Annotated in this window: 95 protein-coding genes and 1 pseudogene (2 of these 96 only partly in view); 35 read left to right on the top strand and 61 right to left on the bottom strand. The window is 71.7% G+C overall.

What is annotated here, in order from left to right; translation table 11 throughout:
* A protein-coding gene (locus tag ACGFJ7_RS20525; RefSeq protein ID WP_360251542.1) for a TerC/Alx family metal homeostasis membrane protein crosses the window boundary here: on the bottom strand, positions 1-70 show its 5' end (the start). Its footprint begins 911 nt before the window's first position; the window shows 70 of its 981 coding nt (coding positions 1-70); the start codon lies at positions 68-70; its stop codon lies beyond the left edge, outside the window.
* 209 nt (positions 71-279) lie between these two features.
* Positions 280-3,225 carry a family 16 glycoside hydrolase gene (locus ACGFJ7_RS20520; RefSeq protein ID WP_392643124.1) on the bottom strand — a complete coding sequence of 982 codons (2,946 nt, stop codon included), beginning with the start codon at positions 3,223-3,225 and terminating at the stop codon, positions 280-282.
* Positions 3,226-3,617: 392 nt separating this feature from the next.
* Here ACGFJ7_RS20520 and ACGFJ7_RS20515 point away from each other — a divergent pair, with 392 nt between their 5' ends.
* Positions 3,618-5,558, top strand: coding sequence for a galactose oxidase-like domain-containing protein (locus ACGFJ7_RS20515; RefSeq protein WP_360251536.1), 1,941 nt, complete (start codon positions 3,618-3,620; stop codon positions 5,556-5,558).
* A gap of 78 nt (positions 5,559-5,636) precedes the next feature.
* Here the strand turns inward: ACGFJ7_RS20515 and ACGFJ7_RS20510 are convergent, their stop codons facing one another.
* Positions 5,637-5,786, bottom strand: coding sequence for a hypothetical protein (locus ACGFJ7_RS20510; protein WP_360251533.1), 150 nt, complete (start codon positions 5,784-5,786; stop codon positions 5,637-5,639).
* Positions 5,787-5,934: 148 nt separating this feature from the next.
* Between ACGFJ7_RS20510 and ACGFJ7_RS20505 the strand changes: the two genes are divergently transcribed.
* Positions 5,935-6,477 (top strand): maleylpyruvate isomerase family mycothiol-dependent enzyme, encoded by a 543-nt coding sequence (locus ACGFJ7_RS20505; RefSeq protein ID WP_392643121.1) that lies wholly within the window; start codon positions 5,935-5,937, stop codon positions 6,475-6,477.
* On the opposite strand, the gene ACGFJ7_RS20500 is transcribed toward ACGFJ7_RS20505, so the two are convergent.
* Entirely contained in the window at positions 6,461-7,039 is a 579-nt protein-coding gene (locus tag ACGFJ7_RS20500) for a dihydrofolate reductase family protein (protein WP_392643120.1), read from the bottom strand. The genes ACGFJ7_RS20505 and ACGFJ7_RS20500 overlap by 17 nt on opposite strands.
* 490 nt (positions 7,040-7,529) lie before the next feature.
* Between ACGFJ7_RS20500 and ACGFJ7_RS20495 the strand changes: the two genes are divergently transcribed.
* Both ACGFJ7_RS20495 and ACGFJ7_RS20490 read left to right on the top strand, forming a co-directional pair.
* Complete coding sequence (locus ACGFJ7_RS20495; protein ID WP_360251521.1) at positions 7,530-7,946, top strand: SRPBCC family protein; 417 nt, start codon at positions 7,530-7,532, stop codon at positions 7,944-7,946.
* Positions 7,947-7,949: 3 nt separating this feature from the next.
* Positions 7,950-8,372, top strand: a complete 423-nt coding sequence (locus tag ACGFJ7_RS20490; RefSeq protein WP_360251518.1) for a MarR family transcriptional regulator — start codon at positions 7,950-7,952, stop codon at positions 8,370-8,372.
* A 13-nt stretch (positions 8,373-8,385) separates the two neighbouring features.
* Here ACGFJ7_RS20490 and ACGFJ7_RS20485 read toward each other — a convergent pair whose 3' ends face one another.
* Together ACGFJ7_RS20485 and ACGFJ7_RS20480 are read right to left on the bottom strand one after the other, a co-directional pair.
* Positions 8,386-9,054 (bottom strand): HAD family hydrolase, encoded by a 669-nt coding sequence (locus tag ACGFJ7_RS20485; protein WP_360251515.1) that lies wholly within the window; start codon positions 9,052-9,054, stop codon positions 8,386-8,388.
* Between the two features lie 42 nt (positions 9,055-9,096).
* Complete coding sequence (locus tag ACGFJ7_RS20480) at positions 9,097-10,275, bottom strand: MFS transporter (RefSeq protein WP_360251512.1); 1,179 nt, start codon at positions 10,273-10,275, stop codon at positions 9,097-9,099.
* Between the two features lie 181 nt (positions 10,276-10,456).
* Between ACGFJ7_RS20480 and ACGFJ7_RS20475 the strand changes: the two genes are divergently transcribed.
* Both ACGFJ7_RS20475 and ACGFJ7_RS20470 read left to right on the top strand, forming a co-directional pair.
* Positions 10,457-11,281 carry an SDR family NAD(P)-dependent oxidoreductase gene (locus ACGFJ7_RS20475; RefSeq protein WP_392643118.1) on the top strand — a complete coding sequence of 275 codons (825 nt, stop codon included), beginning with the start codon at positions 10,457-10,459 and terminating at the stop codon, positions 11,279-11,281.
* Between the two features lie 60 nt (positions 11,282-11,341).
* Positions 11,342-12,163, top strand: a complete 822-nt coding sequence (locus ACGFJ7_RS20470; RefSeq protein ID WP_392643116.1) for an SDR family oxidoreductase — start codon at positions 11,342-11,344, stop codon at positions 12,161-12,163.
* Positions 12,164-12,167: 4 nt separating this feature from the next.
* Here ACGFJ7_RS20470 and ACGFJ7_RS20465 read toward each other — a convergent pair whose 3' ends face one another.
* Positions 12,168-14,726: an EAL domain-containing protein gene (locus ACGFJ7_RS20465; RefSeq protein ID WP_392643115.1), complete on the bottom strand. Its 2,559-nt coding sequence runs from the start codon at positions 14,724-14,726 to the stop codon at positions 12,168-12,170.
* Between the two features lie 51 nt (positions 14,727-14,777).
* On the opposite strand from ACGFJ7_RS20465, the gene manD reads away from it, so the two are divergent.
* On the top strand, positions 14,778-15,986 hold the full coding sequence (manD, locus tag ACGFJ7_RS20460) for a D-mannonate dehydratase ManD (protein WP_360251500.1): 1,209 nt from the start codon (positions 14,778-14,780) through the stop codon (positions 15,984-15,986).
* On the opposite strand, the gene ACGFJ7_RS20455 is transcribed toward manD, so the two are convergent.
* Positions 15,969-16,712 (bottom strand): universal stress protein, encoded by a 744-nt coding sequence (locus ACGFJ7_RS20455; protein WP_392643113.1) that lies wholly within the window; start codon positions 16,710-16,712, stop codon positions 15,969-15,971. The genes manD and ACGFJ7_RS20455 overlap by 18 nt on opposite strands.
* Positions 16,713-16,730: 18 nt before the next feature.
* On the bottom strand, positions 16,731-18,641 hold the full coding sequence (asnB, locus tag ACGFJ7_RS20450; RefSeq protein ID WP_360251494.1) for an asparagine synthase (glutamine-hydrolyzing): 1,911 nt from the start codon (positions 18,639-18,641) through the stop codon (positions 16,731-16,733).
* A gap of 140 nt (positions 18,642-18,781) precedes the next feature.
* Here asnB and ACGFJ7_RS20445 point away from each other — a divergent pair, with 140 nt between their 5' ends.
* Both ACGFJ7_RS20445 and ACGFJ7_RS20440 read left to right on the top strand, forming a co-directional pair.
* Complete coding sequence (locus tag ACGFJ7_RS20445; RefSeq protein WP_360251491.1) at positions 18,782-19,459, top strand: response regulator transcription factor; 678 nt, start codon at positions 18,782-18,784, stop codon at positions 19,457-19,459.
* Complete coding sequence (locus ACGFJ7_RS20440; protein ID WP_392643112.1) at positions 19,456-21,198, top strand: sensor histidine kinase; 1,743 nt, start codon at positions 19,456-19,458, stop codon at positions 21,196-21,198. Before ACGFJ7_RS20445 ends, ACGFJ7_RS20440 begins: the two co-directional genes overlap by 4 nt.
* Here the strand turns inward: ACGFJ7_RS20440 and ACGFJ7_RS20435 are convergent.
* The gene (locus tag ACGFJ7_RS20435; RefSeq protein ID WP_392643110.1) at positions 21,170-22,747 is read right to left on the bottom strand and encodes a serine/threonine-protein kinase; all 1,578 of its coding nucleotides are present in this window, start codon (positions 22,745-22,747) and stop codon (positions 21,170-21,172) included. The genes ACGFJ7_RS20440 and ACGFJ7_RS20435 overlap by 29 nt on opposite strands.
* Before the next feature lie 109 nt (positions 22,748-22,856).
* Here ACGFJ7_RS20435 and ACGFJ7_RS20430 point away from each other — a divergent pair, with 109 nt between their 5' ends.
* Positions 22,857-23,966 (top strand): hypothetical protein, encoded by a 1,110-nt coding sequence (locus tag ACGFJ7_RS20430; protein WP_392643108.1) that lies wholly within the window; start codon positions 22,857-22,859, stop codon positions 23,964-23,966.
* Between the two features lie 19 nt (positions 23,967-23,985).
* On the opposite strand, the gene ACGFJ7_RS20425 is transcribed toward ACGFJ7_RS20430, so the two are convergent.
* The 3 genes from ACGFJ7_RS20425 to ACGFJ7_RS20415 all read right to left on the bottom strand — a co-directional run bounded on the left by ACGFJ7_RS20425 (position 23,986) and on the right by ACGFJ7_RS20415 (position 26,847).
* The gene (locus tag ACGFJ7_RS20425) at positions 23,986-24,678 is read right to left on the bottom strand and encodes a Clp protease N-terminal domain-containing protein (RefSeq protein WP_392643107.1); all 693 of its coding nucleotides are present in this window, start codon (positions 24,676-24,678) and stop codon (positions 23,986-23,988) included.
* A gap of 132 nt (positions 24,679-24,810) precedes the next feature.
* Entirely contained in the window at positions 24,811-25,032 is a 222-nt protein-coding gene (locus tag ACGFJ7_RS20420) for a hypothetical protein (RefSeq protein WP_392643105.1), read from the bottom strand.
* 21 nt (positions 25,033-25,053) lie between these two features.
* Complete coding sequence (locus ACGFJ7_RS20415) at positions 25,054-26,847, bottom strand: immune inhibitor A domain-containing protein (RefSeq protein ID WP_360251473.1); 1,794 nt, start codon at positions 26,845-26,847, stop codon at positions 25,054-25,056.
* A gap of 144 nt (positions 26,848-26,991) precedes the next feature.
* On the opposite strand from ACGFJ7_RS20415, the gene ACGFJ7_RS20410 reads away from it, so the two are divergent.
* The gene (locus ACGFJ7_RS20410) at positions 26,992-28,836 is read left to right on the top strand and encodes a copper resistance protein CopC (protein ID WP_392643103.1); all 1,845 of its coding nucleotides are present in this window, start codon (positions 26,992-26,994) and stop codon (positions 28,834-28,836) included.
* 168 nt (positions 28,837-29,004) lie between these two features.
* Here ACGFJ7_RS20410 and ACGFJ7_RS20405 read toward each other — a convergent pair whose 3' ends face one another.
* The 10 genes from ACGFJ7_RS20405 to ACGFJ7_RS20360 all read right to left on the bottom strand — a co-directional run bounded on the left by ACGFJ7_RS20405 (position 29,005) and on the right by ACGFJ7_RS20360 (position 41,293).
* Complete coding sequence (locus ACGFJ7_RS20405; protein WP_392643102.1) at positions 29,005-30,063, bottom strand: polyprenyl synthetase family protein; 1,059 nt, start codon at positions 30,061-30,063, stop codon at positions 29,005-29,007.
* Positions 30,060-31,430 (bottom strand): alkaline phosphatase family protein, encoded by a 1,371-nt coding sequence (locus tag ACGFJ7_RS20400; protein ID WP_392643100.1) that lies wholly within the window; start codon positions 31,428-31,430, stop codon positions 30,060-30,062. Before ACGFJ7_RS20400 ends, ACGFJ7_RS20405 begins: the two co-directional genes overlap by 4 nt.
* Positions 31,427-32,527 (bottom strand): metabolite traffic protein EboE, encoded by a 1,101-nt coding sequence (gene eboE, locus ACGFJ7_RS20395; RefSeq protein WP_392643098.1) that lies wholly within the window; start codon positions 32,525-32,527, stop codon positions 31,427-31,429. The genes ACGFJ7_RS20400 and eboE overlap by 4 nt, the downstream gene beginning before the upstream one ends.
* Entirely contained in the window at positions 32,527-33,378 is an 852-nt protein-coding gene (locus ACGFJ7_RS20390; protein WP_392643096.1) for a TatD family hydrolase, read from the bottom strand. Before ACGFJ7_RS20390 ends, eboE begins: the two co-directional genes overlap by 1 nt.
* On the bottom strand, positions 33,378-33,950 hold the full coding sequence (locus ACGFJ7_RS20385) for an EboA domain-containing protein (RefSeq protein ID WP_392643094.1): 573 nt from the start codon (positions 33,948-33,950) through the stop codon (positions 33,378-33,380). Before ACGFJ7_RS20385 ends, ACGFJ7_RS20390 begins: the two co-directional genes overlap by 1 nt.
* A complete protein-coding gene (locus ACGFJ7_RS20380) occupies positions 33,934-34,761 on the bottom strand; it encodes a sugar phosphate isomerase/epimerase family protein (protein WP_360251452.1) in 828 nt (275 codons plus the stop codon). The genes ACGFJ7_RS20385 and ACGFJ7_RS20380 overlap by 17 nt, the downstream gene beginning before the upstream one ends.
* Complete coding sequence (locus ACGFJ7_RS20375) at positions 34,758-35,594, bottom strand: SCO3242 family prenyltransferase (protein WP_360251449.1); 837 nt, start codon at positions 35,592-35,594, stop codon at positions 34,758-34,760. The genes ACGFJ7_RS20380 and ACGFJ7_RS20375 overlap by 4 nt, the downstream gene beginning before the upstream one ends.
* A complete protein-coding gene (locus ACGFJ7_RS20370; protein ID WP_360251446.1) occupies positions 35,581-36,720 on the bottom strand; it encodes an inositol-3-phosphate synthase in 1,140 nt (379 codons plus the stop codon). Before ACGFJ7_RS20370 ends, ACGFJ7_RS20375 begins: the two co-directional genes overlap by 14 nt.
* Positions 36,721-36,735: 15 nt before the next feature.
* A complete protein-coding gene (locus tag ACGFJ7_RS20365) occupies positions 36,736-38,415 on the bottom strand; it encodes a ThuA domain-containing protein (RefSeq protein ID WP_360251658.1) in 1,680 nt (559 codons plus the stop codon).
* Between the two features lie 97 nt (positions 38,416-38,512).
* Entirely contained in the window at positions 38,513-41,293 is a 2,781-nt protein-coding gene (locus ACGFJ7_RS20360) for a PQQ-dependent sugar dehydrogenase (RefSeq protein WP_392643091.1), read from the bottom strand.
* Positions 41,294-41,643: 350 nt separating this feature from the next.
* Between ACGFJ7_RS20360 and ACGFJ7_RS20355 the strand changes: the two genes are divergently transcribed.
* Together ACGFJ7_RS20355 and ACGFJ7_RS20350 are read left to right on the top strand one after the other, a co-directional pair.
* The gene (locus ACGFJ7_RS20355; protein ID WP_360251656.1) at positions 41,644-42,846 is read left to right on the top strand and encodes a TerB family tellurite resistance protein; all 1,203 of its coding nucleotides are present in this window, start codon (positions 41,644-41,646) and stop codon (positions 42,844-42,846) included.
* A 271-nt stretch (positions 42,847-43,117) separates the two neighbouring features.
* Complete coding sequence (locus tag ACGFJ7_RS20350) at positions 43,118-44,251, top strand: hypothetical protein (RefSeq protein WP_360251440.1); 1,134 nt, start codon at positions 43,118-43,120, stop codon at positions 44,249-44,251.
* 250 nt (positions 44,252-44,501) lie between these two features.
* Here ACGFJ7_RS20350 and ACGFJ7_RS20345 read toward each other — a convergent pair whose 3' ends face one another.
* From ACGFJ7_RS20345 to ACGFJ7_RS20330, 4 genes are read right to left on the bottom strand one after another with little or no spacing between them, the layout of a single operon-like run.
* Positions 44,502-47,261 (bottom strand): FtsX-like permease family protein, encoded by a 2,760-nt coding sequence (locus ACGFJ7_RS20345; protein ID WP_392643089.1) that lies wholly within the window; start codon positions 47,259-47,261, stop codon positions 44,502-44,504.
* A complete protein-coding gene (locus tag ACGFJ7_RS20340) occupies positions 47,258-50,407 on the bottom strand; it encodes an FtsX-like permease family protein (protein ID WP_360251434.1) in 3,150 nt (1,049 codons plus the stop codon). The genes ACGFJ7_RS20345 and ACGFJ7_RS20340 overlap by 4 nt, the downstream gene beginning before the upstream one ends.
* Positions 50,401-51,066, bottom strand: a complete 666-nt coding sequence (locus ACGFJ7_RS20335) for an ABC transporter ATP-binding protein (RefSeq protein ID WP_360251431.1) — start codon at positions 51,064-51,066, stop codon at positions 50,401-50,403. Before ACGFJ7_RS20335 ends, ACGFJ7_RS20340 begins: the two co-directional genes overlap by 7 nt.
* A complete protein-coding gene (locus tag ACGFJ7_RS20330) occupies positions 51,063-51,929 on the bottom strand; it encodes an ABC transporter ATP-binding protein (protein WP_360251428.1) in 867 nt (288 codons plus the stop codon). Before ACGFJ7_RS20330 ends, ACGFJ7_RS20335 begins: the two co-directional genes overlap by 4 nt.
* A 441-nt stretch (positions 51,930-52,370) precedes the next feature.
* Here ACGFJ7_RS20330 and ACGFJ7_RS20325 point away from each other — a divergent pair, with 441 nt between their 5' ends.
* The gene (locus ACGFJ7_RS20325) at positions 52,371-54,506 is read left to right on the top strand and encodes a transglycosylase domain-containing protein (RefSeq protein WP_360251425.1); all 2,136 of its coding nucleotides are present in this window, start codon (positions 52,371-52,373) and stop codon (positions 54,504-54,506) included.
* Positions 54,507-54,640: 134 nt separating this feature from the next.
* Positions 54,641-54,964 (top strand): STAS domain-containing protein, encoded by a 324-nt coding sequence (locus ACGFJ7_RS20320; protein ID WP_360251422.1) that lies wholly within the window; start codon positions 54,641-54,643, stop codon positions 54,962-54,964.
* Here ACGFJ7_RS20320 and ACGFJ7_RS20315 read toward each other — a convergent pair.
* The gene (locus tag ACGFJ7_RS20315; protein WP_392643086.1) at positions 54,920-57,415 is read right to left on the bottom strand and encodes a family 78 glycoside hydrolase catalytic domain; all 2,496 of its coding nucleotides are present in this window, start codon (positions 57,413-57,415) and stop codon (positions 54,920-54,922) included. The two genes, ACGFJ7_RS20320 and ACGFJ7_RS20315, sit on opposite strands and share 45 nt — an antisense overlap.
* Positions 57,412-58,005: a TetR family transcriptional regulator gene (locus ACGFJ7_RS20310; protein WP_360251416.1), complete on the bottom strand. Its 594-nt coding sequence runs from the start codon at positions 58,003-58,005 to the stop codon at positions 57,412-57,414. The genes ACGFJ7_RS20315 and ACGFJ7_RS20310 overlap by 4 nt, the downstream gene beginning before the upstream one ends.
* An 84-nt stretch (positions 58,006-58,089) precedes the next feature.
* Here ACGFJ7_RS20310 and ACGFJ7_RS20305 point away from each other — a divergent pair, with 84 nt between their 5' ends.
* The 8 genes from ACGFJ7_RS20305 (at position 58,090) to ACGFJ7_RS20270 (ending at position 67,286) form a co-directional block, all read left to right on the top strand.
* Positions 58,090-59,283, top strand: coding sequence for a family 1 glycosylhydrolase (locus tag ACGFJ7_RS20305; protein ID WP_392643084.1), 1,194 nt, complete (start codon positions 58,090-58,092; stop codon positions 59,281-59,283).
* A complete protein-coding gene (gene uidA / locus ACGFJ7_RS20300; protein ID WP_360251410.1) occupies positions 59,283-60,998 on the top strand; it encodes a beta-glucuronidase in 1,716 nt (571 codons plus the stop codon). Before ACGFJ7_RS20305 ends, uidA begins: the two co-directional genes overlap by 1 nt.
* The gene (locus ACGFJ7_RS20295; RefSeq protein WP_392643082.1) at positions 60,995-62,014 is read left to right on the top strand and encodes a LacI family DNA-binding transcriptional regulator; all 1,020 of its coding nucleotides are present in this window, start codon (positions 60,995-60,997) and stop codon (positions 62,012-62,014) included. Before uidA ends, ACGFJ7_RS20295 begins: the two co-directional genes overlap by 4 nt.
* On the top strand, positions 62,011-63,258 hold the full coding sequence (locus ACGFJ7_RS20290) for an MFS transporter (protein WP_392643081.1): 1,248 nt from the start codon (positions 62,011-62,013) through the stop codon (positions 63,256-63,258). Before ACGFJ7_RS20295 ends, ACGFJ7_RS20290 begins: the two co-directional genes overlap by 4 nt.
* A gap of 12 nt (positions 63,259-63,270) precedes the next feature.
* Positions 63,271-64,038, top strand: a complete 768-nt coding sequence (locus ACGFJ7_RS20285) for an SDR family oxidoreductase (RefSeq protein WP_360251401.1) — start codon at positions 63,271-63,273, stop codon at positions 64,036-64,038.
* A gap of 46 nt (positions 64,039-64,084) precedes the next feature.
* On the top strand, positions 64,085-65,527 hold the full coding sequence (locus ACGFJ7_RS20280) for a hypothetical protein (protein WP_392643079.1): 1,443 nt from the start codon (positions 64,085-64,087) through the stop codon (positions 65,525-65,527).
* A gap of 183 nt (positions 65,528-65,710) precedes the next feature.
* Complete coding sequence (locus ACGFJ7_RS20275) at positions 65,711-66,565, top strand: alpha/beta hydrolase (RefSeq protein WP_360251395.1); 855 nt, start codon at positions 65,711-65,713, stop codon at positions 66,563-66,565.
* A 1-nt stretch (position 66,566) separates the two neighbouring features.
* Complete coding sequence (locus ACGFJ7_RS20270) at positions 66,567-67,286, top strand: hypothetical protein (RefSeq protein WP_360251392.1); 720 nt, start codon at positions 66,567-66,569, stop codon at positions 67,284-67,286.
* Between the two features lie 86 nt (positions 67,287-67,372).
* On the opposite strand, the gene ACGFJ7_RS20265 is transcribed toward ACGFJ7_RS20270, so the two are convergent.
* The gene (locus ACGFJ7_RS20265) at positions 67,373-68,008 is read right to left on the bottom strand and encodes a response regulator transcription factor (protein ID WP_360251389.1); all 636 of its coding nucleotides are present in this window, start codon (positions 68,006-68,008) and stop codon (positions 67,373-67,375) included.
* Between the two features lie 38 nt (positions 68,009-68,046).
* On the bottom strand, positions 68,047-69,618 hold the full coding sequence (locus tag ACGFJ7_RS20260; protein WP_392643076.1) for an FAD-dependent oxidoreductase: 1,572 nt from the start codon (positions 69,616-69,618) through the stop codon (positions 68,047-68,049).
* A 102-nt stretch (positions 69,619-69,720) separates the two neighbouring features.
* Here ACGFJ7_RS20260 and ACGFJ7_RS20255 point away from each other — a divergent pair, with 102 nt between their 5' ends.
* Positions 69,721-72,444 carry an AAA family ATPase gene (locus ACGFJ7_RS20255; RefSeq protein WP_392643074.1) on the top strand — a complete coding sequence of 908 codons (2,724 nt, stop codon included), beginning with the start codon at positions 69,721-69,723 and terminating at the stop codon, positions 72,442-72,444.
* On the opposite strand, the gene ACGFJ7_RS20250 is transcribed toward ACGFJ7_RS20255, so the two are convergent.
* From ACGFJ7_RS20250 to ACGFJ7_RS20215, 8 genes are all read right to left on the bottom strand, one after another.
* Positions 72,389-73,177 carry a GNAT family N-acetyltransferase gene (locus tag ACGFJ7_RS20250; protein ID WP_392643072.1) on the bottom strand — a complete coding sequence of 263 codons (789 nt, stop codon included), beginning with the start codon at positions 73,175-73,177 and terminating at the stop codon, positions 72,389-72,391. The genes ACGFJ7_RS20255 and ACGFJ7_RS20250 overlap by 56 nt on opposite strands.
* Positions 73,174-74,142: a zinc-dependent alcohol dehydrogenase family protein gene (locus tag ACGFJ7_RS20245; RefSeq protein ID WP_360251377.1), complete on the bottom strand. Its 969-nt coding sequence runs from the start codon at positions 74,140-74,142 to the stop codon at positions 73,174-73,176. The genes ACGFJ7_RS20250 and ACGFJ7_RS20245 overlap by 4 nt, the downstream gene beginning before the upstream one ends.
* A gap of 96 nt (positions 74,143-74,238) precedes the next feature.
* On the bottom strand, positions 74,239-74,445 hold the full coding sequence (locus ACGFJ7_RS20240; RefSeq protein ID WP_392643070.1) for a hypothetical protein: 207 nt from the start codon (positions 74,443-74,445) through the stop codon (positions 74,239-74,241).
* A gap of 33 nt (positions 74,446-74,478) precedes the next feature.
* Positions 74,479-75,033 (bottom strand): hypothetical protein, encoded by a 555-nt coding sequence (locus tag ACGFJ7_RS20235; protein ID WP_392643068.1) that lies wholly within the window; start codon positions 75,031-75,033, stop codon positions 74,479-74,481.
* An 858-nt stretch (positions 75,034-75,891) separates the two neighbouring features.
* Positions 75,892-76,248, bottom strand: coding sequence for a hypothetical protein (locus tag ACGFJ7_RS20230; RefSeq protein WP_392643066.1), 357 nt, complete (start codon positions 76,246-76,248; stop codon positions 75,892-75,894).
* Positions 76,249-76,261: 13 nt separating this feature from the next.
* Positions 76,262-76,657 carry a DUF6188 family protein gene (locus ACGFJ7_RS20225; RefSeq protein ID WP_360251353.1) on the bottom strand — a complete coding sequence of 132 codons (396 nt, stop codon included), beginning with the start codon at positions 76,655-76,657 and terminating at the stop codon, positions 76,262-76,264.
* 84 nt (positions 76,658-76,741) lie between these two features.
* A complete protein-coding gene (locus ACGFJ7_RS20220; RefSeq protein WP_392643064.1) occupies positions 76,742-77,473 on the bottom strand; it encodes an NAD-dependent epimerase/dehydratase family protein in 732 nt (243 codons plus the stop codon).
* Positions 77,470-77,820, bottom strand: a complete 351-nt coding sequence (locus ACGFJ7_RS20215) for a hypothetical protein (protein ID WP_360251347.1) — start codon at positions 77,818-77,820, stop codon at positions 77,470-77,472. Before ACGFJ7_RS20215 ends, ACGFJ7_RS20220 begins: the two co-directional genes overlap by 4 nt.
* A 363-nt stretch (positions 77,821-78,183) precedes the next feature.
* Here ACGFJ7_RS20215 and ACGFJ7_RS20210 point away from each other — a divergent pair, with 363 nt between their 5' ends.
* A complete protein-coding gene (locus tag ACGFJ7_RS20210; RefSeq protein ID WP_360251344.1) occupies positions 78,184-79,782 on the top strand; it encodes a CHASE3 domain-containing protein in 1,599 nt (532 codons plus the stop codon).
* Here ACGFJ7_RS20210 and ACGFJ7_RS20205 read toward each other — a convergent pair.
* A complete protein-coding gene (locus tag ACGFJ7_RS20205) occupies positions 79,776-84,851 on the bottom strand; it encodes a LuxR C-terminal-related transcriptional regulator (RefSeq protein ID WP_392643062.1) in 5,076 nt (1,691 codons plus the stop codon). The genes ACGFJ7_RS20210 and ACGFJ7_RS20205 overlap by 7 nt on opposite strands.
* 78 nt (positions 84,852-84,929) lie before the next feature.
* Between ACGFJ7_RS20205 and ACGFJ7_RS20200 the strand changes: the two genes are divergently transcribed.
* Entirely contained in the window at positions 84,930-87,650 is a 2,721-nt protein-coding gene (locus ACGFJ7_RS20200; protein WP_392643060.1) for an AAA family ATPase, read from the top strand.
* Here ACGFJ7_RS20200 and ACGFJ7_RS20195 read toward each other — a convergent pair.
* Together ACGFJ7_RS20195 and ACGFJ7_RS20190 are read right to left on the bottom strand one after the other, a co-directional pair.
* Positions 87,647-88,384, bottom strand: a complete 738-nt coding sequence (locus ACGFJ7_RS20195; RefSeq protein WP_392643059.1) for an SDR family oxidoreductase — start codon at positions 88,382-88,384, stop codon at positions 87,647-87,649. The genes ACGFJ7_RS20200 and ACGFJ7_RS20195 overlap by 4 nt on opposite strands.
* On the bottom strand, positions 88,381-89,214 hold the full coding sequence (locus ACGFJ7_RS20190) for an SDR family oxidoreductase (RefSeq protein ID WP_392643057.1): 834 nt from the start codon (positions 89,212-89,214) through the stop codon (positions 88,381-88,383). Before ACGFJ7_RS20190 ends, ACGFJ7_RS20195 begins: the two co-directional genes overlap by 4 nt.
* A gap of 129 nt (positions 89,215-89,343) precedes the next feature.
* Here ACGFJ7_RS20190 and ACGFJ7_RS20185 point away from each other — a divergent pair, with 129 nt between their 5' ends.
* Positions 89,344-90,162 (top strand): helix-turn-helix transcriptional regulator, encoded by an 819-nt coding sequence (locus ACGFJ7_RS20185; RefSeq protein WP_360251329.1) that lies wholly within the window; start codon positions 89,344-89,346, stop codon positions 90,160-90,162.
* Here ACGFJ7_RS20185 and ACGFJ7_RS20180 read toward each other — a convergent pair.
* Together ACGFJ7_RS20180 and ACGFJ7_RS20175 are read right to left on the bottom strand one after the other, a co-directional pair.
* Complete coding sequence (locus ACGFJ7_RS20180; RefSeq protein WP_360251326.1) at positions 90,140-90,853, bottom strand: enoyl-CoA hydratase/isomerase family protein; 714 nt, start codon at positions 90,851-90,853, stop codon at positions 90,140-90,142. The genes ACGFJ7_RS20185 and ACGFJ7_RS20180 overlap by 23 nt on opposite strands.
* A 39-nt stretch (positions 90,854-90,892) precedes the next feature.
* The gene (locus ACGFJ7_RS20175; protein ID WP_360251323.1) at positions 90,893-91,612 is read right to left on the bottom strand and encodes an L-type lectin-domain containing protein; all 720 of its coding nucleotides are present in this window, start codon (positions 91,610-91,612) and stop codon (positions 90,893-90,895) included.
* Between the two features lie 141 nt (positions 91,613-91,753).
* Here ACGFJ7_RS20175 and ACGFJ7_RS20170 point away from each other — a divergent pair, with 141 nt between their 5' ends.
* Positions 91,754-92,605 carry an aldo/keto reductase gene (locus ACGFJ7_RS20170; protein ID WP_360251320.1) on the top strand — a complete coding sequence of 284 codons (852 nt, stop codon included), beginning with the start codon at positions 91,754-91,756 and terminating at the stop codon, positions 92,603-92,605.
* Here the strand turns inward: ACGFJ7_RS20170 and ACGFJ7_RS20165 are convergent.
* On the bottom strand, positions 92,602-93,081 hold the full coding sequence (locus tag ACGFJ7_RS20165; RefSeq protein WP_360251317.1) for a MarR family transcriptional regulator: 480 nt from the start codon (positions 93,079-93,081) through the stop codon (positions 92,602-92,604). The genes ACGFJ7_RS20170 and ACGFJ7_RS20165 overlap by 4 nt on opposite strands.
* A 109-nt stretch (positions 93,082-93,190) precedes the next feature.
* On the opposite strand from ACGFJ7_RS20165, the gene ACGFJ7_RS20160 reads away from it, so the two are divergent.
* A complete protein-coding gene (locus ACGFJ7_RS20160) occupies positions 93,191-94,057 on the top strand; it encodes a DMT family transporter (protein ID WP_392643054.1) in 867 nt (288 codons plus the stop codon).
* Positions 94,058-94,132: 75 nt separating this feature from the next.
* Here ACGFJ7_RS20160 and ACGFJ7_RS20155 read toward each other — a convergent pair whose 3' ends face one another.
* The 3 genes from ACGFJ7_RS20155 to ACGFJ7_RS20145 all read right to left on the bottom strand — a co-directional run bounded on the left by ACGFJ7_RS20155 (position 94,133) and on the right by ACGFJ7_RS20145 (position 95,641).
* Positions 94,133-94,513, bottom strand: coding sequence for a VOC family protein (locus ACGFJ7_RS20155; protein WP_360251311.1), 381 nt, complete (start codon positions 94,511-94,513; stop codon positions 94,133-94,135).
* A gap of 364 nt (positions 94,514-94,877) precedes the next feature.
* On the bottom strand, positions 94,878-95,345 hold the full coding sequence (locus tag ACGFJ7_RS20150) for a cyclic nucleotide-binding domain-containing protein (protein WP_392643052.1): 468 nt from the start codon (positions 95,343-95,345) through the stop codon (positions 94,878-94,880).
* A gap of 137 nt (positions 95,346-95,482) precedes the next feature.
* The gene (locus tag ACGFJ7_RS20145; RefSeq protein WP_360251305.1) at positions 95,483-95,641 is read right to left on the bottom strand and encodes a hypothetical protein; all 159 of its coding nucleotides are present in this window, start codon (positions 95,639-95,641) and stop codon (positions 95,483-95,485) included.
* A 354-nt stretch (positions 95,642-95,995) separates the two neighbouring features.
* Here ACGFJ7_RS20145 and ACGFJ7_RS20140 point away from each other — a divergent pair, with 354 nt between their 5' ends.
* Entirely contained in the window at positions 95,996-96,463 is a 468-nt protein-coding gene (locus ACGFJ7_RS20140) for a YybH family protein (protein ID WP_392643050.1), read from the top strand.
* Here the strand turns inward: ACGFJ7_RS20140 and ACGFJ7_RS20135 are convergent.
* The gene (locus ACGFJ7_RS20135; RefSeq protein WP_360251296.1) at positions 96,423-97,154 is read right to left on the bottom strand and encodes a hypothetical protein; all 732 of its coding nucleotides are present in this window, start codon (positions 97,152-97,154) and stop codon (positions 96,423-96,425) included. The two genes, ACGFJ7_RS20140 and ACGFJ7_RS20135, sit on opposite strands and share 41 nt — an antisense overlap.
* A gap of 22 nt (positions 97,155-97,176) precedes the next feature.
* Positions 97,177-98,337 carry a cytochrome P450 gene (locus ACGFJ7_RS20130; protein WP_392643048.1) on the bottom strand — a complete coding sequence of 387 codons (1,161 nt, stop codon included), beginning with the start codon at positions 98,335-98,337 and terminating at the stop codon, positions 97,177-97,179.
* A gap of 116 nt (positions 98,338-98,453) precedes the next feature.
* On the opposite strand from ACGFJ7_RS20130, the gene ACGFJ7_RS20125 reads away from it, so the two are divergent.
* Entirely contained in the window at positions 98,454-99,143 is a 690-nt protein-coding gene (locus ACGFJ7_RS20125) for a LuxR C-terminal-related transcriptional regulator (protein ID WP_392643046.1), read from the top strand.
* 71 nt (positions 99,144-99,214) lie between these two features.
* On the opposite strand, the gene ACGFJ7_RS20120 is transcribed toward ACGFJ7_RS20125, so the two are convergent.
* From ACGFJ7_RS20120 to ACGFJ7_RS20080, 9 genes and pseudogenes are all read right to left on the bottom strand, one after another.
* On the bottom strand, positions 99,215-100,555 hold the full coding sequence (locus ACGFJ7_RS20120) for an MFS transporter (protein WP_392643045.1): 1,341 nt from the start codon (positions 100,553-100,555) through the stop codon (positions 99,215-99,217).
* Between the two features lie 87 nt (positions 100,556-100,642).
* Complete coding sequence (locus ACGFJ7_RS20115) at positions 100,643-102,091, bottom strand: aldehyde dehydrogenase (NADP(+)) (RefSeq protein ID WP_392643043.1); 1,449 nt, start codon at positions 102,089-102,091, stop codon at positions 100,643-100,645.
* Between the two features lie 7 nt (positions 102,092-102,098).
* Positions 102,099-103,100, bottom strand: coding sequence for a proline racemase family protein (locus tag ACGFJ7_RS20110; RefSeq protein ID WP_392643041.1), 1,002 nt, complete (start codon positions 103,098-103,100; stop codon positions 102,099-102,101).
* A 1-nt stretch (position 103,101) separates the two neighbouring features.
* Positions 103,102-104,013 (bottom strand): dihydrodipicolinate synthase family protein, encoded by a 912-nt coding sequence (locus ACGFJ7_RS20105; RefSeq protein WP_392643039.1) that lies wholly within the window; start codon positions 104,011-104,013, stop codon positions 103,102-103,104.
* Complete coding sequence (locus tag ACGFJ7_RS20100; protein WP_360251275.1) at positions 104,010-105,401, bottom strand: FAD/NAD(P)-binding oxidoreductase; 1,392 nt, start codon at positions 105,399-105,401, stop codon at positions 104,010-104,012. The genes ACGFJ7_RS20105 and ACGFJ7_RS20100 overlap by 4 nt, the downstream gene beginning before the upstream one ends.
* Entirely contained in the window at positions 105,394-105,702 is a 309-nt protein-coding gene (locus tag ACGFJ7_RS20095; RefSeq protein ID WP_392643037.1) for a (2Fe-2S)-binding protein, read from the bottom strand. Before ACGFJ7_RS20095 ends, ACGFJ7_RS20100 begins: the two co-directional genes overlap by 8 nt.
* A 12-nt stretch (positions 105,703-105,714) precedes the next feature.
* Positions 105,715-106,038: pseudogene (locus ACGFJ7_RS20090) on the bottom strand (NAD(P)/FAD-dependent oxidoreductase); the annotation flags it as partial.
* A complete protein-coding gene (locus ACGFJ7_RS20085) occupies positions 105,987-106,865 on the bottom strand; it encodes an NAD(P)/FAD-dependent oxidoreductase (RefSeq protein WP_392643035.1) in 879 nt (292 codons plus the stop codon). The pseudogene ACGFJ7_RS20090 and the gene ACGFJ7_RS20085, both read right to left, overlap by 52 nt.
* The gene (locus ACGFJ7_RS20080; RefSeq protein ID WP_360251266.1) at positions 106,862-107,527 is read right to left on the bottom strand and encodes a GntR family transcriptional regulator; all 666 of its coding nucleotides are present in this window, start codon (positions 107,525-107,527) and stop codon (positions 106,862-106,864) included. The genes ACGFJ7_RS20085 and ACGFJ7_RS20080 overlap by 4 nt, the downstream gene beginning before the upstream one ends.
* A 40-nt stretch (positions 107,528-107,567) precedes the next feature.
* Here ACGFJ7_RS20080 and ACGFJ7_RS20075 point away from each other — a divergent pair, with 40 nt between their 5' ends.
* A complete protein-coding gene (locus tag ACGFJ7_RS20075; protein ID WP_392643033.1) occupies positions 107,568-108,449 on the top strand; it encodes an ornithine cyclodeaminase family protein in 882 nt (293 codons plus the stop codon).
* 144 nt (positions 108,450-108,593) lie between these two features.
* Here ACGFJ7_RS20075 and ACGFJ7_RS20070 read toward each other — a convergent pair whose 3' ends face one another.
* On the bottom strand, positions 108,594-109,106 hold the full coding sequence (locus ACGFJ7_RS20070; RefSeq protein WP_392643032.1) for a VOC family protein: 513 nt from the start codon (positions 109,104-109,106) through the stop codon (positions 108,594-108,596).
* Between the two features lie 190 nt (positions 109,107-109,296).
* Here ACGFJ7_RS20070 and ACGFJ7_RS20065 point away from each other — a divergent pair, with 190 nt between their 5' ends.
* Together ACGFJ7_RS20065 and ACGFJ7_RS20060 are read left to right on the top strand one after the other, a co-directional pair.
* On the top strand, positions 109,297-109,923 hold the full coding sequence (locus ACGFJ7_RS20065) for a DedA family protein (RefSeq protein ID WP_392643030.1): 627 nt from the start codon (positions 109,297-109,299) through the stop codon (positions 109,921-109,923).
* A 134-nt stretch (positions 109,924-110,057) separates the two neighbouring features.
* Positions 110,058-110,882, top strand: coding sequence for an alpha/beta hydrolase (locus ACGFJ7_RS20060; protein ID WP_360251254.1), 825 nt, complete (start codon positions 110,058-110,060; stop codon positions 110,880-110,882).
* A gap of 219 nt (positions 110,883-111,101) precedes the next feature.
* Here the strand turns inward: ACGFJ7_RS20060 and ACGFJ7_RS20055 are convergent, their stop codons facing one another.
* Entirely contained in the window at positions 111,102-111,857 is a 756-nt protein-coding gene (locus tag ACGFJ7_RS20055) for a hypothetical protein (protein WP_392643028.1), read from the bottom strand.
* Between the two features lie 665 nt (positions 111,858-112,522).
* On the opposite strand from ACGFJ7_RS20055, the gene ACGFJ7_RS20050 reads away from it, so the two are divergent.
* Positions 112,523-113,375 carry the 5' portion of a fructose bisphosphate aldolase gene (locus tag ACGFJ7_RS20050; RefSeq protein ID WP_360251248.1) on the top strand. It continues 35 nt past the right edge of the window, so the window shows 853 of its 888 coding nt (coding positions 1-853); its start codon is at positions 112,523-112,525; its stop codon lies off the right edge, out of view.

Here is a 113,375-nt window from a genome sequence, read left to right as displayed (position 1 = left end):
CCGCCAGCAGGGCGACCAGCACCAGGATGCTGATCGCCCACAGCTGCGGAGAGGCAACGGATTCGAGCATCGGGGAAGAGCCTCCTCGGACATACGTCATCGTCCGAGGTCTCCCTCACCCGCTGGATCGCGGGCGAGCGTACGGGGACGTACCGGGACGTCCGTGATGACCGCAGCGCTCTGAGCGAGGTACTCCCCTCAGCCCGGAACCCTAGTCACCCAACCTGTACGCCTCCTGAACGTGCCCATCCAACCTCCCCGCCACCGCCCTTGACCGGACTAAAGACTTTCGATCCAGACGTTCCGGTACTGAACCTTGTTGCCGTGGTCCTGCAGGCGGATCGACCCGGTCGCCGGGCCCTCCGGGATGTTGCCGCCGGTGCCGTTGGGGATCTCGACGTTGTTCTGCACCGTCCGGCCGTTCCAGACGACCGTCACCCGGGCGTTCTCGGTCTTGGCGCCGGAGGCGTCGTAGCGGGCGGCGCGGAACGTGATGTCGTACTTCTGCCACGTCTCGGGCGGCGTCGCCATGTTCACGTCCGGCGCCTTGACGGTGTAGATGGCGCCGGCCTCGTTGTTGTCGAGCGTCGTGTCCCCGTACGAGTCAAGAATCTGAATCTCGTAACGCTCCTGCTGGTAGACCCCGCTGTTGCCGCGGTTCTGGCCGGTCACCTCCGGCGGGAGCAGTGGCACCTTGAACTCGACGTGCAGCTTGTAGTCGCCGAAGGCTTCCTTGGTACGCAGGTCACCGCAGCAGACCTCGGTGGCGCTCTTGTCGATGATCGGCCATTGCGGGCGGCGGCCGTCGGTGTGCTGCCAGTTGTCCAGGCTCTTGCCGTCGAACAGGACGATCCGCTTGCCGGGCTCGCGCACGCTGATCAGGTCGAGGTTGACGTGCCCGGTGTCGAGGGCGTCGACCCGGTACTGGATCTTGCTGACGCCCTTGGTGAGCCGCAGCGTCTCGGTGGCGGTCGCCCACTCGTCCCAGGTGACCGTCGACGGCAGCGACACCTGCTTCACCTTGCGGTCGTTGACGTGCACGCTGACCGTCTTGGCGCCGCTGAACGGGTTGGGGCCGTTGGAGTAGCGCAGCCCGACCGCGTAGTCGCCGGTCTTGTCCACCGTGACGTGCGTGGTGGCCGAGGCGTTCAGGTTGCCGAAGCCGGCCACGAACCCGACGCCGGAGTAGCCGCGGTGGTCGGTCGCGAGCGACGCTCCGCCCTCGCGGGAGCCCTCCTCAACCTCGTAGAAGACCTCCTGCTGGCGCGGGCCGGGCTTCTCGTTCATCGTGTACCAGGCCTCGGTGCTCCAGAGCGTCTCACCGTCGCGGGCCGCGAACGGCCGCGGCGAGCGCAGGTGCACGACGCGGTCGCGGCGCAGCCCGTCCACGGTCAGCGTGACCGTCTTCCGGTCGCCCGAGACCTTGGCCCCGGTCACCTTCAGCGTCTCCTTGTCGACCTCCGGCCCGCCGTACTGCTCGGTCGGCACATAACGCCACTGCTCGATGCCGTACGCCGTGGGCAGTTTCGCGATGGTCTCGTCCGACAGCGGCTTGGTGTACTCGATGGCGAAACCGGTCGAGGTCGCCTTCAGGGTCTTCATGTCGAAGACGTTCTTGCCGTTCGGGGTGAGCTTCTGCAGGCCGAAGCGGAGCTTGCCCTCCTGGCCCCAGTTGCCGTCGGCGCCGAGCCCGCCGAGGTAGAGCGAGCCGTCCGGGCCGAGCGAGACCCGGTTGACGCCGGCCTCCAGGCCCTGTGTGTGCCGGAAGACCGCGCCCTGCTCCTGGCCGTTCACCTTCTCCAGGTACGCCCGCTGCAGGCCGCCGTAGGTGACGTCGCCGATCACGAACTGCCCCTTGTACGGGCCGGACTTGAGCTGGACCGGGGTGCTGGGCGAGTTGGCGATCTGGTTCTGCGGCAGCCACAGCACGGGACGGGTCACGGGCTGAGCGTCGTACGGGCCGTCGGGGTTGGTGTAGTGGTTGTAGAACGCGCCCTTGGAGATCTTGATGAGCTTGGACGAGGGCAGCCAGCCACCCTGGTTGTCGGTGACGTAGAGGCTGCCGTCGTCGCCCCAGCCGATGCCGTTCGGTGTGCGCAGGCCGCCGGCGACCGTGGTCACCTGGCCGGTCTTGCGGTTGACGACGATGCTCGTGCCGCGCCCGCCGACCGGCTGCGGGTCGGTGGTCGCCCCGCCCAGGTTGATCGAGACCGACAGGTTCAGATGGAAGTTGCCGTCCTTGTAGAGCAGCCCGAACGCGAACTCGTGGAAGTTGCCGCCGAACGGCCACACCGCCACCGTGCGCCGCGCGTCGAGCACCTGGTCGCCGTTGGTGTCCCGCAGCTCGGTCAGCTCATGCTTCTGCGAGACGTAGACCAGGCCGTCGACGACGGCGATGCCCATCGGTTCCTTGAGGCCTTCGGCGATTTTCCGGTACGTGACCGGGCCCGGCCCGGTCGCGCCGGTGACCAGGTAGACCTCGCCGGCCACCTTGTCCGAACCACCCCAGGTGGACATGACCATCTTGCCGTCGGGTCGCCAGGCGATGCCGGTGACCTGCGGCTCGAAGCCCGGCGGGCGCAGGTTCGTGAGGTCGTATCCGGGGTTCACCGCGGTCAGCGGCAGCCCGTCGCCCGGGGTGTCCGTGCCGGAGGTGCACTCCTTGCGGCCGGGCGCGGTCACCCGCACCACGCCGGCGTCGGTGCTGAGCGCGCTGGTCGGCACCACCGCGAAGTCGCTCGAGCCCGGCGTCTTCCACGACAGGGTGAGGCGCTGGCCGCCGTCGCGGTCGAAGTGTTCGACGCGGATCGGGTAGACGCCCGCGGTCAGGTCGATCGTGCCCTCGCCGGGCGGCTCGACGTCGTGCAGGCCGTCGTGGTCGATCAGCAGGGTGTCGCCGATGAACAGCTTCGAGCCGTCGTCGCTGACGAGCCGGAACGTGTACGCCCCGGTGGCCGGCACCGTGAGGTTGGCCAGCGCGTGGGTGACGAAGTTGTCGCTGAGGCCGAACTGGTCGGTGCTCGACCAGTCCACCGTGGGCATCAGCTTGTCCACGTTGGGGGTCTGGCCGGGTTTGAGCTCACAGACCCGGCTCATCGCCGTGCCGATGTCGTACGTCCGGAGCGTCACCCCGGGTTCTTGCGGAGGATCGGCGGCAGCGGCGGCCTGGGCCGGCACCGTCGCGAAAGTTCCCACTAGCAGGGCACCCACGAGCAGTCGTTTCATCGGCGCTCTCCGATTACAGCCGTGATTCAGGATGGTGAATATCGTGGGCCACTTTTGCCGGGGCGTCCATGGCTTTCGAAGATCCTGCCCGAACTTTCCTCGTACGAGTCAAAAGTGCCGCTCGGATGATCGGCTGGTCGCCATAGACGGACGGGCTGTGCGATGCAACCAAATCTCGGGGGTTGAGACATTGAAGAGTGTCTTAACGCGGGGTTAAGGTGAGCCACTTGCTCGGGGAAAGGGGCTTAGTCATGCACAAGCGTCTTGCTATTTTCTCCGTATCGGTGCTGTTGGGTGCATTCATATTTCACGTGACACCCGCTTCTGGACATGACCATGTCCATGTGCATTCGCACGACCATGCGCATGCCCATGACGACTCGCGGGAACATATGGCCGAAGATCTGGCCGGAACGCCGGTCAGTGTCATCGAGCGGCAGACCGCCGAAAACGCGGACCGCATCCAGCGGGCGACCGGAGTCCGGCCCGGAACGGCGAAGAAGAAAGCGAACCTCGCCGCCGACCCCGGAAAGTCCGGATCATGGAGCCCGGTGCTCGACACGCCCGTCATTCCGGTCTTCACCGCGGTGCTGCCCAACGGAAAAGCCCTGATCTGGGACTCGGTCGGCGACAACTCGAGCGAGTCCTACCCCGACCACAACTTCACCCGCGCGATGGTCTGGAATCCGGCCGACGACACGTACAAACGCGTTGATCTGCAAGGCTCGAACATCTTCTGCGCCGGATTCGCCCACCTTCCGAACGGCAACATCCTGGTCGCCGGCGGAAATGCGAACGCACAGCTGGACGGCACCGTCCAAACGCACATCTTCGACTGGCAGAACGAAACCTGGACCCGCGGACAGGACATGGCGGGCGCGCGCTGGTACCCGGCGGTCGCCGAGACGGCGAACGGCGAAAACGTCATCGTCGGCGGCGGCCCGGAGATCTCCGAGGTCTATCAGGCGAACGGCGCCATTCGCCCCCTCACCGGATTCACCAAGTACAGTTCGCGCCTCTACGCCTTCATGGGCTCCCGCCCCGACACCCAGCTCGGGGTCATCGGCCCGTACACCACCGGCTGGACCGTCAACACGTCCGGCATCGGCATCGTCACGGCGACCGGCAACCGCGACAACCTGTTCCGCGACTACGGAAGCTTCGCCACGTACGACGTCGGCAAGACGGTCGTGGTCGGCGGCGGCAAGATGACCGAGGGCGGCGTGGCCGACGTGCCGACGAAGACGGCGGTGGTGATGAGCACCGGCGCCACCATGTTCCCGGCCACCACGTCGACCGGCTCCCTGTCGACCGGCCGCCGCCAGCTGAACGCGACCCTGCTCGCCGACGGCTCGGTCCTGGCCACCGGCGGCATGACGAGCGCCGCCGTCAACGTCAACGTCGACCTGGCCCACGCCATCACCACAGCCGAACGGTGGGACCCGGCAACCGGCCAGTGGTCCGTGCTGGCCGAGGCGAGCCGCATCCGCCAGTACCACTCGACGGCCGCGCTGCTGCCCGACGGCCGCGTCCTGACCGGCGGCGGCGGCGTCTGCGGAGCGTGCATGGCCGCCGGCTATCTGGAGAAGAACATCGAGTACTTCACGCCGCCGTACCTGTATAAAAAGGACGGTAGCGGCGCTCTGGCCGACCGCCCGGCGATCACCACCGCGCCGGCCACGGTAGGCATCGGCGCCACGTTCACGGTGTCGACCCCGCAGGCGTCGGCCATCCGCAAGGTGGGCCTGGTCGGCCTGGGCGACGTCACCCACAGCATCGACCAGGGTCAGCGCTACATCCCGCTGAAATACACGGTTTCCGGTACGGCCTTGACGGTCACCGGCCCACCGAACGGCGGCGTGGCCCCACCCGGCTACTACATGCTGTTCATCGTCGACGCCAACGGCGTCCCGTCGGTGGCCAAGACGGTCCAGGTGCCGAAGTCCCCGAACCCGCTGATGAGCCAGGTCAAAAACGACACCGGCCGCTGCATCGACCTCCCCGGCTCGTCCCTGGTCCTGAAGACCTACCTGCAGACCTACACCTGCAACGGCACCAGGGCGCAGGCCCTGACCCGCCTCCCCAACGACAAGTCCCTGCGCGTCCTGGGCAACTGCCTGGACATCCCCGGCCAGAACTTCGTCACCGGCCAGCGCATCTTCATCTACACCTGCAACGGCACCCCAGCCCAGACCTGGCAGTACGGCACCGACAAGACCATCCGCCCGGTCGCCAAGACCACGCTGTGCCTGGCTGCCGCCTCCTCGGCCGAACGAGCCCAGATCCAGATAGTCACCTGCACCGGGGCAGCCCTGCAGAAGTGGACGTGGTGATGACAGCGCGGAGGCCACTGACGGACGCGTGGCCGACACTGGCCAGGCTGGTCTCGGAGGGAAGGGCAGTGGCTCCTGTCACGCCGCACCGCCTTCGGCCTCTCCGGCTTCGGTGAGCGCGCTCAGGTCCTCTCGGGCCGCCAGCAGGCTCAGGCGCGGCCGGCCAGCCTTCAGGTGGAGCGGCTGGTCGAGGCGCTGGCCTGGATCGATGCCCGGCAGGCCGAGCATCTGAGGCGGCTGGGGGAGACGCGGTGAGGTACGTCCACGACGCGCCCGTGGGGCTGGTCTTCGCGTGTCTGACGAAGCCTGAGCATCTCACGCACGTCTGGGGGCCGGACGGGACCCGTACGCCGTTGTCGAACTTGAGGAGAAAGTCATGCAGGAGCTTGTCGGGCCCCAGTTTCAGGCCCTCGCCGACGCGCTCGCCGGGCAGCCGCCGACCGCCCCCTCGCTGTGTGCGGGCTGGGAGGTACGCCATGTGGTCGCCCACATGACTATGGCCGCCCGCTACGACGGGCCGGCGTTCATGGCCGAACTGGCGGCGGTGGGGCACGACTTCGACGCGCTGTCCGAGCGGGTGGCCCGCCGCGACGGTGACCTGCCGTTCGCGTCGCTGCTGGCCGACCTGCGCAGCGACACCATGGCCCGGTGGGCCCCGCCGGGCGGTGGCGCCGCCGGGGCCCTCAGCCACGTGGTCATCCACGGCCTCGACATCACGGCCGCCCTCGGCCTGCCGCGTGCGGCGAGCGACGAGGCCACCCGGCTCGTGCTCGACGAGCTGGCCGACGGCAAGCATTTCGGGGTCGACACCGGCGGGCAGCGGCTGCGGGCCACCGACCTGGACTGGGAGTACGGGGACGGCGTACTGGTCGAAGCGCCCGCCGGTGACCTCGTGCTGAAGCTCAGCGGCCGGCGCTGACGCCGGTGGGCTCGCGCCGGTAGTGCATGGCCACCGCCCCGTTGCGCAGCGGCTCCGCCGAGATGAGCTCGAGCCGGCGCGTGCTGGGCAGACCACCCGCGTACAGCGTCGGGCCGTGGCCGGCGATCCGGGGGTGGACGAGCAACCGGTACTCGTCGATCAGGTCGAGCCGGTCGAGTTCGGTCGCGAGCTTGCCGCTGCCGAGGAGGACGCCGTCCGGGTTGGCGTCCTTGAGTTTCTGTACGCCCTCGCGCAGATCGCCGGCCAGGTGGTGGCTGTTGGTCCACGGGAATTCCGTACGCGTGGACGAGACCACGTACTTGGGTTTGGCCTCCAGATTGACCGCCCACTCGCGCTCAGCCGGCGGCGCCTGCACGTCGCCGCGGGCGACGGCCGGCCAGTAGCTCTCCATCATCTCGTAGGTGACGCGGCCCCACAGCATGGCGCCGGCCTCGTCCATCAGGCGGGTGAAGAGCGCGTGCGTCTCGTCGTCGGCGATCCCCGCCTGATGGTCGACGCAACCGTCCAGGGTGACGTTGAGGCTGAAGGTAAGGAGTCCCATGCCCGGCGACTCTAACGTGGAGCGGGCAGTTTTCGGGTGATCGCCCGCTCGAAGCGTTCCCACGCCGCCCGGGTGAACGGGTGGCGCCCGTCGAGGATGAGGTCGGCGACAACCGGGCTTCGCCGCGTGTCCGTGCCGCCTCGGCGGGGGTGATCCATTCCCGGCTGACGGCGTCGTCGAGTTCGTCGTCGTCGGCGACGCCGACGGTCCGGCCGTGCCGGCTGAGCCGGGGGCGGGGATCGGTGCCGGACGGCGTGTCGTCGTCCGGCAGGTGCCAGAGGTCGAGTTCGAGGTCGACGAAGCTCCACGCGTCCCGGTCTCGAGTCACGGGGCGGCACAGGTCGACGGTGATCCCAGTCCCCGATTGCCGTTGAGCTTCTTCTTGGTGAGCTTCACGAGGCGGGGCATCGCTCAAAACTGGACCACCATGTTGACTGATAGTCTGCGCGAAGATAGTCTCTGCGCAGCCAATCGACGTGAGGAGCGGATCATGTGGCAGTACGAGCACAGTGCGGAGACCAGCGCGGCGCCCGAGGTTCTGTGGCGTCACTGGTCGGCGGTGGATCAGTGGCCGACATGGAACGCGGGGATCGAGAAGATCGAGGTGGACGGGCCGTTCGCGGTGGGCACCGCGTTCACGATGACGCCGCCGGGGGAGGAGCCGCTGCGGATGCGGCTGACCGAGGTCGTGCCGGGGCGGCTGTTCACCGACGAGATGGACGCGGGGGACTTCGTCGTCCGGACCGTGCACTCGCTGGAGCCCGCGGGGGCCGGGAAGACCCGGGTCGTCTACCGGACCGAGATCGACGGGCCCGCCGCCGACCAGGTCGGGCCGGAGCTGGGGCCGGCCATCACCGCCGACTTCCCCGAGGTCGTCGGGGCGCTCGTTCGGCTCGCCGAGAGCTGAGCCGTGGCCCTCGACCCGAACGACAGCCCGGGCTTTCTGCTCTGGCACGTCACGTTGCGCTGGCAGCGGGACATCACCGCGGCGCTGGCCCCGCTCGACCTGACCCACGTGCAGTTCGTGTTGCTGGCCACCACCTGGTGGCTCAACGCCCACGGTGAGCCGCCCAGCCAGCTCAGCGTGGCCCGGCAGGCGGGCACCGACGTCAAGATGACCTCCCAGGTGGTCCGCCGGCTGGAGGCCAAGGAGCTGATCCGGCGGGAGGTCGACGCGGCCGACACCCGGGTCAAGCGCCTGCGGGTGACCGAGCGCGGCGCCGAACTCGCCAAGGAGGCCGTCGCCGTCGTCGAGGCCACCGACGCCGCCTTCTTCGGCTCCCTGCCCGACCCGGGAGCGCTGCTGGCGATGCTCCGGCCGCTCGCCAACTGACCTGGGCCGCGAGCTAACTGACCAGGGCCGCGATCGCGGACTTGTCGAGGGCCGACAGCAGGGCGGCCGGATCCTCGTACACCTCGATCGCTCCGGCCTCCTTCAGCTCGCCGGCCGAGGTGCCGCCGCAGGCCAGGCCGATGCACGGGATGTCGACCTTGGCCGCGGCCTTGACGTCCCAGACCGAGTCGCCGACGAAGACCGCTGACGCCGGATCGATGCCGGACTGGTCGAGGGCGGCCTGGAGGATGTCGGGGGCGGGCTTGGTCCGCTCGGCGTCGGCCGACGAGGTGGCCGCCGTGATCACGTCGTCGGCGTCGATCACCCGGCGCAGGTGTTCGAGCTCGGCCGCCTGCGCCGACGACGCCAGGGCGACCGCGAGGCCGCGGCCGGCCACCGCGCGCAGGAGCTCCGCCGCGCCGGGCAGCGGGCGCAGCCGTTCCCACCACGCGCCGTACAGGACGTCGTGGGCGGTCGAGGACTCCTCGTCCTGGCCGTGGTCGCGGGACGGGCCCAGCAGATGGTCGAGCAGGTTGTCGGAACCCATGCCGATCGCCCGGTGGATCGCGGCCATGGGTACGTCGGCGCCCCGCTGGCGCAGCGCCTCCCACCAGGCGACCGTGTGCAGGTACGTGGAGTCGACCAAGGTGCCGTCGACGTCGAACAGGACTCCGGATCTCATCCCCGCGGGGTACCCAGGATTGCGGGCCACCAGACATACGGGTCACCCCTTCCCGGCCGGGTGGGGGATCAGGGCGCCGCGGCGGCCGACGGCCCAGACTCCGAGGGCGAAACAGCTCAGTGCGATACCGACGGCGCAGATCAATGTCCAGCCGCCGACCGGCCACAGGATCGTGGCCAGCGCCGAACCGGCCGCGCCGCCGAGGAAGTTGCTGGTCACGTAGATGGTGTTGAGCCGGCTGCGGGCCTCGCCGGAGAGCGCGAACAGGCGCGTCTGGTTGAGGATGCCGATGGTCTGCACCGCCGCGTCGAGCAGCACGATCGCGACCACGACGGCCACCACCGACCGCTGCCCGGTGAGGGCCAGCGTCAGCGACACCACGGTCAGCGCCCAGGCGGCGCCGGTGGCGGGGATCGAGCGCCCGCGGTCGTGCAGCCCGCCCGCCCGCTGCGCGGCCAGCGCGCCGACCAGGCCGGCCACCCCGAACAGGCCGATGACCTGGACCGAGTAGCCGAACGGGGGGCCGCTGAGCAGGAACGTCAGCGACGTCCAGAACATCGTGAACGTGCCGAACGCGGTGGCGGCCAGCACGGCCGTCCAGCGCGCGGTCCGCTCCCGGGCGATCACCCGGAAGACCGAGGCCAACAGCGTGGGGTACGGGATTCGCGACCGTACCGGCAGGGTGGGCACCGCCCGGTGGAGGACCAGGGCCGCGCCGGCCGCGACCACGGCCGCGACGACGTAGATGGCCCGCCAGCCGGCCACGCCGGCCACGAAACCGGCGACCGTCCGCGAGACGAGCACCCCGATCAGAATGCCCGAGATCACCGTGCCGACGATCCGGCCCCGGGTGGCGTCGTCCGCCAGGTCCCCGGCCAGCGGCGCGAGAATCTGGCCGGCCACCGCGGTCAGCCCGAGCAGGACGAGCGCGCCGAGCAGGAGCGGCAGCGACGGCGCGACGGCGCACAGCAGCGCGGCGGCGGACGAGCACAGCAGCACGGTCCGTACCAGGCGCCGCCGGTCGAGCATGTCGCCGAGCGGGACGATGCACAGGATGCCGGCCGCGTATCCGATCTGGGTGGCGGTGACCAGCCATCCCGCGGCCGCCTGGCTCGCGTGCAGGTCGCCGGCGATGAGGTCGAGCAGCGGCTGCGCCCAGTACAGGTTGGCCACCGCGGCGCCCGCGGCCACCGCGAACAGCAGTGTGAGCCGACGTGTCATCTCCTGAACTCCTTACCCCGTACCGATGTACCCCGTACCGATGTGGCGGCTCCGGAATGTCCACGGGAGCGTCGCGTGAATCCGTACCTCGGAAACGCTGTTCGACGTCCACACCGGCGGCACTGATCGAAGGGGGATGCGCACCTCGGCGCGGGGGTCAGGGACGGGCAGCATTCGGTGCATGTCCATCTGGCTTGTCACCGGCGCGTCCCGCGGGCTCGGTCACCACATCGCTTTGGCCGCGGCCTCGGCCGGGCACACTGTGCTGGCCGGCGTGCGCGACACCGACCGCCCGTACCCCGCCCTGCTCGAGGCCGGCGTCCGCGTGGTCCGGCTCGACGTCAGCTCCCCGGGCGACGTCGCGGCCGTGGCCGGCCTGGCCGAGCGTGAGTTCGGGCGGCTCGACGTGCTCGTCAACAACGCCGGCTACGGCCTGTTCGGGGCGCTCGAGCTGACCGGCGACGACGAGATCCGATCGCTGTTGGAGGTCAACGTCCTGGGTCTGATCCGGGCCACGCGGGCGGTGCTGCCGATGATGCGCCGGCAACGGTCCGGCCGGATCGTCAACATCGGGTCGGTGGGCGGCTTCACGGCCGTTCCCGGCTCCGGCGCGTACAGCGTCTCGAAGTTCGCGGTCGAGGCGGTGACCGAAGCCCTCAACGTCGAGCTGGACGGGCTCGGGGTGAGGGCGACGGTGGTCGAGCCGGGCCAGTTCCGGACGGACTTCCTGGACCCGTCGAGCGCCCGGACGACCGAGCGCCCCCTGATCGAGGACTATCAGGCGACCGTCGGTACGCGGCTTCGCGCTCTCCGGGCGGCCGACGGCAGGCAGCCCGGGGATCCGGCCAAGGCGGCCGCCGCCGTCGTCACCATCGCCGACGCCGCCGATCCGCCGGTCCGCGTCCAGCTCGGCCGCGACGCCCTGGACCGCGTCGAACAGAAACTGCTGGCGGTGGGGGCCGAGATGAGCCGGTGGCGGTCGCTGAGCGAATCGACCGGTTTCTGACCTGCGGATGACCATGGCCGGTCGTAGGGTTGGGGCGACAACCGGCGGAAGGACATACCGATGGCCAGGACCTGGTTCATCACCGGCAGCTCGCGTGGCTTCGGGCGGGAGTGGGCGACGGCGGCGCTGGAGCGGGGCGACCGGGTCGCCGCCACGGCTCGCAGCGCCGACTCTTTGAAAGACCTTGTTCAGCGGTACGGGAACCAGGTGCTGCCGCTGACGTTGGACGTGACCGACCGGGCGGCGGTGCTCGACGCGCTCAAGGCGGCCGACGACCACTTCGGGCGGCTCGACGTGATCGTCAACAACGCGGGGTACGGGCAGTTCGGCATGATCGAGGAGATCAGCGAGCAGGAGGCCCGGGCGCAGTTCGAGACCAACGTGTTCGGGGCGCTCTGGGTGACCCAGGGTGCTCTGCCCTACCTGCGCAAGGCCGGCGGCGGCAACATCATTCAGGTGTCGTCGATCGGTGGCATCTCGGCGTTCGCCAACATCGGCGTCTACAACGCCTCCAAGTGGGCGCTCGAGGGGTTCAGCCAGGCGCTGGCGCAGGAGGTCGCGCTCTTCGGGATCAAGGTGACGCTGGTCGAGCCGGGCGGCTTCAGCACCGACTGGGCCGGCTCGTCGGCGCGGCACGCGACGAAGCTCGACACGTACGAACAGGTGCGTGCCCAAGCCGCCGAAGCCCGCAGCAAGCGGGTCGCGAACCCGGGTGATCCGGCCGCGACGGGCGCGGTCATCCTCAAGATCGTCGACGCCGAGAAGCCGCCGCTGCGCGTGTTCTTCGGCGAGGCGCCGCTCGGCATCGCCACGGCCGACTACGAGTCCCGGCTCGCCGAGTGGCGCGAGTGGCAGCCGCTCGCCATCGAGGCGCAGGGGTGACCGGCTAGCGCCGGGCGTCGTGGTGCTGTTCGAGGACGGCCTCCAGGTGTTCGGCCGGCATCGGGCGGCCCAGCAGGTCGCCCTGGGCCAGCTGGCAGCCGGCCGACTGGGCGGTGTCCAGGTCGCCCGGACCGGCGACGCCGTGGGCGATGACCTCCATGCCCAGGCGGTGGCCCAGGGTGACGGCCACCTCGAGGACGGCCGGTTCGGCGAAGACCTCCTGGTCGATCTTGAGCAGGTCGACCGGGAGGATCCGCAGGCGGCTCAGCGAGGTGGGGCCGGTGCCGAAGTGGCCGACCGCCGTCCGGACGCCCTCGGCGCGCAGCCGGCCCAGCCGGGCGGCGACCTCGTCGACGCCGGGCTGGCGGACGTCGTCCTCGGAGACCTCGACGACCAGGGCCGAGTACGGCAGACCGTACGACTCCAGGGCGGTGTGCAGGCTCGCCTGGAAGGCCGGATCGGCCAGCTGGCGGGGGCGCACGGCGACGGCCAGCCACAGGCCGGGGTGCAGGCGGCGCCACCCGGCGAGCAGGCGGCACGAGGTCTCCAGGACCCGGCGGCCGATCGTGGCGAGGCTACCCAGCTCCTCGGCCAGGGCCAGCAGCTCGGCCACCGGGATCGTGCCCAGCGTGGGGTGCCGCCACACCGGCACGACCTCCACACCGGCCGGGCGCCGGCCCGGTAGCTCGACGACCACCTGGAAGAGCAGGTCGATCGCGGCGCCGGGCAGGTCCTGCTCGAGCGTGGAGCGCCGCAGCAGCCTGGTCTCCATCTCGGCCTCGTACCACTCGACGGCGCCGGGCGGCCCGGAGCGTACGGACCGCAGGGCGAGTTGCGAGCGGCGCAGCACCTCCTCGGCGGGCTGGTCTCCCGGCAGGTCGGCCAGCCCGGCCCAGGCGGAGAGGTGGGAGACCGTGCCGGCCGCCGTGTAGGGAGCCGACAGGGCGTTCACCAACTGGCCGGCGAGCAGGTGGGCCCGTACGGCGCCGCAGTGGGTCAGCACGGCCAGGCGGGTCTCACCGATGCGGGCCGGTACGTCGGCCGCGGCCACCCGGGACCGCAGCCGGCGGGCCGCCTCGACCAGCACCGACTCGGCCAGGGCGGGCCCGTGCACGTCGCCGATGGCGGTCAGGCCGCCCAGCTCGACCACGATGATCGCGGCCGCGTCGGGGATGAGGCCGGCCGCCCGGAGCAGTCCCTCACGGTTGGCCAGGCCGGTGTGCCGGTCGAGGTGGGTCTCCTGGCGCAGCGCCAGTTCCAGGTCGCGGGCGTTGCTGACGTCGCGGATGTGCACCACGAGCGTCTGGCCGGGCTCGGCCGGGTCGGCGCCGCTGGCGGTCCACTCGGTCTGGCGCCACCGCCCGAACCCGTCCCGCAGCCGGACCGCGATCCCGTCGGAGCCGGTCCCGGTGGCGTGCGGGGCGGCGAGGCGGGACATCAGGTAGGAGTGGACGTCCTCGGCCTGGCCGGGGTCGACCAGGACCGAGACGCAGCGGCCCAGGGGCAGGCCGAACTGGCGGAACGCGGCCGACGACTGCCAGCGCACGGCCAGGCTCGCGTCGAGGACCAGGGCCACGTCGGCGGCGCCGAACGTGAGGCTGCGCAGCCGGTTCTCCTGGTCGGTGAGGTGGCCCGCCTGGCGGCGCAGGGCGACCGCCGACACCCATTCCCGGGCCGCCACCACCGCGATGCCCAGGGTGCCCAGCATGATGGCCGTCGCGTCCACGCCGCCGCCGTTGAGCAGGTGGAAGACCGTGATCAGGGCCGAGCCGATGACCGGGACCGTGAGCAGAGGCAGGTCCGGCGGTGGCAGGGGCGCGAGGTCCGGGCGCAGCCGCACCGACCCGTACCACAGCAGGCCCCCGGCGACATTTATCGCCGCACCCGCGATGACCGCCGCGATGGCCGCGTTCGGTATCCCCGGATAGTCGAGGCCGATGACCAGGGCGGTCAGCCCGACCAGCGACAGCGCCGCGCCGGGACCGCACCACTGCAGTGCCGTTCGGTGGCGGATCGCGTGGACGCCGGCGACTCCGGCCGTGGTGGCCGCGCCACCGCCGAAGATCAGTGCCGTGATGGTCGCGCCGCGCTGCTCGCCGCCGTCGCTGAACAGCAGCAGCCAGGACGAGAAGATCAGGCAGGTCCAGACACCGGCGACGTCCAGGGCCGTACGCAGGCGGGCCAGCCCCGTGCGGCGCTGCGCCGGGCGCAGGATCGCCGGCAGGTAGAGGGTCGCCACGAAGAAGATGGAGACCAGCGGAATCTCGGCCGGCAGGGGCACACCGTCGACCAGTACGTCCGGCGCCACCAGGGTGGCGATGCCGCTGGCGGCGCCGGCCAGCGCGGTCAGGCCGAGCCCGCCGGCCAGCGCGAGGGCCCGGGCCGGTGGCCCGGCCGACCGGCCGGTGCGGGCCGCGCGGGCCATGACGACAGCGGTCACAGCCGAGGCCGCGGTCAGCAGGCCGGCCACGCTTCCGGTCGGCAGCAGGATGAACGCGCAGGCCAGCGCGACCGTCGCCAGCAGCGCGGGCACGATCAGCCGGAGAGGGGATCCGCCTGCCATGATGCAGAACCAACGAGCGTTCGCCGCGACGGTTACGGGCCGGGGAGAAAAATGGCAACTATCGATCGGGTCGAGGTCCTTGTCACGTCGCCGGGCCGCAACTTCGTGACGCTGCGCATCACCACCTCCGACGGCGTGACCGGCCTCGGCGACGCGACCCTCAACGGGCGCGAGCTGGCCGTCGCCTCGTACCTGCGCGACCACGTCGCGCCCCTGCTGGTGGGCCGCGACCCGGCCCGGATCGAGGACACCTGGCAGTACCTCTACAAGGGCGCCTACTGGCGGCGCGGGCCGGTGACCATGACGGCGATCGCGGCGGTCGACGTCGCGCTCTGGGACGTCAAGGGCAAGGTGGCCGGGCTGCCGGTCTACCAACTGCTCGGCGGGCGGTCCCGCGACGGGGTGCTGGTGTACTGCCACGCGAGTGGGGTGGATGTGGCGGCGCTCGTCGATGACGTCGCCGCGTACCGGGACAAAGGGTTTAAAGCGATCCGCGCGCAGGCGGCCGTCCCCGGCGTCAGTGGCACTTACGGCATTCGGAAGGGCGCCTTCTATGAGCCGGCCGCGACGGCTCTGCCCGAGGAACAGCTGTGGAGCACCGAGGCCTATCTCGACGTCGCGCCGAGCTATCTGGCCAAGGTGCGCGAGAAGTTCGGCTTCGGGCTGCACCTGCTGCACGACGTGCACCACCGGCTCACGCCGATCGAGGCCGCCCGGTTCGGCCGGAGCGTCGAGGAGCTGCGGCTGTTCTGGATGGAGGACCCGACGCCGGCCGAGAACCAGGAGGCGTTCCGGCTGATCAGGCAGCACACGACGACGCCGATCGCGACCGGCGAGGTGCTGAACTCGATCTGGGACGTCAAGCAGCTCATCACCGAGCAGCTCATCGACTACGTGCGCACGACCGTCGTGCACGCCGGCGGCATCACGCATCTGCGGCGCATCTTCGACCTGGCCGCGCTCTATCAGGTCCGCACGGGGTCGCACGGCGCGAGCGATCTCTCACCGGTGACGGTCGCGGCGGCCGTGGCCGTCGACATCGCCCAGCCCAACTTCGGCATTCAGGAACATATGGGCCACACGCTGGAGACGTACGAGGTGTTCCGCGGCACCCCCCAGGTCACGGACGGCCACCTGCACCCGTCGGAGGAGCCGGGCCTCGGCATCGAGTACGACGACGAGGTGGCCGCGAGGTTCCCGTACCAGCCCCGCTACCTGCCGGTCGCCCGCAACCTGGACGGATCAGTCCACGACTGGTGAGTGGACGACGGCGACCGTGCAGGCGCTGTGCCGCAGCAGGTGCTGGCTGACCGACCCCAGGAGCAGGCCGAGGAAGGGGCCGCGGCCCCGGCAGCCGACCACGACGAGCTGGGCCCGCCGGCTGGCGGCGGTCAGGGCGTCGGCGGCGTGCCCGGTGACGGGCTCGACCGTGCCGCCGAAGGTGGGGGAGACCTCCGAGCGGGGGCCGGTGAGGACGTGCAGCGGCGCGCCCCGGGCGGCGGCCTGCTCGGCCGCGAAGCGCAGTACCGGCTCCTCGGCGGCCGAGCCGTCGACCCCGGCCACGACGGGCGCGCCGGCGGTGGCCTGACCGCGGACCACGACGACGGGGCAACAGGCGTGGGCGCTGACCGTCGTACTCACCGTCCCGAGCAGATTGGCCACGGCGCTGTGGCCACGGCTACCGAAAACGACCATGGACGCGGACGCCGAGGCGTCGAGGAGCGCCTGTACCGGCGGCGAGTGCACCGCACGGACCTCGATCGGCACGTGCGGATGCGTGCGCCGGGCGTCCGCGACCACCTCGTCGAGCGCGGTGAGGACGGTCTGCTCCCACTCGCCGCCGGGCAGGACCTCGCCGACGTTCGACGGGATCCAGCTGGGCACCTCGTGGGCGTAGAGAAGAGTGACCGGCGAGCCGGCGTCGAGCGCCCACGCGACCGCGGCGCGCGCGTCGTGGGAGTGGTCGTAGCCGACGACGATGGTCACGCTTTTCCACCATACCGGTCAAACCGGCGCCGCGAGGGCCGGAGACAGGGCCGTGGTCGACGGGCGGATCGTGCCGTCGACGAAGATCGCGTACCAGAGGCAGAAGATCGCCACGGTCCAGACCTTGCGGGAGTTGTCGGCGTGCCCGGCCCGGTGCTCGGCCAGCAGCCGCCGGGCGTAGTCGAGGTCGAGCAGGTGCCGGGCGCCGGAGCCGGCCAGCAGGCCGTCCACCCAGTCGCCGATCGCGCCCTTGAGCCAGAGCCGGGTCGGGGTGGGGAAGCCCAGCTTGCGGCGGTCACGGACCGACTCGGGGACGATGCCGCGCATCGCCTCACGGAACGCGTACTTGGTGGCCCGGCTGTGCGGGGGCAGTTTCAGATCGGTCGGCAGGCCGGCCGCGGCCGCGTACACCGCCTGGTCGAGGAAGGGCACGCGCAGCTCCAGCGAGTGGGCCATCGACATGCGGTCGGCCTTGGTGAGGATGTCGCCCGGCAGCCAGGTGTGCAGGTCGACGTACTGCATGGAGGCGACGTCGTCGACGTCGGCCGTCTCGGCGTACAGCCGCGACGTGATCGCCGTGTGAGGTTCGGCGGTGAAGCGCATGAGCTCCGCCTTCTCGGCGGCCGAGAAGATCCGGGCGTTGCCGTAGTAGCGCTCCTCGATCGGCGTGGTGCCGCGCTCGATGAAGCTGCGGCCGCGCATTCCCTCGGGCATCGCGTGCGACAGGCCGCGCAGCCCGCGCTTGAGGCCGGCCGGCAGCCGCTCGACGTTCGCCAGCGACGACGGCTCGCGGTAGATGGTGTAGCCGCCGAACAACTCGTCCGACCCCTCGCCGGAGAGCACCACGGTGACGTACCGCGACGCGGTCTGGGCCAGGAAGTAGAGCGGGATCAGCGACGGATCGGCCACCGGGTCGTCCAGCAGGTAGACGATGCGCGGCAGCTCCCGGATCACGTCGTCCTCGGTGACCAGGGTCGGGGTCAGCTTCACGCCGAGCTGGTTCGCGGTGTCCTGGGCGATCTCGATCTCGGAGTAGCCGTCGGTGCCGAACCCGGCGGTGAACACGTGCAGGTCGGGCTTGACCTCGCGGGCCAGCGCGACGATGGCCGACGAGTCGACGCCGCTGGACAGGAACGCGCCGACCGGCACCTCGGCGTGCAGGTGCTTGTGCACGCTGTCGCGCAGGGCGTCGCGGATGCCGCGCTGAGCGTCCTCGGCCGTCATGGCCAGCGGGCGCAGCGACGGGCGGAAGTAGCGCTCCACGCGGATGCCGCCGCCGGCCGTCCAGGTCATCCGGTGGCCCGGGGGCAGCCGCTTGACCTGGCGGTGCAGGGTCAGCGGGTCCGGAACGTACTGGAAGGTCAGGTAGTGGGCGAGGGCGTCGGTGTCGAAGCCCGAGCGGGAACTGCCGCTGAACGACAGCAGGGCCTTGCGCTCACTGGCCAGGAACAGCCCGTCGACGGTCTCGAGGATGTAGAGCGGCTTGATGCCGAACGGGTCGCGCGCGGCGTGCAGGGTGCCGGTCCACCGGTCGTACGCCACGAAAGCGAACATCCCGCGCAGCCGCGGGAGAGCCGCCGGGCCCCAGAAGTGGAACGCGGCCGCCAGCACCTCGCTGTCACCCTCGGTAGCGAACGTGGCGGCGTGGTCGCGGATCAACTCGGCGCGCAGCTCGCGGTAGTTGTAGATCTCGCCGTTGAACACGACAGTCCACCGGTCCCGGTAGTGCACCGGCTGCTGGGCCTCGGCCCGGTCGATGATGGCCAGCCGCTTGAAGCCGAACGCGGCGCCGTCGGCGAACTCCACCTGGGTGTCGTCCGGGCCCCGGTGGTGCATCGACTCGAGCGCGCCGGCGAACGCGGCAGCGGACGCCTCATCCGGCGTTCCGGCGGCCGGGCGGCTGCTCACGAAGACGCTGAGCCCACACATACGTACCTCCCCAGATCGGTTCCGGGAAAACGTAGGTCGCAACCTGTGAAGAACTTGTGGCCTCATCGCAATCGGCACGGACCTTCACAAGAACCCAACATTCGTTGGTCGATGTTGCTTCGCTGGGTCAGAATCGCCGCGTGACCGCACGTATCCTGGTGGCCGACGACGACCCGAAGCATGCCCAGCTCATTCGCCTCTACCTCGAGCGCGAGGGGCATCAGGTGCTCACTGTCGGTGACGGCCGGTCGGCCCTGGACGTGGCCCGATCCCGCAAGCCCGACCTGCTCGTACTCGACGTGATGATGCCGCTGGTCGACGGGCTGGACGTCTGCCGCATCCTGCGGGCCGAGTCGGACGTGGCCATCCTGCTGGTCACCGCCCGCTCCTCCGAGAACGACATGCTCCTCGGGCTCGACATCGGCGCCGACGACTACATGGCCAAGCCGGTCAGCCCGCGCGAGCTCACGGCCCGGGTGCGGGCGTTGCTGCGACGGGCCGGCGCCGGTGAAGGCGGCCTTCTGCAAGTGGGCGATCTCGAAATCGACGCCGGGCGGTTCGAGGTGCGCATGCGCGGCGAGGCGGTCACGCTGACGGCCAAGGAGTTCGCGATCCTCGAGTTGCTGGCCAAGGAACCGGGCCGGGTCTACACCCGCGGCCAGATCATCGACAAGGCGTTCGGCTTCGAACACGACGTCTCCGAGCGGACCGTCGACGCCCACGTGGTCAACCTGCGCCGCAAGGTCGAGCAGAACCCGGCCGAGCCGGAATACGTGCAGACGGTGTACGGGCGGGGCTACCGGATGGCCGAGCATTGAGCTTCCGGGTCCGCATCTTCCTGCTGGTCATGCTGGTGGCGCTCAGCGCCATCGGCGCGACGGCGTGGCTGACCCTCAACCTGACCCAGCGTGAGGTGTCCGACGCCCTCGAGGCGCAGAGCCGGCACCGGGCCGAGATCGTCCAGACGGTCCAGCGGTACGGGCTGCGGCACGGCAACTGGCCCGGCGTGAACAAACTGGTCACCGAGCTGTCCGACCGCACACACCTGCACATCCAGTTGCAGACCAAAGAGGGCCAGGTGCTGGTCGACTCGGACACCGAGGCGGGCCGGGCGGCCGGTGCCGTGCAGGCCGTGGGCTACGCCATCGACCCGATGCCCAGCCTGTACGACCGGGCGCCGTCGGCCTTCCCCGCGCCCGCGGCCTATCTGGCCGGCACCCCGACCCCGCGCGACCTCTACGGGCCGGCCCCGACCGATTCCCGGTACGGAAGCCCGGCCGCGATCGCCCTGCGGCAGGCCGCCCAGTACCGGGCCGGCCTGGTCCTGGTGCGCTGCCTGAACAAGACCCTCGGCGTGCCGGCCGCGCTGGGCAGCGACCGGGCGCCGTACGTGACCGCCCAGCAGCGGGCCGCCTCACCCACCTGCCTGCACGACGCCACGGCCAAGGTGCTCGGCGACAAGGCCTGGTTCCAGAGCTACTGGGACTATCTCGAGAACTGCACCGGCGCGCCCCGGCGGCTCGTCGGTGACCCGCTCGGCAGCAAATGCGTCGAGGGCGCGTACGCCGACACGGTCGTCACGAGCGCGGCGATCCCGCTCCAGCTCTACCTGGGAGCGCGCGGCACGGTCGACATCGCCGACTTCGGCCGGCCCGCCATCATCGGCGTCGCCGGCCTGGTCGTCGTGGCCATCCTCGGCACGTTCCTCATCGCCCGGCAGGTCAGCCGGCCGGTACGCCGCCTGACCGGCGCCTCCCAGATGCTCGCGGCGGGCATGCTCGACGTGCGGGTGCGCGTCAAAGGCGAGAGCGAACTGGCCCGGCTGGCCGCCTCGTTCAACACGATGGCCGGGGCGCTGGAGGAGAGCGAGGAACGCCAGCGGCGGCTCATCGCCGACGTCGCCCATGAGATGCGCACGCCGCTGTCGAACCTGCGCGGCTACCTGGAGGCGCTGTCCGACAGGGTGGTCGAGCCGAGCCCGGAACTGTTCGCCTCGCTGCACGAGGAGACCCTGCTGCAGGGACGCATCCTCGACGACCTTCAGGTGCTGGCGCTGGCCGAGGCGGGCGACCTCGGCTACACGAAGACCCCGGCCGACCTCTCGGAGCTGGCGGCGGCCAGCGTGACCGCCCACCGGGCCCGCGCCGCCGAGGCCGGCGTGACACTGACCATCCAGACGTCACCGGCCGTCTGGGTGGAGGCCGACCAGGACCGGCTGCGGCAGGTCCTCGGCAACCTGCTGAGCAACGCGATCCGCTACACCGACAAAGGCGGGCAGGTGGAGGTACGGGTACAGGCCGCGCACGGCGAGGCCGAATTGACCGTACGCGACACCGGGGTCGGCATCACGGCCGGCGACCTGCCGCACGTGTTCGAACGGTTCTGGCGCGCGGACAAGGCGCGGCAGCGCGCCACCGGCGGCACCGGCCTGGGCCTGACCATCGCCCACCGCATCGTCACCGACCACCACGGGCGCCTCGAGGTGACCAGCCAGCCGCACCTCGGCACCACCTTCACCGTACGGCTGCCTACGTCGGTCCCCGATCGACGAAACTGAACGGGACAGACGCCGGGAAGTCGCCGGCCAGCTCCACGTAGAGCCGGGCGTCGTCCTCGCTCCACTGCACGATGCCGTACTCCTCGCTGACGAAGGAGTAGGTCGGCCGGTTCTTGTCGTCGAGTTCGGCCGTCTCCGACAACCCGAACAGCGTCTTGTCGGAGACGGCGCAGTCGGTGGGCACCAGGTCCGACGAGGCCCGGGTCTCGGAGGGCTCGATGCCGAGACAACGGCGCTCGCCGGAGAGGGCCGGCACGGCCGAGGCGATCTGATACCGCTCGCCGTGCGGAACCAGGACGAACACCGACTCCGGGGTGGTGCCGCCGCCGGCCTTGGCCGGGGCGTTCTGCGGCAGATACAGGTCTTTGTCGACGTTGGCCAGGTGCAGGAGGGTGCGGCGCCTGCCGGCCAGGATGCCCGGAAGACCGGTCGCGGCGGGCGCCGGGGCGGGGGCGGCCGAGGCCGGCGCCGACGCCGGGGGCGAGACGGCGGCGTCGCTGTGGCGGTTGCGCAGCACGAAACCGGCGCCGCCGGCCACCACCGCGATGGCCACGACGGCGGCCGCGATCGCCCACGCCCGCCCGCGGCCGGGCTGAGGCAGATAGTCCGGCGGAACCGGCTCCGGTGGGGCGGGGGCCGCCGACTGGGCGGGGGCCGCCGGCTGGGCGGGGGCCGCCGGCTGGGCGGGGGCCGCCGGCTGGGCGGGGGCCGCCGGGGCAGGGGCCGCGAGCTGGGCGGGGATCGGGTTGCCCAGCAACGCGTCGAGCAGGTCGCGGGCCGTCGGGCGGGCGGCCGGGTCCTTGGCCAGGGCGCGCTCGACAATGGCCCGCAGCGGGCCGTCGAGGCCGGTCAGGTTCGGCGGCTGGGTCATGATGCGCATGGCGGTCGCGGTGGGGGAGTCGCCGCCGAACGGGGTATGGCCCGTGGCGGCGAAGGCGACCACCGCACCCCAGGCGAAGATGTCGGCCGGGAAGCCGGCCTCGTCGGAGTCGAACCGCTCCGGCGCCATGTAGGCGACGGTGCCCACCATGGTCCCGGTCCCGGTGTGCCGGCTGGTCACCTCGGTCGGCCGGGCGATCCCGAAGTCGATCACCTTGACCCCGCCCATGGCGAGCAGCACGTTCGCCGGCTTGAGGTCGCGATGGATGACCCCGGCCCCGTGGATGCCGGAGAGCGCGGTGGCGATGCCGACCGCCACGCTGTGCAGCGCGGCCCCGCCCAGCGGACCCTTCTCCCGGACCACGGCGTCCAGGCTCGGCCCGTCGACGAACTCCACCACCAGGTACGGCGGGTCGTGGTCGGGGTCGGCGTCGAGCACCTCGGCCGTGGAGAACGGCGGCACCTGCCGGGCCCGGTTGACCTCGCTGCGGAACCGGCGCAGGAACTCCGGATCGGCGGCGAACTCGCGGCGGACCACCTTGACGGCGACGGGCCGCCCGGCCGGGGTACGCCCGTGGAAGACGGTGCCCATACCGCCCTCGCCGAGACGGCCGTCCAGCTCATAGCGGCCCAGCCGGGCCGGGTCGTCGGGACGCAGCGGCCGGTTCACGGATCGAACATTACCGCCAGCTGTCGACAGCTCTCGCGCCCCCGCCGGTCCTCACGTGTCGCTCCCACGGGCACACACGAGGTGACCTTCCATCGATAGGGTGGCGCGCATGGTGTGTCCGACCTGCGGGCTCGACAACGACCCCAGCGCCGCGGCCTGCGCCCGGTGCAACACCGCGCTGGCCGCGGTCCCGTCGTGGCCGCCGCCGGGCTACGCCCCCGCGGCCCCGCCGTCGTCCCCGCCCCTCGGTTACACCCCCCACCCCGGCTACCCGCTCGCGCCGCAGTCGCCACCCGGTCACGTCCCGCCGCCCGGCTACGGCGGACCCGGTTCCGCTCATCCCGCACCCGGCCATCCCGCCGCCGGCCATCCCGCGCCCGGTTATCCCGCCGCCGGCCTTCCCGCGCCCGGTTATCCCGCCGCCGGCCTTCCCGCGCCCGGTTATCCCGCCGCCGGCCTTCCCGCGCCCGGTTATCCCGCCGCCGGATATCCCGCGCCGCCCTCCACCCCGCCCATGTACGGGCGGCCGCCGCGCAACTGGCTTCCCGTGGTCGCGGGCATCTCGGTCCTCGTGCTGCTGGCGCTGGTCGCCGGCCTCGTCGTCTACCGCAACGGCCAGGACGACCCCGTCGCCGGCCCCGCCCCGGCCACCCAGCCCGCGGGCGGCGGCCAGCCCACCGGCGGCGGCCAGCCCACCGGGCCCGGCACAGCCGACGGCGCGACGGCAACGACGGATCCGGCCACCACGCGGCCGACCGACGCCGGCGCCGGTGCCCTGCCGCAGGCCCGGGTCGTCGACGACGTGCTGGTGCGCAGCAAGGCCAGCCGCGACAAGCTGAACGTCGCCATCGACCGGGTGGGCCGCTGCACCGGCCTGAACGGCGCCCTGTCCGACATGCGCGAGGTGGGCGACGAGCGCCGGGCACAGATCGCCGAGGTCCGCTCGGCCGACCTGTCCGCGGTGAGCGACGGCGAGTCCATCCGCTCCACTTTGATCACCGCCCTCCAGCATTCCCTGGACGCCGACGCCGCCTTCGTGGAGTGGGCCGAGGCCGCCGCCGACAACGGCTGCGCCGACACGACCGGCCGCAAGTCCGCCTACTCCCGGGGCCTGGCCGAGTCCGACCAGGCCGGCACCTCGAAGGTCGCCTTCCTGGCCGTCTGGAACCCGGTCGCCGGCCAGTTGGGCCTGCCCACCCGTACCCGCCAGGGAATCTGAACGCCCGCCGGAGCCGGCCCTACGCCTCCCGGGCGGCGATGACGGCGGTCTCGGCGGTGGGCTTGGTGACGCCCAGGCCGGCCAGGACGCCGGTGCCGTCCTCCAGTTCGAGCAGGGCCAGCAGGATGTGCTCGGTGCCCACGTGCGTGTGGTTCAGGCGCAGGGCCTCGCGGAACGTCAGCTCCAGGGCCTTTTTGGCGTGCGCGTCGAACGGGATCAAGGCGGGCACCGACTCGGCCGCCGCGGGGAGGGTCTTGGTGGCGACCTCGCGCACCGTGTCCAGCGTGACGCCCTGGGCGACGATCGCCCGGGCGCCCAGGGCGGACGGGTCGGCCACCAGGCCCAGCAGCAGGTGGGCCACGCTGATCTGGGCGTTGCCGCGGTTGCGGGCCTCCTCCTGGGCGGTGACCACCACCTTGCGGGCGCGGTCGGTGAAGCGGCTGAAGCCCTGGCTGGCGTCGAGGTCGGAGCTGTCGGGCTTGGCCACGAAGCGCTTCTGGGCGGCCTGCTTGGTGACGCCCATGCTCTGGCCGATCTCGGTCCACGAGGCGCCGGAGCGGCGGGCCTGGTCGACGAAGTGGCCGATCAGGTGGTCGGCGATGTCGCCCAGGCGGTCGGCGGCCAGGACCGCGTCGGAGAGCCGCTCGAGGGCGGTCGCGTTGTTGTTCTTGATGGTCTCGATCAGGTCGTCGAGGCGTACGGAATCGGTCATGCGTCAACCATAGGTTGACGCAGGCGTGCCGTCAACCGCTGGTTGACGCTAGAGCGGCCACTGCGACTGTCGCGACGGCGTTGGCGCACAAGCCGGCCACCAGCAGCGCGGTGACGATCGCGTAGCGGATCATCAGCAGGCGGCGGGCGCGGAGTCAATGCCGTACGACGGATCCAGATCGAAGCCGTACGACGGCGGCACCGCCTTGCGTTTCGGCTCGACGACCTCGCGGATGACGTCGTTGGCGAAGCCGGTGTCCAGATAGGGCGCACCGCACAGTTGCCGGGTCGCGTCGTTCAGGGTGGTCCCGGGCATGGACGACGGCATGCTCAGCAACGGCGGCGAATCGGCCATGCCCGGGAATCTATCGAAGTTCTACTTCTTCGGTGGGGTCACTTTCAGGGTCATCAGCGGCAGCGGCCCGGTGATCTGGGTCTTCACCTCGAGCTTGACGCCGGCGCCGGCGACCTTCACCGAACCTTGCGGGTTGGCGCTGTCGTAGTACCTCAGCGGGTCGGAGTCGTCGAAGACCGGGATGGCCTTCTGGCGGGGCACCGAGACCGCGGCGCCGTTGCGGTGGAACGTGACCGGGTCGGTCTTCTGCAGGCCGAAGGTCGCGTCGAACGGCTGGCGGCGGTTGCCCAGCAGCACCCCGTCCGGGAAGACGACCGGCGCGGGCCGGGCGTCGACCGGCAGGCTGAGGCCCACACCCGGGTGGCGGCTGGTGTTGTTGTCGCCGGCGGCCGGGTTCACGTACCAGACCAGAAGGCCGTCCTGGTACGGGAAACGCTCGGCCCAGTCGGGCTTCGTGTCGGCCCAGCCCCAGTTGTACGGCCCGAGCTTCAGGGTCTCGTCGTAGCCGGTGTACGTGCGGTACTCGGCCGCGTAGTACGAACCGTCAGCCAGCGGGACCACCACGGCCTGCGGCAGCTTGCTCTCGCCGTTGGCCGCCGTACCCAGGGTGATGTACTGGCTCTTGCCGGGCTTGACCGTCACGAAGTTGGACCAGCCGAGGAAGATCTTCTCCCAGGCGCCCATGTAGCCGGGCGTCGAGCCGATCGTCGGCGCGCCGCGGCCGAGCCACGAACCGGCCGACATCAGCGTCCAGAAACCGGTGCCGTTGTCGCCGCCCGCGGTGTCGTAGAGGTCGGGCAGGCCCAGGTCGTGGCCGTACTCGTGGGCGAAGACGCCGAGGCCGCCGTTCTCCGGCTCGGTCGTGTAGTCACCGATCCAGATGCCGGTGTCGCCGATCTGCACGCCACCGGCCAGGTTGTTCGCCGGGCCGGCGGTGCCCTCCAGGTCGGAGAAGGCGTACCAGCGGTGCGACCAGATCGCGTCGGTGCCCTGCGCGCCGCCGCCGGCCTCCTCGCCCTCACCGGCGTGGATGGCCTGGAAGTGGTCGACGTAGCCGTCGGGCTCGTTGAAGTCGCCGTCGTCGTCGTAGTCGTCACGGTCCCAGACGTCGAAGGTCTTCAGGTACGCGGCGACCTCGGCCGGGGTCTTGCCGGCCGCGATCTGGCTGTCGTACCAGGCGGTCGCGCTGTCCTTGATGTAGTTCCAGTAGCCGTCGTCCTCGGCGATCTCGTTGCTGCCGTAGCGGGCCTCGTTGTAGGGCAGCTTCACCCAGTCGGAGACGTCGCCGCCGACCGTGTACCGGCCGCCCGACTGCTTGTAGTAGAAGTTCGCCATCGACTCCTTGTTCTTGGCGAACAGCAGCTGCTTGTAGTGCGCCGAGTTGAAGTCGGCCTGCCAGATCGTCGTGTTGTCGACGGCTCGGTTCGGCTGCGGGATCTGGTTGTGCACCGGGCCGGCCGTGCCGCCGGTGGCCGGGGCGGTGGCGTCGCCGAACTCGGTCAGGAAGGTGAGGACCGGGTCGGTCTTCGTCTCCTTCTTGCGGTACTCGACGTACCTGCCCCGGCCGAGCTTCACGACCTCGGAGCCGTTCTTCTTCTCGGTGGTCACCTGGCCGGCGATGAGTTTGCGTACGGCCTCGGTGCGCTCCGCCTCCCGCTGCTCGGCCAGCGGGTGCGGCAGGTTGTCCTCGCCGAGCGACGCGGTGGGCTCCCGGTCGGCCCGTTCCGGTCCCGCGGCGGGCGCCGCCGCGGCCGGCGTGGCGATGAGGGTCGCCACCACCGCGCCGGCCAGCGCGACGCTGAATGTCTTCCTCAAGAGGGTCACTCCTTCAAGAAAGCTACGTCCGTGCAGCCATAGAATCTTAGATATTTCTATGTAGCAATGGGACGTAACTTTTTTCAGAGAAGTAAAAAGTTCTCGATGTCTTGACTAAAGCTTCCGAGCTCCGAGGATGGGAGGATGAAGCCGCTCCGCCGGGGTCTTCTCGCGCTCGCCGCCGTCGCCGTTGTCGTGTTCGGACTGCCGCCGTCGCCGGCCGCGGCCCACGGGACACTCGGCATGTCCGTGCCCGCCCAGGGGGCGACGGTCAGTGCTCCGCTGGGCAGCGTGGAGCTGTTCTTCACCGAGAAGGTGCCGGACAACGCGTACTTCGCCGTCACCGCGCCGGGCGGTGGGCGGGTCGACAACGGCTGGGAGCACGCGGCGCCGAGGCCGCTCGACAAGCCGGTGACCGAGTACTTCATGGTCGACGGCAAGTTCGAGCCCCGGCAGTACACGACGGGCTACCCGGCGCGGGTGCGCGTGGCCCACCTGCCGGCCACCGGCGAATACCGGGTGGAATATCAGTCGAAGGCGTCGGACGGCGATCCCGTACGGGGTTCCGTGACGTTCAAGTACACGGGCCCGGCCACCGCCGCGCCGGTCGGGTGGTCGCCACCGACCGGCGCGCCCGATGCCGCGCTCGGTCAGTCCGGCGACCAGGGCGAGGTACCGGCCTCGGCATCCGCGGCCGCTCCCGCCTCCGCGGCCGCTCCGATCGCGGCGCCTCCCGCCGGCGAGGGCGGCAACGGGCTCGTCATCTGGCTGACCGTCGCGGCGGCGGTGGCCGCCGGGGCCGGCTTCCTGCTCTGGCGCCGAGCCCCCGCTCTGAGCCGCGGCCGGTCGGCGAGCCGGAACCAGCCGAAAGGCCGGGCGCCGTCCCGGGACTGGCCGAAGGGCCGCGCTTCCAGCGCGACTCGGCCCAAGGGCGCGACTACAGGCGGGAGCCAGCCGAAGGGCGGGGGTCAGCCGAAGGGCGGGGGTCAGCCGAAGGACGGGGGTCAGCCGAAGGGCGGGAGCCAGCCGTGGGGCGGAGCTTCCGGCGAGGGTCGGGACTCGCTGAAGGGCGCGGCGAACGACGGCGCGCGCGAGCCGGGTGGCGGCGACGGCCGGCGGTCGGTTCCGGTGGGCCCGCTCGCGGTCGGCGCGGTCGTGGTGGCGCTGATCGGCGGCTATGCGCTGGGGCGGTCGACCGCCGCGCCGAAGGCCCCGCCCTCGCCGCCGGCTCCGGCGGCGGCCGCGGCGGCCACCGGGCACCAGCACAGCGGTGGGGCGGCCACTCTGGAGGCGTCCGGAACCGCGATCAGCTCGGGTGGCTACACCCTTCAGCCGGTTCATCGCTCGCAGGCGCCCAAGACCAGCACCGCGTACACGTTCCGGATTCTCGGCGCCGACAAGAAGCCGGCCACCCGCTACGCCGTGGTCCACGACAAGCCGCTGCACCTGGTGGTCGTCGGCCGCGATCTGGCCGACTTCCAGCACCTGCACCCCACCATGTCACCCGACGGCCTGTGGTCGGTGCCGCTGGCGCTGGCCAAACCCGGCGCCTACCGCGTCTTCGCCGACTTCACCGTCGAGAGCTCGGCCGGCGCGAAGATCCCGCTCGTCCTCGGCGCCGACCACCACGTGCCCGGCGACGGCCCCCAGACCGACCTGCCGCCCACCGCCACCACCGCCCAGGCCGGCCCCTTCACCGTCACCATGGAGGGCGCGCCGCGCCCCGGCGCCACCGTCCCGGTCCTGTTCCGCGTCACCCGGGCCGGCGCCCCGGTGAGCCTGGAGCGCTACCTGGGCTCGTACGGCCACCTGGTCATCCTCCGCGAGGGCGACCTGGGCTACGTCCATGTCCACCCGGACGCCGACCTCGCGGACGGCGCGGTCAAGGTGGCCGTCTCCATTCCGGCCGCCGCCCGCTACCGCGCCTTCCTCGAGTTCCAGGTCGACGGCAAGGTGCAGCGGGCCGAGTTCACCCTCGACCTCGACTGAGCGGCGGTCTCTCGACTCCCCAGCGGGGTGAGAGCCCCCAGGGGACTCATGGCGCGAGCGCGGCGCCCGGGTGTCAGAGCAAATTCGTAGCCGAATCAGAGGTGGTGGTCAAACCCTCGGCATCGACGCCCACCGCGACGGCTGGGCCGGCGCGGTGGGCGTGCTCCGTCAGGTGGTGCGGTCGACCGCGGCGGCGGCCAGGTCGGCCAAGGCCGAGCGGACGAAATCGGGGAGTGGGGCCGCCTCCAGGGCGTTCAGGCCGGCCTGGGCCCGTACGCGGATCATCTGCTCTATGCGGTCCAGCGCGCCCGTCTCCCGGATGATGGAGCGCAGCTCCTCCGCTCCCTCGGCGTCCAGGGCCGGGTCGCCGAACAGCTCGGACATGCGGGCCGCCTGGTCGCGGTCGGCGGCGTCGCGGGCCAGCGCCATCATCACCGTCATCTTGCCCTCGCGCAGGTCGTCCAGGGTGGACTTGCCGGTCACGGCCGGGTCGCCGAAGACGCCCAGGACGTCGTCGCGCAGCTGGAAGGCGTCGCCCAGCGGGTCGCCGAACTCGGTGAACGACGCCGACAGGGCGCGGGGCGCGCCGGCCAGGCAGGCGCCGATCTGCAGCGGGCGGGTGACCGTGTAGCGGGCCGACTTCATGCGGATCACCGTGAGGGCGCTCGCCACCGAGCCGTCGCCGACGCCGGAGACCAGGTCGAGATACTGCCCGGCGATGACCTCGGTCCGCATGAGCGCGAAGGCCGCGTACCCCTGGTGGATCTGTCTCGGGGGTAGCCCGCACTCGTGGAACATCTGCTCGGCCCAGGCCGCGCACAGGTCGCCGCAGAGCAGGGCGGTGTTGCGGCCGAAGGCCAGCGAGTCGCCGCGCCAGGCGTGCCGGTCGTGGACGGTGGCGAACAGGCGGTGCATCGACGGCTGGCCGCGGCGGCGGTCGCTGCCGTCGATGATGTCGTCGTGGATGAGCGCGAAGGCGTGGAACAGCTCCAGCGCCGCCGCGGCCCGGATCGCCTCCGGGCAGTCCTCGCCCCCGCCGCCGCGCCAGCCCCAGTAGGCGAAGGTGGGGCGCAGCCTTTTGCCACCGGCCAGCACGAAGCGGCGCAGCGAGTCGAGCGCGCCGCGCGGGGCGCCGTCGGGCCAGGCCGGGTCCTGGCGATCGATGAACTCGGCCAGCGCGGTGTCGAACCGTTGGCTGAGGGGCCGGCGCGTCGCCTGCAGCGTCATGACGCCAGCCCCGTGAGTTCCAGCAACAGGGCCTTCACCTCCGTCGCGGCGATCTCCTTGCGCCCGAGGGCGGGGTCGGAACACAGGAACACCGGGCCGTCGTCCGGATCGTCCGGGAGCCGGCCGTGCGAGCCGCGCACCGCCTTGGCGCCGGCGTCGAGGCCGACGACGTCCATCACGTACCGCAGCCCCAGTTTCTTGCGGGCCACCGCGGTGACCGCGCGCCGCTTGGCCGCGGCCGGGTTGGCCGGGTCGAAGAACAGCTCGGCCGGGTCGTAGCCGGGCTTGCGATGGATCTCGACGACGCGGGCGAAGTCGGGCGCCCGGGCGTCGTCGAGCCAGTAGTAGTAGGTGAACCAGGAATCCGGCTCGGCCACCAGCACCAGATCGCCCGCCCGCTCGTGGTCGAGCCCGTACCGCGCCTTGTCCGGGCCTTCGAGGACCTGGTCGACGCCGGGCAGAGCGGCGCAGAGCTTGGCCACGGCCGCGACGTCGGCCTGGTCGCGGACGTAGACGTGCGCCACCTGATGGTCGGCGACGGCGAAGGCCCGCGAGACCCAGGGGTCGAGATATTCCATGCCGTCCTGGGTGTAGACCTCGAGGAGCCCTTCGGTACGCAGGAGCCGGTTCACGTCGACCGGGCGGCTCACGTCCGTGATGCCGTACTCGGACAGCACCACCACCGTGGTGTCCCTGGCGGCCGCGTCGTCCAGCAGCGGCGTCAGCACCTTGTCGAGCTCGGCCGCGGCGGCCGACGCCTGCGGCGCCGAGGGACCGAACCGCTGCAGGTCGTAGTCCAGATGCGGCACGTAGACGAGCGTCAGGTCGGGCTGCTTGGTCTTCAGCATGTGCCGGGCGGCGTCGGCGATCCACTGCGACGACGGCATGCCCGCGCCCGGCCCCCAGTAGGTGAACAGCGGGAACGGCGGCAGCTCGTCGTGCAGGGACGGGGGATAGGTGTAGCAGTCCGGCTCCTTGCGGCCGTCCGCGCGGTAGATCGGCCGTGGCGTGATGGTCCAGTCGACCCGGGCCCCCATCGCGTACCACCAGCAGACGTTGGCCACCGTGTAGTCCGGCTTCAGCCGCCGGGCGTCGTCCCAGATCTTGTCGCCGCCGACGAGCGCGTTGTGCTGCCGCCAGAGGAAGACCTCGCCGAGCTCCCGGAAGTACCAGCCGTTGCCGACGATCCCGTGCTCGTTCGGCAGCGCCCCGGTCAGGAACGTGGACTGCGCCGAGCAGGTCACCGCCGGCAGCACGGTGCCGAGCTCGGCCTGGAAGCCCTGTTTCGCCAGGGCTTGCAGGCGGGGCATGTGCGCCAGCAGGCGCGGGGTCAGCCCGACCACGTCGAGCACCAGCAGTTTGCTCATCGGTTCACCGCCAGCAGGTCGCGTGCGAAGGAGAGCTCGGCCGCGATGCCGTCGGCCAGCCCGGTCTCATCTTTCGGCCGTTGGGATTCCGGGAGGACACCCCAGGTGTACGTCTCCACGTCGAAGTGCTCGCAGCGCTCGCCGGGCGCCGTCAGCAGCTCGCGCAGCGCCTCCCGGATCACCGGCACGGTCGAGGTCAGTGGCGTCTCGGGTTCGGCGTGCAGAGGTACGTGGTAGTGGATCCGCCACGGCCCCGGCAGACGGCGGTCGAGCGCCTCGTCCAGGTCATCGGCCGACCCGCCCTCCGCCGAGCGGGTCTGATGCAGGAAACGCTTCTCGGCGTACGACCGCAGCACCTGCTCGGCCGCAAGCGGATCGTCGGCCTGAAGCGCGGCCGACACCTGCGTCTTCACCACCGGGATGCCGGCCGTGCGGAGCCGGCCGAGAGCTTCGGCCGGGCTCTCCCAGGCGCAGGCCAGATGGGCAAGGTCGAGGCACACACCCAGCCAGCGGGTGTCCACCTTGGCCAGCAGTTCGGTCGCCTGGGCCGTGTTCTCGATGAGACAGCCCGGTTCCGGCTCGAAGCCGACCCGGACGGTCCGCCCGGTCTCGCCCGCGATCCGGTCGAGGCCGCGCGCGAGGTCGTCCAGATGCCGGGTGGCGGCGGCCGCCCGCTCGGCGTCCCACGGGGTGCGCCAGGCCAGCGGCAGCGACGACACCGAACCGTAGCCGGCCGAATCCGGCATGAGGTCGGCCAGGACCCGGGCGCAGTTCAGCGTGTAATCCAGCCGTTCCCGGTCGGTCCAGTCGGGGTGGTAGACGGCGTGCTTGACCACGGGGGCCTGGAACGCCTCGTACGGGAAACCGTTGAGAGTGACCACCTCCAGACCCCGTACGTCAAGCTCCCGCCGCAGTCGCCGTCGCAAAGTGGGATCGCCGGCCAGCGCCGCCGCGGCCGGCGCGGCCAGCCACAGGCCCAGGCCCAGCACATCCGAGCCGAGGCGGCGCCGGATCGGCAGTGCGAAGGTGTCGAGCTGGCCGATGATGCCGTCCAGGTCCTCGGCCGGGTGCACGTTGGTGCAGTAGCTGAGATGCATCAGCTGCCTCCCCGCAGGATCGAGTTCCCGGCGAACGTGGCCTCGGCGCCGTCGACGTCCGACAGGTCGAGCCGGCCCGACTGCGAGTAGAAGTCGACCGGATTGCGCCACAGCACCCGATCGACGTCCTCGGCCGCGAACCCGGCCGCGAGCATCGCCTCGGCCGTCCGCACGGTGAGCAACGGATCGGACTTGCCCCAGTCGGCCGCCGAGTTGACGAGCACCCGCTCGGTCCCGTACTTGCGAAGAATCTCGACCATGCGATCGGGCGACATCTTGGTGTCCGGGTAGATGGAGAAACCGACCCACACCCCGGCGTCACGGGCGGCGTCGACGGTCACCTCGTTGAGGTGGTCGAGGGCGACCCGGCCCGGATCGATGCCCGACTCCTTGATGACGTCGAGGCTGCGCTGGGTGCCGCGGGCCTTGTCCCGGTGCGGCGTGTGCACCAGCGCCGGCAGGTCGTGGTCGAGAGCCAGCGCGAGCTGGGCCGAGAACACCTCGTCCTCGGCCGGCGTCATCGAGTCGTACCCGATCTCCCCGACCGCGACCACCCCGTCCTTGGCCAGGTAGCGCGGCAGCAGGTCGAGCACCGGCCGGCAGCGCGGATCGTTGGCCTCCTTGGGATTCAGCGCGATCGTCGCGTGGTGCCGGATACCGAACTGCGAGGCCCGGAACGGCTCCCACCCGATGATCGAGTCGAAGTAGTCGGTGAACGAGCCGGGGTTCGTGCGCGGCTGCCCGAGCCAGAACGCGGGCTCCACCACCGCCCGTACCCCGGCCTCGGCCATCCGCTGATAGTCGTCGGTGGTGCGCGAGGTCATGTGGATGTGCGGATCGAAGATACGCATCAGGCCTCCTTCAGCTGATCCAGCAGGGCGAGCGCGTCGGGCGGCATGTCGCGACCGGCGGCGTGACGTTCGGCGGCGAAGGCGCGCAGCATCGCGCCGAGCGGTGCGTCGGCCCGCTCGGCCAGGCGGTGGACATCCTTGAGGGGTACACCCATGAACACGCACTTGAGCACGGCCTGCCGCCACGCCTGCTGGTCGAGGTGGTCGCTGTACGGGCCGAGCGCGGCCGCCACGAGCCGCGTGTCGTTGGTGCGCAGGGCATCCTCGAGCAGCGGGACGGCGCTGGGGCCGATCGGCAGCAGCGGCAACGCTTTCAGCACCGCCAGCTTCTCGGCCGTGTCGCCGTGACGGTAGATGTCGCCGACCTGCTCGGGCGGCACGGCGGCCAGCAGCAGAGCCCGGGCCGCCTCGTCGGTCGCCCAGCCGTCGCCGAGCGGATCCCGCCCGTAACGCCGGCCGGCGGCCGGGAACAGGCCGGCCACCGCGCCCGGTTCGCCGGTGACGCGCAACAGATCGGCGGCGAGCCGTTCGTTGCCGCCGAGCTCCGCCCGCAGGTCATCCAATGTGGTCATTCGAAGCCTCCTTGACCGCGTTCCGCAGGAAGTCCAGCGACTGCGCGGCGATCGCCGGCGCGGCGTGCGAGTGGCGGGGCAACTCCACCGAGATCAGCCCGGGGTACGGAGCGAGAGCCTTCATCACGGGCGGGAAGTCGATCTCGCCGGTGCCGAACTCCAGATGCTCGTGCACACCCCGCCGCATGTCGTCGATCTGCACGTTGACCAGGTGATCCATCACGGCCGTGACACAGTCGGCCACCGGCATCGACTCCAGGCAACGGCAGTGCCCGATGTCGAGCGTGATGCCGAAGTTCGGCGGCTCACCCAGATCCGCGTACAGCCGCCGCCAATCCGCGATGTCGTTGACCAGCATCCCCGGCTCGGGCTCGAACCCGAGGGTGACCCCTTTACCGGCCGCCTCGTCCACGACCTCGAGACAGCCGTCGACGAGACGGCCCCAATGCTCGGCCCGCCCGATGCCGGCCCAGAACGAGACGGCCTCGGCGCCCAGCTCGGCGCCGACGGTGATCGCGCGCCGCAGGTATTCCAGCCGCCGGGCCGGATCGTCGTCCATGAGCGTGGGGGAATGCTTGCGCCACGGGTCGAGCAGATAGCGGGCGCCGGTCTCGATGACCACGGCCAGGTTGCGTTTCTGCAGCTCGGCGGCGACGGCGGCGGTGCGCCGGGCCAGATCGGCGTCGAACGGGTCGAGATGGTTGGTGTCCAAGGTCAGGGCGACGCCGTCGTAGCCGAGGTCGGCGATGACGGCCAGCGCCTCCGGCAGCCGATGATTGGTGAAACCGTTCGTTCCGTAGCCGAACCTCATGTGGGCGACACCTTTCGGGCCAGGCGCCGGGCCAGGGGCGCGACAAGAGCGAGACCGAGGCCGTACGCGGGGGAGCCGGCCCGGGCCGTCAAAGCGCCCTGAAGCCGCGGCAGATCGGTGATGCCGGCCCCGACGGCGGCCCTGATCCGGCCGGCGGAGGGGTCGGCGGCGGCGCGGGCCTGCGCGGTGCCGTAGCCGGCGGCGTACCAGGCGGCCAGCGATCCGGCCGCGGCGGAGGAGCCCACCGTCGTGGCGGCCAGACTCAGCGTCCCGGCCAGCGTCACCAACGGTAGAGCGGGTGTCGCGCCGGAGACCTCGTGCCGCGACAGAGCCGTCACCGTGTAGGTGTGGGCGGCCACGGTCAGCGCCGAGGGCACAGCGCGCTTCACCCGGCCCCCGCTCGCCCCCAGCAACACGTCCAGTCCTCGGCAGGCGGCCATCACAGCCGGGCCGGCTGAAGTGTTCTTGGCCCACACGTCGTAGGCCCAGACGGCGGCGGCGAGCGGAGCGGCCACCGCGAGGGCGCGCCGGCCGCCGGCCAGCGCGGCCAGGCCGACGCCGGCCGCGGTCAGTCCGGCGGCGGTCATCAGCGCCTGACCGGGCCTGACCCGCCCGGAGGGGATCGGCCGTTCCGGGCGCTCCCGGGCGTCGAGCTCCCGGTCGGCCCAGTCGTTGGCGGCCATTCCGCCCCAGTAGAGGCACACCGAGGCCGCCATCAGCCCCGGGGTCGACCTTCGGACCCCGCCGGCCGCGGCCGCGCCGGCCACCGTGTCACCCGGCACCGAGAGGGCGGCCGGGGCCCGGACCAGCTCGGCCAGGTCACGCCACCCCATCGAGGCCTCGCACGAAGCTCACCAGGCGGGCCCACTGGTCGGGCAGGGCGTGTGGCACCTCGCCGATCGGGTCCTTGAAGAAGAACGCCAGGTCGGTGAGGGGGCCGCTGCGACCGGCGGCGTGGGCGGCCGCGGTGAGGCGGGCCAGGTCGAGGATCAGCGGAGCGGCCAGGGCCGAGTCGCAGCCGTGCCAGGAGAACTCCATCCGCATGCGGGTGCCGAGGAAACCGCTGAAGGTGATCAGGTCCCACGCCGTCTTGAAGTCGCCGATGTCGTCGACGTACTCGATGTGGCTGCTGCCCTGCGGCTGGTAGCCGAGGGTTTCGGCCAGCACCCGCTGCTTGCTTCCGGCCTTGGCCGCGTTGGCCGCCGGGTCGGCCAGGTTGGCGCCGTCGCCGCCGCCGAGCAGGTTGGTGCCGGCCCACGTCCGTACGCGCAGATTCCGCATGGCGAACATCGGCGCCAGCACCGATTTGACCAGCGTCTCGCCGGTCTTGCCGTCGTGGCCGGCGTAGGGCAGGCCGGTTTGCGAGGCCAGCTCGCGCAACGCCGGAAGGCGGGTGCCGGTGGACGGGGTGAAGTCGACGTACGCGCAGCCGCTCTTGAACGCCGCGTAGGCGTACAGGGAACTCGGCGGCAGCACGGATTCTTCACCGAGTGCGCGCTCCAGGAGATCGAGCGTGGCATGGGCCGGATGAGCGGCGGCCGCCGGCTCGGTCGAGGAGACGTTGACGACGACGACCCGCTCCAGGCCGCGCCGCCGCCGGAAGTCGTCGATGTCGTCCGCGATCAGGCGGGCCACCTCGAGCTGGGTCGCCGCCGTCGGCACCGGCCGCAGCTCGCGCTGCAGGGCCGGAAGCTGGTCGGCGACGGCCGCCGCCGGGCCCGCGGGGAGCACGCCGGCGGCGACCAGGTCCTCGACCTTCTTCTCCAGGGTGATGTCGCTGATGTCGTGGCCGCCGAACACCAGCTCGCCCAGGCCGGGAACGGCCCTGCTGGCCAGTGCCGGCAGCTCGGTGACGCAGCCGAGCGGCTCGGCGAGCCCGGCGCGTAGTGCGGTGGCCCCGACCATGCTGGTCACCGCCACAGATCCTCTTGCTCCGATCAACCACACGCCGGTCGTCATCGATGAAACCTCCTGCTAGTTGCCGTAGACCTCGAAGTTGTAGAGCGAATAGCCCCACTGGGTCCCGCGCGCGGTTCCGTTGATCCGCACGTACCGGGCCTGCGCGCTCAAACCCGGATGGTCGTCCTCACCACCGTTGGCCGCTGTCACCGACTTGACGGTGGTCCAGGTGTTGCCGTCGGCCGAGGTCTGGATCTGGTACGCCGACCCATATGCGGCTTCCCATTGCAGGCGCACGCGCGACACCGTGTACGTGGCTCCCAGGTCCACCCGGATCCACTGCGGGTCCGAGAACGCGCTCGACCAGCGGGTGGTCGCCGAGCTGTCGACCGCGTTCGAGGCCGGGTAGCTCGCGTTCTCGACGCTGGACGCGGTGGCCGGCTTGTTCAGCGCCACGTTCGACGCCGGCGGGGCCACGCTCAGGTCCTTGACCCGCACGTTGCGGAAGGCGGCCGTGTCGCCGCTGCCGTGGTTCTGCAGGCCGATGTAGCCGTCCAGGTTGCGCGCCGGGTCGGTGTTGGTGAAGTCGTTGATGAGCCGGCCGTTCAGGTAGACCCGGATCCGCTGGCCCTCGACGAGCAGTTCGTAGGTGTTCCACTCGCCGGGCGGGTTCAGCGCGGCGTCGCGGGCGGCCAGGTCGGCCGACTTGAAGGTGTAGATGGAGCCGGTGGTGCGGTCGGCCGCGTCGGTGGCGTCGATCTGCACCTCGTAGCCCTGGTTGACCGCCACCCACGGGTCGTTGTTCGGGTTGGGGAAGCCCACGAAGATGCCCGAGTTGCTGTCGCCGGTCAGACGCCAGTCGGCCTTCAGCGAGTACGAGGTGAACTGCCGCGCCGAATACCAGAGCAGGCCCATCCCGCCGGTCGAGGTGAGGGTCGCGTCCGTGTTGGTGAAGCTGCCCGGCCCGGCCTGCGTCCACCCGGCCGTGCTGCCGTTGTAGAGGGGCGTGTAGCCGGTCTCGGGGCGGCAGTCGGCCTTGGCCCGGCCCGCCGCGTAGCGGATGCCGCCGAGCAGGTGACTGCGGAAATTCCCGTCCGCGTACGATTCCTGGGTGTGCCCGAAACCGGTGTACCAGGACCGGCCCGAGTCGACCGTCTTGCACCAGGCGATCGGATGGTCGGCGCCCATGTTGCCGCCCGAGTACGTCGACTCGTCCAGCGTGGCCAGCACGTGTGAGCTGCTGCGCGGGTTGGTCCGGTAGTTGTACAGCTCGTCGGTGCGGGTCCAGGACTGCGGCAGGTGGGCCGTGCTGGCGTGGGCCCGGTCCTCGACCCGGGAGGTGACCTGCTGGATGGCCGGGTGCGAATGGAAGTACGCGCCGACCAGCTGCCCGTAGAAGGCCCAGTCGTATTCGGTGTCGGCGGCCGCGTGCACGCCCGTGTAGCCGCCACCGCCGCGGACGTACGACTCGAACGCCGTCTGCTGGGTGGCGTTGAGAACGTCGCCGGTGGTGTTGAGGAAGACCACCGCCTCGTACTGGGAGAGGTTGGCCGTGGTGAAGGCGGCCGCGTCCTCGGTCGCGGTGACCGTGAAGTTGTTGGCGGCGCCCAGATCCCGGATCGTCTGGATGCCGGCCGGGATCGCGTCGTGCCGGAAACCCGCGGTCTTGGAGAAGACCAGGACGTCGTACGGCGCGTCGGCCGCGGATGCGGGAGACGCGCTCATTGTGCAGGCGGCGACGGCCGTCAGGGCCATCGCGCCGGCCAGAAGCTTGCGCACTCGAACCTCCTTGCTGGGGGGAGGGTGGGCGCCCGCGTGGGGGGACGAGCGCCCACCTCCTAACTGGGGAAGGTCAGTTGCCGTACACCTCGAAGTTGAAGAGGGAGTAGCCCCAGGCGGTGGCCCGGGCCGTGCCGTTGACGCGGACGTAGCGTCCCTGCGCGTTGAGACCGGTCAGGTCGTCGACGCCGCCGTCGCCGCCGGTCACCGAGCGGACCGTGGTCCACGTGGTGCCGTCGGCCGACGTCTGGATCTGGTAGGCCGAACCGTAGGCGGCCTCCCACTGGAGCCGTACCCGGGAAATCGCCTGTGAAGTGCCCAGGTCGACCCGGATCCACTGCGGATCGGCGAACGCGCTCGACCACCGCGTGGTGGCCGACGCGTCGACGGCCGCGGAGGCCGGATAGGTGGCGCTCTCCACACTGGACGCGGTCGCCGGCTTGTTGAGCGACAACAGGTTCGCCGTGCTGAAGGTGAAGCTGTCCAGGTCGTAGAGCGCGCCCGTGCCCGTACCGGCGAAGGTCAGGTAGAGCGAGGTGGTTCCGGCCGGGGCGCCGGAGATCGTGCCGGTGACGTTGACGAAGGTGTCCCACGACCCGGTCGGGGCGACAGCGGCCGAGCCGATCACCGTGCCGGTCGGCGAGCCGGTACGGATCTGCAGTGTGCCACCGCTGCCGGCCGAGGAGACCCGGGCGGTGAACGAGGTGGCGTTGTTGAGCTTGTACGGGTCGAACTGGATCCAGTCGCCGTTGTTGATGTCACCGACGGTCTGCCCACCCTCGGCCGCGGCCTTGGTGAACTTGTTGACCCCGGACGACGTCTTGAAGTGCTCGGCCTGACGCTTGCGCGGCTGCAGGATGTGCTGCGCGTGGGTGGTCAGCCCGCCCTTGTCGGTGTAGGACGCGTCGAAGATTCCGAAGATGTTCGCGGCGTCGTCGTGCTCACCGTCGGTCGGAATCGCGATCGTGCCGGAGCAGCCGTTCTGCGACGTGATCTGGTGCCCGTGCTGGTCGTGGCCGAGCACGTAGGCCATGGTGACCTTCGAGCAGTCGATCGTGCCGTCCTCGGGGTCGGTGACGGTGACGCTCCACGGGACGCTGTCGCCGAACGACACCAGCTGACCGGAGGCCGGGGTGGTGATGGTGACGGCCGGCGCGGTGTTGCCGACGGTCACCGGGACACTGGCGGTGCCGGTCGCGCCCTGGGGATCGCGGACGGTCAGCGTCGCCGTATAGGTGCCGTTGGTGGCGTACGTCTTGGTCGGGTTGGCCGACGTCGACGTCGTACCGTCGCCGAAGGCCCACGAGTACGTCAGGGTGCCACCCTCGGGATCGCTGCTGCCCGCAGAGGAGAAGGTGACAGTGAGCGGAGCGGACCCGGAAGTGGGGTTGGCGCCGGCCACGGCGGTCGGAGCGCGGTTGGCCCCGGCGACGTAGTCGTACCGGTAGAGCGCCGAGTTGGCGTCACCGTTGAAATAGCCGGTGCCGTAGTCGAGGACGTACAGCGAACCGTCCGGCCCGAACGCCGAATCCATGACCTGCTTGCCGTTCCACGGGAACGTGTCGATCGCGCCCGGCGTGCCGTTGGCGTTGACCACGATCGGCTTGATCCAGCCGCGGCCGAACTCGGCGGCGAAGAACTGCCCGTCGAACGACTGCGGGAACTTCGTGGTGGACGGGTTGCTCGCGTTGTACCGGTAGACCGGGCCGCCCATCGGCGACTCGGAGCCGCCGCCGAACTCGGGCGGGGAGCCGGCGTCACCCGCGTACCGGATCCAGGCGGGCTGAGCCGGCGGCAAGGTCGCCAGGCCGGTGTTGCGGAACGAGTTGTTGGTGGGGCCGCCGGCGCAGTTGTACTTGGCGCCGCCGGTGTTGGCCGCGAAATCCCACTCGTTGTACGTCTCGTTGGCCGTGTTCGTGCCGGTGCAGTACGGCCAGCCGAAGTTGCCGGGCGCGGTGACCCGGTCGAACTCGACCTGACCGGACGGGCCGCGGGTGGCCGAGGTTGTGCCGGCGTCCGGCCCGTAGTCACCGACGTAGACGTGGCCGGTGGCCTTGTCCACACTGATCCGGTACGGGTTCCGGAAGCCCATGGCGTAGATCTCGGGCCGCGTGTTGGCGGTGCCCGGGGCGAAGAGATTACCGGCCGGGATCGAGTACGAGCCGTTGGCGTTCACCTTGATCCGCAGGATCTTGCCGCGCAGGTCGTTGGTGTTGCCGGCGGAGCGCTGAGCGTCGTACGCGGGATTGCGGTTGGTCCGCTCGTCGATCGGCGAATAGCCGGCCGAGTCGAACGGGTTGGAGTCGTCGCCGGTCGACAGGTAGAGGTTCCCGGCGGCGTCGAAGTCCATGTCCCCGCCGACGTGACAGCACATGCCCCGGTCGGTGGGCACGTCCAGGACGGTGACGGCGCTGGCCTGGTTGATGGTGAAGTCGGCGTTGAGGGTGAACCGCGACAGGCGGTTGACGCCGGCCCAGGTGGCCCAGGTGGCGGCGGTACCGGTGGCGGGCGCGTCACCGGCGGGGGTGTTCAGCGGAGGGGCGTAGAAGAGGTAGATCTGCCGGTTGGTGGCGAAGCCGGGGTCGACGGCGACGCCCTGAAGGCCCTCTTCGTCGTGGGTGTAGACGGGGATGGTCCCCACGACGGCGGTGGCGCCGTTGGCGTCGGTACGCCGCACGGTGCCGTCCCGGGAGGTGTGCAGGACGGAGCGGTCGGGCAGCACGGCCAGCCCGATGGGTTCACCGGTCTCGGCTACCCCCTTGGCCAGGGTGACCTGCTGAAAGTCAGCGGGATTGATGACGGCGGCCGCGGGGGCGGCGGCCGCGAAGGAGAGGAGGAGGGTGGCGGAAGCCATCGCTGTTAATCGATGGATTCGGGCTCGATGGTTCACGGAGTCCCTTCCTTACCTGGGGATGAGCGAGGGGGACATCTGCCGGAAACATTCCCGTAGTGGTGCTCACGTTAGGAACTTCGTGACGCTCATGTCCAGACTTTTGGATCGACCGTCTTAAACTTTTACGTCATCCGTCGAAAGTCCATCTCGGTGGTGGCGCGATCACTCCCTGGTGGTGCGGGGTTTCTCGCGCTGGAACCGCCGGGGGCGGAGCGTGCCAGGGGGAGGGGCCGCTCGGCGCTGCGCGGTGGGTTGCGGGCTTGCTTGGTCGGTCGGCGGGGGCGGGCCGTTCGGGGGAGATCGTTTTGTCGGTGGTGGCCGATAGCCTTTCGCCAAAGAGCGTGAAAGGGACGACGATGAACCCGCGTAACCTTGGGCTGGGACGCCTGAAAGCCGTTGCCGACGCGGCCGGGCGGAGGGTTGCCGACGGCACGAGCACGGCCAGGCAGATGGTCGCGGATGCCGCCGGCGATGCCCAGGAGGTGGTGAAGCAGTCCGCCGAGCAGGTGATGGCGAAGGTCGCAGACGTCAAGGACAGCCTGTCGCGCAATTCCGATGACTCGGTTGATCTGTCCGCGCTCGGGGGCGACGCGAAGTTGCTCTATTGCCGCATTTTGGTGAGTTTGGCGCAGGTCGACGACGTACTCGATCCTCGCGAGATCGCCAACCTGTACCTGTTCGCCTCGACGATCGGGCTGGACGAGGGCGCGCGATCGGCTTTGCGGGGCGAAATCACGGCGGCCCAACACGGCGCGCAGACACCGGAGGCCACCGAGGAGCTGGCGCGGCAGTTGCACGACCTCCTCGCGGAGGACCAGCGCGAGCCGGTGTTCACCATGCTCGTGCGCGATTTGGTGCGGATCTCGCGGGCCGACCGGCATGCCGCCGATGTCGAGCGTGAGCGGATCGTGCTGGTCGCCGGACTGGTGTTCGCCGAGTCAGCCGGGGAGGTCGTGCGGGCGACCGAGCGGCTGGTGATCGCCGAGGAGGACTTCGCCTCCGGCAAGGTCACCACCAGCCAGATGGAGACCACCACCAAGGAGATCGCGGCCAAGGTGGCCGCGTTCGGAGCTCCGATCGCCGCCGTCAGTCTCGCCGGCAGCGTCTCGGGTCTCGGCGGGGCCGGCATCACCACCGGGCTGGCGGCGTTGGGGTTCGGAGGCCTGCTGGGCCTGAGCGCGATGGTCACCGGGATCGGCACGGTGGTCATCCTCGGGGTCGCTGTCCATCAGGGAACGCGCTACCTGCTGGCCACCAACGAGCGGGAACGGGAGAAGCGCCGCGAGTACCTGATCCAGCAGGTCCTCAAACATCACCAGCAGGCGATGGCCGAGCTGACCGACGACATCGCGGGCCTCGCCCACCGGATGGAGGCCGGCCTCGAGCAGACCGTACGGAACGAGGAGCGGCTCACCGCGCTCAAGGCCGAGCTGGACGCCTTCCAGCAGGCCCTGGTGAGTCTGCAGACCAGCCAGGAGTCCTTCGAACGGCGGGAACCGCTCGGTGCCGCGTGACCAGCTGACGGCCGCCGCCACCGTCGTGGCCTACCAGGCCGTCACGTTGACCGAGCTTCAGGGCCTGTTCGATCGGGTGGAATTCGACCTCGGGGAGGTCCTCGCACGCGAACGTCACGTCAGCGACTCCTTGGACTCGGTCGAGTCCGAGTTCGACGCGGTGCGCGCCCGGCTCCGGGCGCTGGGCATCGCCGTACCGCCGGCCCCAAGTCCCCCGTCGCGCGCGGTGACCACCCCGAGCGCCGGCACCCCGGGCCGCCCTCGTCACGCCGTGCCCGTCGTCCCGGCCGAAAGCGACTTCGATCAGCTGGTCAGGATGGCCGAAGCCCGATTGGATCGGCTGGGCATCGATCTCACCCGGGACCCGCTCCTTCAGGTCGTTCCGCACGGCCAGATCGCCGACAGCCTGCGCCGCTACGCCGCGGAACACGGCGACATCAGCTGGGACGAGACCGACTGGACGGTGGTCCTGCTCGCCGGGACCATCGCCACCCTGCTGGACATCGTGCTCGTCCGCATCCCCCGGGATTCCACCTTCCTCGGCAAGAAGTACACGGGCTCGCCCCTCACGAAATGGCTTCAGGACAAGGACCGTGCCGGAACGATCCACGGCCACTATTTCAAGAGGTTCGAAAAGCTGGCCAAAGTGTCTTATGACGCCCCGACCACGGCGGCCACCGAAGGTCTGGTCGCAGGCATGCGACCGGCCACCCATCGGCTCCAAAGCCTCGGCCACGATCCGGCCCTGGGTTTCCTCGCCGGCGTGGCCGACCTCATGCGCGGTACCGGCACCTACATCGACAACGTAGGGCGACTGATTCAGGTCCCGGCCGGAGCCGACCCGATCGGCCTGATCGGCGCTCTCATCACCCAGGTGCGCCATCTGCTCTCGGACGTCTACACGCCGGCCGGCCTGCAGCCTCCGTTCTTCAGCCTGCTCCAGCTGGGCCAGATCGATTCACCGTTCGCGCTGGGCCCTTCCGGCGTCAAAGTCCCCTGGACCGACGTCGCCCGCCACATGTACACGAATGGCTACGACCTACGCCATTTCTTCACCATGGGCATCACTCCCGGCGTCGTGTCCGCCATCATCCGCGGATATTGGCTGCTCAAAAGCTACGCCACCGGCGGCACCAAGGAGCAGCGGAAACTGGAGCACGCCAAGCTCACCTCGATGCTGCTGCTCGGGCACACCATCGCCACCTCAGGCACGCTTCTGAAGACCGGCCTGGTGTTCGGCCTCAACCCGGCCGCCCTCAACTACAACCAGATCCTCGCCATGGCGCCCGCCACCATCGCCTGGTTCAAGGAAGCCATCGCCCGCGATGACCGAATCAATCACGCCCTCGCGAAAGAGTGGGAAATGCTCCTCGATACTCACGGGACAGCCTCGATAGTGTATTGATCAGCCACGTGGCGGCCATGGGGACCGGCGTACGTTCGTATCAGGGTGTCAGTCCACCAGGAGGACCGGAGTGGGGTGTCGAGCAGTCGCTCGGCGTCGGTGGTCAGGTGCCCGCCCGCGACCGTGATCGCGTCACTGGACCGGACCGTGCTGGCCGTACGGTGCGGTGACCGCGACGCGTTCTTGCGCTGAGAGGGTGTCGTCGTCGCTGACCCAGGCTCCGCGAGGGGCGGCCGACGCGGCGCGGCAGTCAGCTTTCACCTACGCGCAGGACATCGCCCAGCCCGCGCCGTCGCCGAGCGGACGACTCGGCCGCCACCACTGCGATCAACACCGCGGCCAGCGCGACGACCGTCGTCACCCCGATCGTCCACCAGGGAATGACGAGCTCCGGCGTGGCGGTCTGCCCGGTCACCCGCCGCAGGGCCAGCGAATCCAGCGACACCCAGGCAAGTAGGACCCCCACCACGGGTGCGCAGATGGCCGCGGCCACGAGCGGTGGCGACAGCTCGGCCGCCGCGACACGGCGGGTGTCGCGTGGCCGCAGTCCCAGGGTCCGTAGCCGGGCCAGCGTCTGCCCGCGTTCGGGGGCACTGGTCGCCGCGGCCACCGCGAACCCGAGCAGCCCGAGCGCCAGCAAGGCCGCCGCCGATACCAGGTCGAGGCGCAGCAGGCCGGCGGTCGGGGGCGCCGTCCGGTTGGCAGTCAGCACGTCGGCCTGGGTGGTCACCGATCCCTCGGCGCCCTGTGCCCGTACGGCCTGGGCCGCGCCCGGTCCGGACGCCCAAACCGTGTTCGGCGTGAACTCCAGGCCGGCCGTGCGGGCCGCCGCCGAGTCCACCACGACCACGTCGTCGCCCAGACCCATGGCGGGTATGGACCCGACCGCGACCAGGTCGATCTCGTCGGCGTCCCGCCGGGGGAGGGTGAACCGCAGACCGGGCCGGAGGACGTCCGCACGCGACCGCACCAGCGCGGGAATCGCGCCGTCCACGAGCGTCGTCAGCGCGGGGGTGGCCTGGAGGCCGGGCAATGGGTTGCCGGCCGCGAGCTCGCGAAACGCCGCAGTGTCCACGACGATCAAGCGCGAGGGCGCACCATCGCCTTCCGCGACGAACGTCGCTGCCGAGATGACCTCGCCCGCGACGGCCTGCCGGACTCCAGGGTAGGTGGCCAGCCGATCCGCGATCGCGGTGGCCGAGACCGTGGAGTCGTAGCTGAGGTCGAGACGCGCGTCGGCGCCGGTCGACTGCCAGGCGCCGACGGACAGACCGCGCTCCGTGGTCGCGTACAGCGTGACAGCGAACGACGCCAGCGCGATGGTGGCGATCAGCGTGAGCGCGGGCAGCACCCGCCCGGACGTGGCTGCGGCCCGCGCCGGTCCGAACAGGGCCAGGGGGCGCCTCGACCGCAGGGCCAGGCGCAGCCGGAGACCCGTGATGCGCGGCATCAACCGGACAAGTAGCAGCGACACCGCAAGCGCGCACAGGGTGGGGGCAGCGGCGGGCAGGGCCGCGTCCCCGTCGGCGCTGGAGCCGATGCCACGCTGGAGTAGGGCGACCAGCGCGCCGACGGCCAGGAGCACCACGGCGACGTCGACGGCGATGCGACGCAGCAGGACCGTACGCCCGGCCCAGCGGCGGGCGCTGCGGTTGGCCGGCACGCGCTTGTCGCGGGTGGCCCTGGCCGCCGCCAGGGTCCCCGCGACCGGGCTGGCCGCGACGGCCAGCAGAAGGAACGGCAGGATCCCGCCCAGCGAGGCGCTGCCGGCGACCGCGACGGCGACGGCGATGCCCATCAGCGCCGCCGGCACGGCCACCGCGACCGACTCGACTGCCAGTTCGGCCGTGACGCTCGGCAGGGCGACCCCGCGCCCGCGGACGGTGGCCAGGGCGACCGCGCGGCGCCGGGTCAGCAGCTCGACAGCAAGCCCGATGACGAGTAGGGCGCCGGCCAGCACGGCGATCAGCAACACAGTGGCCTGGGCGGTTGCGGCGGCCACCTGGCCGTCGACGTCTCGCAGCAGGCTGTCGAGCTGAGTGGACCACTTCAGGGTTTCATCCCGCTCGGCCGAGGCTCCCGAGGTGCCCTTGAGGGCCGCCACGGTCGTGGCCAGGGCCTGCGCCGACTTCCAGGTGAAAGCTTCCGGTTCGACGTCGAGCCGGACCGAGCGGCGCAGCTGATCGTCGAGGAAGGCCAGGCGGGCGTCGGGCAGGGAGTCGGCCGACAGCAGGCCGCCGAACCGGGTCGTGCCCCGGCCGTCCTGGCCGGTCGTGGGCTGAAGCAGCCACGGCGCGTGGCTCCAGGCGCGATCGTCGGGGTCGACCGGCCGGAAGATGCCACTGACCCGAACGTCGTAGACCTTGTAGGAATCGTCCTTCACGGGGATCCGGTCGCCTGGACTGACGTTGAGAGCGACCGCCTCCGCCTCCGACACCCCGATCTGCACGGGCCAAGGCGGCCGGGTCTGGGGCACTCGGATGGTCAAGTCGGTGCTCGAGGCCGCCGGCGCCCGGCCGGCGACCCAGGTCACCGCCGGCTCACCGCTGTCGGAGCGCAAATAGTTGAGCTGGAGGCGGCGCTGCACGCTGCCGTCGCCGACGGCGAGGGAAATGCTCGAGACCGTGGTCACCGGCGGCCGCAGGACCGCCTGCAGGCCGGGGTCGAGCTCCAGTTTCGCCGCCGGGGCCAGGGCGGCGACGAACGCGCCCGCGGCGGGGTCTCGTAGGTTGTAGGCGCCTACTTCCGTCGTCGTGGAGCGCCAATCAGCGTCCACGCGTATGGCGGCCTCGTCGGCGGACCGGCGTACGGCTTCGCGGGCCGCCTCGTCAGCGGCCAAGCGCAACAGTGGTGGCGTCGCTCCGGCGAACAACGCCACCACGGCGATGACACAGGCGACCAACGACAGCGGCCCGGCGTCCGCCCGGGCCCGGCCGCGTACGCTCGGCCAGTGCGGATCCGGGCGCCACGCCTTCAGGCCGGACCGCAACGCCCCTACGGCCGTCCTCACGACGCCACTCGCAGGTGCGCGGCGTCGGCCCGGCGGCTCTGCACGGCGATGGTGGCACCCAGCGCCACCGCGCACACGGCGAACAGTCCCACCAGTAGCGCGGCCTCAGCCAGCCAGGGCCAGTCGGCCACCACGGGCGGCGAGGCGGCCGTCCCCGTGTCCGAGCGGACCAGCAGCGGCGCGATCAGCCGGCTGGCGAGCGCGCCGACGAGGGTGCCCGCAGCCAGCAGGGGCACGAGGACTGCGGCATACTCGGTGAACAGCACGTCGCGGATACCCCGGCGGGGGATCCCCAGGCCACGCAGCCGGGCCACCTCCACCGCGCGAAGTTGCATGTCCGCAGTCACTTGGAGCAAAACCCCTCCGAACAGCATGACGACCGCGGCCACGACCAGCACTCGCAAGACCGCCGGGAAGGGGGCGCGCATGGGGCTGCCGATCAGCCGATCAGTCTCAGCAGCGCGGCTGGTAACCGGTCCCAGATTCAGCTCGGCGGCTCGCGCGACGGCGTCTGGGCGTTCCGGCTCGCCGATCCACCAGGCCGTCACCGGCGAATCCGCGTTGCCCTGAACGGCCAGGGAACGGGTCAGCCAATCGAGGTCAGCCAGCAGCGCTGGAGCGCCCGGCGCCGAAGGCACCTCGGCCACGACGGCGGCGACGGTGGCGTCCACGGGGGTTTGGTCGAGGGCGATGGTGACTTCGGATCCAGGTCGCGCTTCGATCTCAGTCGCGAGCCGCCGGGAGAGGATGACCGGCATCGGACCCGGATCGTCGAAGGCAGTGGCGACCAGAACCCGGCTCTCGGGACTCGGGTCGCTGAACCCTACCGTCGCGGTGAGGCGCAGCCGGGTGCCATCCACCGTGACCGTGGGGCCGGCGACATCGCTCGACTGCGCCCCGGCGCGGACAAACCAGGGTGACGCCGACGGCCCGGGCAGGTTCAGCGTGGCGTCGATCCGGCTCTGCCGCTCGACGTCGGCGCGCACGTCGCCCAGCACGGCCAGGCCGACCCCGATCAGCCGCAGACCATCGGCCGGTGTGCACCCGGTGACAGGGTGCGGCCGGTTGTCGAGGACGACGGGGTTGCTGGCGCAGGTGGTCCGGAGGCCGGTCAGATCCTCGAGGAGCAGGCGTACGACCACCAGGGTCGGCTGACCCTCGCCGGCCGACCCGGTGAGGACGGGGTTGCTGTCACGGGGCAGGGCTACGCCGCCCACTGCGCCGGTCGGCGCGAGGTCGCGGGTGACGGTGCCCCAGTCGGGGCTGTCGTCGTGCCGTCCACGCAGCAGGGCGCCGGCCCGGCGGGTGTCGACGGCGACCACGCGAGGAACGCCGCCGGGACCACCGAGCCACTGCCCGACCACGACGGGGCCCGTGACGGCCGGGCTGACCGTGCCGCCGGTGGCTTGCTCGACCTGCCTGCTCTGCCCGATGACGGGCGCCGCGGTGAGGGACAGGGCCAGGTCAGTGCCCACCGACAGGTCGGCTTGGTCCCGCTGGGACGTACGCCAGGTGGCGTCGAAGGCGGTGCCGAAGGTGGCGGTGGCGCCGCCCAGGCAGATGAGCAACCCCGCGGCCAGTGCCCGCGGGCGGCGGGCGGCTCCCGCGGTGGCCAGCGTCAGCACGAAGCCGGGGGAGCGGGCGGCCAGCCGTTCCGCGCGGCGCAGCAGCGGTGGTACCACGCGCAGGGCCAGCGCCGCGCCGGCCACAAGTATCAGTGCCGGGGCCAGAACCCGTACGGCATCGACGCTGGATCCGGCCCCCGCAGGCTGGGACCGCAGCTGCCACCAGCCGACGGCAGCCAGCCCGGCCAACAGCAGGTCGGCGCCGGAGCGGGCCAGCAGTTCGCGGTGGCCGCGGTGGTTCCGGACGCCGTCACGGCGACCAGCCAGGGCGATGTGCAGGGCGGCCAAGGCCACCACACCGGCGACGACGACGGCGATCTGGACGCCGCTCACGGTCACCGGGGCGGTCAGCCCGGCGCTGGACAGCGGGTCGACGCGGGTCAGACCGGCGTACAGCAACGAGGACAGCGGCACGGCCAGGACCACGGCCATCGTGGCGATCAGGGCCGCCTCGGTGGCCGCGACCGCACTGAACTGGGATCGGCTTGTGCCGAGAGCGGCGAGCAACTCCGACTCGGCATCACGGAGCCCGGTCGTGAGCCGCCCGGCCAGCGCGAGGGCGACCGTCGTGAGTAGCAGACCGATCAGCGCGACGGCGAGCACCGTACCCGTGGTGAGCTGCCGCTGGTTGCGCAGGTCGAGCAGCAGCTGGGGGAGAGGCGAATCGACGCGGTGAACCTTGGCGCGCTCCCCCAGCGTGCCCGCCAGCCGGCGGTCGGCCATGAGTAACGCGGCGGTGAGCCGGTCGAGCTCGCCGACGGTGGGGTTCGACAGCTCCGGGCGGGCGGTGACCTCGAGGCGGCTGATCGCCGACCCGCCGTTGAGCAGACTGTCGTAGTCGACGAGGAAGGGCCCGTACGCGTGAATCTGACGGGCCGAGGTGCTCTCCGGCGGGTTGTCGCTGAAACCGGTGCCGCCGTACGGGTCGCGCTCCCAGCCCGCATCCGGCGTCGGCCGGACGATGGCAACCACTGTCAGCTCGACCGGTGGGTTCGATGTGCGGCCGAACTCGAGACCGAGGCTGACACGGCTGCCGACGCGCAGCCCGAGGAGCCGGGCGGTGCTCTGCAGGACGGCCGCTTCCCGCTGCTGACCCGTGGCACGCGGCCAACGGCCTGAGACCAGCGTGGCCCGCGCCGGCAGGTCGTCGAGTGCGGACATGTATGCCCCGCCCACGATGTCGCTGCCGCCCCGCCCATCGGCCATCGGCAGCTCGCGCAGGTAAGACGACGCGCGCGCGGACGTCGTCACCGGGAACGAAGCGGCCGCTGAGACCAGCACGTCGCGGGTGCCGGCCGCGACTGAGCGTGCGTTGTCGGCGGAAACCTCAGCCACGTACGCGGTGGAGGTGACCTCGTCGGGATCTGCTCGCATGGCCGACACCTCGACCGAACGCTGGGAGGTGTGGTCCAGCAACAGTGCGCAGGTGCCCAGCAGGGTGGCCCCGATGACCAGGACGGACAGCAGGGCAGCCAGTAGCGGCCATTGGGCGCGGGCCCGCCGGGCGACCAACCTCAGCATGCGACACGGCCGTCGCTGATCCGGATGACGCGGTCGGCGAGTTCCATCATGACGGGGTCGTGGGTGGCGATGACGGCAGTGACGCCCTCGGACTCCACCACGCCGCGCAACAAAGCCATGACGGCCAATCCGGTTTCGGCGTCGAGCTGCCCAGTGGGTTCGTCGGCAATCAACAACCGGGGTGAGCCGGCCAGCGCGCGGGCGATGGCGACACGCTGCTGCTGGCCACCGGACAATTCGCCAGGGCGCTGCTGAGCGTGGCCGGCCAGCCCGACCAGGTCGAGCAACACCGCCACCCGGCGTTCCCGTTCGCCTGGGTCGGTGCGGGCCAGGCGCAGTGGCACACCGACGTTCTCGGCGGCGGACAGCACCGGGATGAGGCCGAAGGTCTGGAAGATGTAGGAGACTTTGTCGCGGCGTAGTTGCGACAGCCCGTCCTCGTCCAGCGAGGTGACTTCAAGCCCGTCGACGGTCACCGTGCCGCTGTCGGGGCGGTCGAGTCCACCGATGACGTTGAGCAGGGTGGTCTTGCCGGAGCCGGAGCGCCCGACGACAGCGACCATCGTGCCGGGTTCGACGTCGAAGGAGATGTCCCGTAGGGCGTGAACGGTGCCGAAGCTGCGGTTGACGTCGCGGACCGCCAAAAGGGGCGTGTTCATGCATCCGGCCGGATGGTGATGTGGTCGGACTCCAGAGCCAGCCGGACACGTCGGGTCAGCGCGAGGGCTTCGCGGTAGTCGCGAGGTATTTGGATGCGTCCGGCGCGGTCCATGACGGCGTACTCCTCGGCTGTCACATGGGTGTCGCCGTCGTCGCTGGTGGCGGTGCGGCGTAGGACTTCACTGCTGGTGCGCCCGTCGCGGATGGCCACGGTGCGTTCGACTTGCCCGCTGACGGCGGAGTCGTGGGTGACGATGACAACGGTGACGCCCAAATTGCGGTTGACGTCGCGCAAAGCGGCGAAGACCTCGGCCGAGGTGGCGGTGTCGAGTTCGCCGGTGGGTTCGTCGGCGAACAGGACGTGCGGTTGGTTGGCCAGGGCGACGGCGATGGCTACCCGCATCTGTTGACCGCCGGACAGTTGCCCGGGCCTGCGGTCGGCCAGCTCACCCACGCCGAGTGCGCTCAACAGGTCGGCGGCACGGCGTCTGCGTTCGCGAGCCGGCGTGCGGGCGGCGGTCATGGGCAGGTCGACCATTTGCTGGGCGGTGAGATAGGGGATGAGGTTGCTGGCGGTCTGCTGACGGACGAAGCCGACGGCGTGCCGGCGGTAGCGGACCCGATCCGCGCGTGACATGGACAGCAGATTCCATTGATCGACGCGGGCATGTCCGGCGGTCGGTGCGTCGATCCCGGCCAGAATCGAAAGCAGCGTTGATTTGCCGGAGCCGGAAGCGCCGACCACGGCGACCATCTCGCCCTTGTCCACCACCAGGTCGAGGCCTTGCAAGGCTTGGACTTCGATCGGCCCGGACTGATAGATGCGTACGAGACTCTCGCACGTGATGAGCGCGGAATCCACGCTGATTACACCCCCCGTTGGACCGGCCGTCTCTCTCAAGGACGCAGCCCAGCCTCCAAATGTTCAAGAGTCTGTGAATCTTTCTGCCCACGGTGGGTGCGGCCGGCCGACGGCCACCGTTTCCGCGCCAGAGCCGTTTTCTGACAGACTCGGCGGGACAGGTGAATGTGGCTGTGTTGTTCGCCACAAGCCGCGGCGCTCTCCGAGTTCGGGGCGAAGGGAACGTAGGTGGCTGTCGCTTTGGGTGTGGGTCTTCTCGCCGGAGGGCCAGATAGTTACTTCCCGCATTCTCAAGGCTCCGTTGCGGTGAAGCTTGGGGGCTCCGGCTCCCGGGCGGCGTGCGACAAGATCACGTAGTCTTGGCGCCGCTGTGTTGCGCGGGGATGGTTCCCTGTGCCGGCGTGTTCGGGGTATTCGTGGAGAAAGGTGGTCTGGAGCTCCGTGTCTGTCGGTAACCGGACGAAAGACCGTAAGTGGCCTACGAAGGCCGTTCTGTTGCTCCTGTGCGGGCTGCTGACGGGGGTGGTGGTCTCGGCCGCCTCGTTCCCGGCGTTCGCGCTCGGCGGGCTGGTGGCGAAGGCGGGGGCGCAGGAGTTCTCCGCGCTGCCGAGCACGCTCGTGCAGCAGTCGACGCCGCAGGTGACGCGGGTCTTCGCCAATGACGGCAAGACGCAGATCGCCGTCCTCTACGACGAGTTCCGCAGCGATGTGCCGATCAGCCAGATCTCGGTGAACATGCAGAACGCCATCGTCGCGGCCGAGGACCACAAGTTCTACGAGCACAACGGCGTCGACCTCAAGGGCATCGCCCGGGCCGCCGTCAACAACAACAACGGCGGGTCCAAGCAGGGCGCCTCGACGCTGACCATGCAGTACGTGCGCATGGCGCAGGCTTACGGCGCCAAGACGCCGCAGGAGGCGATCGACGCGACCCGGGACAGCCCGGAGCGCAAGGTCACCGAGATCAAGTACGCGTTGCAGGTCGAGAAGGACCTGGACAAGAAGCAGATCCTCGAGCGGTACCTGAACCTCGCCCCGTTCGGCAACGGCGCGTACGGCGTCTACGCCGGCAGCCGGGTCTACTTCAAGAAGTCGCCCAAGGACCTGACCATCGCCGAGGCCGCGCTGCTGGCCGGCATGGTGAAGGCGCCGACCGCGTTCGACCCGACCACCCCGACCGGTTATCCGCAGGCGCTGGACCGGCGCAACTACATCATCGACAACATGGTGTCGCTGGGGCAGATCACCAAGGCTCAGGGCGACGAGGCCAAGAAGGTCAAGCTGGGCCGGACGACGAACCGTCCCGGCAACGGCTGCACCTCGGTCGCGAAGAACAACTGGGGTTTCTTCTGCGACTACTTCTACCGCTGGTGGATGGGTCAGTCCGCGTTCGGCGCCAACTCGTACGAGCGGGAACGTCAGCTCAAGACCGGCGGCTACCGGATCGTCACCTCGCTCGACATCAAGGCGCAGACCGCGGCCCGTAACGAGATCACCAAGAAGATCAAGGACAAGAACAAGAACGCCGTCCTGATCGCCGCGGTCGAGCCGGGCTCGGGCCGGGTCAAGGCGCTCGCGACCAACCGGTCGTACAAGCTCGACGACGGCACCAACCCGCCGAGCTCGAACCCGCAGACCCGCAGGGCCGGGGCCCGGGCGACCTACCCGAACACCACCAACCCGATCATCACCGGTGGCGGCGACATCAACGGCTACCAGGCCGGCTCGGTGTTCAAGATGTTCACCATGGTGGCCGCGCTCGAGAACGGCCTGGAGCTCAGCCACTCCATCACCTCGGACTACTTCTACAAGACGAGCTATCCGGTCGCCTTCAACTCGCCGGCGGCCTGCCCGAACACGTCTTTCTACTGCCCGGAGAACGCTTCGAAGAGCGAGAAGGGCACGTTCAACATGTGGACCGGCTTCGGCAAGTCGGTGAACACGTACTTCGTGCCGTTGCAGGAGAAGGTCGGCGCGGAGAAGGTCGTCGACGTCTCGAAGCGGTTCGGCGTGCAGTACCGCTCGTCCGACGACCGCAAGCTGATCGCCACCCCCGAGGCGGCGCACCAGTTCGGCGCGTTCACCCTCGGTGTCACCGCGTCGACGCCGCTGGACATCGCGAACGCGTACGCCACGCTGGCCGGCGACGGCATGTACTGCGCGCCGACGCCGATCAAGCAGATCTACGCGGCCAACGGTTCCAAGGTCAAGGCCGGTCAGCCGTCCTGCAAGCGGGCCACCAGCGCCGACGTGGCCCGCAAGGCCCTGGACGCGGCCCGCTGCCCGGTCGGTGACCGCGCGCAGCTCGGCAGCTGCGGCGGCGCGACCGAGGCCAACGCGTACCGCACGGTCGGCCACCCGATCTTCGGCAAGACCGGCACCACCGACAACGACAAGACCGCGTCGCTGGTCGTCGGCTCCCGCAACCTGGTCGTGGCCGGATACATGGTCAACCCGGACTGGGCCAACCACACCGACCGGATGCCGCACAGCGTCATCAACCCGATCGTCTACCGCACGGTCGCCGACTACATGGAAGGCCAGCCGCGCACCGAGTTCAAGAAGCCGGGCGAGTAGCGGCCGACCCGGTAGGGGTGCGGGCCGGCGGTCAGTATCGTATGAGTGGCCGTTCGAGCTGCGGCACGTTTGAGGCGCGTGTAGTGGGGTATCGCGCGGCGACCAGCCGCCACCGTTTTCGACAGGGGTCGACGATGTCCTTGCAGTACCGGATCGAACGCGATGCGAGCACCGTCACGGTGGCACCCGAGGGGGACGTCAGCCTCGAGACGGTCGACGTGCTGCGGGAAGTCCTCCGCAGCACCGTCGACGCGCCGAACACCGACCGCATCGACGTGGACATGAGCGGGGTGGCCTTCCTCGACTCCAGCGGCATCGGCGTGCTGGTCGCCGCGCAGCGGGCGGCCGCCGCCCGCGGCGTCACGCTGATGCTGCGGGAGCCGACGGCCATGGTCCGCATGGTCCTGCAGATCTCAAACCTGGAGGACATCCTGGTCCGCGAGCCCGTGGACGACTGAGACGCGCCGGCCGTCCGGGTACACCACCTCGGCGGTGGCCCCGGGCGGCACCTCGACCGCGATCAGCAGGTCGCCGTCGTCCAGCCGCCAGCGCACGCTGATGAGGCCCTGCGGGCTGTCGAAAGTGCCGCGGGCCCACCCGATCCGCTCGTCCGGCACCGGGGCGACCACGAAGGACTCCCACGCCACGGAGCCGGGGGCCTGGCGCAGGCCGAGGACGTGGGTGTGCAGGAAGCGTACGGCCGCGCCCTTGCTGTAGTGGTTGAGTGAGCCGGTCGCCGTCCCGTCGGCGGCCACGCCGTCCCAGTCCTCCCAGACGGTGGTGGCCCCGCGGTCGAGCATGCCCAGCCAGGACGGCGAGGTGCGCTGGAGGAGAAGGTCGTACGCGACGTCGGCGTGCCCGGTGTCGGCGAGCACCGGCAGCAGGTCGGCCGTGGACAGGAACCCGGTGCCGACGTGGGTGCCGGCGTCGCGGATCAGGGTGACGAGGCGTTCGGCGATCGCGTCGCGCCGGTCCGGCGGCACGAGCCCGAAGGCCAGCGCGCGGACGCAGTTCGCCTGGGTGCGCAGGCCCGTGTCGAGGAATTCGGTCTGCCAGGCGGCGCGGATGTCCTCGGCCAGGGCGGCGTAAGTGGACGGGCGGCCCAGCACCTCGGCGATCGCGGCCAGCGTCCGCACCGAGCGGAACAGGTACGCCGTACCCACCTCGCCCTTGTCCGCCATGAACCAGGCCATCGGATCGCCGGCCGGGCCGCGGTCGCCGGGCTCCAGCCACTCTCCCCAGTGGAAGGTGCCGTCCCACAGGAACCGCTCGTGCGGTTGCGGGGTGGCCGATCGCTCGACGCGGGACGGGTGCCGCTTGTCCCGGGCGGCGGCCAGCGCGAAGTCCACCCACCGGGTCATGGCGTCCCAGTTCTCGGCGAGCGCGGCCCGGTCCCCGTACGTCTGGTAAAGCGTCCAGGGAACCGTGACGATGGCGTCGCCCCACCCGGCCGAGCCGGTGATGTGGTCGGCCTCCGGGTTGGGGATCGCCTTGAGGCGCGCGTGGTCGGGGGAGACGTTGGTGACGCGGCCGTCGGCGAGCTGGTCGTCGCGGACCGAGCGCAGCCATTTGCGGCTGAAGCCGTCGACGTCGTAGAGGCGGGCCGCGGTCGGCGCGAAGACCTGGTAGTCGCCGGTCCAGCCGAGGCGTTCGCGGGTGGGGCAGTCGGTCGGCACGTCGACCGCGTTGCCGCTGAAGCTCCAGCCGGCGACGGCGTGCAGGCGGTTGAGGTCGTCGTTGCCGCAGGTGAAGGTGGCCGTCGGCCGCAGATCGGTGTGCACGACCCGCATCACGACCGCGTCCGGGTCGACCGGGCGGCTGAAACGGGCGTAGCGGAAGCCGTGCACGGTGTGCCGCGGCTCGAAGACGCCGCCGTCGCCGGCCGAGACGACCTCGTCGCGCTGGACGAACGGGATCGGCGCCTGGCCGGGCTTGGCGCTGTCGAGGTGGCTCGTAGTGAGGTCGCCGTGCGCGTCGAGGTGTTCGCCGTAGTCGATGACGGTCCGTGTCCCGGCCGGGCCGAGGTCGCTGAGCGTGATCCAGCCCGAGGCGTTCTGGCCGAAGTCGGCCACCAGCGGGCTCACGAAGTGTGCCCGGCGTTCCTCGACGACCCGCACGGGCGGGGCCGGGGACCAGTCGATCGGGGGCGCGGTCACGGCGTCGGTCAGGACCTTCGAGGGGTACGGGGTGACAGCCGTGAAGTCGGTGGTCTGCCCGTTCATCAGGTCGGCGGCGACGATGGCGCTGGGCTGCGAGGTCCAGGTGGCGTCCGACCGTACGACCTGGGTCGTGCCGTCCGCGAAGCGCAGGTGGAGCTCGACCCGGGCCGCCGTCAGCGGCCCCCAGGCCGCGCGTTTGCGCCAGGCGCCGGACAGCCCGCGGTACCACCCGTCGGAGAGCAGGACCTCGATGGCGTTGGCGCCCGGCCGCAGCGCCCCGATCACGTCGGTGGCCTGCGCGTACAGCGTGTCCGCGTAGGAGGTCGAGCCGGGGGTGAGCTCGGCGTCGCCGGCCCGCTCGCCGTTGACGAAGGCCTCGTAGACGCCGAGCGCGGTCGCGTAGAGCCGGGCCCGGACCACGTCGCCGCGAACGTCGAACTCGCCGCGCAGCCGCTCGACCTGCCCGTCGGACGAGGGCGGCGAGATCCACGAGGCGGTCCAGTCGGCGTCGAACAGGCCGGCCTCGAAGGTGCTCCAGGCCGAGTCGCCGACCCGCCACTCGGCCTGTTCGCCGCTGGTCAGCGGCCGCCACGGCCAGTCGACGAAAAGGTGACCGTCGACGGTCACCGGCGGCTGCGCGGCCCCTTCGATCCGGGCTTCGAGCCGCCACGCGGCGGCGCCGCCGGGTTTCCAGGACAGCCGGGGGCGGGCGACGGGCGCGTCCACGCGCAGGTCGTACGGCGTGGTCATCGCAGGCCCGCGCGCATCTGGGCGAGGCAGTCGCGGATCAGGCCGGGCAGCGCCGCGTCGTCGTCACCGGTGGCCCAGTGCGCGACCGACGTGCCGATCACGGTGATCACGACGCCCGCCATCAGGCCCGGGTAGGTGTCGGTGCGCAGGTCGCGGCCGGTGCGCTCGCTGATCACCTCGGCCAGCAGCTGACGGGTCAGCTCGAGCACGCGCAGGTTCTCGGCCAGCAGGGCCGGGCTGGCCTGCAGGACCGTCAGCAGCTCGGCGAACTCGGCGCGATCGCCGGCCAGGCCGGCGATGGCCTCCGGGAGGAACGCGAGCAGCGACTCCCAGACCGGCTCGCCCTCAGGGCGGTCACGTAGCTGGTCGGCGAGGGCCCGGTGCTGCTGGGCGAGCTCGTCGAGGATCGCCTCCTCGCGGCTGCGGAAGTGGTAGCGGAACGTCCGTGGCGCCATGTCGGCGGCCGCGGCGACCGCCTCCGGCGTGACCGCCTCCAGGCCGTTCGCCAACATCATCGACCACGCCGTTCGGCTCAGCGCCCGTCGCGTGGCGGCCTTCTTACGTTCGCGGAGACCAACTTCCCGAGTCATGCCGAACATCTTTACTTTTGGTTGCCGCGATTGCAAGATTGCCGCCACGGCAACGATTAACGAGCCCGTAACGGAGGCTTCATCATGTCCAAGTTCCCCGCCGGCTTCCTCTGGGGCGCGGCCACGGCGCCGCACCAGGTCGAGGGCAACAACCTCAACAGCGACTTCTGGCAGGCCGAGGCGGCCATGCCGGGCATGGAGCGCAGCGGCGACGCCTGCGACAGCTACCACCGCTACGCGGAGGACATGCGCCTGCTGGCCGACTCCGGCTGCAACGCCTACCGGTTCGGGATCGAGTGGGCCCGGGTCGAGCCCGAGCCCGGCCTGGTCTCGCGGGCCGAGCTCGCCCACTACCGTCGCATGATCGACACGGCGATCGATCTCGGCCTGACGCCGGTGGTGACGCTGCACCACTTCACCAACCCGCGGTGGTTCGCCGCCGAGGGCGGGTGGATGGGGGAGCGGGCCGTCGAGCGGTTCCTGTCGTACGCCGAGACGACCGCCACGATCCTCGACGGCGTTCCCTGGGTCTGCACGATGAACGAGCCCAACATGCTCGCGATCATGACGATGATGGCCCGCCTGGCCGCGTCGGGACAGCAGTGGCAGAGCCCCACGGTCGACGACGGCGCCCGGCCCGTGCTGCCCTCGCCCGATCCGGCCATCGGCCGCCGCCTGGTCGACGCCCACCACGCCGTGCGCGACCTGATCCGCGAGCGCACCGGCGCCAAGGTCGGCTGGACCGTCGCCAACCAGGCCCTGGTGGCCCGGCCCGGCGGCGAGGAGAAGCTGCGCGAGGTCCGGTACGTGCGCGAGGACCTCTATCTGGAGGGCGCCAAGGGCGACGACTTCGTCGGCGTGCAGTCCTACTCCAGCATGTGGGTCGGCCCGGACGGCATCGAGCCGCACCCGGTGCGCCCGGACAACACCCTGGTGGGTACGGCGTACCGGCCCGACTCGCTCGGCCTGGCCGTGCGGCACACCTGGGAGGTCACCGGTGGTACGCCCGTGCTGGTCACCGAGAACGGCATCGCCACCGGCGACGACGAGCGGCGGATCGCCTACACCTCGGCCGCCCTGGACGGCCTCGAAGCGGCCGTCGCGGACGGTGTGGACGTGCGCGGCTACCTGCACTGGAGCCTGCTCGACAACTACGAGTGGGGCCACTGGGCGCCCACGTTCGGGCTGATCGCCGTCGACCGCGAGACCTTCGTGCGCACCCCCAAGCCGAGCCTGGCCTGGCTGGGCGATCTCGCCCGCCGCAACGGAGGCCGCTGATGCTGCGCCCCCGCCCCACCGCCACCCGCGAGCAGGTCCGCCTCGACGGGCTCTGGCGCTTCGCCGTCGGTTCCCGCGACGCCTTCACCGGCCTGGAGGCGCCGGTCCCGGCCAGCTACAACGACCTGTTCACCGATCCCGCCATCCGCGACCACGTCGGCTGGGTCTACTACGAGCGCGAGGTGCGGGTGCCGCGCGGCTGGTCCTCCGAGCGGATCCTCGTACGGGTCGACGCGGCCACCCACCACGGCCGCGTCTACATCGGCGACGAGCTGGTGGCCGAGCACTCCGGCGGCTACACGCCGTTCGAGGCCGACATCACCGGCCTGGTCCGCGCGGGCGAGGAGTTCCGGCTCACCATCGGCGTGAGCAACGAGCTCACCGAGACGACCATCCCGCCCGGCACGATCACCGAGGGCCCGGACGGGCGCCGCCGCCAGCAGTACCAGCACGACTTCTACAACTACGCCGGGCTGCACCGCTCGGTCTGGTTGCACAGCGTGCCGGCGGTGCACATCACCGACATCGCGGTGACGACCGCGCTCGACGGCACCGTCTCCTACGAGGTGTCGACCAGCGAGCCGGCCGAGGTGCGGGCCCGGGTGTACGACGCGGCGGGCGTGCTGGTGGCCACCGGCACCGACGGCATCGTGAAGATCGTCGACCCCATCCTGTGGAAGCCGGGCGCCGGCTACCTCTACACCCTCGAAGCCGAGATCAAGGGCCACGATGTGTACGCGCTGCCGTTCGGCGTGCGTACGGCCGAGGTCCGTGGCACCGAGTTCCTGATCAACGGGGAACCCTTCCACTTCACCGGATTCGGCAAGCACGAGGACACTCCGGTGCGGGGCAAGGGACACGACGACGCCTACCTCGTGCACGACTTCCAGCTGCTCGAGTGGATCGGCGCGAACTCGTTTCGCACGTCGCATTACCCGTACGCCGAAGAGGTCCTGGACTTCGCCGACCGGCACGGCGTCGTCGTCATCGGCGAGACCGCGGCGGTCGGGCTCAACCTGGCCGTCGTGTCCGGGCTGACCGGCGCGCCGCCGCGGCCCACCTTCTCGCCCGAGACCTTCGGCGACGCCACCCGCGAGGCCCACGCCCGGGCCATCGCCGAGCTCATCGCCCGCGACAAGAACCACCCCAGCGTCGTCATGTGGTCGCTGACCAACGAGCCCGCCTCCAATGAGGACGGCGCCCGCGAGTACTTCGAGCCTCTGGTGAAGCTTGCTCGCACCCTCGACCCCTCGCGACCGCTGACCTACTCCGCGGTCATGTTCGCCACCGCGGCCAACGACCAGATCGCCGACCTGTTCGACCTGCTCTCCATCAACCGCTATTACGGCTGGTACGTGGCCACGGGCGACCTGGAGACGGCCGAGGGGTACCTGGAGGCCGACCTGCGCGGCTGGATCCAGCGATTCGGCAAGCCGGTCATGATGTCCGAGTACGGCGCCGACACCCTGCCCGGGCTGCACTCGGTGTGGGACACCCCGTGGACCGAGGAGTACCAGGCGGCGTTCCTGGCCATGCACCACCGGGTCTTCGACCGGATCGAGGGCTTCGTCGGCGAGCACGTGTGGAACTTCGCCGACTTCCAGACCTCGCACGGCATCCACCGGGTGGACGGCAACAAGAAGGGTGTCTTCACCCGCGACCGGCGGCCCAAGGCGGCCGCGCACGAGCTCCGCCGGCGCTGGCGCCGGCCGTGACCGGCAAGCCGGCCACCATCAACGACGTGGCCCGGGCGGCGGGCGTCGCCTCCTCGACCGTCTCCCGGGCGTTCGCCCGGCCCGGCCGCGTCAACGTCGAGACCGCCGAACGCATCCGCAAGGTCGCCGCGGACCTCGGCTACCGGGCCGGCCCGGTCCCGCGCCCGGCCCCGCGCGGGCGCACCTCGATGATCGGGCTGGTCATCTCGGACGTCACCAACCCGTTCTACGACGAGATCATCCGCGGCGCCCAGGCCGCGGCGGGCCGGGCCGGCCGCACGACTCTGCTGGCCGACGCCCAGGAGAACGGCGTGACCGAGCGGGACGTGCTCGAACGGGCCGTACCGCTGGTCGACGGCCTGGTCCTGGCCACCTCCCGGATGTCCGACTCGGCCATCCGGCAGGTGGCCAAGCAGCGCCCGGTCGTCGTGCTCAACCGGATCGTGGCCGGGGTGCCGTCGGTGGTCGTCGACAATCCGCGCGGCGCCCGCCGGGTCGCCGAGCACCTCGGCGAGCTCGGCCACCGCCGCCTCACGTACGTGGCCGGCCCGGAGGCGTCGTGGACCGACGGCGTGCGCTGGCGGGCGCTGCGCGAGTGGGGCGTCCACGCTCATCGCATAGGTCCCTACGAGCCCACCGTGGCCGGCGGAGCGGAGGCGGCCCACGAGTTCGCCCGCCGGCCCACCTCGGCCGTCGTCGCCTACAACGACCTCATGGCGATCGGGCTCGTCCGGCGGCTGACCGCCATGGGCGTCCGCGTGCCGGACGACGTCAGCGTGGCCGGCTTCGACAACATCTTCGCGGCCGAGCTGGTCACTCCCGCCCTGACCACTGTCGCCGCGCCCCTGCACGCCATGGGCGAGGCGGCGGTCAAGGCCGTGCTGGCCGGTGCCGGGCCGTCCGCCGTCACCCTGCCGACCCGGCTGGTCGTGCGCGCCTCGACGAGCCGGCGCCACGGCAAAGCATGGCAATCCATGGCCACCACGGCCGCCGCTGCCGAGGCTCGGTTGCCATGACCGTTCCCGCTTCCGTCGCCCCCGACGTCCTGCCCAAGGCCCGCGGCGGCTTCATCTTCTGGATGATGGCGGCCAACTTCGGCGTCGCCATGGCGTACGTCGTCCCGGCCGCCTTCTCCCTGGCCGTCCGCATCGACGAGCTCGCACCGGGCCGGGAGGAGGTGCTGGGCTACGTCACCGGCACCGCCCAGGCCGTCTTCCTCGTCCTCAGCCCGCTCATCGGCGTGTGGAGCGACCGCACCCGCAGCCGCCGGCCGTTTCTGATCGCCGGCGGCGTGCTCGGCCTGGCCGCGCTGGCCGCCATCGCCGTCGCCCCCAACCTGTTCCTGCTCGGCGCCGGCTGGATCCTGGCCATGCTCGGCTGGGCCACCGCCGCCCAGACCATCCTCGCCCTGCAAGCCGACCGCATCCCCGAGGAACAGCGCGGCCGGGTCTCCGGCTTCTCCGGGATGACCGGCCAGATCGGGCCCACCATCGGCATCGGCGTGGCCAGCGCCGTCAGCGGCAACACCTTCCTCGTTTTCATGCTGCCCGGCCTGATCGGCGCGGCGCTGCTGGCCGTCTTCGTGGCCACCAGCAAGCGGGAGAACATCCGCGCCAACGTCGCCACCACCCCGGTGTCGGCCCGGACCCTGCTCGGCAGCTACGTCTTCAACCCCCGCAAGCACCCGGACTTCGGCTGGAACTGGCTCGGCCGGCTCGCCTTCTTCATGGGCCTGTACTTCAACACCACGTTCGCCACCTTCTTCTACGCCCAACGTCTCGACCTTCCCGTCCGGGAGGTGGCCGGCACGGTCGCCGTCATCAGCGTCATCGGCCTGGTCGCGGCCACGGCCGGCGCCATCGGCGGCGGCTACCTCTCCGACAAGCTGCGCCGCCGACGGCTGTTCGCCCTGATCGGCGCGATCTTCTTCGTGGCCGGGGCGGTCGTCGAGGCGTTCGCCCACTCGTTCCCGGCCCTGCTCGTCGGCTCCGTGCTGATGCAGCTCGCCATCGCCTTCTTCAGCGCCGTCGACCAGGCCATCGTGCTGGCCGTGCTGCCCAGCCGGGACGAGGCGGGCCGCTACATCGCGGTCGTCCAGTTCGCCCACAAGCTGCCGTCGGCGGTGGCGCCGCTGATCGCCCCGTTCATCATCGCCAGCTCCTCCGGCGAGAAGAACTACACCCTGCTGTACCTCACCGGCGCCGTGCTCGCCCTGATCGGCGGCCTGCTGGTGTTCACCCGAGTCAAAGCCGTTCGCTGAAAGGGATCCCGCATGCCTTCGCTGCACGACCTCATCTCCCTGCGCGGCCGCCGCGCCGTCGTCACCGGCGGCGCCCGCGGGCTCGGCCAGGCCATCGCCGAGCGCCTGGCCGAGGCCGGCGCCGACGTCCTGCTCGGCGACCTCGACGCCGACCTGGCGGCGAAGGCCGCCGCCGACCTCGCCGCCCGGTACGGGGTGAAAGCCATCGGCACCCACATGGACGTGACCGACAGCGCCTCGGTCGCGGCCGCGGCCGGCCTGCTGGACAGCCTGGAGATCTGGGTCAACAACGCGGGGGTCTTCCCGAGCGTCCCGCTGCTCGAGATGACCGACGAGGCGTGGGACGCGGTGTTCGCGGTGAACGCCCGCGGCGTCTTCGTGGGCACCCGCGAGGCGGCCCGGCGGATGACCGGAGGTGGCGTCGTGGTGAACATCATCTCCACGGCCGGGTTCCGGGCCAGCGCGCCCGGCCTGGCCGCGTACGTCGGGTCGAAGCACGCCGCCCGCGGCCTCACCCGGGAGATGGCGGTGGAGCTGGCGCCCCGGGGCATCCGGGTGCTCGGCGTCGCCCCCAGCTTCGTGCCCACCGAGGGCACGATGGCCGCGGCCGCCGCCCTCATGACCGGTGACATCCCGCCCACCCCGCTCATGATGACCAGCCCGATCGGCCGCCCCGGCACCCCCGACGACATCGCCCGCGTCGCCCTGTTCTGCGCGAGCGACCTGTCCTGTTTCATGACCGGCAGCACCCTGCTGGCCGACGGGGGCGAAACGGCCTGATCTACGCTGGCCCCGCATTGATCGCGATCTTGGGGGATTTGTTCTGATGCCGGAGATTCGGCCAGCCACGTTCGAGACGGCGCCGGAGTTCGTCCCACCGAAACAGTCGCCGCGGCGATGGATCGCACCGGCGGCCGTCGCGGCGGTCGCGGTCGCCGTGGCCGGGGTGGTCGTCGTGTCGCGGCCCGGGGACGCGGCGCCCGAGGCGGTCACGGCGACCGTCGCCCAGTCGCACGAGAGCGACGCCGACCGCCGGCTGCGGCTCATCGACCAGATGCTCGCGAGGCGGGCGGCGGCGTTCAAGGCCGGTGACGAGAAAGCGTGGCTGGCCGACATCGACCCGGCCGCCACCAAGGCGATCGCCTTCGAGCGGAAGCGGTTCGCCAACCTGCGGCAGTTCCGCTTCGCCTCGTTCGACCTGTCGCTGAGCAACGTCACGGCCACCGCCGTCTTCGACGAGAAGCCGGACGTCGTCATCGACCAGATCTCCCGGCTCACCGCCGACGTCGACCGCTCGGTCATCCCGTACGACTGGAAACTCGCCTTCACCGGCGACACCGTCACCATCACCGACGCCGCGCCCAGCTGGAACCCGCAGTACCAGAACCCGCTGCTGTTCCCGCCGGCCGACGACGTACCCCTGCGGACCGCCACGGCCGGCGGCATCACAGTCGCCTCGGCCGTGGGCAGCACCTGGGATCCGAAGGTGTACCTGCCGGCCGCGCAGCGGGCGGCGAAGCTGGTGCGGTCGTTGTGGGGCGCACGCCCGTACGGCACTTCCGGTTTTGTGATCTTCCTGGGTGACCACAAGCAGTTCCTGAAGTGGTACGACAACAACGTGTCCCGGCAGGGCGCCGTCGGCGTCACCGTCTTCCCACGGGCGACCGACGACGAGGGGACGGAGCAGTTCGACCGTCCCAACCCGAAGGTGCTGCACGAGCCGAACCAGCCCTCCTGGATCCGCCGCGGCGCCGGCTCCCGGATCGTGCTCGACATGTCGCGGTTCACCAGCGTCCGCCAGACGCAGACCGTGATGGCCCACGAGATGGCCCACGCCATCGCCCCGCACCTGATCCAGTCCAGGGCCGGCGGCTACGGCCCCAAGTCGACCAACGTGCAGGCCAGCTGGCCGATCGAGGGCTTCGCCCGCTGGGTCGAGTTCCTCGACGCTCCCGGATACGCCCAGACGGCGACGCGCGCCGTCCGAGCCGGCCGCGCCTACCGCCCGGCGGGCCCGTTCCCGCCCAGCGAGACGTTCTACGCCCCCGACGCCAAGCGCCAGAGCTACAACTACAACCTGAGTTCAACGATGTTCCTGGCCGCCGAACGCACCGGCGGACGCCAGAAGGCCGTGGACCTCTACGTGTGCCTGACCAATCAGATGGAGTACCAGGCCGACACCGAGATGTTCATCGACAACTGCGTCAAGGGCGTCGGCCTGAACCCGGCCAAGCTCTGGCCCACCCAGCGCACCCTGGCCGGCCGGTGAACTACGACCTGTGCTTCTGGGCGGCGGGAGAGGGAACGCCCAAGCAGATCTAGACCCCCAGTCGAACCAGGTCCTCTGATCAGCGCTCGAGAACAGTGCGCGGGGGCGACCGGCGTGACCCTTTAGGCCATGGGTGGGCGCCGGTCCTCGGCGGGTGGCCGCAACCGGGGCTCAACTGGAGTCATGCCTGACATCACCCATCACACCGCGCCGACCCGGTTCGCCGAGGCCGGCGGCGTCTCGTACGCCTACCGCCGGTTCGGCACCGGCGGGGGCGTGCCGCTGGTGCTGCTTCAGCACTTCCGCGGCAACCTCGACAACTGGGACCCGGCCCTGACCGACGGTCTCGCCGCCTCCCGCGAGGTCATCCTCGTCGACTACGCCGGCGTGGGCGCCTCCACCGGCGAGCCGGCGCCGTCCGTGGCGCGCAGCGCCCGCGACATCATCGCCTTCGCCGACGCCCTCGGGCTCGAGCGGATCGACCTGCTCGGCTTCTCCCTCGGCGGGTTCGTGGCCCAGGAGATCGCCCTCGTCCGGCCCGGACTGGTTCGCAAGCTGGTGCTGGCCGGCACCGGCCCCAAGGGCGCGCCCGGCATGCACGCGTGGCGCGAGGACATCGCGTCGCACGCACGGGCCGAGGTGAACGACGCCGAGGATCTGCTCTACATCTTCTTCGCGCACACCGAGACCAGCCAGGCGCTCGGCAAACAGTTCCTGGGCCGCATCTTCGCCCGTACCGAGAACCGGGACGAGCCGACCACCGTGGCCGTCCGCGACGCCCAGTTCGACGCCATCATCGAGTGGGGCATCCCGGACCACTCCGCGCTGCAGCGGCTGACCGGTATCACCGCCCCCACGCTGATCCTGCAGGGCGACGACGACCTGATGATCCCGACCAAGGGCAGCTACACCATGGCCGGGCTCATCCCGGACGCGCGGATCCGCATCTACCCGGACGCCGCGCACGCTTCGCTCTTCCAGTACGCGGCCGAGGCCGCCGCTGACGTCAACGCATTCCTCAGCGAAGGAGACAAGTGACATGGCCGATCTGCTCGAAGTGATTCTTGAGACGTACGGCGGTCGCGCGGCCTGGGAGCAGGCTCAGCAGATCAGCGCCCGCCAGTTCTTCGGCGGCGTGCTCTGGGGCATGAAGGGCTGGCCCGGTGCGCTCGACGACGTCCAGGTGACAGTCGATCTGCACCGCGAGCACACCCGGCAGGAGCCGTTCTTCGAGGCGGGCCACCACACCAACTTCACGCCGCAGCGCGTCGCCGTGGAGACCGCGGACGGCGAGGTGGTCGAGGAGCTGCTCCACCCGCGCGACTCGTTCGCCGGGCACGTGCTCACCACCCCGTGGAGCCGACTGCAACTGGCCTACTTCTCCGGGTACGCGATGTGGACGTACACCACCGAGCCGGCATCACTGCTGCTGCCGGGCGTGCGGACCGAGGAGATCGACGGCTGGACCGAGGACGGCAAGACGTTCCGCCGGCTGGCCGTCACCTATCCGGACGGCATCGCCACCCACACCCCGCGCCAGGTGCTCTACGTCGACGCGGACGGCCTGATCCGGCGGCGCGACTACACCGTCGACATCGCCGGCCGGGCGCCGAGCGCACAGTACGCGCTCGACTTCGCCACCGTCGACGGCCTGGTCGTGGCGACCAGCCGGAAGATCTACAGCACGGACGAGAACAACCGGAAGGTTCCGGATCCGCTCATCGTCTCGATCGACCTGAAGGACGTCACGGTCGCGTGACCCCGGCGGGGACCCGGGCTCCGGCGCCGGGTCCCCGAGGTACGAGGCGTTCGGCTAAGCGGGCGTGACCAACCGCGCCCAGCTGGTCAGATGACGCCGTAGCGCATCGCGTGGGCGATGATGTGCGACCGGTTGCGCAGCCCGAGCCGCCGGGTGATCGTGTGGATGATCCCCTTGACGGTGCGTTCCGAGTAGCTGAGCCGGCCGGCGATCTCGGTGGTCTCCAGGCCTTCGGCCATCAGCCGGATCACCTCGATCTCGCGCGGGGTGAGCCCGGCCGCGTTCAGCCCGGCCTCGTCGAGCACGCGCTGCTGCAGGTCGCGCAGGTGCTTGAGCAGGTCGCCGACGAGTGGGGGCGGCATCACCCCGTCGCCGGCGGCGACGGCGGTGACCGCCCGGGTCAGCCGTTCGGCGGTCACCGCCGCCCGCGGCAGCACCGAGTGGACCCGGCACTCGACGGCGAGCAGCAGCTCGGAATCGTTCATCTCGTCGAGCACCAGCACCACCGGCCGGCGGGTGGCGGTGGCCGAGCGCCGCAGCGCCGCCACCACCCGGGCGTCCAGCCGGTCGGCGGCGAACACCAGCACGTCGCCGCCGGCCTGCTCGGGGCCGAGCACCCGCAGTTCGGGCCGGCCCTCCAGCAGCACGGTCAGCCCGGCCAGGGTGAGCGAGTCGGTGGCCTGCACCGACACGTCGAGCGTGGGGACCAGGGTCTGGGTCATGAGGCAACAGTGCCGTGCGATGACGGCGGAGGCATAAGTCAAATCACTGAAGACAGGGACTGATGGACGGAACGCACCGCGGCCGATCCCTCGCCGACGGCCGCCGCGACCCGCTTGAGGGAGCCGTGGCGGACGTCGCCGACGGCGAAGACGCGGGGAACGGAGGTGGCGAAGACGGCGTCCGTACAGATAAATCCGTCTTTGTCGGTTTCGACGCCGTCGAGCCAGTCCGTGGCCGCGGTGGCGCCGATGAAACTGAACACGCCGCGGCACTCCAAGGGCTCGTCGCGGCCGGTGAGGGTCAGGCTCTCGACGCGGTCGCCGCCGCCGATGCCGGAGATCTCGGTGCCGGTGAGGACGGTGATCCGGGGGTCGGCCAGGATCCGTTCGACCAGGTACGAGGACATCTTGGCGGAGAGGTCGGTACCGCGGACGATCAGCGTCACGTGGCTGGCGTAGCGGGCCAGGTGCAACGACGCCTGCCCGGCCGAGTTGGCCCCGCCGACCACCGCCACCGGCTCGCCCGCCACGCCCTGGGCCTCCAGGTCGGTCGCGGCGTGATAGACGCCGTTGCCGACGAAGTGGTCCCAGCGGTCGATCGGCAGCGACCGGTAGGCGGCGCCGGTCGCGACGATGACCGCCCGGGCCGGGATCTCGGTGCCGTCGTTCAGCACCACCACGTGCTCCTTCTCGCCCGGGCGCAGCGCCGACACCCCGCACGGCGTGGCGATCTCGGCCCCGAACTTCAGCGCCTGCACCGCCGCCCGCGTGGTCAGATCGAGCCCGCTCAGCCCGAACGGGAAGCCCAGGTAGTTCTCGATCCGGGCGCTGGTGGCCGCCTGCCCGCCGGTGGCCACCATGTCCAGCAGCAGCGTGCTCAGTCCCTCCGAGGCGCCGTAGACGGCCGCGGCCAGGCCGGCCGGCCCGGCGCCGACGATGGCCAGGTCGACCGTGCCCCGGCCGATGCTGCTGTAGGTCAGCCCCAGCCGTTCGCTGATGATCCCCGGCGTCACCCGCCGCATCGCGCCGGCCGGCGTCAGCGCCACCGGCAGATCCTCGGGCGACAGACCGGCTTGCTTCAGTACGCCGTGCGCCTCGGCCGACGCGGCGTCCAGCCACAGATGCGGCAGTCCTTGACGGGACAGGAACACCCGCAGGGCCAGCCCATCGCCCGAGCGGGGATCGCCGACGATGGTCGTCGACTGCTCGGCCCCCAGCCGCAGCAAGCGGCGCCGGGCCAGAAAGGCCCGCAGGAACAGGTCGCCCAGGTCGGTCTGCTGGGCCATCAACCGCCGGAACGACGCCTGGTCGATGACCCGGACCGTGCCCGGCTCGACCACGGTGACCGCCTGGTTACGGGTCTGGCTGGTCAGCAGGCTCAGCTCACCGGCGAAACCACCCGGCCCGTACGTGAAGAGGCCGTCCCACAGCGTGGCGCTCCGGGACACGATCAGGTCGCAGTTCGTCTCGCCCACCTCGTACAGCCGCGTCCCGGCGGTCACGGTCACCTCGGCGCCGTACGCGGCCGCGCGCGCCAACTGCTCGGCGTCGAGCCGGGCGGTCGCGGCGGCGGGCAGATCCTCGATCTCGGGGAAAGACGTCCTGTTCACCCGGCAACCGTGACAGGGGCGGGTGGCCTCCGTCACCCGGGCCGAGTTTCCGGCGTCACACGGGCAACGGCGCTTGCCCACACCGCCGCTAAGCTCGATCTTGTGCCGGCGCAGACACCCTTCCTCGTGGGGCGCGAGACCGAGCTGGCCCACTTCCGTGAGCTGCTGGACGCGGTCGGCGCCGGCGGGCAGGCCGTCGTGGTCGAGGGTGAGGCCGGCATCGGCAAGAGCACCCTGGCCGCCGCGGTGGCCGCGATCGCCGCCGAACGGGGCTTCCGTGAGCTGCGCTGCACCGGCGTGGCCAGCGAGACCACGGCCGGCTTCGCCGGGCTGCACGAGCTGTTCCACCCCGTGCTCGACCGCCTGCCCAGCCTGCCGGCCCGGCAGCGGCAGGCCCTGGAGGTCGCGCTCGGCCGGGCCGACGGGCCGGCGCCGAGCCGGCTGATGACCGGCCTGGCGGCGCTCGGCCTGCTCGAGGAGTACGCGTCGGAGCAGCCCACGCTGGTCGTGGTCGAGGACGCGCAGTGGCTCGACGCCTCCACCGCGCAGACCGTCGCCTTCGCGGCGCGCCGCCTGTCCCAGGCCCCGGTCCTGATGATCATCACGATGCGCCACGCCTCGGAGCTGTTCGCCTCGCTGCCGCAGCTCCCGCTGGGCCCGCTCGGCGAGCAGGCGTCCGAGCAGCTGCTCGCAGGCCTCGACGCGCCCACCCGCAAGCGGATCCTGGCCGAGGCCGTCGGCAACCCCCTGGCCCTCACCGAGCTGCCCCGGGCGCTGACCCCGGCCCGGGCCGGCGACCAGTGGCTGCCGATGACCCGCCGCCTCGAGCAGGCCTTCCTCGACGGCGCGGCCGGCCTGCCCGAGCGCAGCCGGCAGATGCTCCTGCTGATCGCCGCCGCCCCCGAGTCGTCCCTGCGGCAGCTGATGGCCGCCGCGGCCGGGGCCGGGCTCACCCTGGACGACTTCGCCCCGATCGAGCGGGCCCGGCTGGCCGCCGTGGCCGGCGACCGGGTCGTGCCGCGCCATCCGCTCGTACGCTCGGCCGTCTACAACGCCGCCTCGTTCGCCGAACGGACCGCCGCCCACCGCCTGCTGGCCGACACCGCCACCGACCCCGACCGGGCCGCCTGGCACGCCGCCGCGGCCACCCCCGACTACGACGACGCGGTCGCGGCCGCCCTGGAGCAGACAGCGGATCGGGCCCGGGACCGCAGCGCGCAGATCGAGGCGGTGGCGGCCCTGCGCCGCGCCGCCGCCCTGTCGTCCTCGGTGACCGACCGCAGCCGCCGGCTCGCGGCCGCGGCCGAGGTGGCCCGGCAGGCCGGCGAGGTGGCCGCCAGCGCGCTGCTGGTCCGGGAGGCCTGGCCGCTCGCCGCCGACCCCGACGTGCTCACCCACCTCACGCTCACCGAGGTCGCCCTGGGCGCCAGCGCGGCCGTGCCCGGCCACAGCACCGGCGAACTGCTCGACCTGGTCGCCCGCCTGGCCGGGCCGGGCGGGGACGAGAACCGGATGCAGCGCCTGCGCGTGCTGGCCACGGCGGCCACCGCCAACGCCATCGAGGGGCTGCCGGCCGACCTGCGGGCGCGCCTCGACGACGCCATCGTGGCCGCCGACGCCGGCGCGCGAAGCCCGCACGCGCTGGTCGGCCGGGTGCTGCTCGACCCGGTGAGGCACGCCGCCGAGGCCCGCGAGCGGCTGCCCGAGCTGGGCCGGGCGGTCCGGGCCTACCTGGCCGAGGGGACGTCACCGAGCCGCTCGCAGATCATCATCGGGGTCGGGCTGATGGCCCAGGCGGTGCACGACCTGCCGGCCGCATCGGAGTGGTGGAGCCTGGGCGTCGACCACTTCCACCGGGCCGGGGCGCCGGGCGACGAGGCGTGGACCATGCGAGAGCGCGCGCTCATCCGGGTCGGGTTCGGGCAGCTGCGCGACGGCCTGGCCGACGCCGAGATGGCGCTGCGCCTCAGCTCCGACCTCGGACTGCGGGTCACCGCGGCCGACTCGGCGATCGTCGCGGCCCGGGCGTACGCGTGGCAGGGCGACAACGCGCGGGCGCTGGCCGCGATCGCGCTCGGCGACGGGCTCGACGTCACGTTCATCAAAGCCCGGGCGAGCTGGTCGGCCGGGCTGGTCGCCCTGAACGAGCACCGGTACGAGGACGCGTGGACGGCCCTGGAGGGCGCCCAGGCCATCGGCACCACCGGGCTGTGGTCGCTCGGCGACCTGACCGAGGCCGCGGTGCGCACCGGGCGTACGGCCGTCGTGCAGCCGCTGCTCGACCGCGCGGCGGCGTTCCCCAGCCCGTACCTCAAGAACCTCGTCCGCCGCGGCCTCGCGCAGATCGCCCCGGGACCCGAGGCGGAGGAGCATTACGAGGCGGCGCTGGCCGCCGAGGACAACCCGGCCGTGCTCGAGGTGGCCAGGACCCGCTTGGCGTACGGGGAATGGCTGCGCCGCCGCCGGCGCATCGTCGACGCCCGGGAGCAGCTGAGCGCGGCCCTGCGGGCGTTCGAGGGCGCCGGCGCGCATCCGTGGGCCGAGCGTGCCTCGACCGAGCTGCGCGCGGCCGGGGTCGCGCCCGTCGCGTCGCGCCCCGGCCGGAACACGCTCAACGAGTTGACGGCGCAGGAACGGCGCATCGTCGAGCTGGCCGCGGACGGCCTGACCAACAAGGAGATCGCCGACCAGCTCTACCTGTCGCACCGCACGATCGGAACCCACCTGTACAAGGTCTTCCCGAAGCTGGGCATCAGCAACCGCAACCAGCTCAGAAGCGCACTGTCCAGTTCTCCCGCTCGTACAGAGGCACCAGACCGGCGCTGACCATGTTGGACAGTGACTGGTTGCCCTCGCCGCGCCAGGTCTCGGCGAACAGCCGGCCGCATCCGGCCTCGGCCGCCGCCCGCGCCCGGGCCGCGATGAGGGCCGACTGCGCGCCCCGGCCGCGATGCGTCGGCCTGGTCGCGGCGGCGTTCAGCCCGGCCCCGTCGCCGTTGAGGTAGACGTTGCCCCCGGCGACCACCTGGTCGCCGTCCCACGCGCCGAACGGCCGCCAACCGGCCCGGCCGGCGGTCGAGGCGAGCATCGTGGTGAGGTCGCCGCCGGGCATGCCGAACGTGTCCAGCACGGCGCCGGCCCACTCCTCGGCCGTCTCCGGTGTCACGGCGGCGATCCGCAGATCGGTCGGAGTGTCCGCGATCGCGGCCGGGTCGCCGCCCAGCTTGACCCAGGTGCTGGTCTTCTCGAGGCCCCGGCCGGCGAATCCGGCCGGCAGCACCGACGGGATCAGCTGGAGGACCGCCTGCCGCACCCGGTGGGTGCGGTAGAAGTCGAGGACCTCGTCGAGGACGGCCGGGGTGAACGGCTCGGTCACACCGAAACCGAGAGCCTTGCTCCAGTACGACGCCGGATCGTGCCGCATGGCCAGGACCACGCCGCCGCCGATCCGGGCCGCGGCCACGCCGAGCCGATCGCGCGCGGCCGCGGGCATGCGGGTCTCGTAGTCGTACATGAACGCGGCCTCGGTCAGCTCGGCGAGCTCGTTCACTTCCGTCATCGGCGGAAGACCACCTTTCCCGTACGGTCCGGCGCGCTCGCGTGCGCGAGGGCGCGCGCGTAGTCGCCGAGTCCATACTGCGCGGCGATCTCCGTACGCAGGACCCCGTCGGCGATGAGCCCGGTCACTTCCGCGTACACCCGCTCGATCTCCGCCCGCGGCGCGGTGGCGATCCAGTTGTTGAGCCAGAAGCCGTGCACGTTCAGGTTCTTGAAGAGCAGGTGCACGCGGTCGACGACCAGCGGCTGCCCGCTGAGCGCGGCGAAGTTCACGATGTGCGCGTTCACCGACAGCACCGCCGCCAGGCTGTCCACGACCGGCCCGCTCACCCCGTCGAGCAGCAGCGCCGGCCGCTCACCGTCCAGGACGTCACGGACCTGGGCCATCAACGTGTCGTCGCTGACCACGACGGCGTCGCCACCCGGCACCTCGGCCCCGGGCCGCCGCACCACGTTGAGCGTGCGCAGCCCGCGGTGCCGGGCCAGCGCGACGACGAACGCGCCGAGCGCGGAGTTGGCGGCGGTCTGCACGACCCAGTCGCCCGGCTTCAGCCCGTCGCCGTAGCCCAGCAGCAGGTACGCGGTGGCGGCGTTGATGCCGGCCGTGGCCAGCTGGGCCGGGTCGGCGTTCGGGTCGGCCCGCACCACGAACCGCTCCGGCACCACGGCCTCCTCCTGCCAGGTGCCCGGCTGCGGGTTGGGCAGCACGAGGACCAGGTCGCCGGTGGTGACCGCGGTGACACCGGCGCCGACCTCGGTGACCACACCGACACCCTCGGCGCCGAGCGGTGACGGCAGCGGCGGCCGTACGGCGTACCGGCCGCTGACGGTCAGGAAGTCGGACGGGTTGATGGGCGCGGCCTCGATGGCGACCCGGACCTGACCGGCCTCGAGCGGCGCCGGAACCACGTCGACGATCCGCAGGCTCTCGAGCTTGCCGAACTCGTGCAGCTGAAGCGATTTCATGGAGGGCGACGCTATGTGCCCGGCAGCCCGGCGACGCCCCCGACTCCGGCATCCTGCCCCCGCGGGCAGACCGCGTTTCCCCGGCGATGCGGGCGGTCATCTCACTACGCGCTCACGATCCTCGAACTCGGGCTGGGCCGGTACGACGCGGCGTTCGGTCACGCCGACGAGTTCTTCTGCCGGGCCCTGCGCGGCCTGCGGGACGCCGGTCTGGCTCGAGCCCATCTGCTGTACGGCTAATAGCTGCGCCGCCGCCGGCAGCAGGTCGGCGAACCCGGCGAGCTCACCGCCCAGAAAGCCCACGTGGCCCGGCTCGTCGACGCCAAGGCGTTGCTGTCAGGTGAGTCCGTTCATGGCAGCCTGGATCTTCAGCCAGGACGGATCGCTCGCTGAGGTCTCGGTGACCGTTTTCAGGTCGCCTGGCCGCCAGGTCCGGGTTCCGTCGGTGAGGTCGAGCTGATCCAGGTCAAGGGAGGAAGCCTCAGTCGTGCCGGTGAGGAACTCGGTCACCGACGCCGTCGATGCCTCGACCGGGCCGCCCTGTCGCACCGACAGCGCCAGAAGCGTGCCGTCTGGGCCCGCGACGATCAGCTCGCCTGTCGCGACCGCCGCCATGGCAGTCACCGCCGACCTGGGCAGCACCTCATGTTCGGTCACCTCATTCGCGTCGATCTCGAGCTCGATGACGGCGCCCTCCGGCGTCCCGATCCAGACAACGCCTGGAGAGGGCCCGAAGGTGACGTTGTGCCGTGACCACGCGTGCATCCTGTCCAGCCAGTCCTGCGGGTAGGGATAACCCGGATTCGGCTCCCCGAGGGTCAGCCCGAGGACGCGGCGCAGTGCGGGGAAATCGAACACCTCCAGCGAGTTGTCATAGGCGTTGCCTCGCACTGCGAAATGCCGCCCGTCGGGGCTGAAGACGGGGCCTCATAGCCGTCGCAGTCAAGGATCAACGCGCGCCGCAATGGCCGTAGCGCCGGCCCGGTGTCCCGGGAAAAGACCACCAGCGTGGCGCCCTGATCGCTCTGGAGCGTGGCCACGAGGCCTCCGGCTGGATGCGAAACGACCCCGGTGTCCCAGCGCGGGCCGGCCGTGGTCACTCCTGAGGTCAGGTCGAGCGTGATGGAGGACTCCCAGCCCTCCTCTCCGCCGGTGGATGACAACCAGAGTCTCCGGCCACCCGGACTGAACGCCACATCCCGGCGGTAGGCGACCGGCGTGACGCCCTCGACAGTTGAGGTGCCCGAAGTGGTCCAGCAGACCGTGCTGTCACCGTCCACCACCAGCCGTGGCTCGTCCGGATGCCATGCGGCAGAGGGTGTCCGTTCGAACCGATCGTCGTCGGCGGCCTCGTAGCAGGCCGAATCCGTACCGACAGCGCCGGCCTCCCGTAGGCCCCCGACGCGTACTCCCAGATCCGAACGGCAGGACGTTCGCTGTCCCAGCCCGCTATCAACGGCAGCTTGGGGTGGCAGAGCAACCGCTCGAGCGAAACCTCTGAGTGGGCCTTCGCCAAGATTTTCATCGACACACCGTAGCGACGACGAATTCCCGCGCTGGGCGGCGGGCCGCCACGCCCCAGCGCGCGCCGGGCTGCCGGACTCGAACCGGCTCATGCCGCTGCGGAGAATGCCCGCAGACAGGCAACATGACTGAACATGACGCACCTTCCCACGTGCCTTTGCCCGGCGCGCGGGTCGACGTTAGCTCATGCTGAGGTCCCACTGCCCGGGCTTAGCGGGTTCGCCGTCACTCGCCGAGCCAGGTCAGGGAGGGTGTCGGCCGGGCGTCCAGGGAGCCGTTCCGGATCTGCCACTGAGTTGTTCCTCCGCGTTCGTCGGTGATCAGGAACAAGCCGGTGGGCCGGTCGCCGTCGTCGTCGATCGGGGGCATCGCCGCCAGCTCGGCGATCGCTTCGCGGAGCCAGTCCAGCTCCTGTTCCCGGATGTCACCGCCGTAGAAGAGGTACAGAGTCCAGTTGAACGGCGCGGTCGGGAAGGCCCAGCCGCCCGAATAGAGCTCGTGATGACGCCGCGTGATGATTTCCTGAGCGGCGCTCCGCTGCTCGAACCGCATCTCCAGCCAGCCGCGAGCTGAGGCGTACATTCCCATGACGCCGCTAGCCGGCTTTGGGGGTCGTCGCGGCTCGGGTGTTGGCCCAGAACGCGAGTTCGCCACCGGGGAGGCAGACGATCAAGGGGCCGTCGGGGTTGGTGAATGCCCACGACTCGACCTCGGGGTCCGGGTGGACGCAGAGTTCGTAGCCGGCGCCGAAGGTGAGGGACAGTTCGCCGTTGTCGGCTGTCTGTGCGGTGCTGACCACGTCGCCCAGCAGGGAGGCCAGGGCGTCGGAGCTGTCGTCGCCGGGAAGCAGCCGGGTGTGGGTCTCGGGGGTGGTGAGGTGGGCGGCCGTCTCGATGAGGATCTGGCTGCCGCGGGAGAAGCTGAGGACCAGGGCGTCGCCCAGGCGGACGTATTCCAGGTGCTGTCCTACCAGCGGGGAGAGCGGCGACATGCGTACCTCGATGGGGGCTCGTCGGGAACTGACGAGCTGGACCGTAACCGCCGCTTCCATAACGGGGCCTTAAAACTTGTGACGTCAACCGCCGAGCGGCCGCCTGGTCATCGGGCCGCCGACGAGATCGTCGGTGGGATCCGGCTCGCCCAGCTCGCCCGCCCACCTCTCGGCGTCGTCGCGCGGTTCGTAGCCGATGGCGTCGCCGCCGGCGCGGGACCACCACCGGCGGGTGTTGGCCGAGACGCCCCAGACGATGTGGAACCCGGTCGCGGTCAGCGAGGCCCGGACGAGCCGCGCCATGTCGTCGGGGGAGAGCCACGACGCGAGGTCGCGCGGGTGCTCGGGCCGGGGTTTGCAGGAGCCGATGCGCAGGCAGACCACATGCAGCCCGTACCGGTCGTGGTAGAGCCGTCCCAGCGACTCCATCGCGGCCTTGCTCCAGCCGTAGTAGGAGTCGGGGCGCGGCTGCGTGTCGTCCGCAAGGTCCTCGGTGTACGGATGAAGGCCCACCGCGTGGTTGCTCGACGCCAGCACCACGCGGGGGACACCCGTCTCGTGGGCGGCCTGCAGGACGCGCTCGGTGCCGCGGACGTTGACGGCCAGCACGTCCTCGAACGGGCCCTCATCGGCGATGCCGCCCAGGTGGACCACCGCGTCGATGCCGCGGCACGCCTCGCGGACCGCTTCGGCGTCGGTCACGTCCAGTTCCGCGACGCCGTCGGCCGGGCGTACGTCGGTGGCGCGCAGGGCGGGCAGGCGCTCGCGGAGCATGGTGCCGATGGCTCCGGACGCGCCGGTCAGCAGGATGGTCACAGGTCCATCCCTACCACGCGGATCACCACGCCGTCGCGGATGCGAACGTGGAGGACGGCCGGGGTGCGGCGCTTGGCCCAGGTTTCGAAGGCCGAGGCGGCGACCGGGGTGACCGTGCCGTCGAAGTCGACGCCGAGGGTGGCGCGGCCGGGGCAGAGCGTCACCCGGTATCCGTTGCGGTTGACCGCGCGGCGCCAGATCGCCGCGCACGAGGTGGCGTCGCCCCGGCTGACGTCCACGGCGATGGACTGATCGCCGGTGAAGATCTCGGTCGGGCCGAGGCAGTAGTCTTCGAAGCCGGCCTTCGCGGCCAGGACCAGGCCCGTTCCGGCGGCCAGGGCGGTCACCGCGGCCAGCGCGGCGGCGAGCCGGGGCAGGCGACGACGGCGGCGAGGGGGAGCGGTTCGGCGGGCGGCTTCGGCGGCGCTGCGCAGGTCCGGCCGTACGTCCGCGGTGGTGCCCTTCAGCAGCAGGTCGAGCAGTTCGTGGGCGGTGGGCCGCTCGGCCGGGTCGACCCGGTCCGCGACCGGATCTCATGGCGGCCGATCCGGCGGGGCTCCGTCATTCGCACCACGATAGCGATCATTTCCGGCCCTCAGCCGACCGGGATTCGTGCCGAACGGTCATGTGCGGGCGACGGCGGGGTCACCCGTGCGGAGGGCGGGCGCGCATGCCCGGCCACCGGCCCAATGTCGTGGAAAGCGCTTGGCATGGAAACGACGACGACGTCGCCCCGGCTGCGATGGACCCTGTCCCGGAAGATCTCCGCCCTGTTGATCGGCGTGGGGCTCTGCCTGCTGGTCATCTCGGCCGTGTCGTTCCGGTCGGTAGGGTCGCTGCGCACCACCAGCGAGATGGTCGACCACACCTATCAGGTCCTGGCCCGGATCGAGGCGATCTCCTCCAGCCTCAAGGACGCCGAGACCGGGCAGCGGGGCTTCCTCATCACGGGCAAGCGGGACTATCTGGCCCCCTACGAGGCGGCACGAGGCGACCTGGCCACCGAACAGCAGACCTTGCGGACGATGACCGCGGACAACCCGGCCCAGCAGCAACGCCTGGACGCGCTGGCCCCTCTCGTGCAGTCCAAGCTCGACGAACTGAAGGAGACCATCGACCTGCGGGCCGGTGCCGGCGGCTTCCGGGCGGCGCTCCAGGTGGTGCTGACCGACAAGGGCAAGGCGGTCATGGACGACATCCGGACCGTGCTCAGCGCCATGGACAACGCGGAACGGACGCTGCTCGCGCAGCGTACGTCGTCCGCCTCGTCCTCGGCCGGAATGGTCCGGTCGGTCATCCTGTTCGGCACCGGCGCTCTGCTGGTGCTGATGGGTGTGGCCGGCACCGTGCTGTCGCGGCGCATCGCCCGGCCCGTGCACGAGGTCACGACAGCGTTGCGGGGTCTGGAGGACGGCGACCTCACGGTCTCCGTCCCGATCCGCACCACCGACGAGCTGGCCGTGATGGCGACCTCGCTGAACGCGGCCGGCGCCCGGTTGCGGGAGACCATCGGCGGCCGGATGAAGGAGGCGGCGGGCACACTCAGTGGCTCGGCCCGCGAGCTCTCGTCGATCAGCGCGCGGCTCGAGGCCGGCGCGGCCGACGTCGCCCAGCAGGCCACCAGCGCCACCTCGGCCAGCGAGGAGGTCAGCACGGGCGTGCAGTCCATCGCGGCCGGGGCTGAGCAGATGAGCGCGTCGATCGGCGAGATCGCCAGCAACGCCGCCCAGGCCGCTGAGATCGCCCAGCAGGGAATGGCGGTCGCCGAGAACACCACCCGGCAGGTCGCCGAGCTGGGTGCGGCCAGCACCGAGGTCGGCGACGTGGTCCGGCTGATCACCAGCATCGCCGAGCAGACCAACCTGCTGGCGCTCAACGCCACCATCGAGGCCGCCCGCGCCGGTGAGCTGGGCAAGGGCTTCGCCGTGGTGGCCGGGGAGGTCAAGGACCTGGCCCAGCAGACCGCCAAGGCGACCGAGGAGATCACCAGCCGGATCGGGGCGATCCAGGGCTCGAGCGACTCGGCGGCCCGGGCCATCGGCGAGATCACCGACGTGATCCAGCGGATCGGCGACTACACCACGACCATCGCCTCGGCGGTCGAGGAGCAGACGGCGACGACCGGAGAGATGAGCCGTACGGTCGCCGGTGCGGCCGGGGCGAGCGGCGATGTGGCCGCCACGGTCTCGCAGGTGTCCCGGGTGGCCTCCTCGACCGCCGACGGGGCGGCGGCGACGCAGCGCGCGGCGGCCGATCTGAGCCGCCTGGCCGGCGACATGACCTCGATCGTCAACGGCTTCCGCTACTGATGACCCGCGGCGAGGACCCCGCCCAGCTCGCGGCGGCCGCCGACGCCCAGTTTCGGGTAGGCGTTGTAGAGGTGGGTGCCGACCGTGCGCGGCGACAGGCGCAGGCGGGTCGCGATCTCACGGTTGGGCATGCCGCGGGCGGCCAGCAGGACGACGTGCCGCTGCTGCGGGCTGAGCGTGCTCAGCTTCGCGGCCGCCGGCTCCGGCAGCTCCGGCTCGGCCACGGCGCCGCCGGCCGCGCGCAGCTCCGTGCGGGCCACCTCGGCCATCCCGGCCGCGCCCATCTCCTCCAGGGCGGTCAGGGCGGCGGTGAGGTGCCGGCGGGCCTCGCGCACCCGCCGCTCGCGGCGCAGCCACGTGCCGTACTGCACATTGGCCAGAGCCCGCTCGTACGGCCAGGCCTCGCCCGCCGGGTCCTCGACGGCGGCGTGGAAGCTGTCGCCGTCGGTGCCGACCAGGGCCCGCACGTGCGCCCGGACCAGCGTCCGGCGCGGGCCGTCCGGCCCCTCGCACGCCTCGAGCGCCCGGGCCGCCTCCGCCGTCCGTCCCGTCCAGACCGCGGCCATGGCGTAGCTGAGCAGGGCCGAGCCGGACGGGTCGGGATAGCGGGGACGGCCGTCGGCCTGGAACAGCGTCCGCAGGTGCCAGTACGCCTGCTCGTGGTCCCCGTCGGCGAAGGCGGCGACGCCGAGCGCCTGCTGCACCCACTTGGCCAGCCGGCCGTTCTCGCGCAGGTCGATGCGGTGCGGCAGCGTGCGCAGCAGCTCCCGGGCCGCCCCGGCGTCGCCGCGGCGGCCGGCCAGCACGGCCCGCAGCGCGATCACCTCGGCCTCCAGCAGCGGCAGGTCGGCGCCGTCGCACAGTTCCCGCGCCTCGTCGAGCACGGCGTCGGCCTCGGCCCAGCGGCCGGCGTCGATCAGGGCCCCGGTCAGCGGCAGGCACAGCTCGGCCAGGCCGGCCGCGCCCTCGAAGCCGCGCAGCCAGTCGAGCAGCCCCTGCCGGAGGGCGATGGCGGTCGCCGTGTCGTCGGCGAGTTCGGCCGTCTCGGCACGCCGCAGGGCCCGCAGCGCCGACCGCCGGTCCACCACCGGCTCGGCGTCGGACGGGGCCGGCACCGGGCCGAGGTCCCGTACGAGTGCCCGGTGTTGCTCCAGACCGGACAGTTGGGCGATGAAGGCGGCGGCGGTGACCAGCGCCTCGGGCCGGGCCGGATGCTTGCGGGCGTTGAGCAGGAGCTGGTCCATCGCCTCCCGCTGGTGCCCGCCCCGGCACAGCGCGAGTACCGTCTCGACGGCGGCCTCCTCGGAGACGGCCTCCGGATGTCCCTGTGCCGCCGCCGCGGCGTGCAGATCGAGCGCCCAGCGGGTCTGGCCGAGCCAGCTGGCCCCGACGGCCGCGTCGGCGTAGCGGCGGGCCGCGTCGTGCCCGGCCGGGGACAGGTCGGCGGCCCAGGCGAGCGCGAGGGCGTGCTCGGTGCGGCGCCCGCTCCGCAGGGCCTCGGCGCCGGCCCGCTCCAGCCCGGCCGCGATCTGCTCGTCCGGCCCGGTCGCGGCGGCGGCCAGGTGCGGGGCGCGGGCGTGGGGTGGCAGCGCGCCGGCGAGACGGCGGTGCAGCTCGGCCCGTTCGCCGGCCGGGCACGAGAAGTAGACCGCCACCTGGGCGAGCGGGTCGGCGAAACGTACCTGGGCGCCGTCCGTCTCGAGGATTTCGGCCTCGACGGCGTCGTCCAGCGCGGCGCGTGACGTGCCCGCGGCGGCCAGCACCACGGGCACGTCCTCGTCGGCGAGCCGCGCGCTGACATGACGGGCCAGCAGCAGCGTCTCCGGCTTCAGCGCCGCGAACCGCGCCGCGAACCGCTGCCGAAGCGGCTCGATCAGGGCCACCGGCGGCCGGAGAACCTCCGTGGCGGACGCGCCGGCGAAGGCGGCGGCCAGCTCGACGACGGCCCGGGGCTTGCCCTGGGCCCGGCTCAGCAGCGCCAGCCGGCTCAGGCTCCCGCCGGCGTCCGGCTGGCGCGCCAGCAGCCGGGCGGCGTCGGCCTTCGACAGCGGCTCCAGGTCGACGACGTGGGCCCCGGCGGGCACGAGACGCGGGGCGTGCCGGCGGCGCACCCCGAACAGGAACACGACGGGCCGGTCGAACCGCCGGCGGGTCAGCTCGCGCAGCACCCGGCTCGACAGCTCGTCGCACTCGTGCAGGTCGTCGACGACCACGAGCAGCGGCCCGGCGCCGGCCGACAGCAGACTTTCCGCGCCGGCCAGCGGGTCGGGCCCGGGCAGGCCGCGCCGGGGGCAGAGAAGCGCCTGCAGGGCCGCGCCCTCGTAGTCCTTCTCGTCGCGGTGCCCGGCCGTGCGCAGCACGCGGAAACCCTTGGCCACGGCGGCTCTCGCCACCGCGGTGAGGAAAGCCGACGTGCCGAGCCCGGAGTCGGCGACCACGGCGACAGTGGCCCCACGGCCGGCCGCGAGGACGCGGGTGACGGGCTCCCAGGCGCCGTCCCGGCCCAGAAGTCCCGAGTCCGGCCACGATCCGGTGTCGCGCATTGTTCGCCCCCTGCGTGCTGGTCGTCGCGGCTCGAACGAGCCACGAGGACGAGCCTCGGAGGGAAGCGGACCGTCGTCATAAGTCGAATGGACGTACGGCGGAACTTCACCTAGCCGCTCCCGCAGCAGCGACCGGCGGGTGACGGAGAGCTTGGGGAAGACGGCACGGAGGTACGCGGCCACGGTGCGCGGCGCACACTGAAGACGCGCCGCGATCTCCTTGTTCGTCATGCCCTCCGCGGCGAGCCGCGCGATCCGCAGCTCCTGCGGGCTGAGCACGCCGTCGCCGGCCACGACATCCTCGCGGGCACCGGAAGCCACACCGGCCGCGCGCAGCTCGGCCGCGGCCAGCTCGGCCCAGGGCCGGGCGCCGGCCCGCTGGAACACGAACCGGGCCTCGCCGAGGTGCTCCCGGGCGGCCACGACACGGCCTCGACGGCGCAACCAGTGGCCGTACGCCAGCAGGGTCCGGGCAAGCTCAAGCGGAGTGCCGGCCCGGCGCCCGGCCGCGAGAGAGTCACGGTAGTGCGGTTCGGCGCCGCGCTCGTCCAGCAGAGCCCGGCCCCGCGAGGCCACCGCCCGGAGGTGGTCGGAATCAAGGACCCGAGCGGCGTGAGCCACCTCGGCCACCCGCTGATCGGCGAGGGCCACCGCCCCCGGACGACCGCTCCCCACGGCCGCCTCGGCCAGATCGGCGACCGCGTTCCAGGCGGTGTCCCGGTGAACGCCCACCGCGTGCAGCGCCTCCCACGCCTGGTCGTACCGCCGCTCCCGAAGTGCCACCAGCCCGAGAGCCCACCGCTGGATCGCCCGCGCCGCCGCGGTGGGCGCTTGGTTCACCAGGAGCGCCGGCGTACGGGCGGTCGAGGTCCAGGCCTCGGCCAGCGCCCGGCCGGCGGTGGCGAGGTCGCCCAGGGCCGGCAGCCCGGCCCGGGCGGCGAGCCGGGCGGCCCGGCCCGAGCGGGGCACCGCGTCGTGCAGGCGGCCGGTCAGAACTCTGGTCACGCCCCCGCCGGCCAGCCGAGCGGCCTCGTCGGCGGTGGCTCCCGGAGCCGCGAGAGAGGGATCGGCGAGCAGGTCCCAGCACTGCGCGGCCGTCCGGACGTCGTGCAGTGCCCCGGCGGCGCGCGCGGCCGCGGTCAGCTCGTGAACCGCGCGGCCGTCGCCGGTTCGGCCGTTGGAGGTGCGGTCCCGGAACTCGGCGACCGTGCGGGCCGGACGCCGGCGCACGGGCTCGGGGACGGCGAGCGGATCGATCCAGGCCCGGCTCATCGCGTCGGCGGGTAGCGCCCGGAGCAGGGCCGCCCGTTCCGCGGGCGGCAGCTCATGGTCGTGAGCCAGCGCGGCGGCCGTGGGGCTCGGATCGCTGAGCAATTCGCCCAGGACGGCCTCGCTCACACCTGCGCCGAGCCGGAGCTCCGCCAGCGTCAGTTCAATCCGTTCCCGTACGGCGGCCGGCGGCGAGGCCGCGACGGCCTGCTCGGCCAGCGCCCGGGCCTGAGACGTCTCGCCCGCCTGCCGGGCCAGCTCCGCCGCCTGGGCGAGGCAGCGGCCCCGGGCCCGAGAGCCGGCGGCGAGCGCGGCCGCGCGGCGCAACAGCCGTACCGCACTCGCCAGTGAGCCCCGGGCCGCCGCCCGCCCCGCGGCAACCTCGAGGTCGCCGTCGTCGGCTCCGGTGTCATGGGCGGCTACCGAGCGATGCCACGCCGCGGCGGCGTCGTCGAGCGTGGTGGCGGCCAGTGCCTCGTGGGCGGCCCGCCGCTCCGCTGGGGCTGCCGCCTCGTAGAGCGCCTCCCGGACCAGCGGCAGCCGCACCCGGACGGTGTCGCCGATGACCGTGACCACGCCGGCGCGTTCGGCCGGGCCGAGACCGCCGAGGTCCAGGCCGAGGCGGAGCGCGGCCGCCGCCAGCTCGGGCAGTTCGTGATGTTCCCCGCAGGCGAGCAGGGCCAGCAGGGGACGCGCGTCCTCCGGCACCTCGGCGAGCAGGCTGGCCCGCAGCCGGTCGGTCAGGGCCAGCGGCTCGCCGGTCAGGGCCAGTTCGGTCAAGGCCAGTTCGGTCAGCGCCAGCGGGTTGCCCCGCGCCTTCTCCGCTATTCGGCGGGCCGTTTCCCGGGGGAGGGCGGCCAGCAGCGCGTCGGCCGCTTCCGGTGGTAACGGGCCGAGCGGTACCGAAGTGGCCGCCCACGTCACGGTCTCGTCCGCCGGGGAGCCGGCGGTCACCACGAGCAGGGGAGCGGTGCGGGCTCGGCGGGCCAGGCCGGCCAGCGCCTCCCGGTCCGGCTCCGCCAGGCGGCCCGGGTTGTCGGCCAGCACCACCGTCGGGTGGCGGCGGTCGATGGCGGGCCGGTCGGGGAAGCGGACGACCGTGTGGCCGGCCTCCTCGGCCAGGTGGGCCACATGGTTGAGCATGGTGGTGCGGCCCGAGCCGGGGTCGCCGGTGATCGCTACCGCGCCGCCGCGGCGAGTCAGGCCCGTCACGAGGGCGGCCAGCTGGCCCGACTCTCGCTCCCGGCCCACTAACACCGTTCCATGGTGCCTGCGCCGCCGGTCACCGGCATACGTCATCCGACCGGTCCGCGTACCGGAATAGACTCTCCCGCGATGATCGGACGCGAGACTGAGCTGGCGTTTCTCGCCGGTGTCCTGGATGACGCGCGCTCGGGTGGGCGGGTAGTCGTGCTCGAGGGCGACGCCGGTGTGGGCAAGACGACGGTGGTCGACGCCGTCATGGACGAGGCCGAGCGGCGTGGCCTGCCGGTGCTGCTGGGTGTCGGGGTCGAGGGGCCGGCGCCGGTCGGCTACACCGGGCTGTTCGAACTGCTCGACCCGATTCTGGGTACGGCCGGTGACCTGCCGGAGCGTCAGCGGGCGGCGCTGCTGAGCGCGCTCGGCGTGTCGGAGGGACCGCGGCCCGATCCGCTGCTGGTCGGGCTGGCCACGCTCGGCCTGCTCGAGGCGGCGGCCGGGGACCGGGGTCTGCTGCTGGTCGTCGAGGATCTGCCGTGGCTCGACCCGTCCAGCCGGGCCGCCGTCACCTTCGTGGCCGGGCATCGGGGCGACGCTCCGATCATGATGCTGGCCACGGCCCGGACCGGGCTGCTGCCGGCCGGGCTGCCGGGCGCGACCACGATGACGCTGGCACCGCTCGGCGCCGACGCGGCCGTACGGCTGCTGACCGCGACCGCGCCCGAGCTGGGCGACGCGCTGCGCGAGCGGGTGCTGGCCGAGGCGGGCGGCAACCCGCTGGCCCTGCGGGAGTTCGCCGCCGAGGCGGACCGGCTGCCGTGGGCCGAGGACGCCGAGCGCCTGCCGGTGAGCCGCCGGCTCGAACGGGCCCTGCTCGGTGATCTGGCCGCGCTGCCGGCCGCGAGCCGTGCCCTGCTGCTGATCGCCGCCGCGAACGACGAGCGCGGCACCGTGCCCGAGATCGTGGAGGCGGGCCGGCGGGCCGGGGCCGGGCCCGGCGACCTGCAGCCGCTGGAGCGCAACCGGCTGGTCCGGCTCAGCGGCGACCGCCTGGCCTTCGACCATCCGCTGGTCCGCTCCGCCGTCTACGGCGCCGCCACCACGACCGAGCGGGCCGCCGCGCACGGCCATCTGGCCGAGGTGGTGGCCGACCCCGTCCGTGCCGCCTGGCACCGGGCCGCCGCCACCTTGCAGCCGGACGAGACCGTGGCGCGCGAGTTGGAGACCGCCTCCGCGCTGTCGCAGAAACGCGGCACCCTGCCCGAGGCCGTCGCCGCCCTGCGCCGGGCCGCCGTACTGTCGCCGACGCTCGAGGACCGGGCCCGCCGGCTCACCACCGGCGCCGAGGTGGCCCGGCAGGCCGGTCTGCCCGAGCAGTCGTACGCGCTGCTGACCGAGGCTCTGCCGATCGCCGCGACGCCGCACGACGTGGCCGGGCTGGCCACTGTCGAACGGTTGCTGGCCATGACGTTCGGCACGCCCGTACGCAATGTCGAGGCCTCCATCCGTCTCGCCGCCTCCCTCGGCGACGGCCCGGAGGACACCGTGGCCCGGATCCGGTTCCTCACCGCGGCCGTCGGGCAGTGGTGGAACATGGACGGCTCGGCGGAGACCGCCGGCCGGCTGCGGGCGGCCGTGCTCGATCTGGTCGCCGAGGGTCTGTGGCAGCGCGACATGATGCTCGCCATGGTCGACCCGGCCGCGTACGGGCCGGCCGTGCGCCCGCGGCTGACGGCGATGCTGAGCTCGGCCCGGGAAGCGGCGTTCGCCAAGGACACCGAGCGGGCGGTCGGCACCAGCCGCCTCCTGCCGATCTTCGCCCGCTGCTCCGAGTCGCTGCAGGACCTGGATCTGGCCTGGTCCTGCTGGGAGATCTACCGGGAGTACCACAGCGCGGCCAGCTCGCTGGGCGACGAGGCGTACGCCCTCAACGGCCGCGGGATGATCCACGTGCTGCGGGGCGACCTGGACGCCGGGCTGGCCGACACGGAGCAGGCTTTGCGGCTCGCCGAGGGCAGCGGCCTGACTCGCGTGGCCGGAGTGGCGGCGGCGGTCTCCGCGCTCGCCCACGCCTGGCGCGACGACCGGGAGGCCGCCGAGCAGCGCCTGGCCGACAGCGTGCGCTACCGCCGGCATGAGCCGTACGCCCTGATCACCGCCCGCGAGTCGTGGGCGGCCGGCCTGCTGGCGCTGCGGGCCGGGCGGCCCGGTGACGCCTGGCTCGAGCTGGCCGGCGTGGCCGCGCACCCGTCGACCGGCCTGTGGGCGCTGTCCGACGTGGCCGAGGCCGGGGTACGCGGCGGCCACGCCGAGCAGGCCCGCCGGCTGTGCGCCGAGGCGGCCGAGCAGGCCGCCGCCCTCGGCTCCGACCACCTGTGGGCCATCGTGCACCGGGCCCGGGCGCTGGTGACCGACGGCGACGGCGCCGAGGAGGACCACACCCTGTCGATCGCCCGCGCCGAGGCGTCGGGAAACACGTTCGAGCTGGCCCGCAGCCGGCTCGCGTACGGGGAATGGCTGCGCCGCCGCCGGCGCATCGCCCCGGCCCGGGACCTGCTCGCGGCGGCGCTGCGCGAGTTCGCCCGCGCCGGCGCGGCCTGGCCGGCCGAGCGCGCCTCCTTGGAGCTGCGCGCGGCCGGCGCCGCCGACGAGGCGGAGCGGACCCCGTCCGTACGGACGGCTCAGCTCACCCCGCAGGAGAGCCAGGTCGCCCGTCTCGCCGCGGCCGGCCTCACCAACCGGGAGATCGCCGACCAGATGTACCTGTCGCCGCGCACGGTCGGCGTACACCTTTACAAGGCGTTCCCGAAGCTGGGCGTCACGAGCCGTACGCAACTTCAGGCGGCCCTCGCTTAAGCGATCGCCCCGCCCGAGACCGTGAGCAGCTGGCCGCTGACGAAGGACGAGAGCGGGCCGGCGAAGAACTCGGCCACGTCGGCCACGTCGTCGGCCGTGCCCATCCGGCCCATCGGGTTGAAGTCGCGCAGGAACGCGCGGATCGGCGCGTCCGGCCCGGCGCTCGTGTGCAGGCCGGCGCCCTCGGTGGCGGTGGGCAGGATGCCGTTCACCGTGACGCCGCGGTGGCCGATCTCGTGCGCCAGCACCCGGACCAGATATTCGGGCGCCACCTTGCTGCCGCCGTGCAGGGCGTAGCCGGGCATGGGGTAGCCGGTCGTGCTGGAGCTGACGTAGATGATGCGGCCGGAGTCGGCGACGTGCCGGGCCGCTTCCTGCATGGTGAAGAAGGCACCCTTGGTGTTGACCGCGAACATGCGATCGAACTGTTCCTCGGTGAAGTCGGCGACCGGCAGCCCGGTGTGCTCCAGGCCGGCGTTCACCACCACGATGTCGGGGCGCCGGCCGGCGAAGAGCCGCCGTACGTCGTCGACCACTGACACGTCGGCCCGCACCGCCTCGGCACGGACTCCCAGCGCCGTGGCGGCGGCGCGGGTCTCTTCGGCGGCCTCGGCCCCGTGCGCGTAGTTGATCACGATGTCGGCCCCGAGCGCGGCGTACCGGAGGGCGACGGCCCGTCCGATACCCCGCGCCGAGCCGGTGACCAGGGCCACCTTTCCCGACAGGTCGGTCACTGCTCGTCGGTCCAGTCGGTGGAGGCGGCCAGCGCCTCCTGCGGCTCGATCTGGGCCAGGCGCTCGCGCAGGGCGCTGGTCACGAACTTGTACGCGTCCGAGCCGAGCACGAGGCGCAGCGGGGCCGGGGACTGGCCGGCGCTCTCGATGATGCGGGCGGCCATCTTCGCCGGGTCGCCCAGCGGGGGACGGCTGCGGTCCTTGGCCCCGCGGACCATCGCGGCGGGCGTGTTGTCGTACGCCTCGAGCGGGGTGGCCAGTTGCAGGCTGTCGAACCGGAACTCGGTGCGGGCGCCACCGGGCTCGACGATGGTCATCTCGATCCCGAACGGGGCGACGTCACGAGCCGTGCCCTCGATGAAGCCCTCGATGCCCCACTTGCCGGCGTGGTAGAGCGACGCGCCCGGGTTGGTGGCCTGACCGCCGTACGTGGAGATCTGGATGACCCGGCCGCCGCCCTGGGCCCGCAGGTGCGGCAGGGCCGCCCGGACCACGGCGATGGAGCCGAGCAGGTTGGTGTTGATCTGGCCGATGACCTGCTCGTCGGTCAGTTCCTCGGCGGCGCCGAACAGGCCGTAGCCGGCGTTGTTGACGATGACGTCGATGCGGCCGAGCTCGGCGAAGGCGCGGTCGACGGTCGCACGGACCCCGGGCAGGTCGGTGACGTCGAGGTTGGCGACCCAGAACCGCTCGCCGTACTTGTCCTTGAGGTCGTCGACCGAGCCGGCTTTGCGGATGGTGCCGGCGACGCGCTCGCCGCGGGCGAGCAGCTGCTCGGTCATCTGGCGGCCGAAGCCGCTGTTGACGCCGGTGATGAACCAGGTCTTCATGTCGTTCTCCTTCAGTCGTTGTTGCCTGAACACCACTGTCCGGTGTTCGGCGGTGCGGTGGCAGACAGAGTTGTTCCTGGTAGTGGCGGGGACAGGCACCCGGCCCCGGTGCTTCGTATCGTGGGGATCATGGCTACGGACAACGCGCTGGGTGACTTTCTGAGGGCACGCCGGGAACTGGTGACGCCGCGCGAGGTGGGCCTGCCCGGCGGCGGGCTGCGGCGGGTGCCGGGGCTGCGCCGCGAGGAGGTGGCGATGCTGGCCGGGATCAGCGCGGAGTATTACCTGCGCTTGGAACAGGGCCGCGACCGTACGCCGTCGGCCCAGGTCGTCGAGGCGCTGGCCCGCGTCCTGCAACTCGACGCCGAGGGAGCCGCGTACCTCCTCGACCTGGCCCGGCCTAAGAGCCGGCGCCGGGCCGCGAAGGCCGCCGACCGCGTGCCGGACGGGATCGCGATGCTGCTGGGCACGCTGAACGTGCCCGCGTTCGTGGTCAACCGCTACCGGGACGTGCTGGCCGCCAATCCGCTGGCGGCCGAGCTGTCGCCGCTGATGCGGCCCGGCACCAACCGCCTCATCGTGCTCTTCACCGACCCGTCGGCCCGGCTGGCCCACCCCGACCTCGACGAGAACATCGGGAACGTGGTGGCGCAGCTGCGGGCCGAGATGGGCACCGACACCGACGACCCGCGCCTGCAGTCGCTGATCGGCGAGCTGTCGCTCAAGAGCGAGCAGTTCCGCAAGCTGTGGGCCCGGCACGACATCCACCGCGGCGGCAGCGACACCGGCGTCATCCACCACCCGCGCGTCGGCGAGATGCGCCTGCGCCGGGAGAAGCTGGCGGTCATCGGCAGCGACGGCCTTCAACTGGTGATGTACCACGCCGAGCCGGGCAGCCCGGCCGCCGACGCCCTCGCGCTGCTGGCTAACGAGCCAGAACGCCGCTGAACAGCTCCCGTTCCTGGGCCTGGGCCGCGCCGAACGGCAGGCGGCTGCCCTGAACTATCGACTTCTTGGCGGCGGCCAGGGCCGGCGCCGGGGCCGCGGCGATGGAGTCCGCCCAGGCCAGAACCTCGGTCAGGAAGTCGGAGCCGGAGAAGACACGGCTCAGCCAGCCCACCCGCAGCGCCTCCGAGGCGCCGACCTCGCGACCGGTCAGGATGACGTCGGCGGCCAGGCCGGGACCGATGAGGCGGGGGAGCCGTACGCTTCCGCCGCCACCCGGGATGAAACCGGCCGGCACCTCGGGCTGCTGGAGCCGGGCGTCGGGCGAGCCCACCCGCAGGGTGCAGGCCAGGGCCAGTTCGTGGCCGCCGCCGGAGGCCAGGCCGTCGATGGCCGCGATGGCCGGCTGCGGGATCTCCTCCAGCAGGCGCAGCGCGCGGCTCCAGGCCCCGCGCTCCCGCTCGGTGGCGGTGCCCGCGCCCAGCTTGGCGAGTTCGGCCAGGTCGGCGTGGTTGATGAACAGGCCCGGAGCGCCGCCGGTGAGAACGATCAGCTTGATGTCGGCGGGCTTCTCGGCGTACGTCTCGAGCAGATCGCCCAGCTCGAGGAGGCCGGCGAAGCTCATCAGGCCGTCCGGCGGGTTGTCGAAGGTGAGCAGGGCGACCGGCCCTCGCTCGGAAGCGTTCCACGTCATGGCGTCGACGCTAGGAGCGGGGGCCGGGCCCGCCATGAGTCAGCCGACTGAGAGATTCCAGTCGAGGATCTCCTGGGTCGACGACGTGCTGCCGGTCGCGCCGGTGAAACCCACCCACGCCCGGCCGGCGCCGACCTCGGCCGCGAGGTCCACGCCGGTGCTGATCAGCCGGCGGCCGCCGACGTCGACGGTCAGGTTGTGGGCTCCGGCGTCGTAGCCGACCCGGACGTCGACCGGCGAGCCGAACAACGGCGGGGCGACCGGGGCGGCGGACAGGTGGTAGTCCGGGTTGCCGCGCAGCACGACCCCGGCGTGGTTGGCGTCGGCGTCGCCCGCGTTGCGGAAGTCGTCGAGCTCGACCGCCACGCTCGGGCGGATGCCGCGGTAGCCGAGGCCGCCGCCCCAGCCGCCGAGGGCGCGCGGGCCGACCCCCTGCACGAGGAAGGCGACGCCGTCGGCGCCCGGGGCGTTGCCGCGCAGGTGCACGCGGAAACTGGTCTCGAAGGAGCGGGTCAGATCGATCTGCTCGCCACCCCAGGCGGAACCGGCCTGCCGGTAGCCGCCGCCGGTCAGGCGCAGCACGGAGCTGGGCGAGTCGCTGGCCGACACGAAGCTGGCCGACCCGTTGAGGCTGAAGTCGCTGAACGGGAAGTCACCCGCGGCGGCCTGGGCGGGCGCGGCCACGGCGACGGTGGCCAGGGACGCCGCGACGGCCAGCAGACCGCCCGTCAGCCGCTTGCGATAGACAGGCTGGGACATTGTTCCGTCCTCCATAAGAGCGGTGTTGACGGGCTCAACGTAGGTCGAGGCAACGGCCCGCGTACGCCGAATCGGCGCATTGGCGGCTGGTGTTTGCGCCGGCATAGGTTGGGGATCTCAGCAGACTTCGAGGAGCACATGATGAGCGTCGCCGGAAGCGGCACTATCGAGTTGGGCGGCAAAACGGTCCACCGGCTCGGGTACGGGGCCATGCGGATCACCGGGCCGGGCATCTGGGGCCCGCCGGCCGACCCCGGCGAGGCGGTACGGGTGTTGCGCCGCTCGGTGGAGCTCGGCGTCACCTTCATCGACACCGCCGACTCGTACGGCCCGGAGGTCTCGGAAAATCTGATCCGGGAGGCTCTGCACGACGGCAAGGGCTACGGCGACGTGGCCATCGCGACGAAGGGCGGCTTCGCGCGGACCGGGCCGGGCGTGTGGGTCGCCCTGGGCCGCGCCGAGTACCTGCGACAGTGCATGCAGCTGTCGCTGCGGCGCCTGGGCGTGGAGCAGATCGACCTGTGGCAGCTGCACCGCATCGACCCGAACACGCCGCGCGAGGAGCAGTTCGAGGTGCTTCGCTGGTTCCTCGACGAGGGCCTGGCCAAGCAGGTGGGCCTGTCCGAGGTGACGGTCGAGGACGTCAAGCAGGCGCAGGAGTTCGGGGTGCCGGTCGCCTCGGTGCAGAACCGCTACAACCTGGGCGACCGCCGGGCCGAGGAACTGCTCGACTACTGCACCGAGCAGGGCATCGCCTTCATTCCGTGGGCGCCGGTCGACGCGGGCGCGCTGGCCCGTCCGGGCGGCCCGCTGGACGAGGTCGCGGCGGCCCACCCGGGCACGACGACCGGCCAGCTGGCGCTGGCCTGGCTGCTGCGCCGCTCGCCGGTGATGGTGCCGATCCCGGGCACCTCGTCGGTGGCGCATCTCGAGGAGAACTGCGCGGCGGCCGACATCCAGCTGACCGACGACGAGTTCCAGGCCCTTGTCTAGGTACGGCGGGCGGCGAAGTGGCCGCCCGGGTCGAGGCGGGTGAGTATCGCGCCGGTGATCTCACTGAGCTGCGTGATCTGCTCCGGGGTGAGGGCGTCGACGACGTACTCCCGGGCGGTGGCGACGTGGCCCGGCGCGCTCGCCTCGACCTTCTCCCAGCCGGCGCCGGTGAGCCGGGCGTTGGTGGCGCGCCGGTCTTCCGGGCAGGGGAAACGCTCGACGAAGCCGCGCGCCTCCAGACGCTGCACGACGTGCGAGAGCCGGGGGAGGGTGGCGTTGGTCATCCGGGCCAGCGCCGTCATCCGCAGTGTCTTCTCATCGGCCTCGGAGAGCATGGCGAGCACGTAGTACTCGAAGTGCCCGAGGTCGGCGTCGCGGCGCAGCTGACTCTCCAGCACCCCGGGCAGCAGCTCGAGCACGGCGGCCAGGCGAACCCAGGCGTTCAGCTCGTCGGGGGTCAGCCATCGTGTGTCCATGACCACATCATCCCACGAGATTAGTTGTTGCTACAACCTACATGACCGTCGTCGCCTGACGGTACGACTTCGTTCCACCCCGTCCTCGTGGCGCCCTACCGTCGGCGCCATGAGGACGGTGCCCGGGCTGCTGGTGGTGGCGTCGGTCGTGTCGGCCCAGTCCGGTTCGGCGGTCGCCCGCACGCTCTTCGGCGAGCTCGGCCCGGCCGGGACCCTGGCCTGGCGGATGGGGTTCGCGGCGCTCGTCCTGGCCGTGGCCGTGCGGCCGCGGGTGTGGCGATGGACGGGCGCGGCGTGGCGGGCCGCGGTGCTGCTCGGCGTGTTCGCGGCCGGGCTGACTCTGCTGTCCTACCTGGCGTTGCGGACAGCGCCGCAAGGAATCGTGGTCACCGCGTCGTTCGCCGGGCCGCTCATCCTCGCGCTGGCGCAGACGCGACGGGTGGCCGACCTGGTGTGCGCCCTCACGGCCGGGGCCGGGGTCGCGTTGCTCGGGTTGCGGGCCGGCGCGGAGGTGCCGATGGCGGGGCTGGCGCTCGCCTTGGCCGCCGGGGCGTGCGGGGCCGGGTACATCGTCTTCAGCGCCCGGCTCGGCGCGGCGGTGCCCGGAGTGGGCGGGCTGGCGGTGTCGTTCGCGGTCGCCGCGCTGCTGGTGCTGCCGTTCGGTTTCACCGGGGCGGTACGGGCCTTCGCCCAGCCCCGGCTGCTCGGCGGCGCGGTCATCGTGGCGTTGCTGGCGGGCGTCATCCCGTACGCGCTGGAACTGATCGCCCTGCGCGACCTGCCCACCCGCGTCTTCGGAGTGCTGATGAGCCTGCAGCCGGCGGCCGCCGCGCTCGCCGGCCGCCTGATCCTGGGCCAGCGGCTGGGCCCCGTCCCGATCCTGGCGCTGGTCCTGGTCAGCGTGGCCGGAGCAGCACTCGTGCGAAGCAGCCACGAAGCCCGGCCCACCGAACCGAGCCCGCAAACCCCGCCCTGACACGCGGCCTTGACTCGCGGCCTTGACTCGCGGCCTTGACTCGCGGAGCGGGAGCAATTCTCGAAACAGCGTTGGTCAGAGCGGATCGAGGCGAGGCTTGAGCAGGCAGAATTCATTGCCTTCGGGGTCGGCGAGAACGTGCCATGGCTCCTCGCCGGTCTGGCCGATGTCGGCCGGGCGCGCTCCGAGCTTCAGGAGGCGTTCGAGCTCGGCGTCCTGATCGCGGTCGGTGGCGTTGACGTCGATGTGCAGCCGGGGCTTTCCCCTCGCCGGCTCGTCGCTGCGGCTGAGGATGATCGTCGGCTGCGGGCCGCCGAACCCGTCGCGGGGCCCGATCTCGAGACTGCCGTCCTCTTCGCGGTCGAGCACGACGAAGTCCAGGACCTCGCACCAGAACCGCGCCAGCAACTCGGGGTCGTGGCAATCGAGTACGAGCTCACTGATGCGGCATGCCATTGACGAAACCTCTCAACGTGAGAACGCCCGGGGCGGCTGCGGAGCTCGTGGGCTCCTGCCGTGGGAACACGCTTAGGACCCTACCCGGGCCTCCTGACGGCCCGGCGAACCGAACGACAGGCAATTCTGGAGGATCCCGCCGTCGGTCGGGCGCCGGCAGCGCGGTCCAGAATCCGAGGGCCTAATCGCTTCCTCCGCGCCGGCACTGGTAGCACCTGCCGCGGCCGGGCGTGACCGTTACGCACCACCAGTCGACGCCCGTCATCGTCGAGCTCGCCCGCGTGCGCTGCGCCTCCAACCCCGCGGCGAGCATCCCCGTACATTCCCGACCCGCGCTGGTAACGCGGGCCTACGCGGACGGCGGTTACGGGGCTACCGCGTAGAGCTCGACCAGGCGGTGGCGGGCGGCGGCCAGGCGGTCGCCGGTGACGGCGAGGAACCGCTGGCTCAGGTCGCGGGCCAGGTCCGGGTCCTCGGACATGAGCTTGTGGACGCGTACGGCGTCGAGCTCGACCGCGCGGATGTCCTCGGCGACGACCGCCCCGAAACGCCAGCGGCAGGGTGGCAGCAGCCACGACCAGCCGACCACCGAGCCGGGACCGAGACGTTCGATGGTGACGTCGCCGCGGCCGGGCACGAACAGGTCGATCGCAACCGTGCCCGAGTGGATCAGCCAGAACCGGTCGGCCGGGCCGTCCTCGCGGCACAGCCGGTGGCCCGACGCGCGGTAGACCGGACGGCCCGCCCACGACAGCCGGTGCATCCAGTGCGCCGGCATGTCGGCCGCGAAGTCGTGCAGGGCGAGCAGATCGAAGACGGACAGTGTGGTCATGGCTTCAGGCTCGTCCGGCCGGCCGCCTTCCAGTAGGGCCGAAGGGACCGTTGAATCGAAATGCAGTTCCGCCGGCGCCGCCGGCGGCAGTTCGATCGATCAGACGATCATTCGGGCGTACGAGGGCGCCTGACCGTTCATCCCCGGTCGACCTGGTTGACCCGGCCCACGATCAGCGGGTCGGCCGGGGTGAACGGCAGCGCCGGCACGTCCTCGGGCGCGATCTCGAAGGCGGCCGCGACCGTCTCCGGGCGTAGGGCGCTCAGGGCCGCGCGGTAGCCGATGTCGCGGGGCATCGGCTGGTCATCCGGCCCGCGCCCTGGGCGATGTAGCCCATCTCGGCCGTCTCCGACGTCGCCGTCGTGGGGGCGGCCCTGGGCCTGCACCTGCTGTTCGGGCTGCCGCTGCCGCTGGCCGGGGCGTCCGCCGGCGGCGGCCGGTTTCGCGTACGACACCATCAAGCTGAACCGGATCGCCCGGCCCGAGCTGGGGTCGGGGTTGACGCCGGATCACGACGGCCGCCGCCTGGCTGGCCGGCGCCCTGGTCATCCTGCTCAACCTCGGCCTGCTGGCCACCCTGGTCAGGTAGTCGGCCGCCGGTTGTCGCCTACCCGGCGGCGCTTCGGCGCGGCGGCGGTCACCATGGCCCGATGACCGATCTCGCGCCCCTGCTCGACCGAGTGTCCGCGGCGGCCCGCTGCCTGATCCAGGGTGACGCGCGCGGCTATGCCGACCTGCTTCCGCACGCTGGTGATTACACCCTGATGTCCCCGTACGGCGGTGCGGTCGACCACGGCGCGACCCTGACCGACGAGGCGGCGGCGGGCATCGCCGAGTGGTTCCAGGGCGGCGAGGTGGAGACCGAGATCGTGGCCGCCCACCACTCGGGCGACCTGGCCGTGGTGGTCCTGATCGAGCACCAGCACGGCCGCATCGGCGGCCTGAACCAGGACTGGTCGCTGCGCGTGACCCTGGCCTTCCGGCGGGTCGAGGGCCGATGGCTGCTCCTGCACCGCCACGCCGACGCGCTGACCCATCGTATCGATCACGCCACGCTGGCCGCCCTGGCCCGCGGCGTCACACCGGGTTCCGGCTCAGATACCGAAGACCCCGCTTGAGGTACGCCCGTGGGTTGGTGTCCAGGCATCGCGCCCACATCGGATCCGGCTCGCCGCGCAGCCACGCGTACCGGGCCAGCGCGTACCCGTACATCGGCTCGGTCAGATAGCCCAGCCGCGACGTGCGGTAGCCGGTCTCGTGCCGGTTGAACTCGAAGGCGGCGTTGGCCGTGAAGATGCCCAGCCCGAAGAAGACCGTGAGCAGGTCGGTCAGCGGCTCGTGATCCTCGCGCTCGGGGTCGATCCGGACCGTGCCGGCGTCGTTGAGCAGGAGCGCGTGACCCAGCTCGTGCGCGATGGTCGCGACCAGGGCCATCGGCTCGGCCGCCTTGTCGTCGCGGATGCCGATGACCGACCGCCCGTCCCGGACGCGGTGATGCCCGGCCGCCACCTGCCACTGCCGGTTCAGCGGCACGGACGCCGCCAGCGCGTCGTCCTCCTCGTCGGCGTCATGCTCGAGGTCGATGGCCGCCGGGTCGACTCCCATGTGCGCGCTGACCCGGCGGAACACCGCCCGGATGTCGTCCCGGCTTCCCCGGTAGACCCCCGGGAAGAACTCGTCGGTGGGCAGCACCACCGTCCCGAGCAGCCGCTCGCGGCCGAACTGGCCGATCATCCAGTCCAGCGACGTCTCGATCCAGTCCCGCTCCACTTCGCGTACCGGGCAATCCGCCCGTCCCCACCAGCCCATGCCCCGATTGTGAAACCGCGGTTCAAGACAGCCGTACGGGCAACTCCCGCAGCCCGCGCAGAAGCAGCCCCGGCCGCCAGTCGGGCCGGGCTTCCGGCGCCAGCCGCAGATCGGGGAAGCGCTCGATCAGCCGGGTGAAGGCGACCTGGCCTTCCAGCCGGGCCAGCGGCGCACCCAGGCAGTAGTGGATGCCGTGCCCGAAGGCCAGATGCGCGTTGTTGTCCCGATCGAGCACCATGTCGTCCGGCGCCGGGAAACGCTCGTCGCGGTTGGCCGCCAACAGCCCGACCACGACCTGATCGCCGGCCGCGACATGCTGGTCGCCGATGGTCAGATCGGTGACGGCGATCCGGAAGGTGGCGGTCTCGACGGGCGCCTCGAACCGCAGCATCTCCTCGATCGCCGCCGGCAGCAGCGAGGGCTCGGCGACCAGCCGTTCCCACCGCTGACGGTCGCTGAGCAGCAGCCAGGCCCCGTTGCCGATCAGATTGACGGTGGTTTCGTGCCCGGCGATGAGCAGCAGGAACACCATCGAGGTGAGTTCGTCCTCGCTGAGCCGGTCCCCTTCCTCACGAACGTCGAGAAGCGCCGCGAGGAGGTCGTCGCCGCCCTGGTGGCGCCGCCGCCCGAGCAGATCCTGGATGTAGGCGATCAAGGCGAGCACCGCCCCCGCGTGATCGACCCCAGGCTGCGGCCCGCCGACGATGGCGGTGGTCCACTCCCGGAAGGCGTCCCGATCGCCGGCCGGCACCCCCAGCAGCTCACAGATCACCTGAATGGGAAGCGGAAACGCAAAGGCGTCAATCAGATCAACCTCCCCGCCACCACTCATCTCGTCGAGGAGGCCGGCCGTGATCTCCTCGATCCGCGGGCGCAGAGCCTCGACGCGGCGCGCGGTGAAGGCCGCCGACACCAGCCGGCGCAGCCGCGTGTGGTCGGGCGGATCCGCGGCGAGCATGTGCCGGCTGACCGCCGGGAGCCCGACCGCCGGGTACTGCTTGGACAGGCGCGGATCACTCAACGCGTGCCTTGCGTCCTCATACCTGGTGACCAGCCAGGCGCCGGTCCCATCGGGAAGCCGTACCCAATGCACCGGATCCTCGCGGCGCAGCCGAGCGTAGAACGGATGGGGATTGGCATGAAACGCGGGATCGCCGAGATCGACCCGAACATGCGACGTCATGAACTCTCCTCTTCCATCCAAGTTCATCAATCAACAGCCCCGACAATACCGGCCCTCACCGCCGACCGGTCGAACGACGCATGGTCCCGCCACGTCCGCGGCGCACGCTTTTGCCCATGGAGACAACCGCCCTTGCCCCCACAACGATCACGCCCCTGGCCGCGACACCGATTGCCGGCCTTGCCCCGGCAGCGATCACGGTCGCTCTGCGTGCCACCGATCCGCTGAACCTGGCAGGCCTGTCCCGGCTGCTCGGGCTCGTCCCCGGTCTCCACATCGTCGACGGCGACGGCGCCACGGCCGATGTGCTGGTCTTCGCCGCCGCCCGGGTGGACGGCCGGGTGATCCCCGCCTTGCGCCGCTCCTCGGTCGAAACCCGCCGCCCGGTGGTCCTGATCGTGGAGGAGATCACCCGCGAAGAGCTGCTCGCCGCCGTCGAATGCCGGGTGGTGAGCGTCCTGCCCGTAGCCGCCGTAACCACCGACCGCCTGTCCGGCAGCATCCACACCGCGGTCGGAGGCGGCGCCGTCCTCCCGCCGGGCTTGGCGGGCGACCTGATGACCCACGTACGCCAATTGCAGAGCGACGTCCTCGACGAGTCCGGCAGAGCCGCCTCAGGCTTGCGCCCACGCGAGGTGGAGGTGATCCGCCTCATGGCCGAGGGCTGGGAAACAACCGAGATCGGCGCCCACCTGAACTGCTCCGAACGAACGGTGAAAGCAGTGATCAGCGGCATCCTCCGCCGCTTGTCCTTGCGCAACCGCTCCCACATAATCGCCCACGCCATGCGCTTCGGAGTCATCTGACTGCGCGTCTGCTCCGCAGGGGCGCGGTCCGGGCTCGGACCCGGCTCTTGTCGTCGTGGACCACAGCGCCTTCACCGGCCGGGCCTCGTCGCGCACTCGCTCGTGGTCTCGGGCGAGGTCGTATCCGGTGCGGGCGTGTTTCCTCCACCAACGCGACCGGATCGTCCTCCGCCTCGGGGCGAGTCGGGTGCGTGGACGATCGGAGCGGGTGAGGCTGTCCGCGCGCGGGCCGTCTGCACGAAGAGGGCGACCGTGGCCAGTGCGGCGGTGACCGCGGCATAGCCGACGACGGTGGCGCTCAGGCCGGCCCGGTCGACGACGAGGCCGGCGATCAGTGCGGGCACGCCGTAGGCCAGGTAGTTCACCAGGTAGACCGCGGAGAACAGCCCGCCCCGTTCGTGTTCGCGGGCCAGCGGACCGAGAATCTGCAGCGTGGCGGCGAACCCGCTGCCGAACCCGATGCCGCCGATGACGGCGCCGAGGCCGAAGACGACGAGCGTTCCGGTCACCGCGCCGATGGCGGCCACGACGACACCGGCGAGGACCAGCGCGCTGCCGAGTACGGCCCGCCGGCGGGTCGGGATGCCGCCGAGCGCTAGCCCGGCGATCGCGGACGACGTGGGCTGCAGGGCGACGACGAGCCCGTTGACCGTGCCGCTGTCGACGCCGAAGATGCCGTGGTCGATCGACGGGGCGAGCCCGAGGAACAGGCCGGACAGGCTCCACGCGGCCGCCAACAGCGGAGCGGCCGCGGCGAACTCGCCCGCGGCCCGCCGCGGCACGGCCAGCCGGGGCCGCAGCGAGGCCAGCGCGTGGGGCCGTGGCGTGGCGGTCTCACGGGCCAACAGCACCGCCGCGATGCCCAGCACGAAGACCACGGTCAACGACCCGAACACCACCACGGTCGGCCGGTCGCTCACCTGCACCGCGACACCCGCTCCGAACGCGCCCAGCGCCAGCCCGCCGACCGGCGCCGCGCTGCTGATCAGCGTCGCCGTCCGCTTGCCCGCGTCCGGCGCCAGCTCCACGATCATCGCCGTGAACGTGCTGGTGGCGGCACCGGTGGCCAACCCCTGCACGACCCGCGCCGCGATCACCCATCCGATGCCGTCGGCCGCGAGAAACAGGCCCGAGGCGACCAGCATCAGGATCAGCGCGCCGGTCACCACCCGCCGCCGCCCGATGTGGTCGGACAGTGACCCGGCGATGAGCAGCGTGGCCAGCAGCGCTACGGCGTAGACGGTGAACGCCGCGGTCAACTCCCAGTCCGGAAACCCCCATTCCCTCTGGTAGAGCACGAAGAGCGGGCTTCCCGCCCCCGCCGCGAACGCCACCACGGTCGCCGCCATGATGACGCCCGCGTATGCCACCCGGTCGCGGGCGGAGTTACGCGATTGCCGAACGTCAGTCATCCACCTACCGAAGCGCGGATGATCACCTACCGCCCAGGCTCCTTCCCGTCACGGGCAACCCGCGATGTCCGCAGGTGCAGACCCCCGTCAGATCTCGCCCCAGCGCGCGGATTCCCCGGCGGGGGAGCGATGCTGCGGGACGTGCCAGGGATTGTCGTCGCGCAGCGGCTCCGGCAGCAGCTCCGGCGGACAGTCCTGATAGGTGACCGGACGCAGGAACCGGTCGATCGCCGCCGTGCCGACCGACGTGGTGGTCGGGTTGGTGGTGGCCGGCCACGGACCGCCATGCTGCTGGGCCGGAGTCACCGCCACCCCGGTCGGCCACCCGTTGAAGAGAAGCCGGCCCGACCGGTCGCTCAGGAGCGCGACCAGATCGCGCAGCCACGGCGAGTCCTCGCCCGCGCCGGTGTGCACGCCGGCCGCCAGGGACCCCTCGACCAGCCCGGCCAGTTCGGCCGCGAGCGCTCCACCCGGTTCGTAGCGGACGACCACCGACAGCGGCCCGAAAGCCTCGTCCAGCAGGGTGTCCCGATGCGCGATCAGCGTCGCCACATCGGTCTCGACCAGCGTCGGCGAGGCCTCGAGCTCAGCGACCTCACCGGTCACGACCACGGTGACGCCCGGCGTGCCCAGCACCTCGTCCCGTCGCCGTGTGTACCCCTGGGCGATGCCCGGGTGCAGCAGCCTGTGCGGGCCCGCCGCCTCGAACGCCCCAGCCGCGAGCCCGGCGAAGTCGCCGGAGGCGGGAACGAAGAGGAGTCCCGGCTTGGTGCACAGCTGGCCGGCGGAACTGGTGACGCTGGTGGCGAAACCGGCGGCGATCTGTTCGGCCCGCTCGGCCAGGGCGGCGGGCGTCACCACGACCGGGTTGATGCTGCCGAGCTCGCCGTAGAACGGGATCGGATGGTCCCGCTCGGCGGCGATGCGGGCCAGCGCCCGGCCCCCGGCCACCGATCCGGTGAAGGTGGCCGCGGTGATCCGAGGGTCGCGCAGTGCGGCCACGCCCTCGTCCTGGCCGTGGATGACGGTCACGGCGTCGGCCGGGAGCCCGGTGGAGGCGATAGCGGCGCGGGCGACCTCGGCGGTGCGGTCGGAGAGCTTCGGGTGGCCGGGGTGGGCCTTGACCACGACCGCGCATCCGGCTGCCAGGGCCGAGGCCGTGTCGCCGCCCAGCACCGAGAAGGCGAACGGGAAGTTGCTCGCCGCGAAGTTGAGCACGGGGCCCAGCGGCACCCGGTAGCGCCGCAGGTCGGGTCGCGGCCCGAGCACGAACTCCGGGTCGGCGTCGTCGATGCGTACGTCAAGGAACTCACCCGCGGCCGCGACCGAGGCGAAGAGTCTCAGCTGCACGGTTGTCCGCTTGAGCTCGCCGCGCAGCCGTCCCTCGGCCAGGCCCGTCTCGGCCTGGGCCACGGGAATCAGCTCGTCGGCCGCGGCGTCGAGCGCGTCCGCGACGGCGACCAGGGCGCGGCCCCGATCGCGGGGTGAGAAGGAGCCGAAGTCGGCCGCGGCCGCGGCGCCGATTACGTCAGTCATGGGAACCTCAGAACGCGAAGCCGGTGGGATATGGGTCGGACGGGTCCAGCATGTACTGGCCGATGCCGGTCACCCAAGCACGGCCGGTGATGGTCGGCAGGACGGCAGGCCGCCCGCCGACGGTGGTTTCGCCGATCAGGCGGCCGGTGAAGCGGCTGCCGATGAACGACTCGTTGACGAAGTCCTGGTCGAGCGCCAGTTCACCGCGTGCCCAGAGCTCAGCCATCCGGGCCGACGTGCCGGTCCCGCAGGGCGAGCGGTCGAACCAGCCCGGATGGATGGCCATCGCGTGCCGGGACAACCGGGCGTCGGAGCCCGGCGCGATGAACTCGACGTGATGGCAATGGTCGACGCCGGCGATCGAGGGGTGCCGGGGCGGGTCCGTCAGGTTGATCGCGTTCATGATGGCCAGGCCGGCGTCGAGGATGTCGCGTTGCCGGGCCCGGTCGAACGGCAGCCCGACCGCTTCCAGGTCGACCATCGCGTAGAAGTTGCCGCCGAAGGCCAGGCTGTACGGGACCGTGCCGACGCCCGGAACGTCGATGCTCGCGTCCAGCCGGTCGCAGTAGGCGGGCACGTTCTCCAGGGTCACCGCGTCCGCGTGCCCGTCGCTCACGTGCACCTTGGCCACGACCAGCCCGGCCGGTGTGTCGAGCCGGATCGTCGTGACCGGCTCGGTGACCGGCACCATGCCGGTCTCGACCAGCACCGTCGCCACGCCGATCGTGCCGTGTCCGCACATCGGCAGGCAGCCCGACACCTCGATGTAGACCACGCCGAAGTCGGCGTCCGGCCGGGCCGGTGGCTGAAGGATCGCGCCGCTCATGGCCGCGTGCCCGCGTGGCTCGTTCATCAGTAGCTGCCGGATGCCGTCCAGGTGCTCGATGAAGTACAGCCTGCGCTCGTTCATCGTGGCGCCGGGGATCGTGCCGACGCCGCCGGTGACGACCCGCGTCGGCATGCCCTCGGTGTGCGAGTCGACGGCGGTGAACATGCGGGACGCGCGCATGTCAGACCGCCAGGGTCGCGACGGCCTCGACCGCCCGCTTGGTCTCGGCCTCGATCTGGGCACGGTGCTCCGGCGTGAGGGCGCCGCGCGGTGGCCGGCACGGGCCGCCGTACCGGCCGACGATGTCCATGCTCAGCTTGATGGCCTGGACGAACTCGGTGCGCGAGTCCCAGCGGAAGAGCGCGACCAGCTTCTCGTACAGCGCGCGGGCCTCGGCGACCTGGCCGTCGCGCATGAGGTTGTAGATGAGCACCGACTCGGCGGGGAAGACGTTGGGGAAGCCGGCGAACCAGCCCACCGCGCCGTCCACCATGAGCTCGAACAGGACGTCGTCGGCGCCGGCCACCACGTCGATGTCGCACCTCTCGCGGATCTCGAAGAGCCGCCGCACGTCGCCGCTGAACTCCTTCACCGCCTTCACCTGCGGAATCCGCGCGATCTCGGCCACCAGCGAGGGGACCAGGTCGACCTTGGTGTCATGGGGGTTGTTGTAGATCATCATCGGGAGCCCGGCCTCGGCGATGTGCGTGTAGTGTTCGACCACCTGCGCCGCGCTGGCCCGGTACATGGTCGGGGGCAGGGCCAGCACACCGTCGGCGCCGTCCTCGGCGGCCAGCTCGGCCCAGTGTTTCGCCTGATGCCAGCCGGGACCGTGGACGCCGGCGACGACCACGCCGCGGCCACCGACGGCCTCGACCGCCACCTGCACGACCTTGCGGCGCTCGGCGTCGGTCAGCGAGGAGTACTCACCGAGCGAGCCGTTGGGCCCGACGCCGTGGCAGCCGCTGCTGATCAGCCAGTCGCAATGCTCGGCGAACTTGTCGTAGTCGACGGCCAGGCCGGCGGGGGCGGAGGAGTCTTCGCGGTAGGGGAGGGCGGTGGCGACGATGACCCCACGCAGAGTCTCGGTCATTCGGTGTCTCCTTGCATGCGTGCCAGCTCGCCGAGGCGAACCAGGCCGGCCAGGGGGCGGGTGGCGGTCCGGCCCGGGTCGAGCAGGCCACCGGTCGTACGGTCGAGAAGTTCCTCGACGCTGCGCCCGCAGACCCGGCCCTGGCAGACGCCGAGCCCCGCACGGGTGCTCAGCTTCAGGGACCGCAGGCCGCGTGACCCGGTGGCCACGGCGATGTCGCGCAGTTCGCCGGCGGTCACCTCCTCGCAGCGGCAGATCAGAGTGTCGTCGGCGAGCCACCCGGTCCAGCCCGGGCGGATGCCGTGCCCGGCACCGAGGCGGGCGGCGAAGCGCTGGTGCGTCAGCACGTCACGGCGCTGAGCGGCCGTGGGCGCGGCGCCGGCGGCCACCGTGCCCGCGATCGTTCCCTCGGCCAGGGCCAGATCGGCACCGCCGATGCCGGTGATCTCGCCGGCCGCGAAGACGCCGGGCACGCTGGTGCGGCAATCGCCGTCCACGGCGACGGCACCCTCCGGCCCGGTCTCGCACCCGGCGGCGACGGCCAGCTCCGTCCGGGGAAGGAAGCCGTGGCTGACGCACACCGCGTCCACCACGAGTCTCCTGGACGTGCCCGGGATCGGCGTCCACTGCGTGTCCAGGCGGGCGACGGTCACCTCTTCGACCCGGTCGTGCCCGTGGGCGGCGATCACGCCGGTCGCCACGCGGTAGGGAACGCGGTGGCGCGCGAGATCGCGGACGTACCCGGCCAGCTCGCCGGCCTTGCGCGACGCGCTCAGCAGCTCGGTGGGCCGAGCCGTCCAGGCCCGGCCGAGCCGGCCCCAGCCGCCGGCCTCGAGCACCCCGGCCACCCGCGCTCCCGTGCGGATCAGGCTCGACGCCACCGGCAGCAGGAAGGGGCCGGCCCCGGCGACGAGCACGCGCCGGCCGACCGCGACCCGTTCGGCTTTGGCCAGGGACTGGGCGGCCCCGGCGGTGAAGACGCCGGGAAGGTCCCACCCCGGGAAGGGCAGGGTCCGCTCGTAGGCGCCGGTCGCCAGCACCAGAGCGTCGGGCTCGAACGTCCGCGACCGGCGATCGTTCCCGTCGGCCGGGCCGACGAGGACCCGTATCGTGGGCGGCCGGTCGTCGTGACGCTCGGCCAGCCAGACCTGCGCCGCTGTCACGATCTCGGCGCCGGTCAGCTCCCTCCGCAGAGCGGCGAACCGATCCCAGCCGTGATGAAGCACGTGCTCGCGGGCGGCCGGGCGCTGCGCCGGCAGGTGACGCCAATACTGACCGCCGACCTCCTCGGCGGCGTCGAGCACGATGACCCGGGCGCCGGAGCGACGGGCCGCCGCGGCGGCGGCCAGTCCGGCCGGCCCGGCCCCGATGATCAGCACCTCAGGCATGGGTGGTCACCTCGTCTCCGTCGGCCGCGCGGCGCTGGCAGGCGCGCACGTCGGGCAGCCCGTTCACGGTGACCAGGCAGTCGAAGCAGACACCGATGCCGCAGAAAACTCCGCGAGGGCGGCTCCGCCGGCCGGTGGTGCGCCAGCTCTGACGGCCCGCCGCCATCAGCACTCCCGCGATGGTCTGCCCAGCCAGGCCCGCTAGTGGAACGTCGTCGACCACGATCACGATCTCCGCTGCGGCTCCGGGCCGGACGGGGTCGTCGGCAGGGGCCACGGGCATCGGTCCGGTCGTCGTCATGCCAGTAGTATGTCACACACTACTGGCGAGATGCGAGGCCAAAGTCGGCCTTTCCACTGCGAAGGCCGAAGCGGGCACCTTCACCGGCCGCCCCAGCAGCAAGTCGGCCAGGAGCTCGGCGGTCGCCGCCGACAACACGATGCCCGCGCCCTCGTGCCCGGTCGCGTGCCACAGGCCGGAAAGGCGGGGATCCGGCCCGATCACCGGCAGATGATCAGGCACATAGGGGCGAAAACCGCCGTACGCCCGCATCACCGCGACGTCGGACAGGAAGGGGAAGAGCGCTATCGCCTTCGCGGCCAGCGCCGACAGGACCCGTGCTCGATCCGCCCGTCGAAGCCGCGCCGCTCGCGCGACGAGCCGATCAGGACGGTGCCGGACGCCGTGGACTCGACCACGCTGGACGTCTGCAGGGCGGCGTCACTCGAACCGACGGCGCCCACATAGTCCGCGTCGTACACCTTGTGGCGAATGCGTTGCGGCATACGGGTCGTGACCAGGATCGTTCCGCGCCGGGGCCGCACCGGTAGCGCGACACCCAGGCGGGCGGCCACCTCGCCCGACCATGGGCCGGCGGCCACCACCACATGGTCGGCGAGCAGGTCACCGGCGGTGGTGCGGACCCCGGCGAGCCGATCGCCGACCAGGAGGGGCGCGAGCACTTCGGCTCCTTGACGCACGACGGCGCCGCGGCGGCGAGCCTCGGCCAGCAGCGCCTCGGTAGCGATCGCGGGCTGCACCTGAGCGTCCTGCGGGTAATGGACGGCCGCGGTGCAGTCGGGGGTGAGATCGGGCTCCAGTTCGTGCGGGTCGACGTCATCCGCGATCACCCCGGCGCCACGCTGGCTCGACGCGAACGACTGCAATCCCGCGGCGCCGGCCTCGGTGGTGGCGACGACCAGGCCGCCCTTGGCCTCGTACTCCATGCTGGGAAAGCCTTCGACCTCGTCTTTCATGGCCGCCCAGAGGGTGAGCGAGCGCTGGGCGAGCTCGAGCTCGGCGCCGGGTCCCTTGTCGGAGACCAGCAGGTTGCCCTCGCCGGCGGCCGACGTGCCGCCCGCCGAGGCTGACCGATCGAGAACGGTCACCGCGACGCCCGCGCCGGTCAGTTCCCGGGCGACGGCGGCACCGACCACGCCGGCGCCGACGACGATGACTTTCATCGAGGACCCTCGGGACGGCCGCTCCACCAGCCGGTGACGTGGCCGATGTGCACGCGCATCAGACCCTCTGCGGCGGCACCCTCGCCAGCCACAAGAAGGTCGAGCAGTGTGTGGTGCTCGGCCGATGATCGAGCCAGCTCAGTGCTGCCGAGCATGTCGGCCAGGCCGACCAGCCGGGTCTGCTGCCGCAGGTCGCCGACCAGCGCGACCAGCCGATCATTACCGGTCAGGCTGAGCAGATGAAGATGGAAGGCCATGTCGGCCGCCAGATAGGTCTGCAGGGCGGAGGCGTCCGCGCTGGTCACGATCTCCTCGGCCTGGGCGCGGAGCTCGGTCAGCACCGTGCCCTCGATCTTGCCGGCCAGCAGCCGCATCGCCGGCGCCTCGAGCCACTGGCGGATCTGCACGATCTGCTCGAGTTCCTGCTGGCTGACCTCGGTGACCCGGAAGCCCTTGTTGCGCGCGATCTCGACGAACCCGCGTTTCTCCAGATTCAACAGCGCTTCCCGGACGGGGGTGGCGGAGACGTCGAAGCGCGCGGCCAGCGTGGGAGCGGTCAGCATGGTGCCCGGCGGGAACTCCCCGGAGACGATCGCGGCCGCGACCGCCTCCTCAACCGACTGGCGATAGCTGCCGGCGATCTGCAGCGGTCCGATCGTCATCTCGTTGCCTCCTTCAGTGGTGTGTGACATAGTACAGCGCATGTTGAACGCGGACCAGGTGCACTCGCTCGGCTTTCCCCGAGCCGTCGCAGCCCTGCGCGGCGCCTTGGCCGCCGGCCTCGACCCCGAGCGCGAACCCTCGCGCGTACCTATAGATACCGGCACCGGTGAGATCCTGGTGATGCCGTCGGCCGATCACAAGACCGCCGGCGTCAAACTGGTCACCATCGCGCCCGGCAACCCGGCTCGTGGCCTGCCCCGTGTCCATGGGGTCTACGTGCTCTTCGACGCCGAGACGCTAGTTCCCCGCGCGGTTCTCGACGGCGCGGCGCTGACCGCTTTGCGCACCCCGGCGGTGTCGGCGCTCGGTGTCGACCTGGTCGCGCCGCCCGGCGCTCACCGGCTTGTCGTCTTCGGCACCGGCCCTCAGGCCCGGGGCCACATCGAGGCGCTGCGGGAGACAAGACCGATTGATTCCGTACGCGTCGTGGGCCGGGACCCGGCGAGAACGGCCGCTTTCGCCGACAGTGTCGGTGCGAGCGCCGCCGGCGCTGAAGCGGTCGCCGACGCCGACCTCGTGGTCTGCTGCACCACGGCCCGGCAGCCGCTCTTCCCCGGTTCTCTGCTCGCGCCTGAGGCCGTGGTGGTCGCCGTCGGCTCCCACGAGCCTGACGCCAGGGAGGTCGACGCCGCGACGGTGCGCCGCGGTGGCGTGCTCGTCGAGTCGCGCGCCGCCGCCCTGCGTGAGGCCGGCGACGTCATTCAGGCCCTCGACGCCGGCGTGATCGACGCCGGAGCGCTGGTCACCTATGCCGACCTGGTCCAGAATTCCACTGCCGCCCGGCCCCGGTTGATCAAAACCGTGGGGATGGGCTGGGAGGACCTTGTGATCGCCACCGCCGTTGTGGAGGCCGCGGCATGAGACTGTCAGCCCGTCACCGTTGCCGGCTACGGTCCGCGATCGCTCACGGACCGCCACGGTCAGGCTTGGATCACGTAGGGCACCTACGGAGCCTGGGCTCCGCCGAGGTCGCCTCCGCCGGCGTTCCCTGCGGCGCCCTCGACTTCATAGCCGCGACCCAGGGGTGGCCAGGGATTTCAGGGTTTCGTCGAGGGTGCCGAAGATGGCGTCCGAGCCGCCCTCCCACGACGGCAGCGGGTCGGGTTGGCCCGGCGCCGGGGACCAGAGCCACCAGAGGTTCTGCCAGCGGTCGAGCATGCGGGCGAGCGTGATTTCGCCGTAGAACGGGAGCGGCTCGGTGACCGTGGTGGCGCCGAGGGTGGTGGCGCGCTGGAGGACTTCGGCCGCGTCGTGGACCCAGACCTGCAGGAGGCCGGGGCGTGGCGGCCAGCCGTCGAGGCGGTCGGCGACCATGAGGTCGACGGTGCCGAGGCGGAGCTGGGCATGGATGAGCTTGCCGTCGGGCATCGAGGTTCGCGCCTCGGCGGTTTCCGGTACACCGAAGACTTCGGAGGTGAACTCGATGAAGGCCGCGGCGTCGTCGACGATCACGAACGGATTGAGCACGGCGCCCACCTCGGGGACCGAGCCGGGCGCAAGCAGAATCGGTGTGGTCATGCCGCGAGAGTCGCAGGCAATGCGGTCAGAATTCGGCCGCTGGCAAGCAACCTGTAAGCATCCGGCCCGGGCGGGCTGTAAGGCTACGAGAGCTGGTGGTGCTGCCCCTACCCAAGATCGGCGGGCTTGCACCATCGAACGGCGTTCCGGCAATCCGTACGGTCGATGGCAGAGATCGAGGAGGACGTCGTTGCTGGACCATGTGATGCCGCTGATCTCGTCGCCCTGGATCTACCTCGTCGTGTTCGTGCTGGTGGCGATCGACGGGTTCTTCCCGGCCATGCCGTCCGAAGCTGTGGTGATCAGCCTCGGCGCGATGTCGGCGAGCGGCTCGTCTTCTCTCGTGGCGCTGGCGGTGGCCGTGGTGGCCGGCGGCATGGCGGGGGATGGGATCGCGTACGCGCTGGGACGCCGGGCCGGGCGCTGGGTCAGGAGCCGCAAGCTGATCGCCGCCAAGGAGCGGGCCGAACGGGCGCTGGGGCGATACGGCGGGGTGGCGATTCTGGTGGGGCGCTTCCTGCCTTACGGGCGTACGGCGAGTGCCGTCACCGCCGGGTCGGTGTCGTTTCCGACGAGCCGGTTTCGGCTGTTCTCGTTGCTGGCGAGTGCGGCCTGGGCCGCGTACATCATCAGTCTGGGTCTTCTCGGAGGCGTCGCCTTCGCCGACTCGCCGCTGCTCGGCACGGCTTTCGGCCTGGGCGTCGGCATGAGCCTGGCCGGTGTGGGCGCGCTCGTGCAGAGGAGGTCGGCAAAAAGGAGAAAAGCCATCAAGACTTCGGAACGCGTGCTTGTGGACGCGGGCCGGCCGGGGGCGTAGGGGGTCTGAGGTGCGCACCTTACTCAGGTTGCTCGCGTGATGGAGGGCACCCATTTGTTCATCACGGTTTCGTGGTCCGTCACAGGTCAACGGCATAAGTTGACGTGGCAAGCAAGGAACTAGGGGGGAACAGCATGGGTTTCATCACGACCACCGACGGCGTCGAGATCTTCTACAAGGACTGGGGCTCAGGCCAGCCGATCGTCTTCAGCCACGGATGGCCGCTGTCGTCCGATGACTGGGACGCGCAGCTGATGTTCTTCCTTCAGCGCGGCTACCGGGTCATCGCCCACGACCGCCGGGGTCACGGCCGTTCGACGCAGGTGGCCGACGGTCACGACATGGACCACTACGCGGATGACCTGGCCGCGCTGACCGCGCACCTCGACCTGCACGACGCGATTCACGTCGGGCACTCGACCGGTGGTGGCGAGGTCGCGCACTACATCGCCCGGCACGGCGAGAGCCGCGTCGCCAAGGCGGTACTGATCAGCGCCGTACCGCCGATCATGGTGCAGACCGAGAACAACCCGGGCGGCCTGCCGAAGAGCGTCTTCGACGGCATCCAGGAGCAGGTGGCGACCAACCGCTCGGTCTTCTACCGCGAGCTGCCGGCCACGGCGTTCTACGGCTTCAACCGCGACGGTGTCGAGCCGATCGAGGCCATCATCCAGAACTGGTGGCGCCAGGGCATGATGGGCGGCGCCAAGGCCCACTACGACGGCGTGGTCGCGTTCTCGCAGACCGACTTCACCGAGGACCTCAAGAAGATCACGGTCCCGGTCCTGGTCATGCACGGCGACGACGACCAGGTCGTTCCGTACGCCGACTCGGGCCCGCTCTCGGCCAAGCTCGTGCAGAACGGCACCCTGAAGACCTACGCCGGGTTCCCGCACGGCATGCCCACCACGCAGGCCGCGGTCATCAACGCCGACCTGCTGGAGTTCATCCAGTCCTGACGGACCGCAAGCAAAGCCGCCGGGCTTCGGCTCGGCGGCTTTCCGCGCTTGTCGCGAACGGGCGCTTGTCGCGAGCGGGCGCTTGTCGCGAACGGGCGCTTGTGGCGAAACGGCGCTTGTCGCGAATCAGCGGTTGTCGCGAACTGGCGGTTTTGCGAGCCAGCGGCTTTCAGGAGCCAGCGGTCTTCGCTAACTGGAAGCTCTCGCGGATAAGCGCTTTTACTTATCGGCGGCTTTGCGGGCGAGCGGATTTCGCGTGCGGGCGGTGAGTAGGACCATGCCGGTGGTTTCGTAGCCTTCGCCGGTTGGGGCCGAGTTGACGCGGTCGATGGTCAACTCGTCGGTGAGTGGTGCGAAGACCTCTTGTACGGCAGCGCTGTCGACGGGGTAGCCGGGCCAGACGGGGCCGTCGGCTATGCGGTAGCGGCCCATGTTCTCCATGAACGCGGCTACCAGCCAGCCGCCCGGCCGGACTGCGCCGGCGAAGGCGTGGCAGAGGTCGCGGAACTCGTCGGGGCTTTCGGTGGCGCTCTCCGCGACGAAGTGCATCGATGCCAGGTCGTACGACCGCGGTGTCAGATCGGCGGCGCCGCCTCGGCGTACCCGCACCCGGGCGAGCGCCTCACTCAGCGTGACCGGCAGCGCCGGTTGCAGCTCACGGCACCGGGCGTAGAACGGCTGCCAGCTCTCCTCGGGTCCGTCGCGCAGCTGACCCTCCAAATAGGAGACGCTGGCCGTGCTCGGCTCCACGGCCTCGATCTCACGGCTGACCGCGGCGGACAGCATCAGCGGATAGAGGTTCGGTCCCGCCCCGAGCTCCAGGGACCGTCCGAAATGTTCGGCTGGGAAACGCCGGAAGAATGCGCTGTGGTGCACGAGGACCGCATCGTCGTCGGCCCGCACCTCGCGGTAGACCTCGTCCAGGTAATCCGGCACCGGCCAGAGATCCCAGTTCGCATCCCGGTTCCGCCACATGCCCCGATCATGCACCGCCTCGGCGCCATCCGCCGCCCGCCGCCCGCCGCCCGCCGAAGCCTCTCCCGACGACGGCCGGCATCCAACCGGGGGTAAACGCGACGACCGCCGGAATCAGCGCGGGGTGTTTGCGGTGGCGGCGGGTGGTTCGGGGTGCGGGGTGTTTGCGGTGGCGGCGGGTGGTTCGGGCCGCGGGGTGCTTGCGACGGCGGCGGGTGGCTGGGGCCGCGGGGTGCTTGCGACGGCGGCGGGTGGCTGGGGCCGCGGGGTGCTTGCGATGGCGGCGGGTGGTTCGGGCCGCGGAGTGCTTGCGGCGACGGCTGGGGGTCTGGGCGGCGGTGGGCTTGGGGTCGCACTCAGGATTCCGGTGAGGTCGAGGGTCGCTGCGGTGGCCAGGCCGAGGGTCAGTGCCCAATGCCGCCGGCGCATTCCGGAAGCGTTGCGTGGGCGATGTGGCATGACTTTTCCCTTCGGTTCAGGCGACCGTAAGTCGTGTCCGCCGGGCAATCCAGCGTAAATGGTCCTTTTTGTCGGGCCGGTGGGGTGCCTGATCCGGTTGGTGTGGGGAGCCGGGCGAAGGGGGCTAATCCGTTTGGGGCGTGGGCGTGACGGGCGTGACTCCGCGCTGACGGGCGAGTGGTCGGTAGCGGTGCCACGATCGGGGGATGGACCAGGAGCAGCTTTCGAAGGTTGGGTCGGGGACGGGGTTTCTCGCGGCGCTGGATCAGAGTGGGGGAAGCACACCCAAGGCGCTTGCGCAGTACGGGGTTCCGGAGTCGGCGTACTCGGATGATGAGCAGATGTTCGATCTCATGCACGAGTTCCGGTCGCGGATCATCACCGCGCCGGCGTTCGGTGGGGATCGGGTGCTGGCGGCGATTCTGTTCGAGCAGACCATGGAGCGTGAGGTCGAGGGGGTGCCCGTCCCGGCGTACCTCTGGGGTCGCAAGCGGGTTGTGCCTTTTGTGAAAGTCGATGAGGGGCTGGCCGCGGAAAAGGACGGCGTGCGGCTGATGAAGCCGTTCACCAGGCTCGGCGGGCTGCTGGAGCGGGCCGCCGGTCGTGGGGTGTTCGGGACGAAGATGCGGTCGTTCATCGCCGAGGCCGATCGGGGCGGCGTGGCCGCCGTTCTGGATCAGCAGTTCGGGTACGCCTCGGAGATCCTTGACGCGGGGCTCGTGCCGATCATCGAACCTGAGGTCGACATTCACAGTGACGGCAAGGCGGCGGCCGAGGAGCTGCTGCTGGCCGGGATCGTCGACCGGCTGGCGGGGGTGCCGGACGGGCGGCAGGTGATGCTCAAGCTGTCGATTCCGGCTCGGGACGACTTCTACGCGGGGCTGATCGCGCACCCGAAGGTGCTGCGGGTGGTCGCGCTGTCCGGCGGTTACACCCAGGCGGAAGCCGACGAGCGGCTCGCCCGGAACCACGGACTGATCGCCAGTTTCTCGCGGGCGCTGACCCAGGATCTGCGCCGCGACCAGAGCGACGCCGAGTTCGACCGGGTGCTCGACCAGG

The sequence above is a fragment of the Actinoplanes sp. NPDC048988 genome (genome assembly GCF_043197815.1).
In the GTDB taxonomy this organism is placed as follows: domain Bacteria; phylum Actinomycetota; class Actinomycetes; order Mycobacteriales; family Micromonosporaceae; genus Actinoplanes.
The sequence above is the reverse complement of the archived record's forward strand: the minus strand, read 5'-3'. Positions and strand labels throughout refer to the sequence as shown.

What these genes read in the sequence shown, in the direction of transcription:
- ACGFJ7_RS20520 (WP_392643124.1), bottom strand. Translation starts at nt 3,225, where the DNA reads ATGAAACGACTGCTCGTGGGTGCCCTGCTAGTGGGAACTTTCGCGACG.
- ACGFJ7_RS20515 (WP_360251536.1), top strand. Translation starts at nt 3,618, where the DNA reads ATGGCCGAAGATCTGGCCGGAACGCCGGTCAGTGTCATCGAGCGGCAG.
- ACGFJ7_RS20510 (WP_360251533.1), bottom strand. Translation starts at nt 5,786, where the DNA reads ATGCTCGGCCTGCCGGGCATCGATCCAGGCCAGCGCCTCGACCAGCCG.
- ACGFJ7_RS20505 (WP_392643121.1), top strand. Translation starts at nt 5,935, where the DNA reads ATGCAGGAGCTTGTCGGGCCCCAGTTTCAGGCCCTCGCCGACGCGCTC.
- ACGFJ7_RS20500 (WP_392643120.1), bottom strand. Translation starts at nt 7,039, where the DNA reads ATGGGACTCCTTACCTTCAGCCTCAACGTCACCCTGGACGGTTGCGTC.
- ACGFJ7_RS20495 (WP_360251521.1), top strand. Translation starts at nt 7,530, where the DNA reads ATGTGGCAGTACGAGCACAGTGCGGAGACCAGCGCGGCGCCCGAGGTT.
- ACGFJ7_RS20485 (WP_360251515.1), bottom strand. Translation starts at nt 9,054, where the DNA reads ATGAGATCCGGAGTCCTGTTCGACGTCGACGGCACCTTGGTCGACTCC.
- ACGFJ7_RS20480 (WP_360251512.1), bottom strand. Translation starts at nt 10,275, where the DNA reads ATGACACGTCGGCTCACACTGCTGTTCGCGGTGGCCGCGGGCGCCGCG.
- ACGFJ7_RS20475 (WP_392643118.1), top strand. Translation starts at nt 10,457, where the DNA reads ATGTCCATCTGGCTTGTCACCGGCGCGTCCCGCGGGCTCGGTCACCAC.
- ACGFJ7_RS20470 (WP_392643116.1), top strand. Translation starts at nt 11,342, where the DNA reads ATGGCCAGGACCTGGTTCATCACCGGCAGCTCGCGTGGCTTCGGGCGG.
- ACGFJ7_RS20465 (WP_392643115.1), bottom strand. Translation starts at nt 14,726, where the DNA reads ATGGCAGGCGGATCCCCTCTCCGGCTGATCGTGCCCGCGCTGCTGGCG.
- manD (WP_360251500.1), top strand. Translation starts at nt 14,778, where the DNA reads ATGGCAACTATCGATCGGGTCGAGGTCCTTGTCACGTCGCCGGGCCGC.
- asnB (WP_360251494.1), bottom strand. Translation starts at nt 18,641, where the DNA reads ATGTGTGGGCTCAGCGTCTTCGTGAGCAGCCGCCCGGCCGCCGGAACG.
- ACGFJ7_RS20430 (WP_392643108.1), top strand. Translation starts at nt 22,857, where the DNA reads ATGGTGTGTCCGACCTGCGGGCTCGACAACGACCCCAGCGCCGCGGCC.
- ACGFJ7_RS20425 (WP_392643107.1), bottom strand. Translation starts at nt 24,678, where the DNA reads ATGACCGATTCCGTACGCCTCGACGACCTGATCGAGACCATCAAGAAC.
- ACGFJ7_RS20420 (WP_392643105.1), bottom strand. Translation starts at nt 25,032, where the DNA reads ATGGCCGATTCGCCGCCGTTGCTGAGCATGCCGTCGTCCATGCCCGGG.
- ACGFJ7_RS20410 (WP_392643103.1), top strand. Translation starts at nt 26,992, where the DNA reads ATGAAGCCGCTCCGCCGGGGTCTTCTCGCGCTCGCCGCCGTCGCCGTT.
- ACGFJ7_RS20405 (WP_392643102.1), bottom strand. Translation starts at nt 30,063, where the DNA reads ATGACGCTGCAGGCGACGCGCCGGCCCCTCAGCCAACGGTTCGACACC.
- ACGFJ7_RS20400 (WP_392643100.1), bottom strand. Translation starts at nt 31,430, where the DNA reads ATGAGCAAACTGCTGGTGCTCGACGTGGTCGGGCTGACCCCGCGCCTG.
- eboE (WP_392643098.1), bottom strand. Translation starts at nt 32,527, where the DNA reads ATGCATCTCAGCTACTGCACCAACGTGCACCCGGCCGAGGACCTGGAC.
- ACGFJ7_RS20390 (WP_392643096.1), bottom strand. Translation starts at nt 33,378, where the DNA reads ATGCGTATCTTCGATCCGCACATCCACATGACCTCGCGCACCACCGAC.
- ACGFJ7_RS20385 (WP_392643094.1), bottom strand. Translation starts at nt 33,950, where the DNA reads ATGACCACATTGGATGACCTGCGGGCGGAGCTCGGCGGCAACGAACGG.
- ACGFJ7_RS20380 (WP_360251452.1), bottom strand. Translation starts at nt 34,761, where the DNA reads ATGAGGTTCGGCTACGGAACGAACGGTTTCACCAATCATCGGCTGCCG.
- ACGFJ7_RS20375 (WP_360251449.1), bottom strand. Translation starts at nt 35,594, where the DNA reads ATGGGGTGGCGTGACCTGGCCGAGCTGGTCCGGGCCCCGGCCGCCCTC.
- ACGFJ7_RS20370 (WP_360251446.1), bottom strand. Translation starts at nt 36,720, where the DNA reads ATGACGACCGGCGTGTGGTTGATCGGAGCAAGAGGATCTGTGGCGGTG.
- ACGFJ7_RS20365 (WP_360251658.1), bottom strand. Translation starts at nt 38,415, where the DNA reads ATGGCCCTGACGGCCGTCGCCGCCTGCACAATGAGCGCGTCTCCCGCA.
- ACGFJ7_RS20360 (WP_392643091.1), bottom strand. Translation starts at nt 41,293, where the DNA reads ATGGCTTCCGCCACCCTCCTCCTCTCCTTCGCGGCCGCCGCCCCCGCG.
- ACGFJ7_RS20340 (WP_360251434.1), bottom strand. Translation starts at nt 50,407, where the DNA reads ATGCTGAGGTTGGTCGCCCGGCGGGCCCGCGCCCAATGGCCGCTACTG.
- ACGFJ7_RS20335 (WP_360251431.1), bottom strand. Translation starts at nt 51,066, where the DNA reads ATGAACACGCCCCTTTTGGCGGTCCGCGACGTCAACCGCAGCTTCGGC.
- ACGFJ7_RS20320 (WP_360251422.1), top strand. Translation starts at nt 54,641, where the DNA reads ATGTCCTTGCAGTACCGGATCGAACGCGATGCGAGCACCGTCACGGTG.
- ACGFJ7_RS20315 (WP_392643086.1), bottom strand. Translation starts at nt 57,415, where the DNA reads ATGACCACGCCGTACGACCTGCGCGTGGACGCGCCCGTCGCCCGCCCC.
- ACGFJ7_RS20310 (WP_360251416.1), bottom strand. Translation starts at nt 58,005, where the DNA reads ATGACTCGGGAAGTTGGTCTCCGCGAACGTAAGAAGGCCGCCACGCGA.
- ACGFJ7_RS20305 (WP_392643084.1), top strand. Translation starts at nt 58,090, where the DNA reads ATGTCCAAGTTCCCCGCCGGCTTCCTCTGGGGCGCGGCCACGGCGCCG.
- uidA (WP_360251410.1), top strand. Translation starts at nt 59,283, where the DNA reads ATGCTGCGCCCCCGCCCCACCGCCACCCGCGAGCAGGTCCGCCTCGAC.
- ACGFJ7_RS20290 (WP_392643081.1), top strand. Translation starts at nt 62,011, where the DNA reads ATGACCGTTCCCGCTTCCGTCGCCCCCGACGTCCTGCCCAAGGCCCGC.
- ACGFJ7_RS20285 (WP_360251401.1), top strand. Translation starts at nt 63,271, where the DNA reads ATGCCTTCGCTGCACGACCTCATCTCCCTGCGCGGCCGCCGCGCCGTC.
- ACGFJ7_RS20280 (WP_392643079.1), top strand. Translation starts at nt 64,085, where the DNA reads ATGCCGGAGATTCGGCCAGCCACGTTCGAGACGGCGCCGGAGTTCGTC.
- ACGFJ7_RS20275 (WP_360251395.1), top strand. Translation starts at nt 65,711, where the DNA reads ATGCCTGACATCACCCATCACACCGCGCCGACCCGGTTCGCCGAGGCC.
- ACGFJ7_RS20270 (WP_360251392.1), top strand. Translation starts at nt 66,567, where the DNA reads ATGGCCGATCTGCTCGAAGTGATTCTTGAGACGTACGGCGGTCGCGCG.
- ACGFJ7_RS20265 (WP_360251389.1), bottom strand. Translation starts at nt 68,008, where the DNA reads ATGACCCAGACCCTGGTCCCCACGCTCGACGTGTCGGTGCAGGCCACC.
- ACGFJ7_RS20250 (WP_392643072.1), bottom strand. Translation starts at nt 73,177, where the DNA reads ATGACGGAAGTGAACGAGCTCGCCGAGCTGACCGAGGCCGCGTTCATG.
- ACGFJ7_RS20245 (WP_360251377.1), bottom strand. Translation starts at nt 74,142, where the DNA reads ATGAAATCGCTTCAGCTGCACGAGTTCGGCAAGCTCGAGAGCCTGCGG.
- ACGFJ7_RS20230 (WP_392643066.1), bottom strand. Translation starts at nt 76,248, where the DNA reads ATGTACGCCTCAGCTCGCGGCTGGCTGGAGATGCGGTTCGAGCAGCGG.
- ACGFJ7_RS20225 (WP_360251353.1), bottom strand. Translation starts at nt 76,657, where the DNA reads ATGTCGCCGCTCTCCCCGCTGGTAGGACAGCACCTGGAATACGTCCGC.
- ACGFJ7_RS20210 (WP_360251344.1), top strand. Translation starts at nt 78,184, where the DNA reads ATGGAAACGACGACGACGTCGCCCCGGCTGCGATGGACCCTGTCCCGG.
- ACGFJ7_RS20200 (WP_392643060.1), top strand. Translation starts at nt 84,930, where the DNA reads ATGATCGGACGCGAGACTGAGCTGGCGTTTCTCGCCGGTGTCCTGGAT.
- ACGFJ7_RS20190 (WP_392643057.1), bottom strand. Translation starts at nt 89,214, where the DNA reads ATGAAGACCTGGTTCATCACCGGCGTCAACAGCGGCTTCGGCCGCCAG.
- ACGFJ7_RS20185 (WP_360251329.1), top strand. Translation starts at nt 89,344, where the DNA reads ATGGCTACGGACAACGCGCTGGGTGACTTTCTGAGGGCACGCCGGGAA.
- ACGFJ7_RS20180 (WP_360251326.1), bottom strand. Translation starts at nt 90,853, where the DNA reads ATGACGTGGAACGCTTCCGAGCGAGGGCCGGTCGCCCTGCTCACCTTC.
- ACGFJ7_RS20175 (WP_360251323.1), bottom strand. Translation starts at nt 91,612, where the DNA reads ATGTCCCAGCCTGTCTATCGCAAGCGGCTGACGGGCGGTCTGCTGGCC.
- ACGFJ7_RS20170 (WP_360251320.1), top strand. Translation starts at nt 91,754, where the DNA reads ATGAGCGTCGCCGGAAGCGGCACTATCGAGTTGGGCGGCAAAACGGTC.
- ACGFJ7_RS20165 (WP_360251317.1), bottom strand. Translation starts at nt 93,081, where the DNA reads ATGGACACACGATGGCTGACCCCCGACGAGCTGAACGCCTGGGTTCGC.
- ACGFJ7_RS20160 (WP_392643054.1), top strand. Translation starts at nt 93,191, where the DNA reads ATGAGGACGGTGCCCGGGCTGCTGGTGGTGGCGTCGGTCGTGTCGGCC.
- ACGFJ7_RS20155 (WP_360251311.1), bottom strand. Translation starts at nt 94,513, where the DNA reads ATGGCATGCCGCATCAGTGAGCTCGTACTCGATTGCCACGACCCCGAG.
- ACGFJ7_RS20150 (WP_392643052.1), bottom strand. Translation starts at nt 95,345, where the DNA reads ATGACCACACTGTCCGTCTTCGATCTGCTCGCCCTGCACGACTTCGCG.
- ACGFJ7_RS20145 (WP_360251305.1), bottom strand. Translation starts at nt 95,641, where the DNA reads ATGCCCCGCGACATCGGCTACCGCGCGGCCCTGAGCGCCCTACGCCCG.
- ACGFJ7_RS20140 (WP_392643050.1), top strand. Translation starts at nt 95,996, where the DNA reads ATGACCGATCTCGCGCCCCTGCTCGACCGAGTGTCCGCGGCGGCCCGC.
- ACGFJ7_RS20135 (WP_360251296.1), bottom strand. Translation starts at nt 97,154, where the DNA reads ATGGGCTGGTGGGGACGGGCGGATTGCCCGGTACGCGAAGTGGAGCGG.
- ACGFJ7_RS20130 (WP_392643048.1), bottom strand. Translation starts at nt 98,337, where the DNA reads ATGACGTCGCATGTTCGGGTCGATCTCGGCGATCCCGCGTTTCATGCC.
- ACGFJ7_RS20125 (WP_392643046.1), top strand. Translation starts at nt 98,454, where the DNA reads ATGGAGACAACCGCCCTTGCCCCCACAACGATCACGCCCCTGGCCGCG.
- ACGFJ7_RS20120 (WP_392643045.1), bottom strand. Translation starts at nt 100,555, where the DNA reads ATGACTGACGTTCGGCAATCGCGTAACTCCGCCCGCGACCGGGTGGCA.
- ACGFJ7_RS20115 (WP_392643043.1), bottom strand. Translation starts at nt 102,091, where the DNA reads ATGACTGACGTAATCGGCGCCGCGGCCGCGGCCGACTTCGGCTCCTTC.
- ACGFJ7_RS20110 (WP_392643041.1), bottom strand. Translation starts at nt 103,100, where the DNA reads ATGCGCGCGTCCCGCATGTTCACCGCCGTCGACTCGCACACCGAGGGC.
- ACGFJ7_RS20105 (WP_392643039.1), bottom strand. Translation starts at nt 104,013, where the DNA reads ATGACCGAGACTCTGCGTGGGGTCATCGTCGCCACCGCCCTCCCCTAC.
- ACGFJ7_RS20100 (WP_360251275.1), bottom strand. Translation starts at nt 105,401, where the DNA reads ATGCCTGAGGTGCTGATCATCGGGGCCGGGCCGGCCGGACTGGCCGCC.
- ACGFJ7_RS20095 (WP_392643037.1), bottom strand. Translation starts at nt 105,702, where the DNA reads ATGACGACGACCGGACCGATGCCCGTGGCCCCTGCCGACGACCCCGTC.
- ACGFJ7_RS20085 (WP_392643035.1), bottom strand. Translation starts at nt 106,865, where the DNA reads ATGAAAGTCATCGTCGTCGGCGCCGGCGTGGTCGGTGCCGCCGTCGCC.
- ACGFJ7_RS20080 (WP_360251266.1), bottom strand. Translation starts at nt 107,527, where the DNA reads ATGACGATCGGACCGCTGCAGATCGCCGGCAGCTATCGCCAGTCGGTT.
- ACGFJ7_RS20075 (WP_392643033.1), top strand. Translation starts at nt 107,568, where the DNA reads ATGTTGAACGCGGACCAGGTGCACTCGCTCGGCTTTCCCCGAGCCGTC.
- ACGFJ7_RS20070 (WP_392643032.1), bottom strand. Translation starts at nt 109,106, where the DNA reads ATGACCACACCGATTCTGCTTGCGCCCGGCTCGGTCCCCGAGGTGGGC.
- ACGFJ7_RS20060 (WP_360251254.1), top strand. Translation starts at nt 110,058, where the DNA reads ATGGGTTTCATCACGACCACCGACGGCGTCGAGATCTTCTACAAGGAC.
- ACGFJ7_RS20055 (WP_392643028.1), bottom strand. Translation starts at nt 111,857, where the DNA reads ATGTGGCGGAACCGGGATGCGAACTGGGATCTCTGGCCGGTGCCGGAT.